The 82,040-nt window shown below is 43.4% G+C and carries 64 protein-coding genes and 1 tRNA gene; 35 read left to right on the top strand and 30 right to left on the bottom strand.

The annotated features are described in order from the left end of the window. The first annotated feature begins 190 nt into the window (after nt 1-190). Entirely contained in the window at nt 191-439 is a 249-nt protein-coding gene (locus tag GPUN_RS12340; RefSeq protein WP_006007297.1) for a DUF3297 family protein, read from the top strand. 6 nt (nt 440-445) lie between these two features. On the opposite strand, the gene GPUN_RS12335 is transcribed toward GPUN_RS12340, so the two are convergent. Next, entirely contained in the window at nt 446-883 is a 438-nt protein-coding gene (locus GPUN_RS12335; RefSeq protein ID WP_006007295.1) for a DUF2721 domain-containing protein, read from the bottom strand. 577 nt (nt 884-1,460) lie between these two features. On the opposite strand from GPUN_RS12335, the gene GPUN_RS12330 reads away from it, so the two are divergent. Beyond that, entirely contained in the window at nt 1,461-2,531 is a 1,071-nt protein-coding gene (locus tag GPUN_RS12330; protein WP_006007291.1) for a CNNM domain-containing protein, read from the top strand. Nucleotides 2,532-2,560: 29 nt separating this feature from the next. Here the strand turns inward: GPUN_RS12330 and GPUN_RS12325 are convergent, their stop codons facing one another. Further along, nucleotides 2,561-3,037 (bottom strand): hypothetical protein, encoded by a 477-nt coding sequence (locus GPUN_RS12325; RefSeq protein WP_006007289.1) that lies wholly within the window; start codon nt 3,035-3,037, stop codon nt 2,561-2,563. Nucleotides 3,038-3,383: 346 nt separating this feature from the next. Between GPUN_RS12325 and GPUN_RS12320 the strand changes: the two genes are divergently transcribed. The 4 genes from GPUN_RS12320 (at nt 3,384) to panP (ending at nt 8,020) form a co-directional block, all read left to right on the top strand. After that, nucleotides 3,384-4,346, top strand: coding sequence for an ABC transporter ATP-binding protein (locus GPUN_RS12320; protein ID WP_006007288.1), 963 nt, complete (start codon nt 3,384-3,386; stop codon nt 4,344-4,346). Next, a complete protein-coding gene (locus GPUN_RS12315) occupies nt 4,346-5,125 on the top strand; it encodes an ABC transporter permease (RefSeq protein ID WP_006007286.1) in 780 nt (259 codons plus the stop codon). Before GPUN_RS12320 ends, GPUN_RS12315 begins: the two co-directional genes overlap by 1 nt. Before the next feature lie 22 nt (nt 5,126-5,147). Continuing rightward, nucleotides 5,148-5,900 carry a tRNA (guanine(46)-N(7))-methyltransferase TrmB gene (gene trmB / locus GPUN_RS12310; RefSeq protein ID WP_006007284.1) on the top strand — a complete coding sequence of 251 codons (753 nt, stop codon included), beginning with the start codon at nt 5,148-5,150 and terminating at the stop codon, nt 5,898-5,900. A 497-nt stretch (nt 5,901-6,397) separates the two neighbouring features. After that, nucleotides 6,398-8,020 (top strand): pyridoxal-dependent aspartate 1-decarboxylase PanP, encoded by a 1,623-nt coding sequence (panP, locus tag GPUN_RS12305; RefSeq protein ID WP_006007279.1) that lies wholly within the window; start codon nt 6,398-6,400, stop codon nt 8,018-8,020. 2 nt (nt 8,021-8,022) lie between these two features. Here the strand turns inward: panP and GPUN_RS12300 are convergent, their stop codons facing one another. From GPUN_RS12300 to glnA, 5 genes are all read right to left on the bottom strand, one after another. Further along, nucleotides 8,023-8,826 carry a peptidylprolyl isomerase gene (locus GPUN_RS12300; RefSeq protein ID WP_006007277.1) on the bottom strand — a complete coding sequence of 268 codons (804 nt, stop codon included), beginning with the start codon at nt 8,824-8,826 and terminating at the stop codon, nt 8,023-8,025. A 104-nt stretch (nt 8,827-8,930) separates the two neighbouring features. After that, nucleotides 8,931-10,337, bottom strand: coding sequence for a nitrogen regulation protein NR(I) (gene glnG / locus GPUN_RS12295; protein WP_006007275.1), 1,407 nt, complete (start codon nt 10,335-10,337; stop codon nt 8,931-8,933). After that, a complete protein-coding gene (glnL, locus tag GPUN_RS12290) occupies nt 10,334-11,449 on the bottom strand; it encodes a nitrogen regulation protein NR(II) (protein ID WP_006007273.1) in 1,116 nt (371 codons plus the stop codon). Before glnL ends, glnG begins: the two co-directional genes overlap by 4 nt. Nucleotides 11,450-11,591: 142 nt before the next feature. Further along, nucleotides 11,592-12,044 (bottom strand): DUF4124 domain-containing protein, encoded by a 453-nt coding sequence (locus GPUN_RS12285; RefSeq protein ID WP_141567297.1) that lies wholly within the window; start codon nt 12,042-12,044, stop codon nt 11,592-11,594. A gap of 218 nt (nt 12,045-12,262) precedes the next feature. Further along, the gene (gene glnA, locus GPUN_RS12280) at nt 12,263-13,672 is read right to left on the bottom strand and encodes a glutamate--ammonia ligase (protein WP_006007269.1); all 1,410 of its coding nucleotides are present in this window, start codon (nt 13,670-13,672) and stop codon (nt 12,263-12,265) included. 492 nt (nt 13,673-14,164) lie between these two features. On the opposite strand from glnA, the gene typA reads away from it, so the two are divergent. The 3 genes from typA to GPUN_RS12265 all read left to right on the top strand — a co-directional run bounded on the left by typA (nt 14,165) and on the right by GPUN_RS12265 (nt 18,601). After that, nucleotides 14,165-15,988, top strand: a complete 1,824-nt coding sequence (gene typA, locus GPUN_RS12275) for a translational GTPase TypA (protein ID WP_006007268.1) — start codon at nt 14,165-14,167, stop codon at nt 15,986-15,988. Nucleotides 15,989-16,276: 288 nt separating this feature from the next. Next, the gene (locus GPUN_RS12270; RefSeq protein ID WP_006007264.1) at nt 16,277-17,401 is read left to right on the top strand and encodes a MalY/PatB family protein; all 1,125 of its coding nucleotides are present in this window, start codon (nt 16,277-16,279) and stop codon (nt 17,399-17,401) included. A 789-nt stretch (nt 17,402-18,190) separates the two neighbouring features. Continuing rightward, nucleotides 18,191-18,601 carry a MerC domain-containing protein gene (locus GPUN_RS12265; RefSeq protein WP_040521109.1) on the top strand — a complete coding sequence of 137 codons (411 nt, stop codon included), beginning with the start codon at nt 18,191-18,193 and terminating at the stop codon, nt 18,599-18,601. A gap of 18 nt (nt 18,602-18,619) precedes the next feature. On the opposite strand, the gene GPUN_RS12260 is transcribed toward GPUN_RS12265, so the two are convergent. The 3 genes from GPUN_RS12260 to rsgA all read right to left on the bottom strand — a co-directional run bounded on the left by GPUN_RS12260 (nt 18,620) and on the right by rsgA (nt 21,508). Beyond that, on the bottom strand, nt 18,620-19,510 hold the full coding sequence (locus tag GPUN_RS12260) for a DMT family transporter (RefSeq protein ID WP_006007256.1): 891 nt from the start codon (nt 19,508-19,510) through the stop codon (nt 18,620-18,622). A gap of 9 nt (nt 19,511-19,519) precedes the next feature. After that, on the bottom strand, nt 19,520-20,380 hold the full coding sequence (asd, locus tag GPUN_RS12255) for an archaetidylserine decarboxylase (RefSeq protein ID WP_006007254.1): 861 nt from the start codon (nt 20,378-20,380) through the stop codon (nt 19,520-19,522). A 78-nt stretch (nt 20,381-20,458) separates the two neighbouring features. Next, nucleotides 20,459-21,508, bottom strand: a complete 1,050-nt coding sequence (gene rsgA / locus GPUN_RS12250; RefSeq protein ID WP_006007252.1) for a small ribosomal subunit biogenesis GTPase RsgA — start codon at nt 21,506-21,508, stop codon at nt 20,459-20,461. A gap of 104 nt (nt 21,509-21,612) precedes the next feature. Here rsgA and orn point away from each other — a divergent pair, with 104 nt between their 5' ends. The 9 genes from orn to cspE all read left to right on the top strand — a co-directional run bounded on the left by orn (nt 21,613) and on the right by cspE (nt 29,483). Beyond that, nucleotides 21,613-22,158, top strand: coding sequence for an oligoribonuclease (orn, locus tag GPUN_RS12245; protein WP_006007249.1), 546 nt, complete (start codon nt 21,613-21,615; stop codon nt 22,156-22,158). Nucleotides 22,159-22,279: 121 nt separating this feature from the next. Continuing rightward, nucleotides 22,280-22,355 (top strand) — tRNA-Gly (locus GPUN_RS12240). Between the two features lie 68 nt (nt 22,356-22,423). Next, on the top strand, nt 22,424-23,005 hold the full coding sequence (locus GPUN_RS12235; RefSeq protein ID WP_006007248.1) for an acyl carrier protein phosphodiesterase: 582 nt from the start codon (nt 22,424-22,426) through the stop codon (nt 23,003-23,005). Between the two features lie 240 nt (nt 23,006-23,245). Further along, nucleotides 23,246-25,474: a DNA helicase RecQ gene (gene recQ / locus GPUN_RS12230; protein ID WP_006007246.1), complete on the top strand. Its 2,229-nt coding sequence runs from the start codon at nt 23,246-23,248 to the stop codon at nt 25,472-25,474. A gap of 87 nt (nt 25,475-25,561) precedes the next feature. Then, nucleotides 25,562-25,972, top strand: coding sequence for a DUF4442 domain-containing protein (locus GPUN_RS12225; RefSeq protein WP_238528984.1), 411 nt, complete (start codon nt 25,562-25,564; stop codon nt 25,970-25,972). Nucleotides 25,973-26,164: 192 nt separating this feature from the next. Beyond that, a complete protein-coding gene (locus tag GPUN_RS12220) occupies nt 26,165-26,554 on the top strand; it encodes a MaoP family protein (protein ID WP_006007241.1) in 390 nt (129 codons plus the stop codon). Nucleotides 26,555-26,739: 185 nt separating this feature from the next. Beyond that, a complete protein-coding gene (locus tag GPUN_RS12215) occupies nt 26,740-28,458 on the top strand; it encodes an acetolactate synthase 3 large subunit (protein ID WP_040521083.1) in 1,719 nt (572 codons plus the stop codon). Beyond that, on the top strand, nt 28,458-28,955 hold the full coding sequence (gene ilvN, locus GPUN_RS12210) for an acetolactate synthase small subunit (RefSeq protein ID WP_006007237.1): 498 nt from the start codon (nt 28,458-28,460) through the stop codon (nt 28,953-28,955). The genes GPUN_RS12215 and ilvN overlap by 1 nt, the downstream gene beginning before the upstream one ends. Nucleotides 28,956-29,273: 318 nt before the next feature. Next, nucleotides 29,274-29,483, top strand: coding sequence for a transcription antiterminator/RNA stability regulator CspE (gene cspE / locus GPUN_RS12205; RefSeq protein ID WP_006007234.1), 210 nt, complete (start codon nt 29,274-29,276; stop codon nt 29,481-29,483). Nucleotides 29,484-29,559: 76 nt separating this feature from the next. On the opposite strand, the gene fadA is transcribed toward cspE, so the two are convergent. Both fadA and fadB read right to left on the bottom strand, forming a co-directional pair. Beyond that, the gene (gene fadA, locus GPUN_RS12200; RefSeq protein WP_006007232.1) at nt 29,560-30,723 is read right to left on the bottom strand and encodes an acetyl-CoA C-acyltransferase FadA; all 1,164 of its coding nucleotides are present in this window, start codon (nt 30,721-30,723) and stop codon (nt 29,560-29,562) included. A gap of 35 nt (nt 30,724-30,758) precedes the next feature. Beyond that, complete coding sequence (gene fadB / locus GPUN_RS12195) at nt 30,759-32,909, bottom strand: fatty acid oxidation complex subunit alpha FadB (protein ID WP_006007230.1); 2,151 nt, start codon at nt 32,907-32,909, stop codon at nt 30,759-30,761. Nucleotides 32,910-33,420: 511 nt separating this feature from the next. On the opposite strand from fadB, the gene GPUN_RS12185 reads away from it, so the two are divergent. Further along, nucleotides 33,421-35,391 carry a transglycosylase SLT domain-containing protein gene (locus GPUN_RS12185; protein ID WP_006007226.1) on the top strand — a complete coding sequence of 657 codons (1,971 nt, stop codon included), beginning with the start codon at nt 33,421-33,423 and terminating at the stop codon, nt 35,389-35,391. Between the two features lie 109 nt (nt 35,392-35,500). After that, nucleotides 35,501-36,829 carry a Xaa-Pro dipeptidase gene (gene pepQ, locus GPUN_RS12180; RefSeq protein ID WP_006007224.1) on the top strand — a complete coding sequence of 443 codons (1,329 nt, stop codon included), beginning with the start codon at nt 35,501-35,503 and terminating at the stop codon, nt 36,827-36,829. Nucleotides 36,830-36,861: 32 nt separating this feature from the next. Here pepQ and ispB read toward each other — a convergent pair whose 3' ends face one another. Further along, the gene (ispB, locus tag GPUN_RS12175; RefSeq protein ID WP_006007223.1) at nt 36,862-37,833 is read right to left on the bottom strand and encodes an octaprenyl diphosphate synthase; all 972 of its coding nucleotides are present in this window, start codon (nt 37,831-37,833) and stop codon (nt 36,862-36,864) included. A 233-nt stretch (nt 37,834-38,066) separates the two neighbouring features. On the opposite strand from ispB, the gene rplU reads away from it, so the two are divergent. From rplU to folA, 4 genes are all read left to right on the top strand, one after another. Beyond that, nucleotides 38,067-38,378, top strand: coding sequence for a 50S ribosomal protein L21 (gene rplU, locus GPUN_RS12170; protein ID WP_006007220.1), 312 nt, complete (start codon nt 38,067-38,069; stop codon nt 38,376-38,378). A gap of 81 nt (nt 38,379-38,459) precedes the next feature. After that, nucleotides 38,460-38,717, top strand: a complete 258-nt coding sequence (gene rpmA / locus GPUN_RS12165; RefSeq protein ID WP_006007218.1) for a 50S ribosomal protein L27 — start codon at nt 38,460-38,462, stop codon at nt 38,715-38,717. A 216-nt stretch (nt 38,718-38,933) separates the two neighbouring features. After that, on the top strand, nt 38,934-40,109 hold the full coding sequence (gene cgtA, locus GPUN_RS12160) for an Obg family GTPase CgtA (protein ID WP_006007216.1): 1,176 nt from the start codon (nt 38,934-38,936) through the stop codon (nt 40,107-40,109). A gap of 67 nt (nt 40,110-40,176) precedes the next feature. Beyond that, the gene (gene folA, locus GPUN_RS12155; protein ID WP_006007214.1) at nt 40,177-40,674 is read left to right on the top strand and encodes a type 3 dihydrofolate reductase; all 498 of its coding nucleotides are present in this window, start codon (nt 40,177-40,179) and stop codon (nt 40,672-40,674) included. A gap of 27 nt (nt 40,675-40,701) precedes the next feature. On the opposite strand, the gene GPUN_RS12150 is transcribed toward folA, so the two are convergent. Genes GPUN_RS12150 through ftsB form a run of 6 tightly spaced genes read right to left on the bottom strand, consistent with a single transcriptional unit; the run spans nt 40,702 to nt 44,936 of the window. Further along, nucleotides 40,702-41,580 carry a peptidoglycan DD-metalloendopeptidase family protein gene (locus tag GPUN_RS12150; RefSeq protein ID WP_141567294.1) on the bottom strand — a complete coding sequence of 293 codons (879 nt, stop codon included), beginning with the start codon at nt 41,578-41,580 and terminating at the stop codon, nt 40,702-40,704. Nucleotides 41,581-41,613: 33 nt separating this feature from the next. Beyond that, nucleotides 41,614-42,252 carry a protein-L-isoaspartate(D-aspartate) O-methyltransferase gene (locus GPUN_RS12145; protein WP_040521082.1) on the bottom strand — a complete coding sequence of 213 codons (639 nt, stop codon included), beginning with the start codon at nt 42,250-42,252 and terminating at the stop codon, nt 41,614-41,616. Between the two features lie 13 nt (nt 42,253-42,265). Beyond that, the gene (gene truD / locus GPUN_RS12140; protein ID WP_006007206.1) at nt 42,266-43,363 is read right to left on the bottom strand and encodes a tRNA pseudouridine(13) synthase TruD; all 1,098 of its coding nucleotides are present in this window, start codon (nt 43,361-43,363) and stop codon (nt 42,266-42,268) included. Then, nucleotides 43,357-43,833, bottom strand: a complete 477-nt coding sequence (gene ispF / locus GPUN_RS12135) for a 2-C-methyl-D-erythritol 2,4-cyclodiphosphate synthase (RefSeq protein WP_006007203.1) — start codon at nt 43,831-43,833, stop codon at nt 43,357-43,359. The genes truD and ispF overlap by 7 nt, the downstream gene beginning before the upstream one ends. A 57-nt stretch (nt 43,834-43,890) precedes the next feature. After that, entirely contained in the window at nt 43,891-44,649 is a 759-nt protein-coding gene (gene ispD, locus GPUN_RS12130) for a 2-C-methyl-D-erythritol 4-phosphate cytidylyltransferase (RefSeq protein WP_006007201.1), read from the bottom strand. A 5-nt stretch (nt 44,650-44,654) separates the two neighbouring features. Further along, a complete protein-coding gene (gene ftsB / locus GPUN_RS12125; protein ID WP_006007199.1) occupies nt 44,655-44,936 on the bottom strand; it encodes a cell division protein FtsB in 282 nt (93 codons plus the stop codon). 253 nt (nt 44,937-45,189) lie between these two features. On the opposite strand from ftsB, the gene putA reads away from it, so the two are divergent. After that, on the top strand, nt 45,190-48,999 hold the full coding sequence (gene putA, locus GPUN_RS12120; protein ID WP_040521080.1) for a bifunctional proline dehydrogenase/L-glutamate gamma-semialdehyde dehydrogenase PutA: 3,810 nt from the start codon (nt 45,190-45,192) through the stop codon (nt 48,997-48,999). A 68-nt stretch (nt 49,000-49,067) separates the two neighbouring features. Here putA and GPUN_RS12115 read toward each other — a convergent pair whose 3' ends face one another. Next, nucleotides 49,068-49,718: a TIGR04211 family SH3 domain-containing protein gene (locus GPUN_RS12115; RefSeq protein ID WP_006007195.1), complete on the bottom strand. Its 651-nt coding sequence runs from the start codon at nt 49,716-49,718 to the stop codon at nt 49,068-49,070. Between the two features lie 133 nt (nt 49,719-49,851). On the opposite strand from GPUN_RS12115, the gene GPUN_RS12110 reads away from it, so the two are divergent. The 3 genes from GPUN_RS12110 (at nt 49,852) to ahpF (ending at nt 54,109) form a co-directional block, all read left to right on the top strand. After that, nucleotides 49,852-51,354, top strand: coding sequence for a CYTH domain-containing protein (locus GPUN_RS12110; RefSeq protein WP_006007193.1), 1,503 nt, complete (start codon nt 49,852-49,854; stop codon nt 51,352-51,354). Between the two features lie 223 nt (nt 51,355-51,577). Further along, on the top strand, nt 51,578-52,141 hold the full coding sequence (ahpC, locus tag GPUN_RS12105; protein WP_006007189.1) for an alkyl hydroperoxide reductase subunit C: 564 nt from the start codon (nt 51,578-51,580) through the stop codon (nt 52,139-52,141). 363 nt (nt 52,142-52,504) lie between these two features. Beyond that, a complete protein-coding gene (ahpF, locus tag GPUN_RS12100) occupies nt 52,505-54,109 on the top strand; it encodes an alkyl hydroperoxide reductase subunit F (RefSeq protein ID WP_006007187.1) in 1,605 nt (534 codons plus the stop codon). 328 nt (nt 54,110-54,437) lie between these two features. On the opposite strand, the gene rpmE is transcribed toward ahpF, so the two are convergent. Then, nucleotides 54,438-54,650 carry a 50S ribosomal protein L31 gene (gene rpmE / locus GPUN_RS12095; RefSeq protein WP_006007185.1) on the bottom strand — a complete coding sequence of 71 codons (213 nt, stop codon included), beginning with the start codon at nt 54,648-54,650 and terminating at the stop codon, nt 54,438-54,440. Nucleotides 54,651-54,980: 330 nt separating this feature from the next. Here rpmE and GPUN_RS12090 point away from each other — a divergent pair, with 330 nt between their 5' ends. From GPUN_RS12090 to hslU, 4 genes are all read left to right on the top strand, one after another. Next, nucleotides 54,981-57,278: a primosomal protein N' gene (locus tag GPUN_RS12090; protein WP_006007183.1), complete on the top strand. Its 2,298-nt coding sequence runs from the start codon at nt 54,981-54,983 to the stop codon at nt 57,276-57,278. Between the two features lie 93 nt (nt 57,279-57,371). Continuing rightward, nucleotides 57,372-57,998: an SPOR domain-containing protein gene (locus tag GPUN_RS12085; RefSeq protein ID WP_006007181.1), complete on the top strand. Its 627-nt coding sequence runs from the start codon at nt 57,372-57,374 to the stop codon at nt 57,996-57,998. A gap of 228 nt (nt 57,999-58,226) precedes the next feature. Next, nucleotides 58,227-58,751, top strand: a complete 525-nt coding sequence (gene hslV / locus GPUN_RS12080) for an ATP-dependent protease subunit HslV (protein ID WP_006007179.1) — start codon at nt 58,227-58,229, stop codon at nt 58,749-58,751. Nucleotides 58,752-58,806: 55 nt separating this feature from the next. Next, nucleotides 58,807-60,135 carry an ATP-dependent protease ATPase subunit HslU gene (gene hslU, locus GPUN_RS12075; protein ID WP_006007177.1) on the top strand — a complete coding sequence of 443 codons (1,329 nt, stop codon included), beginning with the start codon at nt 58,807-58,809 and terminating at the stop codon, nt 60,133-60,135. Nucleotides 60,136-60,254: 119 nt separating this feature from the next. Here the strand turns inward: hslU and GPUN_RS12070 are convergent, their stop codons facing one another. After that, nucleotides 60,255-61,730 carry a capsule assembly Wzi family protein gene (locus GPUN_RS12070; RefSeq protein WP_006007175.1) on the bottom strand — a complete coding sequence of 492 codons (1,476 nt, stop codon included), beginning with the start codon at nt 61,728-61,730 and terminating at the stop codon, nt 60,255-60,257. 351 nt (nt 61,731-62,081) lie between these two features. Further along, nucleotides 62,082-62,315: a hypothetical protein gene (locus GPUN_RS12065; RefSeq protein ID WP_006007171.1), complete on the bottom strand. Its 234-nt coding sequence runs from the start codon at nt 62,313-62,315 to the stop codon at nt 62,082-62,084. Between the two features lie 66 nt (nt 62,316-62,381). On the opposite strand from GPUN_RS12065, the gene GPUN_RS12060 reads away from it, so the two are divergent. Together GPUN_RS12060 and GPUN_RS12055 are read left to right on the top strand one after the other, a co-directional pair. After that, on the top strand, nt 62,382-64,196 hold the full coding sequence (locus GPUN_RS12060; RefSeq protein WP_040521078.1) for an autotransporter assembly complex protein TamA: 1,815 nt from the start codon (nt 62,382-62,384) through the stop codon (nt 64,194-64,196). A gap of 2 nt (nt 64,197-64,198) precedes the next feature. Then, nucleotides 64,199-68,233, top strand: coding sequence for a translocation/assembly module TamB domain-containing protein (locus GPUN_RS12055; protein ID WP_006007165.1), 4,035 nt, complete (start codon nt 64,199-64,201; stop codon nt 68,231-68,233). Between the two features lie 54 nt (nt 68,234-68,287). Here GPUN_RS12055 and GPUN_RS12050 read toward each other — a convergent pair whose 3' ends face one another. The 6 genes from GPUN_RS12050 to GPUN_RS12025 all read right to left on the bottom strand — a co-directional run bounded on the left by GPUN_RS12050 (nt 68,288) and on the right by GPUN_RS12025 (nt 79,450). Then, nucleotides 68,288-68,503 carry a response regulator transcription factor gene (locus tag GPUN_RS12050; protein ID WP_006007163.1) on the bottom strand — a complete coding sequence of 72 codons (216 nt, stop codon included), beginning with the start codon at nt 68,501-68,503 and terminating at the stop codon, nt 68,288-68,290. Between the two features lie 24 nt (nt 68,504-68,527). Further along, entirely contained in the window at nt 68,528-70,747 is a 2,220-nt protein-coding gene (locus GPUN_RS12045; RefSeq protein WP_006007161.1) for a peptidase domain-containing ABC transporter, read from the bottom strand. Next, nucleotides 70,744-72,111: an HlyD family secretion protein gene (locus GPUN_RS12040; protein ID WP_006007158.1), complete on the bottom strand. Its 1,368-nt coding sequence runs from the start codon at nt 72,109-72,111 to the stop codon at nt 70,744-70,746. Before GPUN_RS12040 ends, GPUN_RS12045 begins: the two co-directional genes overlap by 4 nt. 415 nt (nt 72,112-72,526) lie before the next feature. Continuing rightward, nucleotides 72,527-75,907, bottom strand: a complete 3,381-nt coding sequence (locus tag GPUN_RS12035) for an amidohydrolase family protein (protein WP_006007156.1) — start codon at nt 75,905-75,907, stop codon at nt 72,527-72,529. 232 nt (nt 75,908-76,139) lie between these two features. Further along, nucleotides 76,140-77,564 carry a siroheme synthase CysG gene (cysG, locus tag GPUN_RS12030; protein ID WP_006007154.1) on the bottom strand — a complete coding sequence of 475 codons (1,425 nt, stop codon included), beginning with the start codon at nt 77,562-77,564 and terminating at the stop codon, nt 76,140-76,142. A gap of 131 nt (nt 77,565-77,695) precedes the next feature. Further along, nucleotides 77,696-79,450, bottom strand: a complete 1,755-nt coding sequence (locus GPUN_RS12025; RefSeq protein ID WP_006007151.1) for a DEAD/DEAH box helicase — start codon at nt 79,448-79,450, stop codon at nt 77,696-77,698. A gap of 753 nt (nt 79,451-80,203) precedes the next feature. Here GPUN_RS12025 and GPUN_RS12020 point away from each other — a divergent pair. Beyond that, nucleotides 80,204-81,010, top strand: a complete 807-nt coding sequence (locus GPUN_RS12020) for an ion transporter (protein ID WP_006007145.1) — start codon at nt 80,204-80,206, stop codon at nt 81,008-81,010. A gap of 46 nt (nt 81,011-81,056) precedes the next feature. Here the strand turns inward: GPUN_RS12020 and nei are convergent, their stop codons facing one another. After that, nucleotides 81,057-81,884, bottom strand: coding sequence for an endonuclease VIII (gene nei, locus GPUN_RS12015; protein WP_006007143.1), 828 nt, complete (start codon nt 81,882-81,884; stop codon nt 81,057-81,059). Nucleotides 81,885-82,040: the final 156 nt, after the last annotated feature.

Raw genomic sequence — 82,040 nt, 5'->3', positions numbered from 1 at the left:
AACTACTCTGAAATAAAAAAGCCGCTATATTAGCGGCTTTTTTGTGTCAAGTATTTATCACAGGAATTAGCTAAGACGACAACAAGTATGACAGCGGGGGGAATTCGGTTCAAACACCTTATTTTCTGTTTGGTCATTTCTAAACACTCAGTCTATAATGAGGGATCATTATACAATTTGGGTCCCTAATATGACTGACAACACGGCACCACCAGCGTTACCAGATCGCCTTTCAAGTAATTCTCGCAGTCCATTTTACATTGCAGAAATTTTCGAACATAACATTGGTATTCGCTTAAACAGCAAAGAACTTACCAACGTTGAAGAATATTGTATAAGCCAAGGTTGGGTGAAAATACCGTCTCCCAAATCCTTAGATCGCCGAGGTCAACCGCTGCTAATGTCGCGAAAAGGAAGCGTTGAAGCCTTTTATAAGTGATTATATTCACTCGTCCTCAATCAAAGATTCCGACACTCTCAATGAGCTTGTAGCTATGCTCACTTCTATAAAAAAACATATTAACCCTAGCGCGAGAAGCGCTAGGGTTGCAATAAAACTGCCGACAATCCAGCCTGTAATGACGGTGGCAAAGTAGCCCTGAATTACCAGCAAAAATATGTTAATACACACCAGTACCGCCGCGCCACATAGCAAGTTTATCGACCAATTAGCCCATTTCATTCTGCGTGAAAGCGCTTTTAATTCTTTTACGCGCTTGTGCTGGTAGTTCGCGGCCTCGGGCAAATCAAACCACCTTACCCTATCTACTATTCTTGCTAAACGACTCGTTAACGAGTTTAATAATGTACCTATGCCTACAATTAAAAAAACAGGTGTAAGTGCTTGCTGTATTAGTAATATAGCGCTCACTGGTTCTTGCAAAATGCAATGCTCCTAATATTGAATGTTGAAGAATTAACAGGGCATCAGTTCGATACTGAGTATAAATGCCATTGCTATGTTTACAAAGCATACAAGCTTAGTGCGTATTTGGTCAACTTAAGCATTTTTATTAATAGAACCAATATTTTTAAACAGAAAATAATTGATAAAGATAGTTAGGTCTTGCTAATCTAAAATATTCTGTATATTTTGAAACTTCGCTATACTCATAATTCTAATATGTGTAAAAGCAATAACAATAACAGCAGTATAAAGGAAACAAAAACAAGAGATTGCTATTGTATTCTTGGAACATTGACGTGAACTTATTTCAAGTTTTTTTTCGTACTTTAGTAATGATTTTAATAGCTATTTACCTATTAGTGTTGGCTTATTTTTTTTAGCCTGCAAACGTTTGGTGTAAATCTTAAGCTTAGGTATGATGTGATTACCTTGAGCGCTTTAGTCATAGCTTATATTTTTATTTTCATGTGTAGGTCGCAATAATAAGCCGCCCATGGTTTGAAAAAGTGGTAAGCTAGTAGCTACTACCGTTAGAGAATTTGTTTTTTATATTATGCTAGTATTAGCCATCTATGTACTAATCGCCTTATTTTTTTCTTTTATATGCTCTGTTGCAGAAGCCGTTATTCTCAGCGTATCTCAAGCTTATATTTCGTTGTTGGAAAAAGACGACAAACCATCGGGCAAGTTGTTAAACAAATTAACAACTAATATCAATAAGCCGCTTTCTGCAATTCTTACCTTAAACACGGTCGCTCATACCATGGGCGCTGCTGGCGCTGGCGCTCAAGCTGCAAAAGTATTTGGCGACGCTTATATTGGTGTTATCTCGGCGGTCCTCACACTGCTAATTCTTGTGTTTTCTGAAATCATTCCCAAAACATTAGGCGCGGTATATTGGAGGAAACTTGCACCTGGAACGGCTTTTTTCCTTAAATATCTCATTATAGCGCTTTATCCATTTGTGTTGATGTCTCAAAAATTGACCAGTGGATTTACAGAAGAAAGCCCCTTAAAAGGCTTGAGTAGAAGTGAACTACTGGCAATGGCTGAATTATCTGAAAAAGAAGGCCAATTGGCGGAACAAGAAGCGCTATTTTTACAAAATTTGTTGCTGCTTCATGAACGCAAAGTAAAAGATGCAATGACCCACCGAACCGTGGTTTTTTCGCTGCCTGAGAAGATGCTCGTGAACGAGTTCGTTGAAAAACATTCGAACATTGCGTTTTCACGGGTGCCTGTTTACGAGAATAATGAAAGTGAGAGTATTACCGGATATATAATGCGTACCGATATATTGCTGGCAATGGCGGCCGGTGATAAGGAAAAGCCTTTATCTGATTATGCGAAGCCTTTGGTAACTTTGCTTGGTGATATGCCGCTTTCAACCACCTTTGATCATTTCTTGAATTCGCGTGTGCACATGCTGTTAGTGGTAGACGAATACGGAGGTTTGGAAGGTATTTTAACCCTTGAGGACTTATTGGAAAGCCTGCTGGGCATTGAAATAGTCGATGAGCGAGACACTACGGTGAGCATGAAAAAGTTAGCTAAAATAATGTGGAAACGACGCGAGAAAAAGATGGTGGCGCAATTTAATACCCACAGTAAAGCAAAAAAGTAAAGTATGAGCGTTGAGCGTACTACATAGGTTTAATTAGTGTTTCTGGGATAGAGTTTTACACCGCTCAAGTCGTCAACTATACATTCCCATGTATACATGGTTTGTTGAAGTTTAATTTTTAATGTTTTTGTGACGGTATCAGTGTCTCGTAAATCGTCGGGTACTTCATAAAGAATGCGCCAGTGATTTAAGGCGCTAGTGGCCGCGGCACAGAGCTGCGCGCGGTTTGCTAATGCGCTGCTGTTGCTCCTAAGAATGCCGTCGGTCTTTTCAAAAAGTTGCTTGAGGTCGGATTGTTCAATATTTGACAGATTTTTAGTAACCTCATAATCCCGGAGAAGTTGAACGAACTCAGGGTTACTTGCGTCAATATCATGTCCTGTCTTTTCAACACAAGCTTGAATAGCACTGACATATCCCATAGTTTCAAAAATGCTAACATGCAAATTTTGAAATAAAGCCTCTCGAGCCACGAGTCTGGGGTCAACAAATTTTGAATCATCCATTTATTATCTCCGTAGTTATTTAAAGTAGTATAGACGACAATTTATGCAGAGCTACTTATCATGATAGTAAGTATATCGTAATCTTGTTTTGAGTTGCATAGTTTATGTCTTCCACTTTGACTTAAGTGCCTTATCAATAGGCAACAAGCGTTTAACGTGGTGCGCACCACTGAGATGGATGATGCTGTTTGCCACTAGATTTCTAATTAATAACTCTTTGAGTCATTTAAGCCACATTTCACTTACTTACAACCGCTCAACAAAATGTTAATATGCATCAGGGCGACTAAGTCACATAATACGTCCGATTGTAAATATTCTTCATTATCGTCAAATAAAGGTACACATGTCTACGACTGAAAAAGCGCTTGATATTCAAGGCTTGGAAAAAACATATGCAGGAGGCGTTAAGGCGCTTAAAGGAATCAACCTTCAAGTTGAGCAGGGCGATTTCTTCGCTTTATTAGGCCCAAATGGCGCAGGTAAATCTACCACCATCGGTATTATTTGCTCACTAGTAAACAAATCATCAGGCACTATAAGTGTGTTTGGGAACGACTCGGTTACTCAAGAAGTTGCTGCTAAGAGCTGCATTGGACTAGTGCCGCAGGAATTTAACTTCAATCAGTTTGAAACGCTTTTACAAATTGTAGTCAATCAAGCAGGGTACTACGGCGTTCCCAGAAAAATAGCCAAAATACGCGCAGAAAAATACTTAAAGCAGTTGGAACTTTGGGACAAACGAAATGCTAACGCGCGCGAATTATCGGGCGGGATGAAGCGCAGACTAATGATAGCAAGAGCGCTGATGCATGAACCTAAAATGCTCATTTTAGATGAACCTACCGCAGGCGTTGATATTGAAGTGCGCCGCTCAATGTGGGCATTTTTAAAAGATATAAACCAGCAGGGTGTCACCATTATTTTGACCACCCATTATTTGGAAGAAGCTGAGATGCTGTGTAGAAATATCGCTATTATCGACAATGGTGTGATTGTTGAAAATACCAGTATGAAAACCTTGCTGTCAACCTTAAACCTCGAAACTTTCGTGTTTGATTTAGCCTCTGGCGCAAAGAATATCAACATTCCAGAATTTGAACACAGGGCTATAGACGATCAGACGCTTGAAGTGGATGTTCCTAAAGACAGTGGACTAAACGTCGTCTTTGAAGAGTTTTCGGCGCGAAAAATAAAAGTTATGAGTATGCGTAATAAGGCCAACCGTCTTGAAGAATTATTTGTGAAACTTGTTAAGGCCAACAATACACCAAGCACAGAGCCGATAGCAAAAGGAGAACCGACGTAATGAACATAGCAGCTAATCGTAATTTTGTAGCGCTTAAAACCATTTGGGTTAAAGAATGCACGCGTTTTTTGCGCATTTGGATACAAACTTTGGTACCACCAGCTATAACAATGTCTTTGTATTTTGTCATATTTGGTAATTTGATTGGTAAACGAATTGGTGAAATGGGCGGGTTTAGCTACATGGAATTTATTGTGCCCGGCCTAATTATGATGTCTGTTATTACCAGTTCATATTCGAACGTGTCGTCCTCATTTTTCAGTGCTAAGTTTCAGCGTAACGTTGAAGAGCTTCTTGTGGCACCCGTGCCTACGTGGGTGGTTATTATGGGCTTTGTAGGGGGAGGTGTTGCTAGAGCACTTATAATAGGAGTGCTTGTGACCTGTGTGTCGATGTTTTTTGTGGATGTAAAAATTCATAGCTTCTTTGTGATAGTGGTTACTTTAGTACTTACCTCGATACTATTCGCCACCGCGGGGCTGATTAACGGTATTTATGCGAAAAATTTTGATGATATTAGTGTAATTCCCACCTTTGTATTAACACCGCTTACGTATTTGGGCGGTGTGTTTTATTCTCTGACTTTACTGCCTGATTTTTGGCAAGTGGTTAGTCAAGCTAATCCCATTGTGTATATGGTAAATGGCTTTCGGTATGGATTTTTAGGGGTATCTGATGTGAATCATTGGACCGCTATTGGCTTGCTAATTGTGTTTAATATTGCGCTGCTGAGTGTGGCTTATCAATTACTCAAAAAAGGCGTGGGAATACGCTCATAATAATCACTCGGAAGCTATCAATATGAAGGCCTCACAGGCTCGTAGTATAAGCACTAACCAAACACAGGTGCATGAAGAGTTACACAAAATACTTGCGAGGCACAAATTAAACGATTTTCAGCGGCCAATTGCCCATCACACCGCCGTGGCGTTTAACGATATGCTGGCTTGGTTGGGCGCGTTTAGCGGCGATCTTATATTAGACGCAGGCTGTGGGGTTGGTGAGAGCACGATTAATATCGCGGCGCAGTATCCAAATACTAAAGTTATTGGGGTCGACAAATCTATAGTACGACTCGACAAGCACAAAAGCTATGCGTTGCAACTAAGTGCTAAAAAAAATAAAACGAGTAGTGAATCTACCCACAGTGTTGGCCCTAACTATCTGCTGCTGCAGGCAGATTTAAACGACTTTTGGCGTTTGCTAGCCACATACATACAAGAAAATAAGCCAATATGGCAAGTGTCAAAGCAGTTTATTTTGTATCCGAATCCATATCCAAAGAAATCTCAAATTGGAAAGCGCTGGCATGGCTCAGCTTTATTTCCTGTTATTGTCAACGTGTCTGCTAACATTGAGCTGCGCTCGAACTGGCGATTGTATTTGGAGGAATGTTTGCTGGGGGCTAAGTATTATGGGCTAGGCGGCAATATAAGTGAGATTAGCATTGACGGCAGTACGCTAGCATATACGCCGTTTGAGCGTAAATACATGGAGTCGAATCAAGCTTGTTTTAAATTAGTCATACGTTCCTCAGGGCGAGATAAAAAGTAACCCTGTCTAAACTTTATACCGCTTGTTATGTGTTGCCATCTTTAATATGTTCAGCAATTAAATAACATCCGCTTTTGTGGCAGAGTGTCAGCGTGCTTTTAATCGCCGCTTATTTTCCCATTGTTTGCTCAAAGCACGTAATTAATGTACCTTTAATTTTAACAGCATGAACACCTTTAGCTATGACGTTTTCCAAGAGCAATAGGCCTCGCTCATCTGAATCATAAGCTGCGTTAACTGGGTATTATTTGCCCAATAGAGAACGCATCTGTCACGGTTTTTGTTTGCATGTTTAATCCTAATTTATTGCTGCTTATATTAGATATCCGTAAAATCTCTTATAACTTTAGTTGTTTACGCGCTAAATGCGATGTTTTATACTACACCAAAATTCACTTCGTGAATTTATCTACCACTTAAGCATTACACAAATTGTCAATGCATTGCTAATGGGGTAATATTTCGCCCTATTTGCATAAACCTTAGAGGTTTTGGATTTGTCAAAAGCAGACGTTAGCTTAGAGCATTTGTTCAAAGTGTTTACTAAGCCAGAAAATGACGATTCTACGTTGGCTAAAATTGAGCGTCATTTGTCAGACAATGTTTCAGATTTTTTGTCTCGCCATGTGGTGGCTAAAAAAACCTCCTTAGAAGAAATTGAACAAGATTTTATGTCACACCTAGTGCCAGATCAGCCTGAGTTTGTTTCGACTCACGCAGAGCTGCTGTTAGAAAAACTAGTCAGTCACTCGGTAAACACGTATTCACCTACGTTTATTGGCCATATGACCTCGGCGCTACCTTATTTTCAATTATCTTTGGCTAAGCTCTTAGTGGGTCTTAACCAAAACTTGGTAAAAATTGAAACATCTAAAGCGTTTACTCCGCTAGAACGACAAACGCTGGGAATGATGCACAACTTGGTGTACAACTGCGATGAAGCCTTCTATGGCGAATATTTGCACAGTGCGAAGCATTCATTAGGCGCGTTCTGCTCAGGCGGCACTATTGCTAACATTACTGCGCTTTGGGTTGCGCGAAATAAGCTGTTGGGCCCAAGCAGAGACTTTGCTGGGGTGGCTAAAGTGGGTCTGATGGCCGCTTATAAGCACCATAGTATTAATAATCTGGGCCTTATATGTTCCAAGCGTGGGCATTATTCGTTGGGTAAAGCGGTTGACGTATTAGGTATTGGTCGTAACAACATGCTAAAGGTCGATAACAGCGATTTACGTTTATCGCCAGAAAGTGTGCTCAAGTTAGGTACCCAATATCAAGCACAAGGTAACAAGCTGTTAGCAATTGTGGGTATTGCGGGTACCACCGAAACGGGCCATGTAGATCCACTCGATGAACTAGCCGATGTGGCTAAAGAACTGGGTACGTGGTTTCATGTAGATGCAGCTTGGGGCGGTGCAACGCTATTTTCAAATACGCACAAGCATATCTTAAAAGGTATTGAGCGCTCTGACTCTGTTACTATAGACGCGCATAAACAGATGTACGTGCCTGTGGGCGCCGGCATGGCTTTATTCAAAAATCCGCACGACGCGAACGCGGTGCGCCATCACGCCCAATACATACTGCGCGAAGGCTCAAAAGATTTAGGCGCAACGACCCTTGAGGGGTCTAGAAATGGAATGGCCTTAACGGTTTATTCCTCATTGCATATTTTGGGCCGAAATGGTTACCAACTGCTTATTGATAAAGCAATTAGTTTGGCACAAACTTTTGCTAGATTGATTAATCAGCATAAACACTTTGAGCTTGTTACTGAACCTGTTTTGTCTTTGCTTACATATAGGCTGCGTCCGGCTCATTTGTCTGCTATGGGCGAGGCATCGGCAAGTCAAGTAAAAGATATTAACAGTGAATTAGACAAGCTCACTGTTTCTATACAAAAACAGCAGCGCGAAGCGGGTAAATCGTTTGTATCGCGTACCCGTATTGAAGCACCGCAGTACCAAGGTGCAGCAATAACTGTGTTTAGAGTAGTGTTGGCAAACCCACTAACTACAGAACAGGACCTCGTTAATATTTTGAACGAACAGGTCGCGTTAGCAGAGGCTCATGAGATTTGGCAGCAGTTGAGTCAGCAGGTATTATCGCGCATTGCCTGAGTCTAATCTTTGATGCTTAGCATGCGCCTACGACTTGCTAAAAACGCGAGTCCCAAAATACTCAACATCCCTAAGCTTCCGCCGCCTGATCTACTATTGTCTGGCTGTTGTAAAGATGGGCTAAGCAAAGTGTTACGAGCAGGGTTTAAGCCCGGTTTGCTTAGTACAGTGCCATCTTTTATTACAATATCCTCAATGATCACTAGGTTATCTTCGTCTGGCAAAATACTATTTGAAACGTCGGTGCTGCTGTAGCCGCTAAGTGGTAGTTCGCTAAAAGGGCCTCCAAAATTGAACGTTTGCAAGCTGGCTATTTGGTCTACGACCTGCATGCCGTTGTCAAGTACTTGCCCAAAAACCGTAAATCCACCGTTTTGTGTGTCAAGATTAGAAGGGCGTCCTGAATTATTAGATAGATTCACAAAAAATTGTGACGTTGCGCTGTTTGCGTTGCCACCTAGTTTCGCCATAGAAAGCGTGCCGCGGACATTGGATAACACCGGCTCGTTTATAACTGGTAGACCTACTGCAATTGGCGCAGGGGGGAAGCTGCTGGCATATTGAAACCCGCCCATTTGAACAATAAAGTCATCGACACTTCTGTGAACGGTGTTGTTAGCATAAGCGCCTGCTCTTACGTAAGACAAAAAGTTTGCAACTGTCTCAGGTGCCTCATTGTCATATAAGTTAACTTCAAAATTACCTAGGTTAGTTCTTATCTCTACAACCGTTGCGTTGGCATAAGAGGACGTGAGTAAGCAAGCCAGCGAAAAGAAAATGCTGCTAAAAAGGGATGAATTTTTCAATATGGGTTCCATTTAAGATATTGTTGAATGTTAGGTTGGAGATCATATAGCACTCATTTATCGAATACTAGCGATTATCTGCATGATTATCTGCGCGATTTATCTCAGCTAATATTGAATTCTTTCAACTTACGGCTCAAGGTGTTGCGACCCCAACCAAGGCGTTTAGCAGCTTCTTGCTTATGTCCTTGAGTGTGATGCAAAGCACGCGTTAGCAGCACTTGCTCAAAATGTAAAAGGGCGCTGTCGAGGATATCGTTTTTGCCCTGTAGCAGCTGCTCGTCGGCCCAATTGGCCAGTAAAATCCTCCAGTCATTTTCACTTTTCTCATTCTGCCCAAGCGCTTTAACTACCGACAGTTCTGGTGGAAAGTCGCTGGGCTTTATTTCTTGACCGCTGGCCATCACCGTTAGCCAGCGGCAGGTATTTTCTAGTTGACGAACGTTGCCCGGCCATTCAGTCGCGGTAAGTTTATACGCGGCTTGTTCACTTAGATTTTTCATTTCAACGCCGAGCTCTTTAGCCGCTTTGGCCAAAAAATGTTTGGCAAGCAAAGGAATATCTTCTCTACGTTGATTTAGTGCTGGAATATGAATCTTAATGACGTTTAAACGGTGGTATAAATCTTCGCGGAAACTACCGTTGGCTACGTTTTCTTCTAAATTTTGGTGAGTAGCGGCAATAATTCTCACATCTACTATCACTGGATTATGCCCTCCCACACGATAAAATTGACCGTCAGCTAACACTCTTAACAATCGTGTTTGAACCGCTATGGGCATGTCACCAATTTCATCTAAGAATAAGGTGCCGCCATTAGCCTGTTCAAAACGGCCTGTTCGCATGTTTTGCGCTCCCGTAAATGCGCCTTTTTCGTGGCCAAATAGCTCTGACTCAACTAATTCTGTGGGGATCGCGGCCATGTTCAAGGCTACAAAAGCTTGTTTTGCTCTTGGGCTATGTTTGTGCAAGGCTTGCGCGACGAGTTCTTTACCAGTGCCTGATTGCCCATTAATTAATACGCTAATAGAGGAGCGTGATAGTCGGCCAATGGCTCTGAATACTTCCTGCATAGCAGGTGCGCCGCCAATAATGTCCTTAGCTGGGCCTTGTGGTTCAAAGTTGGTGTCACTGGTATGATCGTTTGCATTGTCTAATGCTCTTTGCGTAAGCGCGACAGCTTCATCTACATCAAAAGGTTTAGGTAAGTATTCAAATGCGCCGCCGCGATATGCATTTACAGCGCTGTCTAAATCAGAATGTGCGGTCATAATAATAAAGGGAAGATCAGGAAAGTGTTTATGCACTTCTTCTAATAATTGCATGCCGTCCATTTGCGGCATGCGCACGTCTGACACAATTACCATAGGGGCTTGACCTGATTGAATTTGTAGCAGTAAATCTTCAGGGTTGTCAAACGACAGGCAGTTTATATTCGCGGCAGTAAAGGCCTTTTCTAAGACCCAGCGAATGGAACTATCGTCATCGACTATCCATACCGAGCGACTCATATACGTTTATCCTTTTGTTGATTTAACGATGTTTTTTTATCTATTATAGGGATATATAAATTAAATTCTGTAAAGCCCTGAAAACTTTGCACATCAATTTTACCGTTATGATGGTCAATAAGTGTTTGAGCGATAGACAAGCCAAGGCCGCTACCGTGAAGTTTACTGCTTACCATGGGATAAAAAAGGGTGTCTTTTAAATTCTTTGGTATACCGGGGCCATTATCAATAACGCTGATTTTTGCGCTCAATTGGTGCCTTACCCCTTTTATGACGCACTGACGTTCTATTCTTGTTCTAAAGGTAATTCTAGGCCGATAGTCTTTGGTTTTATCTTGAGCCTGCAGAGCTTGAGAAGCGTTACGAGTAATATTCAATATGGCTTGCTGCAGCATATCAGGATCTGCAAACAATTCAGGAATGGATGGATCATAATCTCGGTGAAGCTCTATCGAAAACGCTAGATCATTTATAATTACCGACTGTACTTTATCAAGCACTTGATGCAAATTAAATTTGCGCTTGTGTGGCAAACTATTGGGGCCTAGAAGCCTGTCGACTAAGTTACTCAACCTATCTGCTTGGTCAATGATCATTTGCGTAAACTCTCTGTCATCAGCACCAGATAGCTTTTTCTCCAATAATTGGGCTGCACCTCGAATACCCCCTAGGGGATTTTTAACTTCGTGAGCAAGCCCGCGTACAAGTTCTCGAGCGGCCACTTGCTGTGCATATTGCTGAGATTCTTGGCTAATTTTTCGCTGTTTGTCAATAGGGTTTATTTCTAACAAGGCCATAATGTGGCCGTTTACCGTGATTATATTGGCATTGATATCAACCGTTGTGCAGCGCCCATCTCTAAAGCACATAACAACATCCGTTTCACGATAGTCATCTTGGTTTTCTAATGCTTTTATTATTTGCTGCTGATTGACACTGTCGTCCACCAAAAAGTCGCTTAGCGGACGTTCACTTATTTGATTAAGACCAGTTTCAAGTAAGTTGAGTGCAGCTTCATTAGCGAAACTAACTTCAAATTCATCATTGACTAAAATGAGGGCTGTTTTAAGTGAATTTAATAACAATTCGTAGTGATAACGATCGTCAATCAAGGGTGGCTCCGTGGGCAATTAATTAGTCATCGCACCGTAATGGCGCATTCAAACATCAAACTGTATTTAAACAGCAAGACCAGCGACGCTTTGTTGTCTAAAAAGGGTACTAAAGCTCTTAATTAAATAAAATGTACAAAAACTAGTTAATTAACGCTGACGCTTGATGTAAATATACTCTCCTGGCTTCACTTGATGCAATAAGCTTGCCTGAGTTGTTAATAAATTTTACTGAATATTCATATGCGCCCCGTTCCATATCGCGAAGCGCGAACATGCCCGCAGCAGACTCGTGTACTTTACCGTTTATATGCAGTTGATAAAAACCGCCTATACGTGGATCAATAGAAGCGCCTATAGACAATTCACCTATGTTGCTGCGAATAGTCGCATCATTTTGGGGGCTTAATATGCTGAGCTTATAATTTACACTCAGTTTTTGTGTAGTTTGCAGTAGCGGTTTGAGCGCAGGGACGTTGGACTCAAATGTGCTCGTTGGAGCACTAAGCACGATCGCTTCAGCATCGCTAGAGGCTTTATCAGAAATGGTAACCGTACCGTCACTATGAATGGTTTTGTAAACTTGTTGATTCATGCTATTCGCTGACTGTGACACGCTTGTGACGAACAGTGACGCAGCGAAAATTGCAGTAGAAAATATACTAAACCTTAATTTATTCACAGGTAGTCTCTAATTTAATTGCTTTACTGCCTTATATTACGTGATATCGTTCAAAAAAAAAGCCTGCAGTTGCAGGCTTCGTATATCAACGAATAAATGCTTAGTTCATAAACACTTTTACCGATGATTTTTTATACGCTGTAGTACATATCAAATTCGAGTGGGTGTACAGCCTGTTTAATCGCTAGTACGTCCTCAGATTTGAGTGCGATGTAAGCGTCTATCATTTCGTCAGACATTACACCGCCTTCGGTTAAGAAAGCTCTGTCTTCATTTAAAGCGGCAAGTGCAATTTCTAATGAACCTGCTACTTTCGGAATGTTAGCCGCTTCTTCAGGTGGTAAATCGTATAAATCTTTGTCTGCTGCATCGCCTGGGTGTAATTTATTCTTAATACCATCGAGACCCGCCATTAGTAGGGCTGTGAAAGCCAAATAAGGGTTAGCTGTAGGGTCAGGAAAGCGCACTTCGATACGACGTGCTCTTTCACTGTTTACATACGGTATGCGAATAGATGCACTGCGGTTTCTGGCTGAATAGGCCAACATAACCGGGGCTTCGAATCCAGGTACTAAGCGCTTGTAAGAGTTAGTTGATGCATTTGTGAATGCATTAATGGCGTGAGCATGGTTAATAATGCCGCCGATGAAGAAAAGTGAATCTTCAGACAAGCCGGCGTAGGTGTCACCCGCAAACACATTTTTGCCATCTTTACTAATTGACATATGAACATGCATGCCAGAGCCATTATCGCCCACAATTGGTTTCGGCATAAAAGTAGCCGTTTTGTCATAGGCGTGCGCAACATTATGAACAACGTACTTATATATTTGAATTTCGTCGGCTTTTTTTACTAGTGTGTTAAACAAACAGGCTATTTCGTTTTGTCCAGCAGTGGCGACTTCATGGTGATGCGCTTCAACGGTTAAGCCCATTTCTTCCATAACCATACACATAGCAGCGCGAATATCATGGCCTGAGTCAACTGGAGGTACCGGGAAGTAGCCGCCCTTTACGCCAGGGCGATGTCCTAAGTTGCCTCCTTCATATTCGGCGCCCGAGTTCCACTTTGCTTCTTCAGAGTCTATTTTGAAGAACGAACCAGACATATCAGTATGAAAGCGTATATCGTCAAACATAAAAAATTCGGGCTCAGGTCCCACTAAAACTTTGTCACCAATACCCGTAGAGATTAAATATTCTTCGGCACGACGCGCTATAGAACGTGGATCGCGTGAATAACCCTGCATGGTAGTAGGCTCTAATATATCGCAGCGAATATTAATTTGAGTTTCTTCAGCAAATGGGTCCAAAACCGCGGTTGACGGGTCAGGCATAAGGACCATGTCAGATTCATTAATGCCTTTCCAACCTGCAATAGATGAACCGTCGAACATCTTGCCTTCCTCAAAGAAGTCTTCGTTAACTTGATGCGAAGGAATCGAAACATGCTGCTCTTTGCCTTTGGTATCGGTGAAGCGTAAATCAATAAATTTTGCTTCGGTTTCTTTGATCAGTTCCATTACTGACTCATATGACATAAAGGTACTCCCGTTTCGTGACTATTGTGAGTTTGCAGACCAGGCACACTTTTATTGCCAGTACTGCAATGCTGAGTAAAACATCTATTTATTATTACAGTCTTTGAGACTAATTGCACAATTTAACTGATGGCGCACAAATCACAAGTTAAGCGATAAACGTGCCATTTTTAAAACTATCTACAGACCAGTAAAAACAGCGTCGTAGCGAGCCGCGCCTAGCCTTACAGCGCATAAAATGCACCACTGTAGTGCTTGTGATGCGTCCAGTGCACAATTAAGGTGCACTAGACCTTGAACGATTCACAATACCGTGGCTCATAGTATGCCTCAAAGGTGGGGCGTAAACCTTATAAATGATTATTTAATGATAAAACCGCAAAGTTTGTCGCTTATTTCCCAATAAATCTGTACAATCCGCGCCCATCTTAACTATCACAATGAGCTGAATACGCACAAAATTGCGTCTGCGGCCCCTAATGAGAAACTGTAATGTCAGTAATAAATATTCGCAATATCGCGATCATAGCGCACGTCGACCATGGTAAAACTACACTGGTAGACAAGCTTCTGCAACAATCAGGCACTTTAGAAAGTCGTGGCATAGCTGAAGAGCGCGTGATGGACTCGAACGATATTGAAAAAGAACGCGGCATTACAATACTTGCTAAGAATACCGCTCTAAACTGGAATGGCTATCGCATTAATATAATCGATACCCCAGGGCACGCTGATTTTGGCGGTGAAGTAGAGCGCGTCATGTCGATGGCCGATTCCGTTCTATTGCTAGTAGATGCGCAAGAAGGTCCTATGCCGCAAACTCGCTTCGTCACCCAAAAAGCATTTGCTCAAGGCTTAAAGCCAATTGTTGTGCTCAACAAAATAGACAAACCGGGCGCTCGTCCTAATTGGGTTTTAGATCAAGTTTTTGATTTGTTCGATAATTTAGGTGCCACTGACGAGCAGCTCGATTTCGATGTTGTTTACGCATCAGCTCTTAATGGCTGGGCATCAAACGAAGCTGACGTTAAACACGACGATATGACACCTTTGTTTGAAACCATTGTTGCAAAGGTAGCACCGCCAGTGGCTGACCCGGAAGGGCCCCTGCAGATGCAAATTTCTCAGCTAGACTACAACTCTTATGTAGGTGTAATTGGCATAGGTCGTATTACTCGTGGTGTTGTTAAAGTTAACCAGCAAGTCACCGTAGTTAACGCAAAAGGCCAAAAACGTAACGCTAAAGTGAGCAAAGTATTAGGCTACTTAGGTCTTGATCGTTATGATGTAGAGTCAGGCGAGGCGGGTGATATTGTTGCTATTACCGGCTTAGGCGAACTTAAAATATCTGACACAGTGTGCGATATAAGCAAAGTAGAAGCGTTAAAACCATTATCGGTAGATGAACCAACCGTTACGATGACCTTCCAAGTAAACACTTCGCCGTTTGCAGGTAAAGAAGGTAAGTACGTTACCTCAAGAAACATTTTAGAGCGTTTACAAACCGAACTTATTCACAACGTTGCTTTGCGTGTTGAAGAAACCGCTGACCCTGATAAATTTAGAGTGTCAGGACGTGGTGAATTACATTTAGGCATATTAATTGAAAATATGCGTCGCGAAGGATTTGAGTTAGCCGTTTCTCGCCCTGAGGTCATTCTTAAGGAAGAAAACGGGAAACTGCTTGAACCATTCGAAACTCTGACGGTTGACGTTGAAGAAAAACATCAGGGAACTATGATGGAACAGCTTGGCCTACGTAAAGCGGAAATGGCGAACATGTCTATGGACGGAAAAGGCCGCGTACGCCTAGACTTTATTATTCCAAGCCGTGGCTTAATTGGTTTTCAAACCGACTTTATGACAATGACGTCTGGCTCCGGTTTGTTGTATCACACCTTTGATCATTACGGCCCGCACAAAGGCGGAAACATTGGTTCGCGTAAAAACGGTGTATTGATCGCCAACGCGACCGGCAAAGCGCTTACTAACGCTATCTTCAACCTACAAGAGCGTGGTCGCATGTTTATTGGTCACGGTGTTGAAGTGTATGAAGGTATGGTAATTGGTATCCATTCTCGCGAAAATGATTTAACGGTAAACGCCCTTAAAGGTAAGCAGTTAACTAACGTACGTGCATCAGGTACCGACGAAGCGCAAACATTAGTGCCGCCAATTGTGTACACATTGGAACAGGCTTTAGAGTTTATTGATGACGATGAGTTAGTTGAGGTAACACCCGTAAGCACTCGTATTCGTAAAAAACTTTTAACCGAAAACGAACGCAAGCGTTTCTCACGCCCCGCTAAAAAATAGGATATTAATAAGCACAATTCACGCGCAAGCACTCACTTGCGCGTGAATCTTTTGCAGTAACAAACATTATTATTTCTCACTCCCAATGCATCGCTTTCTTGTAAAATACCACTGCCGTATAAAACAATGCTGCATTGATACACCACCCGTAAGTTAATCTTTTTTTAATCAAAAGCTGTTTTTTATTGTTTGCGCTTATCATCTAGGTCTATTTAGCGTAACCTTAAATTTTGATTAAATTTTTTACAGTGGCTGCTAGCCTACTTTATATTTTACTGAGACCGAATTATGAATTTTGACAATACGCCTTCTCGAGAGGGCTCCTATGCGTATAAGTGGGAAAAGTACAAAGGGCGCGACATACTCCCGGCTTGGATTGCTGACACCGAATACCCTTGTGCACCTCCAATAGCAGAGGCTTTAACGAAACGTATTGCCGGCTCAGCGCTTGGTTATACCTTACCTAAGCACTATACACCTGCAAGTGAAGCCATTGCTAATTGGTGCGCTGCGCAATATGGTTGGCAAATAGAAACAAGTTGGATTGTGTGGACGCCAGGCGTAGTGCCTGCATTTAATATGGCGTGTAAAGCTTACTGCCAGCCAGGCGACTCGGTTATGGTGCAAACTCCTAATTATCCGCCTCTTTTAGCAGCACCTGCTTTAAATGGACTAAAGCAAGTGTGTATAGGCACTATATTAGACAATAACCGTTATACGCTCGATCTTGATGAATTAGCCAAACAGGCTGCAAAACCTGAGTGCAAATTGTTTTTACTGTGTAATCCTATGAATCCTGTCGGCTCAGTTTTACAAAAACAAGAGTTAGACAAAATCGCGGCAATTTGCAATGAGCACTCGGTTGTATTGTGCAGCGATGAAATCCACTGCGATTTAATTTTAGATGATGTTGCACATATTCCGGCAGGCGCAGTAGACGCCATTAGTGAGCGCTCAATTACGCTGATGGCCGCTAGCAAAACTTTTAATGTAGCCGGCTTGGGTACCTCGTTCGCCATTATTCCTAATGCAAAGGTAAGAGCCCGTTTCGTTAACGCTATGGGCGGGATTGTGCCGTGGCCAAATGTGCTGGGTTTAGTTGCGGTTGAAGCCGCATTCAATGAATGCGATGACTGGCGTAAGCAACAGTTGGCATACCTGCGCAGTAATCGAGATTATTTGGTAAAGGCCGTAAATGAAATTTCTGGTTTAAGTGCGGTGTCACCTCAAGCTACATTTTTGCTATGGATTAACGCTGGCGACTTAGGTGTAGATAACACACAAACGTGGATAGAAGATAAGGGTGTAGGGCCATCGCCCGGCAAAGACTTCGGTGACAGCAGTTGTTTCCGCTTAAATTTTGGTTGTTCTCATGATTATCTACAGCAGATAATAAAGCGTATGCAAGCATAATACAGTAGCCGTTTTTGATAAAAAATTATCATGCGCTTCATTTATCAAGTAGAGGCAATAAACATGGCAAGCAGTGCTTAAATTCTATCACTGATTTGCGTCAAAAAAGCGTGGATAGACCGATATGCATTTAAATTAAACCCACGTTAACCAGTTAATGGCAGCACCTCCTTTTTATTTTATTAAAGATGAAGACCTAGACTGGAAGAAACAGCGCTAGCTTTTTCAGCGCTGATATTGACTGTGCCTGAAAGCCATATTAGTGAAAAGATTTTAATGCGCGCTGCTCCCATTGCCCCAGTGCAGCAAAAAAAATGCAGCTTGCCATTATAATAGATGACACAGGCGCATAGGCTGCTGATGCGCTTTCGCTACCCAAAAATATTACATTTTCGATATTGCCGCACACTCACTACTCTACTAATTGCTCATCCTTATCCAGTAACGCTTACCTTCTTACAGCAGGCATTGTCTAACCTACCTAGTGATATAGGACTCGTTGCGGTAAGTGAATATTTGCAAGAGACTAATAAGAAGCAGCAACGATGCTTAAGTCTTGCTAAGGTAAACCAACTTTTGGCAAATATGTGGAGGTCAGTACTTAAAAATTAATGCAATACTATTTCATTTCTGCCTTAAATGTTATACTATAACATCATAAGAGCGGCTGAATAGCTTAAGTTCACTTTTTATTGTTTATCTTCTTTTAGACTTATCAACAGGCTTATTCGATTGAAAATAGTAGACATAAAATCACAGGATATGACTAACAGCCTTGCGGGCACCCGCATGTCGAGTGATATCCCCACTATTATTGTGAAAAACAACGGCAAACTAGACCGGCTTGGCGTGTGGCTCGCGAGTCTTTGTGCACTGCATTGTTTGTTATTGCCAATCCTTATTCCCTTAGCACCACTAATTGCCAGTTCTTTTGTAGCCGACGCTTGGTTTGAACGTGTTATTTTAAGCGGCTCTATTCTGGTTGGCTTTGCGGCATTATTTATTGGTTTTTATCAATATCACCGTCAGTTATATCCCATTTATTCGCTTGTTTTAGGGGCACTTATTTATTGGAATAAACATATGTTCGGCGAGGCATATGAGCCTGTCACAATAGCGGTAGGTGCATTACTAATTATCATTGCTCACGTTACCAACTTACGTTTATGCAAAAAATGTAAAACGTGTGAAACCTGTTAAAGAGACTTGCTAATATAACTAACTATTAGGCGTCTGTTCCTTCAAGGCTTTTTGTTCTTTATGAGCGTTCACTGTCTCGTATACTGCAGCTGAAATTACTAACAAGCCCCCTACAAGCGTTTGCCAAGTGGGCGATTCATTCAATAATACTATTGCAAATACAACACCATAAAAGGGCTGCATGCAGGCCACTAGCGAAAACGTTTTGGCGCGCAAATGCTTTAAGGCATTGGCAACCATAGTGTGGGGAAGTGCGGTAAAGACAGTGCCTAGCAATATTAGCATTAGCGCTGTTTTGGTATTCATCGAGGTAAATTCATCTGACACGAAAAACAGTAAGCATGGGCAAATCACCATCATTTGATAGGCCATGGCCTTATAGCCAGAATAATGAGAGAAGTATTTACGGTGGCTTAAGTTTCGAACAGCGTACAAAAACGCCGAAAACACGCCAATAATCACGCCTAAGGTCACATCGTTAGTTAGCGATGCGCTTGGTACAATAAAACCAATGCCCACTAATACCACTAGTGCACTAACGATATCTTGCCAAGATATTCTTATTTTTTCAAATACAGGTCCAATTAAAACGGTAATAACGGGGAAGGTAAACAGTGCGATTATACCGACAGAGACCGAGGCGTATTGCATGGCAGCGAAATAAGTAACCCAATGCGCAGCCATTATTATGCCTAAACCAATGCCAACAAAATAATCTTTCTTATTATTTAATTTCAGCGACTCTCCGCTAAGTTTCACCACAATAAATAGCGCAATAAATCCAAACAAGGATCGTCCAAACGTAATATCAGTGGCTGAAAGAGGAATGAGCTTTGAGAATAATGCGGTGCCTCCTAGTAGCATCACGGTAAAGTGCAAACTAATAAGGCTTCGCTTAACAGGATTCAAGAATGTTTCCTATTTCTTTTGCTTATATTTTACTGCGAGCGCTTCACCTAAACGCGTTACATCACCTGCTGACAAATCTTTAAATGAAATCTTGTCAGACTCAAAGCATAGTACAACAGTGGAGCCCAATTTGAAGCGCCCCATTTCTTGGCCTTTTTCTAAGGTGATATTGTCTTGACTATGCTGCCAATGTTGCACATATTTGCTCGCCGGTGGGGTAATATTGCCGGCCCAAGCAGTTTCAATACTGGCCACTACCGTTGCACCAACTAATACTACCGCAACTTTACCCACGGATGTGTCGAAAATGGTAACAACTCGTTCATTTCTGGCGAACAAGCCCGGCACGTTCCGAGCGGTTAAGGGATTAACTGAAAACAATTCTCCTGGCACATGCAGGGTATCAGTAAGTTTACCTGCAATAGGCATATGAATTCTGTGGTAGTCCTTTGGTGCAAGGTAAATAGTGACAAACTTGCCGCCTTTAAAGCACTCAGCTATTTCTGGCTTGCCTCCTAGCAGCGTGGTTACGCTATAGTAATGGCTTTTTGCTTGAAATACTTTATCACCAATTATATCGCCGTACTGACTCACGTTACCGTCTACCGGTTGGCATAGAATATCGTCGCCTTCAATTATTGGGCGAACATCGCGTTTGAGAGCGCGGGTAAAAAAATCATTGAAACTTTTATAAGCACTAGGGTCTTCATGCAGCGCTTCTTTCATATTGATATTATACACTTTAATAAAACGCTTTATACAAAATTGCGTTACTGCGCCTGCCTCAGCAGCGGCCAGTTGGCCGATTAAACGCGACAGAAAATGCTTTGGCAAAATATATTGTATGCGTACTTTAATCCAGTCTATCACTCATTTATCTCCGATTTTCAAGCTATACATTGTATAACATGGTGTAAATTAAGGCAGTGTTTACAAGCTCTTAAACAGTCATTCTTTAATATATGCTGGACGGTTCTGCTCTAAGGAATCAACAATTTTTAGATAACTTTGATAGCGTTCGTTATTAATCTTATTGAGCTCTACCGCTTCGCGAATTAAACAACCAGGGTCATTCCTATGCGTGCAGTCGCTAAACTTACAGCCCCCCAAGTACTCTCTAAGCTCTACAAACCCTTGGGTTATGTCCTGCACAGGTAAATGCCATAGGCCAAATTCGCGCACACCGGGTGAATCAATAAGTTCGCCGCCTAAGCTGAATGGGATAAGTTTTGCTGCGGTAGTGGTGTGCTGCCCTAAGCCAGAATTTCCCGACACTTCACCCACTGTTTCTTGCGAGTCGGGAAGTAATTGGTTAATTAGGCTTGATTTGCCCACGCCACTTTGGCCTACCAGCACGTTTACTTTATCTTTAAGCACGCTGCTTAGCGCGTCTAGCCCTGCTTGACTAACACAGCTAGCCATAATAACGCGGTAGCCAATTTGAGTATACACCTCAAGGTCTTTTTCAACTTGCACTAGGGCTTCGTTTGTGAGTAATTCTACTTTGTTGATGACAATGATAGGGGAGATACGTGCATGCTCACAGGCCACTAAATATCGGTCTATAATATGCGTTGATAAAGCCGGTACAATGGAACCAACTACTATGATTTGGTCAATGTTTGCGGCAATTGGTTTTAAGCCGTCGTAGTAATCTGGGCGCGAAAGCTCGCTTTTACGGTCAATCACCACTTCAATAATACCGCGGTCGCGTTCCTCAAGCGTTGTGCTTGGCCTAAATACGACCTGATCGCCACACACCACAGATTTGATAGTACGTCGAATATAACACTTATGCTGGTCTCTATCGGCACTTGTTGTTTCTACAATGGCTTGTTTACCAAAACGACTTATGACGCGGCCATCAATTAATTCGCCTAACGAGCTGGTATCTTCAGGTCTGCCTGAAGCATGAGTTATATTAGTGTTAAGACGTTTACTTCGATTTTTAGCAATTTGCCGCTGCTGGTTTTTAGATAACTTTGTTTTTTTGGACACGTAAATAAAGGCGCATATTGGCGAATGTTGTCCAACATGATACCTTGTTGTGTAGATTTAACCTAGTGCACTGACTTGATCAGTATAAATAAGTAGGAAGCTAAATGTCGGTAAACGAACAAAATCTTGTCTGGATAGACATGGAAATGACAGGGCTTAACCCTGACACCTGCGTGGTGCTTGAAATTGCCACAATAGTCACCGACGCACAGTTAAGCGTGATAGCCACGGGACCGGTGATAGCGATACATCAAAGTGCTGATGTTCTTGATAACATGGATCCCTGGTGCGTGAATATTCATGGTGGTACAGGCTTAACTCAGCGTTGTAAAGAAAGTGAAGTTGACGTCACTCAAGCATCTCAGCTTACGATAGACTTCTTGAAAAACTATGTGCCAGCAGGGAAATCCCCACTGTGTGGAAATACGATTGGTCAAGATCGTCGCTTTTTAGTGAAATATATGCCAACGCTTGAAGCCTATTTTCATTATCGTAATATCGATGTTAGCACCGTTAAAGAGCTAACGGCAAGGTGGCAGCCTGAAATTTTGAAAGGATTCAAAAAGAAAGGGGTGCATTTGGCCTTAGATGACATAATAGAATCGATAGAAGAAATGAAATACTATCGTGAGACAGTGTTTAAGATTTAGACACTTATGCTGGAGGTATTAGTACTAATGACTAATATTTCCTCATTTTATGATTATTTCAAAAAAAATTAAAATAATCCTTGCACCCCTCGCAAAATTTTCTATAATGCGCCTCCAAATTGCGGGAATAGCTCAGTTGGTAGAGCGCGACCTTGCCAAGGTCGAGGTCGCGAGTTCGAATCTCGTTTCCCGCTCCAATTTCTTTCTTCCACGAAAGACGTTAGCATAGTAATCATCATTCACCTCCTTTATCTGTTTGCACCCTATGAATTACCTAGCGCATATCCATTTAGCTCACGTTACCCAAACAAGTCTTTTAGGCAATTTTCTAGGTGACTTTGTAAAAGGAAGTGATTTACAACATCTGCCGCTTAAACTTCAACATGGTGTGCGCTTGCATCGCGCGATTGACACCTTCACTGACCAACACACGCTTGTTAAATACTTAAAACGACAGTTCCCCATCAGTATTCGGAGAATGTCGGGCATCACTATTGATATTTACTTTGATCATCTATTAAGTCTTCGGTGGCAACAGTATAGTAAACATTGTGTTCACAGCGTACTAAAGCAATTTTACCGTGAGCTTGCGAATAGTAAAGTGCGTATTGATGGCAGATTTAACGATGTGAAAGATGGTTTGTTGAGCCATCAATGGTTGCATGAGTATGCACATAAAGAGGCCGTAAACCGTGCTTTTTTTCAAATAGAAAGACGCCTTAAGCACCGCGTAGAGTTTGCGCAAGAGTCGATTGAATTTATTAGCAGTGCTCAAGAAGAATTTGACCAAGCCTTTACCCAGTTTTACCCAGCTTTAGTTGATTATTGCCACGATAAGAGTGGCTAATATTGTTGTGCTTACCTGTGCTTTGAGACTGTCCGTTGGTTTAGTTTATTCAATAAGAGCTTGTGCTATCATAGCCCAATTAGTGTTTTTGACACCGTCGTTACTACGTCATCACACCGTCATCACCCATAGTAGCAGGTAACCTTGTATATTAGGTTTACGATCTGCAGATACATTTCGCTAGCCATTTACGAAGCTGAGCGTACTGACAAACTTCGATAGGAAACGTGTAACCGCTCTATGTCCAACACTAAAATGTCTCAGGTAGCATCCGCTAAAAAAGCGCTTAAAGAAGTATTCGGCTTTGATCAATTCAGAGCGTCCCAGCAGCCTATTATAGAAAATGTGCTTGATGGCATAAATACGCTCGCTATTATGCCTACCGGTGGGGGCAAGTCTTTATGTTACCAACTTCCTGGTATTGTATTTGATGGGCTCACCTTGGTTATATCTCCGCTTATATCACTCATGCAAGATCAAGTAAGGCAGCTTAAGGAGCTCAATGTCAGTGCCTGTGTGCTTAATAGCGCTCTTAGCTCACAAGAATATCAACACAACCTAGACAGTATTGTAAGTGGCCACACAAAGCTGTTATTTTTGGCCCCCGAAACAGTGCTGCAGTCTAGTATCATTTCGGTGTTGAAAAATGTAGATGTTGCCTGTATTGCTATAGATGAGGCGCATTGTATTTCTGAATGGGGGCACGAGTTTAGGCCAGAATACAGGCAACTGCACCAGCTTGTTGAGCACTTTGCTAAAGCGGTCGTAATAGCGCTTACCGCAACTGCAACGCCAAGAGTGCGCGAAGACATAAAGCGCCAGCTATTAATTAGTGAAGACGCTGAGTTTATGGCCAGTTTCGATCGTCCTAACTTGTACATAGAGGTCGCTCATAAGGAAAAACCATACCAACAAGCTAAAGCATTTATAAACAAGCATCCTAAGCAGTCTGGTATTATCTACTGCCAATCACGCTCTGGGGTTGACGAATTAGCCACCAAATTACAAAACGATGGTTACAAAGCGTTGCCTTATCATGCGGGTTTAAACAGTCAAAAGCGCAGCGACTATCAACATAAATTTGTGTATGACGATGTCGATATTATTGTAGCTACCATTGCATTTGGCATGGGTATAAACAAGCCTGATGTTCGCTATGTGCTTCACTACGATTTACCCAAAAATATTGAAGGTTACTATCAACAAATTGGCAGGGCAGGGCGCGATGGACTAAACGCAGATTGTTTGCTCTTGTTCGGCTACGGAGATACGGGCAAAATCCGTTATTTTATTGACCAAATGCGAGACGCGCAGCAAAAGCGCTTAGCTACAATGCATTTAGGACACATGTTAGCCCTGGCTGAAAGCCAAGAATGCAGGCGTATAGTACTGTTGCAATATTTTGGCGAGACAAATATTTCACAAGACTGTCAGCACTGTGATAACTGCTTAAATGAAGGCAAGGAAGCGTCAGATTTAACCGTGCACGCGCAAAAGTTTTTATCGTGTATACATCGCACAGGGCAGCGTTTTGGCGCCTCTTATATTGCCGATGTCCTTAGAGGCTCAAACGCTGAAAAAATACTGCAAAATCAGCACAACTTACTATCGACATACAATATAGGGCGCGAACTCACTAAAAAGCAGTGGATGACACTGTCTAGGCAGCTTATTGCTAAAGGCTTAATAGAGCAGGAAGAAATTTACGGAGGTTTGCGTCTTACCCAACTTGCCGGCGACGTATTGAAAGGTAAGGCCCCGTTTTTAGCACTGTTGCAGCAAGCTAGCGCAGTTGGTTCTGCTAAGACTAAAGCCACGAATCTAGACGCTTTACAATTAGAGCCTGAGCAAGCATTAGTTGATGCGCTAAAAAGAAAACGTAAACAACTTGCAGATGAGGGGGTTGTTCCTCCTTATGCTATTTTTGCAGACCGATCGCTTAATGAGATGGCTCATTTTTTTCCGCAATCTCACGACAGCTTGTTAAAGATCCACGGCGTTGGTCAAGCTAAACTAGATAAGTACGGTGCTATTTTCTTAACTATTATTGTGGAATACTGCCGCGAGCATGGCAAAACCGAGGTGAGCAATGATGCCAAAGCAACCAGTACAACGAGTCCGAAAAAAGACGGTAACGTCCTAGCGTCTAAAACCATAGAAATAGTAGAGCAATTTATGGCGGGAACCTCAGTGTTAGATCTCTCACAGCAGCATAAAGTAAAAACAAACACGATTTATACGCACTTGTATAAATATGCACAGGCAGGTAAAAAGTTTATGGGTGATGAAGCACTGCTGGCCGAATTATCTATTTCTAAAGACAGTTTAATCGCCGGCATAGCGGCGTTTGAAAAGTGCGGGTATGAGCGGCTAAAGCCAGTATATGATGAATTGGCCGCAGTGCTTTCCTACGACCAACTGCATATGTTGCGGGTGCTGTTTGTAGCGCAAAAATCAAACAGCAAATAAAGCGATTGCAATGTCAAATAGGCTTATAAAAATAGTTATAAGTCTCATGCTATACTCCAAGCTCTTTCCCTGCCAATACTTACACTAGTGTTTCGATACAAAGGTAAACTAGAGGGCACGACTAAAATTCAAATTATTGACACTGACTTACAAACGGTAACCTTCTTCGTAAAGAACCGCAGTAGGGTGCGCAATCATATTGGTCAGGTGCATGCTGCCACCATGGCATTGCTTGCAGAGTCAGCTACCGGTTTTGTGGTAGGACTTAACCTACCGAGTAATAAACTGCCCTTAATTAAATCGATGAACCTAAAGTATGTGCGCCGCTCAGTTGGTTCAATGAAAGCGCTTGCATGGGTAAGCGATGAACAAATAGAGCAAATGCAGACACTCGAAAGAGGCGATATTATGGTGCCTGTGACCGTAACTGACCAGAGCAATGAAGAACCGATAGTGTGTGAAATGAATTGGGCATGGATTGAAAAACAAAAAAGCTAGCGCAAGCCAACGCGTTTTTATGCCTAAATTTGAAGCTTTTACACGCTTTTAGATTATTGGACTGTAAAGTTAATGATTTAGTTGACATCACCGATATTCAAGCGTAAATGTGCAGACGAAAACGCGGCATCAAATTCGCCGCTTAAATCGTTACGAAACTGGCTTAACATTTGCTTATCGGAGTATTACAAGGTGACAACTATACCTAATTTACCATTATCAAAAGAAGAGTTGCTGAAAAGTGTGTTCAACGACCCTAAAAACTATCCCTATGGGTTCTCCCGCTCAGGTGATTTTTCAATTGCAGAGAGTAAGGCTTTAGTCGCATATGGTTGTTATTTTAGCGCCTTAGTTAGTGGTCAAATTAAACCGCAAAGCAGTGATGACGATACATTACTGCTGGCACTGCTTGGTGATATAGAACCTAAGGACACCGCGCAGCGTGCATGGGTAAAGTATCAAAAGCGTATTAACCGACCAAAAACTGATAGTATATACGGGTCGAAAAAAACAGTACTGCAAGAACAAAATGAACTGGTAAATCACACCGATGACGATGAGGATGTGGATTTCGACGATTAATAGGATAGAGTACTAGTTAATCTGTAAATTCCCCCTTTAAACGTTACGTTCATCCTAAAAAAAAGCTATATTGGGATAAATATCTCGCTTTGTTGTTATATATCCCTTTTTAAGGTTTTTTCTTTACCTAGGCTGAGGTATATTCACTGCGAACTTATTTATTGATAAATTAAGGAGTCATACTGGTGAGGATGATGTCAGGCGCTGCTATGGTAGTAGAAGCCTTAAAAGAAGTTGGTGTTTCGCATGTTTTCGGTTATCCCGGCGGAGCGGTCTTAGATATATACGATGCTTTGTTTGCACAAGATGACGTAAAACACATATTAGTACGTCATGAACAAGGTGCAGCACACATGGCCGACGGTTATGCTCGTGCAACGGGCAGGACCGGCACGGTCTTAGTAACCTCAGGCCCAGGCGCTACAAATACGCTCACCGGCATTGCAACTGCTTATATGGACTCTGTCCCTATGGTGGTGTTGTCGGGCCAAGTGCCGTCAATGCACATTGGTGAAGATGCATTCCAAGAAACGGATATGGTAGGTTGTTCAAGACCCATCGTAAAACATAGCTTTTTAGTCAAGAAAACCACCGATATTCCCATGGCGATTGCAAAAGCTTATTACATTGCGAACACCGGACGTCCGGGCCCTGTGGTAGTTGATTTACCGAAAGATTTGGTAAACGTGCAAGACAAACACCCTTATGTTTTTCCTGACGATGTGACTATGCGTTCTTACAATCCTACGGTTAAGGGGCATAGCAAGCAAATAACCAAAGCGGTTGCGTGCATGCTTAGCGCAAAACGTCCGGTGATCTATGTTGGTGGCGGCGCTATTATAGCTGAAGCTGACGGTTTAGTGACACAGCTAGCAGAAAAGTTAAATGCGCCGGTTACCTGTACCCTTATGGGGCTTGGGGCATTCTCAGGTGTACATGAGCAGTTTGTTGGAATGTTGGGTATGCACGGTCTGCTTGAAGCCAATAAAAGCATGCACAACGCTGACTGTATTGTCGCATTAGGCGCTCGCTTCGATGACCGAGTGACCAATAACGTAGATAAATTTTGTCCGCATGCTGATATCATTCACGTTGATATTGACCCTGCATCAATTTCTAAAATCCTGAAGGCGCATATTCCGGTGGTTGGTTCGGTAGATGTCGTTTGTAAACAATTCTTAGACCGAATGGAAGATGTAGATACTGAGGCCCAAAAAGAGAAGCTTAAAGACTGGTGGGCGCAAATTAACGAATGGCGTGCTCGCAAGTGTTTAGACTACAAACAGGGCGCTGAGGTGATAAAACCACAAAGAGTGATTGAAGCGGTTTATAAGCATACTAAAGGTGACGCTTATATAAGCTCAGACGTGGGTCAGCACCAAATGTTTGCGGCGCTTTATTATCCCTTTGCTAAACCACGGCGATGGATTAATTCAGGTGGTTTAGGCACTATGGGTTTTGGCCTGCCGGCCGCCATGGGCGTTCAATTCGCCTTCCCAGACGCATGTTCGGTGGTCATAACGGGCGACGGTAGTATTCAAATGAATATTCAAGAGCTGTCAACGTGCCTGCAGTATAACTTGCCGATTAAGGTTATTTCACTTAATAACCGTGCCTTGGGCATGGTAAGACAATGGCAAGACATGAACTACAAAGGTCGTCATTCATGTTCATACATGGACTCAATGCCCGACTTCGTGAAACTCGCGGAAGCTTATGGGCATATTGGCATTCAGGTAGATAAACTTGACCAATTAGACGAGGCCATGGAGCGTTGCTTTGCCGAGAAAAACAGACTGGTATTCATGGATATTTTGGTTGATCAAAACGAGCACGTATACCCTATGCAAATAAAGTATGGCGCTATGGATGATATACGTCTAAGTAAAACGGAGCGCACCTAATGAGGCGTATTATTTCTGTATTAATGGAAAATGCTCCAGGCTCGCTTTCTCGAATTGCCGGCGTCTTTTCGCAGCGTGGTTATAATGTAGACTCACTATGCGTCGCTCCTACGAGCGACGATAGCTTGTCGCGCTTAACCATTATTACTCAAGCTGACGACAAGGTAACCGAGCAAATCACTAAGCAGGTGAACAAACTGATCGACGTACTGCGCGTTGCCGAGCTGTCAGAAGCACCGCACGTTGAACGCGAGCTCATGCTCATAAAAGTGGCAACGCGAACCGAAATTGCACGCGCTGAAGTGAATCGCAACGTAGATATCTTTAGAGCACGTATTCTTGACGTGACTGCCCAGCACTACACCATTGAAATAACGGGTACTAGCGATAAGCTCAGCGCGTTTGCTCACGTAATGGGTCATTGCGCTGATATTACAGAGTCGGCAAGAACCGGTGTATGTAGTTTGTCCAGAGGCGATCGCGCGCTGCGACCTTAATAGCATTCTTTTGCGCAGAGCAAGGTATAAGAAGGCACTTAAATGTGCCTTTTTTGATAATTAACTGACATAGATCACTAAGTGCACGAAAATAGCTAATTTAACATGCTTGTTGAGAAATACGTGCTATACTTAAAATGTTTTTAGTAAGTCAATGTTTTGAAAGTTCGTTCGTAGCTACATATAACCACATGCTCCAACCGCAGTTCCAGTGTTTGACGTTGTTTATTCCTAAGTTATTAATTCTTGAAAGACTCTTGCAAAAAATTCAATTGCGTAAATTTTTACGCGTTTTATTTATTTTTATTAGAGGTTTACATGTCTAAAGTCACAGGCACAGTTAAGTGGTTCAATCCTGAAAAAGGTTTTGGTTTTTTAACACAAGATAATGGCGGCAAGGATGTATTCGTTCATTTCCGTGCAATCGTTGCAGAAGGTTACAAAACGCTTCCAGAAGGTCAAAAAGTATCTTTTGAAGTAGAAGAAGGCCAAAAAGGCTTGCAAGCTGCAAACGTCGAAACTATCTAGTTTTTATGAAAATCAGAAACTATCCAAGTTTCTAAATGAAATGGCACGCATTGCGTGCCATTTTTACATCTACGTTTTATACTCTTTCGAATATGGTCGCAATACCTTGCCCTAAGCCAATGCACATGGTAGCTAAACCAACCGACTTATTATTGTCTTCAAGTACGTTTATTAAGGTGGTTGAAATACGCGACCCCGAGCAACCTAAAGGGTGACCTAATGCAATCGCGCCGCCTTTTAAGTTTACTTTCTCATTGTATACATCTAACCAACCAAGCTGCTTAATACAGGAAAGTGCCTGCGCGGCAAAAGCTTCGTTAAATTCAGCCAGTTCTATGTCATCCATCGTCATGCCGGCGCGCTTAAGCGCTTTTTGAGTGGCAGGTACTGGACCAAAACCCATAACCGCAGGGTCACAGCCAGCCACCGCCATGGCTCTAATTTTAGCGCGAGGCCTTAGGCCTAATGCTTTTGCGCGCTCGCCCGACATTATCAACATAGCTGACGCACCGTCAGAAATAGCCGAGGATGTGCCGGCCGTTACTGTGCCGTTAACTGGGTCAAACGCCGGGCGTAAACCGGCAAGCGTCTGCGTGGTGGTGTCAGGGCGGATCACTTCATCACTTTCAACTAGCGTGAGTAGGCCGTTAGCGTCATGTCCTTCAATAGGTACTATCTCGTTATCCCAGCCGCCATTCAAATGCGCTTTATGCGCATTTTGGTGAGATCGTGCGCCAAATTCGTCCTGCATTTCACGGCTAATACCATTTTGACGGCCTAACAATTCGGCGGTCATGCCCATGCTGCCAGAAGCTTTAGCTGTCTTGATTGACAAACCAGGGTGAAAGTCAATGTTGTAGTCCATGGGAATGTGCCCCATGTGCTCCACACCGCCAATCATATATACGTCGCCGCGTCCGCTCATAATACCAGAAACAGCATCGTGCAGCGCCTGCATTGAAGAGCCACACAGACGGTTTACCGTTACCGCACCAGTACTTCTAGGAATATCAGTTAATAACTGCGCATTACGCGCAACGTTAAAACCTTGCTCTTTAGTTTGCTGTACACAGCCCCAAATAATATCTTCTATTTCACTAGGATCGACATCGGGGTTACGCGCTAATAGCTTACTCATAAGATGGGCCGATAAAGTCTCGGCGCGCACATTTCTGAAAACACCGCCTTTAGAGCGCCCCATTGGCGTACGAATACAATCAATTACCACTACATCTTTCATTTTATTCTCCTTATTGCCTAAACAAAGACGCTTGTCTATGCAAAATATGACTTGTTTGATGCGGCCATTTCCCGCACACCGTCGCTAATTTGGTAAATCGGGCCTAAGCTTGCGTATTTATCGGCAAGTGCCACAAAGTTCGCTAAGCCCATGGTCTCAATATAGCGAAATATTCCGCCTCTAAAGGGAGGAAAGCCTAAGCCGTATAGCAAGGCCATATCAGCTTCTGCTGCACTGCCTACGATGCCTTCTTCCAAACATCGAATGGCTTCATTAGCCATGGGGATCATCACGCGAGCAATAATCTCTTGTGTGTCAAACTCACGCTTAGCCCCTCCATGCGAAGCAAACAAGGCATAAGCTTCATCGGCGGGAACTTTACTTGGACGCCCACGTTTGTCGATACCATAGTTATAAAAGCCTTTGGCGTTTTTTTGGCCCAATCGGGAGCTGCTATATAGCAATGTCACAGGGTCATTATCAATTTTTTGCATACGCTGTGGTATACCGTTAGACATTACGCCAGCAGCGTGCTCGGCGGTGTCCATGCCAACCACATCTAATAAGTATGCGGGGCCCATGGGCCATCCGAATACTTTTTCCATTACCTTGTCAATTGCGGTAAAGTCGGCGCCGTCAATAACTAGTTTGCTGAAACCGGCAAAGTAAGGAAACAATACACGGTTAACTAAAAAGCCGGGGCAGTCGTTAACCACAATAGGCGTCTTACCCATTTTTAAGGTCGCCGACACAACCGCAGCGATGGTTGCATCGCTAGTGGCCTTGCCGCGAATAACTTCAACTAATGGCATTTTATGCACGGGGTTAAAAAAGTGCATGCCGCAGAAGCGTTCAGGCTTGCGTAAAGACTCAGCCAGTAAATCGATAGAAATTGTGGATGTGTTCGAGCAAATAATGGCATCTTCGCTGACCGTGTCTTCTGCTTCTTTAAGCACCGCCGCTTTTACCTTTGGATTTTCAACCACCGCTTCAATAACAAGGTCGGCATTAGCAATGGCCTTTAAATCTAGGGTAGGAGTAATGTTGTTGAGGGTAGTGGCCATTTTCTTAGCGTCTACTTTACCGCGCTCCATCCCTTTTACTAATATTTTTGAAGCCTCGTTTAAGCCTAAATCTAGCGCTGGTTGCGCAATGTCGCGCATAACGGTGGGTACACCGTTTATGGCACCTTGATATGCGATACCACCGCCCATTATTCCTGCGCCTAAAACAGCGTGCTGCCTTATGACTCTAGCGGCGCTTTTAGCCAGCTTTTTACCTTTGCCTTTAACAGCTTGATCAGCTAAAAAGATACCTACTTGCGCTTTACATGCGTTGGTTCTGGATAATGCCACAAAACCTTCGTTTTCAAGTTTTAAAGCCTCGTTGCGGCCACTTCGTGCTGCTTTTTGAACGGTTTCAACCATCTTATGAGGGGCTGGGTAATGTCTGCCAGCCTGGGCAGCAACCATAGCAGCCGCCGTTGAGAAACTCATAGTTGCTTCATTCTTATTCAGTTTAAGCGGCGCTTTTTTCTGTTCACGACGCCCCTGCCAATCTAGTTTGCCGTTGATAGCGCTAAGCAGCATGGTGCGGGCACCTTCATGTAACTGCTGCGCTGCAACTACGCCCTGAATAGCGCCTTCTGCTAACGCTTGCTGGCCCTTTCTAGGCTTGCCTGTTGTCATCCACTGCAGTGCATTGTCAGCGCCTATGACTCTAGGTAAGCGTACAGTACCGCCAAAGCCTGGCATTAAGCCTAAACTCACTTCCGGAAAGCCCACTTGCGCTGTTTCATCCGCTAAACGCAGGTCGCAGGCCAAGCTCATTTCAAAGCCACCGCCCAGTGCAAACCCATTAATTGCGCATATAGTAGGCACGGGTAAATCTTCAAAGTGGTCAAATACCTGCGATGTTTTAGCCACCCAAGCCAGAACTTCAGGCTCAGGCAGACTGAATAAATCAGTAAATTCGGTAATATCTGCGCCTACGATGAAACTTGATTTTGCCGAGCGAACTAAGACACCCTTAATATTGCTATTGTCTTTAATGGCGGCGTTTGCTTGGTCAAGCTCAGATATTGTTTGTTGGTCAAATTTATTAACCGAGCCTGGGGCATCGAAAACTAACTCGGCAATACCGCCATCAGTCATTGTTACGCTAAGACTTTTGCCTTCGTAAACCATGGTTATCTCCTTTAAGTGAATGTATAGATTGTTACAAAATAAAACCACTAATGATCAGCAATAGCTTACAGCATAAAGTCCTTATGACTATCATTTAGCGTGATACCGTAGATCCATATTCGTTAACGCTAAATAGGTTCCAAAAATGAAAAGAATGGATGTTTGGCATGTTCAATGCTGTTGCTTACAGACTTTTTCTTTCGCTGCACAGAACTATTGCGATTACTTATTGTATAGATAATACGGCAGCAGATAATACACAATTAACCTTTGATAGGTCTTACTTTTCTTTCACATTGCCATTCTTACTAGCGCATATATTGTTTCTAAAATATTTTGTTCAGTGGTGACGAGGGTAACCATAACAACATTTGTAAAAACATTCAGGAGAACATCCATCAATCTTTTCGCTAGGGCAAAATTTGTCCTCAATATCACATATAATTCGTGTGGGTCGTCTTTGCTGGTTGAAAAAGGGCAGCCGACTTTTATGATAAACAGGTCCATATTGATGTTGAGCTCATTTTTTATTTTGTGTGTTTTTAGTGCTGTTGGCTTTGCTCAGACAAGCGCTGCTGATGATTTGTTCGCCATGCCTGATAGAGAGGCACAGCGCGCGGCATTTGTGCGCGCTGAAAAGAGAGTTTGGCAAATGGACAATGTTGAGTTAATGGAAACGGTGCAATCTCTGAGCGACTACCCACTTATTCCTTATTTAATTGAACGTAAACTAAGCGATCGCCTGCAGTTGTCTGATGAAGAACAGGTGCGTGCTTTTTTAGTGCAATATGAGGGCACACCCTTGGCACGAAAACTAAGACGCAATTGGTTACAATATTTAGAACAAAGACAGCGTGCAGCACTTTTCGTGGAATTTTACACAGCGACAAGTGACGCAGCGCTTGCCTGCGCTTATCTTGATTTTACAGTAGCGCTGGGAACCGATATTACCAGGCTTTATTCACAAATTGCTGAGCTATGGACCGTTGCCGAATCGCAGCCTAAGCAATGCGACGGCATTTTTAAAAAGTGGATTGCGGCAAATCAGTTAAGTGAAGACCTCGTGCTGCTGCGCATTCAAAAAGCGGCCGACGGCGGACAACACACTCTCATTCCTTACCTGCGCACTTTGCTGCCCAAAGAAAAGCAGTACTTAGCCGATCTATGGCAAAATACTCGGCGAAATCCTGCTTATGTCAAAAATAGTAAAGCGTTTATAGGCCAGTATCCGCTAATTGAAGCTGACATTATGAGCTATGGCTTGACTCGTCTGGTATGGCGCGACCGTAACTTAGCTGTGCAGATTATGCAAAAAGCTGAGACAAGCATGGTTTTTACACAAGCACAGCGGGCCCATATATACTCTCGTTTTGGTATAAAGCTAGCGATTGACGACCATGAGGCATCCGAAGAGTATTTGTTAAAAGCCGCAGCTGGAGCAGATGATCCAGAAGTAATGCGGTGGCATCTTGCGTATCTATTACGTCAGCAAGACTGGGTGCGGGTTGTACTCTTGATTGAAAACGCTGCCCCACAAAAAGTAGCCGCAAAAAAATACAGCTACTGGCTTGCGCGGGCGTACGAGCAGCTTGGCAGGCAAGATGAAGCCAATATACTGTATAAACAGGTAGCCACTCATCGGCATTACTATGGCTTTCTAGCCAGTGCACGAGTTGGCCTGCCTTACCAGCTTGAGAATTCGCCTGTGGTGGTACCCGATGAACTTGTCTTCAAAGTAAAGTCGTTGGCGTCAAGTCAGCGAGCATATGAGTTACGTAAGTTAGGTCGCCAGCACGAAGCTCGTTTAGAGTGGCGTCATACCCAAGGCCAATTGGATGAAGATGAGAAGCTGGCAACAGCTGTAATATCAAGCGCTTGGGATTGGCCCGACCAAGCCATTTTTACATTTTCACGGCACGGTTATTTGAACGATGTGACTCGGCGTTTCCCCATCGCATTTGCCGATATTATGGTGCGCGAAGCGAACAAAAAGGACATAGATCCTGAATGGGCATTCGCCATTGCTCGCCGAGAAAGCTCCTTTATGCCCGATGCTGTGTCGCCTGCCAATGCCAGAGGGTTGATGCAGTTATTGCCCAGTACCGCCAAATATTTAGAGAAAAGGTATATCAGTTCAAAAAGATTGCTAGACGCAGAAACAAACGTTAGGCTTGGCAATAAGTATTTACGTTATCTCATGGACAAGTTAGATAACAATCAAATTTTGGTGTCTGCTTCCTACAATGCAGGGTGGCGCAACGTGCAAAAATGGCTGCCACAAGTCGAGGCACTTGCCTCCGATATTTGGGTAGAACTGATCCCTTTTCGTGAAACGCGCAATTACGTGAAAGCCGTAACCGCCTACAAACAAATTTATTATGCACAGTTGCATAATGAAGTGGTGTTGCCTGATGAAATGGCGCTGGCAAAGGCCTCTGTTTTTGAAAGATTTATTGCTACGCCAATCCCTGTCTCGCTTTAGTTGTCGATACAAACTTACATGGCTTAGCGCTTTATCATTTCGCACGCATGCTTGCGTTGTGATAGCATGAAACGATAACAGAAGCGATAGTAGAAGGTATAAATAAAGTATGTCAAACGACGCAATGGCGACGATGTACGCCCAACATATCGACACATTACAAACACGCACACAAGAAGCGCTAGCGCGCGAAAGCATTGACGGATTGGTGATTCATTCTGGTCAAGGCAAAAAGCACTTTTTAGACGATACCATTTATCCATTTAGGGTAAACCCCCAATTTAAAGCTTGGTTGCCAATAATCGACAACCCAAACTGTTGGTTAATTGTTAATGGCGTAGACAAACCCAAGCTGGTGTTTTACCAGCCAGTAGATTTTTGGCATAAAGTCCCGCAAACGCCCACTGACTTCTGGGTCGAATACTTTGACATTGTTTACTTAAAGCAGGCCAATACCGTCGAAAAACATCTGCCCTACGACAAGTCTCGTTATGCCTACATTGGCGAGTATATTGAAGTGGCAAAAGCCTTGGGCTTTGACGTAGTCAATCCCGATAGAGTAATGCACTACTTGCACTACCATAGAGCCTATAAAACTGATTATGAGCTTACGTGTATGCGCCAAGCAAACCGTATCGCAGTAGGTGCTCATAAATCGGCAGCTAAGGCATTTATGGAGCACAGTAGTGAATTTGAAATTAACCAAGCTTACTTGCTGGCCGCTAAACAGGGTGACAATGAAGTGCCTTACGGCAATATTGTGGCGCTAAACGAGCATAGTTCAATACTGCATTACACCGCACTTGAAAATAGTAAGCCGGCACAAAATTTATCTTTTTTAATTGACGCAGGCGCCAGCTTTCAAGGTTATGCCGCAGACATTACTCGTACCTACACCACAAAGGCTGGGCATGAATTTGCTGACTTAATAAAAGCGGTGAGTGCACTTAATCTATCCTTGGTTGATAAAATGAAACCAGGCGTCAGCTATGTCGATATTCATAAGGCCGCATATTTAGGCGTGGCACACATTCTGACTAACTTTGGGGTGCTTAATATGCCACCCCAAGATGCTGTAGATTTAGGTATTGTGAGCACGTTTTTCCCGCATGGCGTGGGGCACCATTTAGGCTTGCAGGTACACGATGTTTTAGGGCATGCAAGCGATGATAGAGCTACGCAAAACCCACCACCACAGCAGCACCCATTTTTGAGATGCACTCGCATAATAGAAGCCAGACATGTCTTCACTATCGAGCCAGGCGTATATTTCATTGAGTCATTATTAGCTAATTTAAAAGGCAGCGAACATTCAAAATATGTTAATTGGAATGTGATTGACCACATGCGACCTTTTGGTGGTGTGAGAATTGAGGATAACGTTATTGTGCACCAACTGCGCAACGAGAACATGACGCGAGAGGCTGGCTTAGGCTAAGTCACGCGGTAAATGCATAAATATATAAGGTTTTAGCTGATTCTATTTACGGAAAGGTCGGCTAGCCCGAGTAAAGCACTTTTGTATTGCGACTCAGGTATGACCGACAAGGCCTCTTTTGCTTTGCTTGCTTCTTCTAGCGCTAAATCTTGGGTGTATTTAATTGAACCAGACTGGTGCATAAGCCCCAAAATAATATCAAAATTATCCATACCGTCAGCATTTTCAATTGCACTTCGAATAAGTACAGCGTCGCTAGGAGATGCGTTCCACATCGCATGAAGTAGCGGCAACGTAGGTTTACCTTCCGCTAGGTCATCTCCCGCTTTTTTACCCATGTCTTGCTCATTAGCGACGTAGTCAAGCACGTCGTCTACCAGTTGAAACGCGGTGCCTAAATGTTTGCCATAGTCTTGCATTGCTTTTTCTATTATTTCAGGTTGGTCTGTTAGCACTGCCGCTAACTGAGTCGCCGCTTCAAATAAGCGCGCAGTTTTACTATAAATCACGTCTAAATAGCTTTTTTCGGTGGTATTGGGATCATTGCAGTTCATTAACTGCATGACTTCACCTTGGGCTATTCGGTTGGTAGCGTCTGACAGTATTTCCATTACGGGCATTCGCTTTAAGGCGACCATCATTTGAAACGCGCGTGAATATAAAAAATCACCTACTAAGACCGAGGCTTGATTACCAAACACAGCATTTGCTGTTTCGCGTCCTCGACGCATGGTAGATTCGTCCACCACGTCGTCATGCAGTAGGGTCGCGGTGTGAATGAATTCAATAATAGCCGCTAAAGTATGATGATTGTTGTTGTTTATACCAAGTGCGCGCGCGGCAAGTATCGTGATGAGCGGACGAATGCGTTTACCGCCACTGTTGACGATATAAAACCCAAGCTGATTAATCAATACGACATCTGAAGCCACTTGCTGCTGTATGAGTTTGTTAACCGCGTTCATGTCAGATTCGCTCAAGGTTTTTATGCTGGTAAGATCCATGCCACTCTTTATATTATTTATTGGATTACCGCTATTTTACATTAAACGCCATGTATCTCTAGTTATGTCGATGTTTTAGATGAAAAATAAGCCTTGCTTGAGTGTAAATTGATAACAAGACCGATATTGTGTGAATTAAGTGCAATTTCTGCTTGTAACGAAACGAAACTTTACCTATAATTCGCGCCCTGTTTTTTGAATTAAGCGCATGAATGCGCAGTGCGGAGAAATATATGTACGCGGTTTTCCAAAGTGGTGGTAAACAACACCGTGTGGCCGAAGGTCAAACCGTTCGTCTAGAAAAAATCGAAGTTGCTCCGGGTGAAACCGTAGAGTTTGATGAAGTCTTGATGGTCAGTAACGGTGACGATATTAAAATTGGCACACCTAAAGTAGTCGGCGGTAAAGTCACCGCTGAAGTCGTTACCCATGGTCGTGGCGACAAGATTAAAATTGTTAAGTTTCGTCGTAGAAAGAATTCTAGGACTCAAACAGGACATCGCCAGTGGTTCACGGAAGTGAAAATTACAGCGATAAGCGCGTAACTATTTTATAGAATTATTAACGGTAGCATTGTAGTATGACTATCGTTAATCGCTCATTAGCAAGTATTAGGAGACGAACTCATGGCACATAAAAAAGCCGGTGGTAGTACCAAAAACGGTCGCGACTCAATCAGTAAGCGCTTAGGTGTTAAGCGCTTTGGTGGTCAAGACGTGTTAGCTGGTAACATAATTATGCGTCAGCGTGGGACTAAGTTCCACCCTGGGGAAAACATGGGTATTGGTCGTGACCACACCCTCTTCGCTCTTACTGACGGTAAAGTCCTGTTTGAAGTGAAAGGCCCTAAAAACCGGAAATTTATAAGCATAGTTGCTGCATAATACGGTTGGTAATTAATACAAAAACCTCGCAGCTGCGGGGTTTTTTTTGCTTTAATGGTTTGGTTTTCGCCACACTCATAGTAGTTAACTCAACTTACGTTTTTTACCTCGTAATATGAAGTTGAAGCGCCTAGTTATCGAACATTAATAAAGCTGATATACTCTCCACACAAGGTCAGTGATTTATACACAGTCATACAGGATTAAGCCAAGTAAATGAAATTTGTAGATGAAGCAGAAATACGCGTAGAAGCTGGAGACGGCGGTAACGGCGTAGTTGGATTTAGACGCGAAAAATACATACCCAATGGCGGTCCTGACGGCGGCGATGGTGGTGACGGCGGCTGTGTTTATCTTGAAGCCGATGAGAACTTAAATACGCTCATCGATTTCCAATTTGAACGTTTCCACCGCGCTGAGCGCGGTAAAAACGGTCAAGGCAGCGACTGCACAGGGCGTAAAGGCGAAGACCTCTATTTAAAAGTACCGGTAGGCTCGCGCGCAACCGACAAAGAAACGGGTGAAGTGCTAGGCGACTTAACCGTGCACGGGCAAACGATGAAAGTAGCCCAAGGAGGCTTTCATGGTTTAGGCAATGCACGTTTTAAAAGTAGCACTAACCGAGCGCCTCGTCAAAAGTCAGACGGTACTAAGGGTGAAATTCGCCATTTAACCCTAGAGTTGTTGTTGCTAGCTGACGTAGGCCTATTAGGTTTGCCAAATGCTGGTAAATCTACTTTTATACGCTCTGTATCAGCGGCTAAGCCAAAAGTTGCTGATTACCCTTTTACCACTCTTGTGCCTAATCTGGGCGTCGTCAGGCTCGACTCGCAGGCAAGTTTTGTTATTGCCGATATCCCTGGTTTGATTGAAGGTGCCTCTGAAGGGGCTGGCTTAGGTATTCAATTTTTAAAGCATCTTGAACGCTGTCGCGTACTGCTTCACTTGGTTGATATTATGCCCAGTGACGGCAGTGACCCAGTCGAAAATGCGCTGACCATTATCAACGAGCTTGAAACTTATAATCCAAAGCTAGCCGCTAAGCCGCGCTGGTTGGTCTTTAACAAAGTAGACCTAATGCTTGAGCAAGAAGCTGATGCCCTTTGTGAGCAAATAGCGGATCAAATGGGTTGGGAAGACGACTATTATCAAATGTCAGCAATTAACAAGTATGGTTCAATGGAGCTGTGTCAAGATATCATGCAGTTTATGCTTACCCTACCGCCGCAAGAAGAAAATGAGCAAGATAATGAACCAATGAGCTTTACATGGGACAGTGCACTAGTGGCTAGCAAGGCGCAAGAAAGCATTGATAACGACGATTTTGACGACGAAGACGATGACGATGATGAAGATGACGACCATCCTAACGTTGTATATGTGAACGAATAGAATTAGTAATTTGGCTGTACAGCAGTTTTTATAATTATGCCAAACGGCATCAATAAAGCATTGAATTATGATAAAAATTAGTATGATTGCCGCAATGGCAAAAAACAGAGTAATCGGTAAAGATAATCAAATGCCTTGGCACTTACCTGCTGATTTAAAGCACTTTAAATCAGTAACCCTAGGGAAGCCTGTGGTTATGGGACGTAAAACGTATGAATCCATTGGCAAAGCCCTGCCTGGTCGCAAAAACATTGTGGTTACGCGCAACCAAGCTTATACTTTAAGCGATGCTATTGTCGTGCATGACTGTGATTCTGCGCTAAGGATTGCTTCAATAGAAGCGGACGAGGTAATGATCATTGGCGGTGGCGCGATATATGAAGCTTTTTTGCAAAAAGCCCAACAGCTATTCTTAACCTTCATTAATATAGACATTGAAGGAGATACTCAATTTCCTGATTACGAAAAAATGGCTTCATGGAAAGTGCTCGAGCGTGAAACTCATCAGCCTGATGAAAAGAATGCGCATGAGTATGAGTTTATTACCCTTTTACGCTCAAAATAAAGCACATCTAGCAATAATAAAGCAATGCTATTGCCCGGGCAGATAGCGAAAAGGGTCAACTGACTTTCCTTTTTTCCTAATTTCAAAGTGCAGCATTATCTCACTTGCACCTGAACTGCCCATAGTGGCGATTTTCTGTCCTTGCTTAACAAATGTTTGCTCGCTCACCAAGATGGTGTTGTTATGTGCATATGCACTCAAATAATCGTTGTTATGCTTTATGATAATTAAATTTCCGTAGCCCTTTAAAGCATTGCCAGCATAAACAACTTTTCCATCAGCCGCAGCTAGTACCTGTGCGCCTAGCATACCTTTAATATCTAATCCACGATTACTGCCGTCGCTCCCAACCGTCGCGATAGTGCGATTTCCACTAGCAGGCCATGCCCAGGCCAATTGATTGTTAGTGGTATTTAAAGCTACATGATTGCTGACTTGATTTTCACTTGTCGGCGCCGGCTTTTTTGCAGTAGATTGCTGCTGTTTTGTTTGCTTAACTTTGTTCATGCTTACATTGTTTTCAGTGCTTCGCGCTTCACTGGTTTTCGCCGTAACTTGCTTAGTCTTTACAGGGTTTAAACGCAGCTTCTGGCCTAATTTAATTGTGTAAGGGGGCGATATGTTATTTAGCCTAGCTAGTTCTCGGTAGTCGTTTCCACTGTAAAAAGCGATAGCAAATAGGGTGTCTCCTGGCTCTACTATGTAGGTGTCACCAGTGATTTGGGTTACGTTTTCCACAGTGGCAGTTTTGGTCGACAAATGCACCACAGGCGCGGGTACAAAATTGCTGGAGCAGGCGCTCATGAATAATGCTAACGATAGTGGTAATGCCAACATTGTGGTGTGGCGGCGTGTTTTTCTTAACAGGCGAATTAGCGCAAGCTTATTAAATACGGTTATACTCATGTTAGTCAAATATCGTGTAAGCGGTTAACAATTTCATATTATATCCCCTGCAACGAGAGGCACAAAATTGACGACTTCAATGACGGTGTTGGACAAATTTCCGTTTTGCTTGTCAATACAAAGCAACTGCTGCTGCTTGCCGCCTACGGGGATAATTAAGCGACCGCCGTCGGCCAATTGATTTATAAGCTGCTCAGGTATATTGGCGGCTGCCGCGGTGACTATAATGCCATCAAAGGGAGATTTACTCGCCCAGCCTTGCCAACCATCACCGTGTTTCAATTTTACGTTATGTAAATCAAGCTGGTTTAAACGGCGCTTTGCTTGAAACTGTAGCGCTTTAATACGCTCGACACTGCATACTTGCGCAAATATTTTGGCTAAAATCGAGGTCTGATAGCCTGAACCTGTGCCCACTTCTAATACTTTTGCCGCAGGCCCAATACCGCTTAAGAGCAGCTCTGTCATTTTGGCGACAATATAAGGTTGGGAAATGGTTTGTCCTTGCCCTATCGGTAGGGCGATGTTTTCATACGCCTTGTGCGCCAGCGCTGCCGGTAAAAATATTTCTCTGGGAACGCTAGCGATAGTTGCCATCACCGCTTCATTGGTAATGCCCTCTTGCTTTAATACCCCGGCCAACTGTAAGCCTTTACGTGATGTCATACTGATGCTTCCAGCTATATTAAGATGTTATAACGTGCGCATGCGAACCTACTTTAACGTTCGCTATTTCTCGCAGTACCGAGGTGGCGAAACAACCCGACGGCAGGCTAAATGAAAGTACGGCTGAATTATCGCTTATTTGTACCGAAAAATCTTCAACAAAGAGCAATACCGGTCGTCTTTGTTGAGATAATTGCAAGCGCACCAAAGTATCACAAACCTGTGAATACTCATCTGCTGCTGATTGTTCAAAGGTTCTTGCTTGGCCTTGACTATCTAGTTCACCTTCTCCCCATAAAGGCGCGGTAACTAACACATCGCCTCGTTTAAGTCTGTCGGTCGTTGCCGCTAGGAGTGCTTCATCATTTTGCGCGTGAATAAAAAAACTATTGCTGCCGCTTAACGACAAGGCATCACCGTCAAGCAATGCCTGGTAGGCAAGTTGGCTGATGCGATTGCTGACAAAGTGATTAAAAAGCCAACTTCTAAGGGCTGAAATTGCCATTGATCGTTTATTACGGTTACGGATTTCTTCACCGTTTACTAGTTTTTCTGCCAGTTGTAAATTGCCGCCCAGTATCACGCTGCCATCGGATTTAATAAGCTCGCCGAAACGCTGGTTGCCATAGTAGTTTGGCACGCCGCGCACCTTTATGGCCTCTATTCGGCTCAACAGGGCAGCTTGGTCTAGCGTGTCAATATCGCGCATTACAATCTCAAATTTATTAGATTTTATTGCGCCGGTGCGCAGCTTTCGTTCATTTTGCACCGTCTCGATAATGCGAACGCCGGGCATTTCAAATGTTAACCAATCGGTTTTAGCTTTGCCGCCATGATAAATGCCAAACCACTGTGAGGTGATGGCGTATTTATCTTTGCGACCAGCGTAGCTAACATTACGTAAGGGTAATTTGCCAAATTTAGCCAGCGCTTCGGCCACAAACGCAGTATTTAAGCCGGTTTTTTCAATGTGAATAAGTGTATGCTCACCGCTGCTATTGGGCTCAAAGCTTAATGTTTCAAAGACTTTGAAGTCGCTTAGTTGCGTTTTTATAGTGGCGTTAAAAAGCGCACCACCGTGTAAGTGTGTCCAAGGGTCTACCTGTAAATTCAGCATGCGCAAACCAAGACCATTGCGTGTGCTTCAATACCTTCTTCACGCCCCACAAAACCAAGTTTTTCGGTGGTGGTTGCCTTTACACTTATGTTATCAACGCTTATCTTTAGCTGTTTGGCTATGTTGCTGCGCATATTAAGTATATAAGGGGCAAGTTTAGGCACCTGCGCGGCGATGGTAATATCTGCGTTTCCCAGCGTATAACCTTTGTCATTAATCAGGCCGTATACATGCGTCAGTAGGTGCATTGAGTCAGCATCTTTAAAGTCAGCGCTGGTGTCAGGAAAATGCTTACCTATGTCACCAAGGGCTAGAGCACCTAATAGTGCATCACACAAAGCATGTATTGCCACGTCACCGTCGGAGTGCGCAATAAGGCCGTGGGTATGGTCAATTTTTTCACCGCATAAAGTGATGGGGCCTTCACCGCCAAATTTATGTACATCGTAACCGTGTCCTACTCGTATCATTGTTGCTTGTCCTGTATGGCATAACCGTTGTTTTAACGTTCATATATAAAGCGCGTATTATTTATTGCTCTTGTTAATGGCGCTTAAGTAAAATGTAGCAAGTGCTATATCGCTGGGTTTCGTAATTTTTATATTGCTAGAAGGCCCCTCTACTAATAACACGCTTTTTCCACAATTTTCCATAGCAGAGGCTTCATCGCTTAGCTTTGTGCCCTTAGCTAAACCTGTTTCAATTGCGTGTATCAATTCATTCATGCGAAACATCTGCGGCGTTTGTGCATGCCACAGCAAAGAACGCTCTATCGTATTATCTATTATAGAAAAGTGTTGTGAATGTCCTGAAGATATTTTTGTAGAAGCGGCTTTTTTAATAGTATCGGTAACGGGACACGCCAGTATTGCGCCACAGACATTATCGCTTGGTGCAATAGCCGTGCACCTTTCAATAAGTCGTGTTATGTCTTGCGCGTTGACGCAAGGTCTTGCAGCGTCATGAACTAACACAAATTGTGTTGGGTCTTGGAAGTTAACAATACAGCGTAAGCCTTGTAGCACAGAGTCTACGCGCTCACAGCCACCAATAACCGCCATAACCTGTGGGTGATTAGCAATTGATAAAGTGGTGAAAGTGTAATCTTCAGGGTGCAACATTACAATAATTTTACCAATTTGATTATGTGATAAAAAGATCTGCACGGTGTGCTCTAATATTGTTTTTCCGCCAATGCTGACATATTGCTTTGCAGTAGCGGCAGCCACTCTGCTGCCAATTCCTGCCGCGGGGATAATCACAGGGAATATAGAGGTAGATGGCAAGGCAGTCACTCTTTGGGCAATATACGGTAGAAAGTTTCGCCTTCTTTAATCAGGCCTAATTCGTTACGCGCGCGCTCTTCCATGGATTCTAAGCCCAATTGTAAATCTTCTATGTCGGCTCTAAGGAGTTGATTACGCTGCCGTAAATTCGCATTTTGTTCGCTTATCGTGGTAATTTGGTCTTGCTTAAATTGAAAGTCATAGACACTGTTTTTGCCAAACCAGAGCCTGTATTGCAATGCGCTAAGCATGACAATTAACAACAGCGCAATCCATTTTTTTTTCATATATGCCTCTGCTTAAACCAAAGATAAGTGCCTGTGCCGTGTAAACAAAAAACACTTATTTTGACGCTTCTATACGCCATAATAATAGCATGCGATGTATACAGTTTCCGTAAGTTGACAGAGGCTAGTTAGCTACTTGTAAAAAATATTCGACTTAGGTAGCTTATTACATTGATAACGATTATTGTACGGCGAAATTTAACACGTTCACATTGTTTTAAATACGACTTTTACCATTATTTAGAGGTGCTACATGCTCATAAACACAAGTCTTGCGACCCATTCGACTACTAGGCAAAAAATCCGAGACTTTTATCGGATTAATGAAGCTCAGGTTGTGGAGCATATTTTACCAGAAGCTGAGGTAAGTATGAGGGCAAGAAGTCGTGCATGGGAGCGTGCTCGTACCTTGGTATTGCGGATCCGTAAAGAACAAGAAGGTCACGGCGGGGTAGATGCGCTGCTTCAAGAGTATTCACTATCTTCAGAAGAAGGCGTCGTGCTAATGTGTTTGGCTGAAGCTTTGTTGCGCGTGCCAGACAAGCACACGCAAGACCAACTTATAAGAGACAAGTTAGCTAACGGTCAGTGGTCGAGTCACTTAGGCAACAGCGACTCGATGTTCGTCAATGCAGCTGCGTGGGGACTCATGTTTACCGGAAACATGGTGAACTATACCAACGTGCGTAAAAAAGCGCAGTTTGGCTTGTTAAAGAAAACGCTAGGCCGTATGGGCGAGCCTGTAATTCGCCGTGCTATGAACATTGCTATGAAAGTAATGGGCAAGCAGTTTGTGATGGGTGAAACCATAGAAGACGCTGTAAAGCGCGCACAAGACAAAGAAAAAGCGGGCTATGTATATTCTTACGACATGTTAGGCGAAGGCGCTCGGACTTTTGCCGACGCAGACCGCTATTTCAAGGCCTACAGTGATGCCATAGAAGTCATCGGAAAAGCAGGTGCAGGCAAAGGTCCTCGTCGTAGTCCTGGTATTTCGGTGAAACTTTCAGCCATTCATCCGCGCTACGATTATGTGAAGTACGAAAAGGTAGTGCCGGAAATTTGCGATCGCTTAAAGAAGCTGTGCCTACAGGCTAAAAAACATAACATCGGCTTAACGGTCGACGCGGAAGAGTCGGAGCGTTTGGAAATATCATTAGATATTATTGAAAAAGTGTTTAGTGATCCCGACCTTGACGACTGGCAGGGCTTTGGCTTGGCGGTTCAGTCATACCAAAAACGCGCTATTTTTGTGATTGAGTGGATACGTGAGATTACCACCCGAGTCAATAAAAAGATGATGGTGCGCCTAGTAAAAGGTGCTTATTGGGATACCGAAATTAAACACACCCAGCAAGGCGGATATGAAGATTTTCCAGTGTTTACCCGAAAAGCATCCACCGACGTGTCTTATCATGCATGTGCCAACCGCTTACTTGCTTACCGCGACTCTATTTATCCGCAGTTTGCAACACATAATGCCTATACCGCCTCGGTTATTATTGAACTTGCTGGAGACGACAAAGAAGGTTTTGAGTTTCAATGCTTGCACGGTATGGGCGACACATTATATGACCAAATCGTAAAGGAAGAAGGGATTCAATGCCGTGTTTATGCACCAGTGGGTCAGCACGAAGACTTACTCGCCTATTTGGTCAGAAGATTACTTGAAAACGGGGCGAACTCTTCGTTTGTTAATGCCATAGTGGACGAAAAGAAAGCAGTTGAAGAATTATTAAGTGACCCCGTAGAATTTACCCAAAGACTGGCTAAAAGAGTCAACACTCAAATAACAATGCCGATTAACCTGTATGGCGATAGCCGCTTAAACTCTAAAGGTTTCGATGTTTACGACATTAATAAGTTAACGGATATGTCAGCTAACATCGCTAAATGGTTTGATTTACATACCAGCAGTCTTCAAATAAGCGATAGCGCAGACTATATTGTGCGCAACCCCGCTAAGTTGTCTGAAATTGTGGGCCACCACCATTTTGATAGCCCTGAGCAAATGCTAGCCAAACTTGCTATTGCGCATGATGCTTTTGCCAGTTGGTCGAACACGCCAGTCACCCATCGCTGTGAGATACTCATGCGTGTGGCTGATATTTTAGAGCGCCACATGGACGAGCTGATTGGTTTATGCATAAAAGAAGCCGGTAAAATTACCGAAGACAGCGTGGATGAAGTACGCGAAGCGGTCGATTTTGCGCGCTACTATGCCGTTGAAGCACAAAAAATAGACCCTGATAATAGGCTCACACCACGCGGCGTTATTTTATGTATAAGCCCGTGGAACTTCCCCTTGGCAATCTTTTTAGGCCAGGTAGTGGCGGCGTTGGCAACTGGCAACACCGTCGTGGCTAAACCAGCAGAACAAACTAGCTTAATCGCTATGCGTGCGGCTGAGTTAATGTATGCCGTTGGCTTGCCAAAAGAGGCGCTGCAAATGGTCATTTCTACCGGTCCGCAGGTTGGCAACACCTTACTGCCTGACGAACGTATTGCAGGTGTAATATTCACAGGCTCCACCCAAACAGGCACGTTAATATCACGCACCTTGGCCCAACGTGCTTCTACGCAAGTGCCGCTTATTGCTGAAACTGGCGGGCAAAACTGCATGATAGTTGACTCTACAGCGCTGCCAGAGCAGGTGGTAGATGATGTTGTGACGTCGGGCTTTAGAAGCGCTGGCCAGCGCTGCTCGGCTCTGCGTGTTTTATTTTTACAGGACGTAGTTGCCGATGACATTATTGAAATGATTATTGGGGCGATGAAAGAGCTCAGTATAGGCGACCCACAGTGGTTGTCGACTGATCTTGGTCCTGTTATTGATGAAAAAGCTTTAAAAGCGCTTACCGAGCACGAAGTTTTTATGCAGCAAAAAGGCAAGCTTTTATATAAATGCGAATTAGACGCGAGTTTAGACGGTACTTTCTTTGCACCGCATTTATTTGAAATTAGTGATTTGAGCGTATTAACAAAAGAAGTATTTGGACCTTGCATACATATTGTGCGTTATAAAGGCGGTGACTTACTGAAAGTCATGGACCAAATAAATGCCACTGGCTATGGCTTAACAATGGGAATTCACACGCGCATTGAAGAGCGGGCCTACGAGTTAGCGCAACTGTCAGGTGCGGGTAATGTGTATATCAACCGCAACATGATTGGAGCAATAGTTGGCGTACAACCCTTTGGCGGACGCGGCCTGTCCGGCACCGGCCCTAAGGCAGGCGGACCGAACTACTTGCCGCGCTTAATGATGGAAAAAGTTACGCCTAATTTAGTCGGCGTTGGTGAAGAGTTTGCTGACGGCTTTACCCATGATCCGGCCTTAATGAGCGATGAAAAGTCGCATAGCGAAGTAGCTGACATGATGACGCGAGCTAATAAAGTAGTGCAAGAATGGCGATTAAGCACCTTAACGTCAAGATTGTCGGCGGTTCGCCAACTGTTGGCCAAAATTGCAACGGTCGACATTGTTGAGGAGCTTGCGGAAGATTTAAACTCTACCTTAGCAAGCGCCCGTTCCCAGCTACTGTCTGTTGAAAAGCGCTTGAAGAAGCCACAGGTGCTGCCTGGGCCAACGGGTGAAAGCAACACTCTACATTTAGAGCCAAGAGGTATTTTGGTCACCTTCGCCGACAAAGAAGTGGCCTTTGAGTATTGGACCCTGTCTATTGTAACCGCACTTGCTACCGGAAATGTGGTGGTTGCGGTAGTGTCTGACTTGTTTTATGAAGAAGCGCTTACGTATAAAGATAAATTTGAGAGCACGGGGGCGCCAAAAGGCGTATTCCAAGTGGCACGTTTGAAGCACCTTGAAGCCTTACTTGAACACAAAGATATTGCGGGCATGGTAGTAGATAGCAGTACGTCTAGAACCTCTCGTTTTGTGCAAAAGATGGCCTTAAGAGATGGTGCAATACTACCGGTTATTACTGCTGAGCATAACGACAATATGATTGGTCGCTTACTCACTGAAAAAACAGTTAGCGTAGACACTACTGCCTCAGGCGGTAATACGTCGCTAATGACCATGACGGAAGACGACGAGTAGCTTGAAACTTTGATGGTCAAATGAAGCTTTAAAATGCCTGTTTTATATTTTTTAAACGGGCATTTTTATTATATTAGTCGGCCGCTTGACTTACGCTTACGTCCAAATAAGCCAATGATATAGCCAATAAGCAAGGCAACAACCCCGAGTATTGCACCGCGGGTGAACCACTCAATGCTGTTTGATCGCCCCCGTTTTTCTATGGTTTCGTTTAAACGCGCAATTTCTTCTAGCTGCCGTGTCACTTGTCTGTTGAACTTATTCTTTTGTGTATTAAGCGATTCAAGGTTAAGCGCATTAGCGCTTAACTCTGCCTGCAGGTTCGCCACTTTTGTGTTTTGTTGTGTTAACGAAGCTGCAACATCTTCAAGCTGCTCTTTGGCTGATTGACTAGGGCTGACAAACTTTAGCTCTATCCAGCCGGTACGCTGTCTATCATCAATAATTTCAGCAAAACCGTCTTCGCTGTTTGTCTGTAGTAGTTGCACTTTAGTACCAGCGGTAATTGAACCTAGTAAGCGGTAGTTGGTGCCTGGACCTGCGCGCAAATAGGTAAATAGCTTGTCAGAAACCCATCTAAAGTCGCCATTTTGGTCGCTGGGTTGGTCTCGCTTTTCGGCTTCATTGCTAACGGCGTCTGTTTGCGCTTGGCTTTCGCCACTTACGCTATATAGTAAAGTAAGACAAACTAAAATTGCAAGATAGGCAGGCTTTTGCATAGATGCGTATTTATTCCAATGGTGTAATATTTAAAAAGAGTAAGCTCAGGTAATGTTAATAACAAGCTAATGAATGTGCTATGATTTTATATACTGATTATAGTCGCTTATGCGCAAGCCTGTAGTATATTTTATGGAAATAGAACTTAAACTTATATCAAATCAAAACGCCCTATCGCTTTTTGAAGCTAAAGTGCTCCCCACCTTACGCAAACAAAATATTCAAATAGAACAAAGCCACGCGCATTTATACAATGAATACTATGATACCCCAGATGAGTTTTTTGGCAAAAGAAAAATGGGCTGCAGAGTGCGCTCGCGCAATCAACAGTATGAACAAACTATAAAAACGAAAGGTACGGCAGAAGGCGGTTTGCATCAGCGCCCAGAATATAACGTTGACTTAGACTCTGCGATCCCAGATCTGAGCAAGTTTGATCCCCAAATTTGGACCCAAGACATTGATATTAAAGCCGTGAACGACAAGCTTCAAGGGCTTTTTTCAACTCACTTTGAACGCACCACATTTGATATAAGTACGGATAAATACAGCCTTGAGCTAGTGTTTGACTTGGGCGAAGTGAAAAAAGGTCAAGACAGCTTGCCTATTTGTGAAATAGAACTTGAGTTGGTGAGAGGGGATCCTACGGCATTATTCGATATAGCCCAGCAGCTTATTAAGCATGTACCATGCAGGCTCAGCAACGTTACCAAAGCAGCTCGGGGCTATCAACTGCTGCATGGGCGCATTCCTGAAATTACATCCTTACCGTTGTTTTTACCATTGGATATGAATGACAGCTGCGAGCGGGCCTTTTGTAAAACAGTAGAACTTGCGCTGAATCACTGGCAGCATCATCAGCAGATATACTCACAAAGCCGCAACCGAAAAGCGCTGCGTGAAATTTATGAAAGCGTACAGTTGTTGCTGCAAGGGATCGCGCTATACTTGCCTATACTGCAGTGTAAAGAGTTACTTGATCTACATAAACAGCTGTTAACGCTTGCACAAGCTTGGGCTTGGCAGGAGCAACTAGAAAGTATTCACCAACTGCGGTCCAAAAAAGGGCCGTTTAGTCGCAAAATTCCGCGCAATCAAAATCTTATGAACTATTTAATGGGACGTCGAGAAGGTTTACTTAATGCCCACAAACCAAATGAATTAAATATGTCGGTGCTTAGCACCGGTGTCCAGCTCGCTGCTTCGCGTGTACTGCTCGACAAGCCATGGCGGGCGCAAAACTCAGGCCATCATGATGTTAACGTGAAAAAGCACGCTAAGGGCTGGCTGTCACAGTCGTGGCAAACGGTGCAGCAGTCGCTCCCAAAAGATACAAGTATGGACAGTAAGCAGTATTTAGCGCTCGATGCGCTGCTTCGACATTCGCTTCTCAAGGGCTTTTTACTGGCTGATCTATTCATGGATAGTCGTGGTCATTTTAGAGCCCCTTGGCTTGATTTAGCCACAGGCGTAAGAGAGCTTAAGTGTCTTAATCTTCTCCAAGATGCACTTAGCGATCTTGATACAGAAGACAAAGCAGACTTTTCATCTTGGATTAACGATAAAGTTAACAGTGTAGTGAAGGTGATGGAGCAGACTCGTGAAGTGGCTATGGATGCCGACACATACTGGTAGCATAATTTAATGAAGGCGTTAATCGTTTTTTTAGATTAAGCGCATCGTTTCTTTTCATTTTATTACGTACAAAAACATCTGTATATTCACGCTTAACGTAAAGACATATGAAAAAGCGTTTTAGCAAACTGCAGGTTGATTCAAACACAACGCAATGCACATTTATTACCGCTTTATATATTTACTCATATGTTGTTAATTTTAACCAAAAAGGAAACTAGTAATGTCAATAATTAACCAAATGATCCCCGATTTTTCTGTAGACGCTTTTCACGATGGCGAATTCAAGACTATCACCAGCGAGGACGTTAAAGGCAAGTGGTCAATTTTCTTGTTTTACCCAGCAGATTTTACCTTTGTATGCCCTACTGAGCTAGAAGATATGGCCAAAATTCACAGCGAATTAAATGAACTTGGTGTCGAGGTATATGGCGTATCTACTGATTCGCATTTTGTACACAAAGCTTGGCATGACACCTCTGATGCCATTAGCAAAGTAAAATATCCACTGTTGTCAGACAACGTATTTGTCTTGTCTCGTGCTTTTGACGTATTAATTGAAGAAGAAGGTCGTGCTCTTCGTGGTACTTTCTTAGCTAACCCAGACGGTATTGTAAAAGTAGCTGAAATTCATGACTTAGGCATAGGACGCAGCGCCAAAGATATGCTTCGCAAAGTAAAAGCCGCTCAGTATGTTGCCAACAACGACGGAGAAGTATGTCCAGCCGCATGGGAACAGGGTCAAGCAACCTTAACACCGAGCTTAGACCTAGTCGGAAAAATCTAAGCGTATCTAGAGATATTCATTAGACGCTCGCAGGTTTCCCTGCGAGTATTTTTTTTTAAGGTTACGGGTAAGTCAGCGCTAACAATTATAAGCTCAGGAAATAAAAATCTGCTGTTGTATCTGTAGATGGCGAAAGTTATAGCGTCATTACAGACAATAACGACAATAACGACAATAACGACAACATCTTTTTATTTCTCGACATATTTTATTCAGCATTAATACTGCTGAAATATAAAAACTCAGATGATCTTTACTATTCAAAGCGAGTTTTTACAAAAAATAGCAGTTAAGGCATACACATTTACAGGCGAAAGCATTAAACGTTTCGCTGTTTAGTAATTACCACAGGAGTTTTACAACATGCTAACACAAGACATTTTGACAGCCCTACAGGGTTATATGAAAGACTTAAAAAACGACATTACGTTTGTTGTACAAACAGGCCAGCACGAAAAGCGCAGCGAACTAATGGAAATGCTGAATCAGCTAGCCACCACCTCAAGTAAAATCTCAGTAGTGGAAGAAGATCGCAGCGGCGTACTTCGAAGCGCAGTGAGCTTTGCCGTCCAGGCTAACGGCAAAGATACTGGCATCACTTTTTCTGGCGTACCCGGTGGTCATGAGTTCAATTCTTTAATACTGGCTATTTTGCAAGCCGGCGGCAGTAAACTTAAGCTCGATGAGAGCATTCAAAACATGGTCAAAAAAGTAAAAGACAAGCTCAAATTTCAAGTTTATATCAGCCTTAGCTGTCATGCTTGCCCCGATGTAGTGCAAGCAATGAATCAGTTTGCTTTGTTAAACCCAAATATTGAAGCTGAAATGATTGATGGCGGCGTATATCCTGATCTTGTTGAGCAAAACAAAATTCAAGGCGTGCCCACGGTGTTTATGAACGGTAAAGTATTTGCCAGTGGTAAAGTAGAAATCGCGGGAATTATCGAAAAGCTCAGCGCCGCACAGCCAGAAATATTAGCCGTTGGTTCTGACATTGACGCGCCTAAAATGCCGATGCAAGACGTTACCGTCATAGGCGGAGGACCTGCTGGCATATCAGCAGCGATATACGCAGCGCGTAAAGGCCTTAAGGTGACTATTGTGGCTGACCGTTTTGGTGGTCAAGTCAAAGACACTATGGGTATTGAAAACTTAATTTCAGTGAAGTACACCACAGGGCCAGAATTAACAGGTTCATTAGTAAATCACTTAGATCAGCATGAAATCACCAAAAAAGAGCACATGCGGGTAGACAAAATTGAAAAAGGAATGATTAAAACCCTTACCTTAAGCAACGGCGAGGTATTCAAAACCCGCAGCATCATTATTGCCACAGGGGCCAACTGGCGTGAGTTGGGAGTACCTGGTGAAAAAGAAAATATTGGCAACGGCGTAGCCTATTGTCCCCACTGCGATGGTCCGTTCTATAAGGGTAAAGATGTGGCGGTAATTGGCGGCGGTAACTCTGGCGTAGAAGCCGCTCTTGATTTGGCAGGCATTGTTAAATCGGTCACAGTGTATGAGTTTATGCCTGAATTAAAGGCTGACAAAGTATTAATTGACCAACTTTACAAGCGCACAAATGTATCGGTTGTGAAAAACGCGGCGACTAAACAGGTTATTGCTGAAAATGGTAAAGTAACCGCCATTGAATACATCGACCGTGCGACCAACGAAGTGCACCAGCAGAAACTACACGGTATATTCGTGCAAATTGGGCTTGTGCCAAATTCAAAAGTGCTCCAAGGCGTGGTAGATTTAACCAAGCACGGCGAGGTACTTATTAACGAAAAAGGCGCAACGAGTGAATCTGGCATATTTGCCTGTGGCGATGTAACGACTGTTCCCTACAAGCAAATTGTGGTGGCAATAGGTGAAGGTACTAAAGCATCTTTAGCCGCATTTGATTATTTGTTGATGAATCCCGCCCCAGTTGAGGTAGAGGAACTAGACGAGCAAGCAGCCTAGTACGTTTAGGCTTATAGTAAACGCCGCTATCTTAGAGATAGCGGCGTTTTTTGTTTGTAAACCTCCCACTTCAACACAACTGCTAATGCGTAATTATTCATTTACTTAAGCATTATTAAGTAAACTTTTTTAGTTACACAAAAAGTATTTCATTCATCTTAAAATTTGCTACGCTAAGGGCTTGATGAACTGAACTTTTTATCATGTTGCGAAGAAGAAGTATGGCCTTGCTATATTTGCGTTGAAATTTGAATAATATAGCGCGTATAAAAAAACCGCAGAATGTGCGGCTTTTTTATTGCGACAAAGTAGACGGCACGCCGTATATTTACTTCTTGCTAATCGCACCAAAACGCTTCTTGAAGCGGTCAACACGACCACCAGTATCAGAGGTACGCTGCTTACCAGTATAGAATGGATGGCACTCTGAACAGACGTCTAAATTAATATCTTTACCTAAAGTAGAGCGTATTTTCATGATGTTGCCACAAGAACACGTTGCTGTCATTACTTCGTACGTAGGATGAATATTAGCTTTCATGGGATACCTTTCTTATTTAAGGCCGCCTCGCTATACAACCCGAAGTTGCACACCAAGCGATGTTAATTAAATGTAAGCACAGATTATTCTATACTTGAAAATTTGAGCACGAATACTATACAAATTAAACCTGTGGAGCAAGGATTATCTTTATGAGGCAAATAAATAAGCGACACAAAAATTATTTGAAGTGCGTGCCTAATGACATAAAAATATGATAGTTTGTAAGCATCATAATTTACACTGTACTAGTGATGTAGTCAGGCTATAATACAACAGTAAATTTATCCGCGAAAGCGTGTTAACAGGTTCGTTTTTAATTCTATCTTTATGTTACTAAGCCAAACAGAAACATCGAAATCTGCTGCTGAGCTTGCCTTTGTGCAGGTGGCGCTACCTGTGCCGCTGGATAGATTGTTTGAGTATTCGTGCTCTGCGAAAAATTTACACGCCTTTCAAAATGGCTGTAGAGTTGTGGTGCCTTTTGGTAAGAAAAGCCTTGTGGGAGTAGTCGTTAGTAGCGCAGATAAGAGCGATTACGATCTCGCAAAAATAAAGCCCCTCACTAGTTTGATAGATGAAACGCCAGTTTTTTCAACAAGTATGATAAAACTGGCGAACTGGCTAGCTGACTTTTATATTTACCCCGTGGGCGAAGTATATGCCAGTATGCTGCCTGTTTTATTGAGAAAGGTAAGCAGTACAAAGGCGCTGGCAAAAAAAGTCATCAATGAAGACACAAAAGCTGATACCAATGAAGAATTAAAAACTATCAGTGCAGAACTGCCTCTACTTGCACAATTATGCGCGCATCAAGTCAGCGAAGAAGACATCAAAAAACTGCATAAAAGTAAACGTCAGTTTGCTTTATTTCAAGCACTAAAAGAACAGCCACTGGCGCTTTCTCAAGCGAAGGCTGATTACTCCCCAACTATCGTAAAAGGGCTGATAGACAAGTGCCACGCGTATATTGAAGAAACCCCGCCTGAACTAGGTTTGTGGCCAACACAAGCTGTTTTAGCTGAGAAAAAACGTGCTAATCCGGAACAAGCCATAGCCATTGCTAGCATAAATCAAGCCACTGAGTTTACGGCGTTCTTGCTCGAAGGGGTCACCGGCAGCGGTAAAACAGAGGTTTACTTACAGGTTATTGAAGAAGTGCTGCTGCAAGGTAAGCAGGTGCTAATTTTAGTCCCGGAAATTGGATTAACACCACAAACGTTGCGCCGTTTTGAACAACGCTTCGGTAATATTGTTGCGGTTTGGCATTCAGCACTGACCGATCTTGAGCGCTTAACTGTGTGGCAGCAGGCAAAATATAACCAAATAGGCATTGTTATCGGCACGCGTTCTGCGGTGTTCTTGCCTTTAGCAAAGCCGGGTATGATTATTGTGGATGAAGAGCACGATGAATCTTTTAAGCAGCAAGACACTCTGCGTTATCATGCCAGAGACGTAGCGGCTTACCGGGCTAAGCAGGCGAACATAAGTTTAGTGTTAGGTAGCGCCACACCTAGCCTTGAAAGTTTACATAATGCGCTTAGCCATAAATTTAGGCACTTGAGCTTGAAAAAACGCGCTGGCAGCGCCAGTTTACCTACCCAGCATCTACTTGATCTAACAGGTGTGCCGCTTGAGGCTGGTCTTGCGCCCAGCATGCTGGTGCGAATTGAACAGCAGTTAAGCCAAGGCAACCAAGTGCTTGTTTATGTTAATAGAAGAGGTTACGCGCCGGCGCTTATATGTAAACAGTGTGGTCATGTTGAAAGTTGTAAAGACTGCGATAATCCTTACACGGTGCATTTGAGTTCACATAATTTGCAGTGTCATAGATGCGGTCAATATCAAGATTATGTGTACAAATGCCGCACGTGTCATTCAAGTAATATCACCACTCAGGGGATCGGTACAGAGCAAATTCAGGATATGTTAGCCAAGCGCTTTGCCAACTATTCATGCGTGCGCATTGATAGCGATTCCACCAGGGGTAAACGAAAGTTAAACGAACTGTTGAGCGCCATTGGGCAAAATAAACACCAGTTGCTCGTTGGCACGCAAATTTTGTCTAAAGGTCATCACTTTCCCAATGTGACCTTGGCTATTATCTTAAACGTTGACGCTTTTTTGTTTAGCAGCGACTTTAGGGCACCTGAAAAACTGGCGCAGCTTGTTACCCAGTTTAGCGGTCGCGCGGGCAGGGCGAATAAACCAGGCGAGGTATGGTTACAAAGCTATCAGGTGGGCCATCCTTTACTGCAAGATTTAGTCAATAATGGCTACGAACAGTTTTCTCGGCTACTGTTACAAGAGCGAAATCGCGCTAATTTACCGCCTTTAGCATGGCAAATAGCTTTGCGTGTCGAGCACAGCGACACCGCGCTTATCATGCTGTTTATGCAGTATGCAAACCAGCTATTGGCGCAATTTAGCCAGCTAAGCTATGTGGGTCCTTTTCCCGCTGGCGTTGAAAAGAAGCAAACGCGGTATCGCTTCATCACTGTGGTGCAAAGTAGTTCTCGTCAGTATTTAAACCGTGCTATGACACAGGCAAAGCAGGCTTTAGGAGAACACAAGTTAGCGGCGAGAATGCGCTGGAGCATAGACGTAATGCCCAGTGATTTTAGTTAAAATACTACAGCAATCTTCCTGTAAATTTCCTATACTGTGCGACCACGATTACATTATCGCGTATTCACAATCATAAAAAAGTAGCATCATATTATGGCTCAAAAAGATTACGTACAAAGATCTCAAGCAAAAAAGCAGGCGGCGAAACGCAGTGCTCGTAACAGCAGTTCGTCAATTAATGCCCCTGTGCCTTGGTTAAAGGTCGGTGCTGCTCTATGCGTGGTGGGTCTGTTTATTTTTGGACTCTATCGACTTGGCACGACAAGCGATGTAGGCGCTGGGGGTGTAAGTGAACCCCTTGTGGATAGGCAAAACAATGATGGCAATGATTTAAACGCAGCCCAAATGAATGAAAACACGCTGGAGACTGTGATAGAAGATGAGCCCCTAGAGCTTGAAAAACTGCCCGTGCTGGGTGAGGAAGAGTGGGCGTATATAGATTCCCTACCCGATTACTCGGTGGAAGTAGATGCCACAGGACCAAAGCAAAGCTCTCAAGACTCTATATTACAGTGTGGTTCATTTAGGACGATAGAGCGAGCCGAAACCTTGCGAGCGAAAATCGCATTTCAAGGACTGGAATCAAGGATAATCAAAAGCGATGGTCGCAATGGCATTTGGTTCAGAGTAGTGCTTGGGCCGTATGAGCGTAAACGTGAAGCAGAAAGGCAACGTCATCAGCTTCGCAGCGCAAATATAAACGAATGTAAAATTTGGTAGTAAAGCTTGGTTATCTTGTTGTAATCGTTTTACACCAAGTCAATACACACAAATCATAATATCTTGTGGTAAACGGCTTGAAAATATAAACAATTCCCCCACCTCTTTACTACGTTTATGTCGCTTGGATTACGTCAAAAGCATTTTTAGGCTTAGGTTTTCTATGTGAACACATCATTTTGAAAAAGAGGGCTGCGCCCTTATTTGCGCTTTCCACAGGAGATAAGAATGACCACTATTGTTTCAGTGCGCCGAGGCAATCAAGTTGTAGTAGCCGGTGACGGGCAAGTATCGCTTGGCAATACAGTAATGAAAGGTAACGCGCGTAAAGTCCGTCGCTTATATCATGACAAAGTACTGGCGGGCTTTGCTGGCGGCACCGCCGATGCATTTACCTTATTTGAACGTTTTGAAAGCAAACTTGAAAAACATCAGGGTCATCTTACGAAAGCAGCGGTTGAGCTCGCTAAAGATTGGCGTACTGACCGCGCGCTTCGCCGCTTGGAAGCCTTGTTAGCGGTGGCTGATCATTCGGCCTCGTTGATAATTACGGGAAACGGCGATGTTATTCAGCCCGAAAATGACCTCATTGCAATAGGTTCGGGCGGCCCATTTGCTCAAGCTGCGGCAATTGCTCTATTAAACAACACTGAGCTGGGCGCAATGGACATCGCCCACAAAGCGCTGTCGATAGCAGGCGATATTTGCGTATTTACTAATGGCAACCACACCATAGAAACCCTCGATTACTAAATGCTACTGAGCCGCGCTTTTATCGCGCTGACAAGTCTGCCTATAAGGAATACTGATGTCTGAAATGACGCCTAGAGAAATTGTACACGCGCTTGACAAGCATATTATAGGTCAAGCCGATGCCAAACGGGCTGTATCAATTGCGCTGCGTAACCGCTGGAGAAGAATGCAGCTTGAGCCAGAGCTTCGTCAAGAAGTCACGCCTAAAAATATTTTAATGATTGGCCCTACGGGCGTAGGTAAAACGGAAATTGCACGGCGTCTAGCTAAGTTAGCTAACGCGCCCTTTATTAAAGTAGAAGCAACTAAATTTACCGAAGTGGGGTATGTAGGCAAAGAAGTAGAATCTATTATTCGTGATTTAGCCGACATTGCGGTAAAAATGACCAAGGAAAGTGCCGCTGTAAAAGTTAGACATCGCGCCGAAGAGGCGGCAGAAGAGCGTATTTTAGATATTTTAATTCCGCCAGCAGAGAGTCCGTCAGGTGAAAAAGCGCCCGCTGAAGACAGAGGCGCTCGGCAGGTATTTCGTAAGAAGTTGCGCGAAGGCACGCTTGATGACAAGGAAATAGAGATAAGCGTATCGTTGCCTCAAGTGGGCGTGGAAATAATGGCGCCTCCTGGCATGGAAGAAATGACCAACCAGCTTCAGGGGATGTTTCAAAACCTGTCGGGTGATAAAAAGAAGAAAAAAAGGCTTAAAATTAAAGACGCCTTTAAACTCTTAGTAGAAGAAGAGTCTGCTAAGCTCATTAATAATGAAGACTTAAAAGAAAATGCCATTGAATCTTTAGAGCAAACCGGCATTGTATTTATAGATGAAATTGACAAAATATGTAAGAGCGGCAACAACAGCGGCGCCGATATATCACGCGAAGGCGTACAGCGTGATTTATTGCCCTTAGTGGAAGGCTCTACGGTGTCGACTAAGCATGGTATGGTTAAAACTGACCATATCTTGTTTATTGCCTCGGGAGCGTTTCAAATGTCAAAGCCCTCTGACCTTATTCCTGAATTGCAGGGCCGTTTACCTATTCGCGTAGAGTTGTCAGCCTTAACAACCGGTGATTTTGTGAGAATACTAACCGAGCCAAAAGCGTCGTTAACTGAGCAGTACAAAGCACTGCTAGCCACTGAAGGCGTCGGGGTTACTTTCGATGAGTCGGGCATAAAGCGTATTGCAGAGGCTGCTTGGCAAGTGAATGAAAGAACTGAAAATATTGGGGCTAGGCGGCTGCATACCGTGCTAGAACGCTTGATGGAAGATATTTCCTTTGAAGCCTCTGACAAGTCGGGTGAATCATATATTATTGATGAAAGCTACGTAAATGAGCACTTACAAGCGCTGGTAGACAACGAGGATTTATCACGCTTTATTTTGTAAGCTAGTGTGTTAACTGATGCCTTACAAGTCTGTGTTTAGCAAAACTAACACAGGCTTTTTTATGTGAGACTTAATAAAATTAAAGCAGCTTAGGATAAGCAACGTAAGCAGATACTTCACTAAAAAGCAAACTGAGCTTTTGCATAAACAACACTATCAACGCTATCGCTTTGCATAGCAAATGAACGCTTAGCGACGGACCCCCCCACTTTAAGCAACCAGTTTCCAACAGGTTTTTGATAAAAGCCTGATAGTTCAAGCACTTCTTCGGTATTGCCGATGGTAATTACGGGTGAGGGTTTACTAGCATCTTCATTAAGCGTTACGCTTCTGAGGTATAACTCCACAGTATCGCCGCTTTGGAAGCGAAAATTTGTGCCTAGGGTGATTTGTTTCGCGTCGCTGTCAAAGGTGCTGCCTATGGCTCGCTTATATAGCCGATAGCCATCGGTATACTGGCTATCTTCATAAAAACAGTCGTTTACTTGCGCATTCGTACCGCACGAAACCGTTGTATTACTGGTTTCTAGAAACACTTTTGCACCTTTAAAGTAAGTTGAAATGCCAATTAGGTTGGCATTGTCGCTCACTTTAAAGTGATTTGAGACGTCTTCACCTGCGCGCTGAACATAAAAAGTGACCGGGCGCTCGAATAATTGTGCCGTGTAGCTTATATCAAAGCTCCCAATGTGATTGCCAGACTTGCCGCGCAGCGATTCATCGCATTGCTCACTGCCGTTTACGCAAAGTGTTTGAAAGGTAACCACGTCTAAAAAATCCTCAAAGCCATTATTCACACCGTCGCCGCCCCACATCGCCACCCAAGATAAGCCAAGCTCTAAGCCTTTAATAGGCCGGGCGTTTAATCTATTCATAAATATTTTTGCGTTTGGCACTGCACGGTCCTTTTCAAGTTGACCTATCTGCGTGGTGAAGTACCAAGGACCTATCCAGCTAAAGAATGGATTTTGTGAGGCTGTGTTAACCGAGCGAGAAAGTGCAAGAGCTTTAATGGGGCGTGCATTGTTGCTTAGTATTAAGCTTGATGATTGCGCCGGTCCCCACCACTGGTCGATAGAGCCTAAGCGTAAATTCCAGTCGCCAAACTGATAGGCAATAAAGCTGTTGTCTAAGTAAGTTTTGCTTGAGCCACTGTTAGTATGTGACATTGCTAACTGACCCGAGAAACGGCCAAAATAAAATTCACTCGAAGCGGTAATTTTGTTTGTACCCTCTACACCGTCGTCTAAGCTACGGAATCGTACGGTGTCGCTAGCGCCTTGCAGGCTAATGAAACGACGATTTTGCTGCTGTTTGTTTAGATATAAATAGTGATTTAGGCGCAAGTAGGCCTGCAAAGGGCGAAAGGACATTCCATCTGTAGATAAATCAGACAAAGCAATCGCCACGCCTTTCCACGGCACAGGAAAAGTATTTACGGTGGTGTCTAAATAACCCCATTCAACCAAGGTTTGCAGATCATAATGAAGCTGTTTGTCTTGGGTGCCAATGTAAGCAGAAGCCTGTGCTTTTGGGTTCAATAACATACAGGCGAGAATAAGGGCCGCTAACAATGAAAAACGATTGAGAATCAAACTATGTCCTTGAAAAGTGCTTGCAGAAAAACGTAAAAAGTAGTTCCTTAAATTATATCCCAAATATGCTCAACAGTGCATTACTTTACCCCGATAATACTGGACAAGATTGTGACAGTATTTGGTATGTCAGTTTATTTCTCATAATGAGCGAGCCGGCCATTTTAGCTGAAGTTATGAAACTTAACAGCACTAACAGCACTAACAGAATTGACACATTTTGCCTGCGACTGGGCAAAGACCTGCTATTTTCAATTGCGGCTGTCGATAATAATGGCAATGTTGCCCTGAAGTTCAATTTCTGCTGCAATAAATTGAACTTCTACTGAGGTTTCCTGACCTAACATAATATCAATCTTCGGTGAAGCTTTGTATGGGGCCTGGACCGCTCCAACCGCCGCCCCAAGCGCCGTTTACTTGCTTGGTGTCGATTAACGATAATTGCGTTGTTTGCGTTTTAATAATTACTCTCCATAGTGGATGTTGAGCAAAAGTGTTAAAATGTGAAACGCGAGTAATGATTAATTGAATTACACATCCTTGTGCTGTTATCTGCGTCATTGCAGTGATTATTATACTAGCCAAGGAGAGCCTTTCACGTAACTGACCAAAAGGCTTGAATGTTATTTTACATAAATAAAAAGGAAGTTAGTGGATTCTCTTACACAAAAACGGGTTTTGAGCCTAAGCCTAAGCTTGCTGATCTTGCTGACGTTAAGCTTAGTGCCCCTCAAAAGCCGGGCGATTGACGTTGCTATTAATGGCGTCGATTCCTCGGACATAAGAGAAAACATCACATTATTTATAAAACAGCTTGATTTGCCTGTGTCTGAATTTGATGTTGACGACTTTGAGAACAAAGCCACTAACAAAGCGCAGAAAGCGATCCAAGCATTTGGCTACTACAACGCTGATATTGATGTAATGCCTGTTCAATATGCCAAAAATGGTGACTTTACGCTTACGCTGAATATTACGCTTAAGCAAATTACGGTCGTAAATAGAGTAATACTTCAGGCCGACTTTATGCGCTCTTCAAACGAGCAAACACAAAATATGCCGCAAAAACTATTGAGTGTAATTGAGCAGGTTCGCGCTATGCAAGGCAAACCACTAAATCACGATTTGTATGAGAGCTTAAAAGGACAGTTAAGTACATTTGCTTTGTTATATGGTTATTTCGATTTTAAATTTTTATTACATAAGCTCATTATTCTGCCAAATGCTAACGGCAGTGCCAGCGAGGCAACCGTGCATTGGTTGTTTAATTTAGGCGAGCGCTATCGTTTTGGCGATGTCGAATTTCTGCAAGAAACTCGTGGCGAAACAATTGCTAAAAATGTAAAGCCTTTCACTAAAGGTGCGTTTTTTGATCAGTCCAAAATTGGTCAATATTCAATAGATTTAGCTAGCACTGGTTACTTCGATAATGCGATTGCACGAGCAAACGCCAGTAGAAGTGTTGATAAAATGGTGCCAATTGAATTAATACTGCAGCCCAAACCCAAAGATTCGTATCAATTAGGACTTGGTTTCTCAACTGATACAAAAGCTAGAATTAGTTTCGACTGGCGACGCCCATGGGTAAATTTAGAAGGTCACTCGCTTGGCGCTAACGTGTATTTATCGAACCCTAGAAAAGCATTGAGTCTTGAATACAGAGTCCCTAAGGCTAATCCATTAAATGACTTTTTAAACTATCGAATTAGCCTTAAAAGGACAGATGAAAACCAGACCCAAAGTGATAACGTCAGCTTTGAAGTGTTGAGGCAGTGGGGCGCAGAACAAGACAACGACTGGGATAAAATAGGCTTTGTGAAGGTAGAGCAAGAATCGTTTATACAAGGCTTGCAAGATAAGCGAACCACGCGCTTAGTTATGCCCGGTTTTACATATAACCGAACCCGTAAAGACGGTGATATTTTTGTGAACTGGGGCGATCGTCAGCAGATTACCGTGCAGGGCGCGAGTGAGAGTGTGCTTTCAGATATCGATTTTTTAAAAGTGATGGCAAAGACAAAGTGGATCAGGCAGTTTGATAAGCACCGCTTTACGCTCAGAGCCGATGCTGGTGCTATTGCCACCAGTGATTTCACGCGGGTGCCCTCAACCCAGCGGTTTTTTGCCGGTGGTGACCAAAGTATTCGTGGTTTTGGATATAACGAAGTGTCTGAATTTGAAATGGTCGAAATAGACGGTAAACTTGAAAAGGAGTTAGTAGGAGGCAAGTACTTAGCGGTGGCAAGCGCAGAGTACGCTTACAGGGTGGCTGAAAAATGGCGAGCGGCCGTTTTCATAGACGCTGGAAGTGCCAACAGTAAGTTTGCCAGTGATATATCAACAGGCGTCGGCGTTGGCGCTCAGTGGCTCTCGCCTATAGGTGATGTGCAAGTATATGTCGCGCGCGGTGAGTCAAGCTTTGAACGCAGTTGGCGGCTGCACGTAATAATTGGTCCGGGCTTATAAACATGAAAGTAGTCAGTGTTACTAAATACCTCAGTTACGCATTTTTAGCCGTATTAGCCCTGTTGAGCTTGGTGATAATGCTCATCCTTTCGCCCTTTGGCGTCAAAGCACTCATTGGGTTTGCAAATGATCAGCAAGGACTAACGATTGAGAATGTTTCTGGTAGCTTTTATTCGCAGGTGAGCATAGGCAAAGTCATATACGCTAGCCCCCAAATTAACATTACGGGAGATGCGCTTGAGCTTGAGCTTGGACTTCATTGTTTATTTTCGGTGAAAGCGTGTATCGATAATATAAGTGCGGTTAAGCTAGAAGTTGTGCTGATTGAAAATACAGCGCAAAGTGAACCTTCAACGCCGTTTAGCGCATATATAGAACTGCCTGTTGCCGCCTATTTGAGTCGGCTCCATTTGACTGAGTTGACAGTTTATGCCCAAAAAATTGAAGCAGAAAAGGTATTGGTAGCGAAACTAAAAAATCTAAGCGCGGCTGCGTTTATGCATAAACAATTGGTGCTTAACGAACTCAATGTAGAAGACCTTACGCTTATGCTTAGCGCCGAATCAGCAAATGCGACTAATGCGAAACGTCCACAGCAGAGCAAAAAGCCGCAGCACTGGATTGATGTAATTAAAAGTGCACAATACACGCCAATAGTGCTGCCAAATATATTCGTTCCTATCAATGCAGAAGTACAAAAATTCACTATAGCGAATTTTTGCTTGCAGCCCAGTGATACAAAAATCGAAGCAAGGTGCACGGGACAAACCCAAATAAGTGCAAGTGCAAAGAGCCAAACGCTTAGTCTTAATTTAGTCAGTAAACCCATCGAGCAAATAGCGTCGAGTATTAATGTAGATGCCACAGTCGACCTTGCTGATGCATTTTCACACGACATAAGCGTACGCTTATTACCCAACAGTCAATACAGTTCAAAACAGGCAGAGCCTTTAGTTGTGAATCTTACGGGCAATGTTAGCGAAGCTAGCGTCAGTATATACTCAGCAAAAGTTAGAGATAACATACTCACCTTAATTGCTCAGTTCAATGTTTCAGATCCTAATTTACCTCTTAAAATTGAACTGGCTGCTAAGCGTTACCAGGACGTGATAAGTGCTTGGGTACCCACGTTGAGCGTGCCTATTTCAAGCGTAACAGCGTCAATAACAGGTAATATTTCCGCTTATGAAGTTATCGTTTCAGCGAATATTGACAGTGGCCAGGCCAGTGATATAAAGCTAAATGGCGTAGTGTCGTTAAGCGACAAAGATATTAGAATTAATCAGTTAACGACAAGCGGTGACATAGGTATTTTGACCGCTAGCTTTGAAGCTAAGTTAAGCCAATTTGGGGAAGTAGATGGCGTATCTATAGCGAGTGAACTTGGGTTTGAAAAGCTGCAGTTGAAGCCTTTAGTGCCGCAAGTTGACAGTCAACTTAACGGCAATATAAGTGTTAACGCAAATATAACCCCCACACAGCTATGGGGCAGCCTAAACTGTCGCAAAGTACAGGGTATGCTGCTAGGCTACAATTTATCTTTGCTGTGTGATGTCGCCATTAGTAAAGCTGGCTTGATTGAGGTTAACGCGCTTAATCTTAGCCAAGGTGACAATGTTATTAAAGGAAATGGTCAATTTCAGCTGCCCGAGGGTTTACACACGAGCCGCTTAAGCGCATCGAACCAATCAAGCGCAGCGAGTCAATCAAGCACGTCAAGCAGCAATGTAGACTCAAGGTGGGCTGCGCGCACTACGACGGACCTTCTGTTTGATCTTGATCTACGTGATTTATCCAGTTTACACCCTAGCGCTAAAGGCGCTGTGTTAGGCAAAATTCAGGTAATGGGTCAGGCGGACAAGCCAGTTATTGCCGCAAATGCGAGCATTGAAAAGTTCCAGTTTGGCGAGATTGGCATTCAACAAGCGCAAATAGACATTAGCATAGACGCGGCAGATAACTGGCAAAGTGATGTTAGCGTTGTGTCACAAGAAATTTGGCTTGAGTCGATGCTAGCGCAACAGGTAAGCGCACGCTTACAAGGAAATCTATTATCACATACCCTTAGTGTTAGCTTGATGCACCCAAATTACTCACTTACTCATGAATTTAGCGGCGCAGCCATCGTGAATGAAGACAATTGGCGCTGGTTAGGAAGCTGGGACAAAGGCGAATTTAGCGCTGCTTTTGATACTTTCACACTAGAGAAGCCAAGTAATATTCGCATTAGTCAACATAGCGCTAGTCTTAGGCCACACTGCTGGTTGTCTAGGGTGCTAAGCAATGGCGCTGCAAATAGCAACAGCGCGCCAAATACGATATCCGCTAGTACATTTTCAAATAACAGTAACAAGGCATTATGCATTGAACAACTGCAGTACTCGAGTGAACTTACCCAAATTAACGCTAAGCTGGCATATAATCTGAAAGTGCCACTGCTGCATTATTTCCCAGACATCGTTAAACAAGGCACCAGCTTGGCATTTACCACCGACATAGAGCTCGACTACTCGCCGCTTAAAGGCATCGATCTTGAGGCCTACATGCTAATGACTCAGGCCAATATTACGAGTAGTAAACACAATATAGAGTTGGTAGCGGTAGTGGCTAACGCAAACATAAAGGATCAAATCCTAAAAACTAATGTGTTTGCAGGCACCAAATCAACGGGGGCCATTGGTCTTAATTCAACATTAAGTTTAGACCTGAATAACACGACACACACAGGGCACTTGAGCATTGACAACTTCATGCTATCGCCGCTGCAGCGTTTTATTCCCAACATAGAAAAGTTAACAGGTACATTGGCGGGCAACTTATTGTACGACGGCCCAGTGCTTGAGCCAGATTTAAACGGCGAATTGCGCATAAGTGATGTAGAACTGGTGGCTGATAATTATCCGTATCCGCTGACCAACTTTAATCAAACCATTATTGTTTCTAATAAAAAAGCTAACATTGAAGGAGAATTTGAGCTAGGCGCAGGCACTGCAAATTACTCGGGTGTGTTAACTTTATTTGATCAAGACAAGCCTTTTTCGTTTGTAGGTGAAATTGACGGAGTAGGCATGCAGCTTGCGTTTGCTGGCAATGAAGTGTTGGCATCTCCTTCCTTGAAAATTGCCTTAGACCCCAGTAACTTTAGCTTACAAGGCGAGGTGACTATTCCAAACGCGCAAATAAAAATTGATGAATTACCAGAAACCGCAAAATCACCCAGCCGCGACACCATTATTATCGGTAAAGTGCAAGAACCGCCTATTTTGCCTATTGGCCTAGACATAGACGTACGCTTCATAATTGACCCGCCAAAACTTAAGCGGGTAACTATAAACGCACTCGATTTAAAAGCCAGTTTAGCGGGTGATTTACGCGTGCAGGTGAGGCAAAAACAAAACCCAGAAACGAATGAGTTTTCACCACTTGAAACGTATGTGTATGGTTCGTTAAATGTACTAAACGGTAGCTATGAAGCTTATGGGCAGAACTTGCAAATTCAAAAAGGTGCGATCTTTTTCAGCGGTGCGCCCAGTTTACCGCAGTTTGATATAACCGCAGTTCGCAATCCTTTAAACACCGCTGACAACGTTGTGGCCGGCATTCGCATAAGCGGTAATCCGGTGGTGCCCAAAGTTGAGCTGTTCTCTGAGCCCGTTATGATCCAAGCCAGACAGCTGTCTTATTTACTGCAAGGCACCGATATTAGCGGCGGTGAGGGTCAGGTCCAAGATGTCATGCTGGTAAACATGCTGGTTAACTTTGGCGTTGGCAACAGCGAGAACGGTGTAAACAGGTTTGGTAAAAGTTTAGGGTTTGATTCGCTAAATGTGCAAACCGCAGGGCAGGGCACCAATACACAGGTGCAGTTAACGGGTAGGATATCAGACAATGTTCAAGTGATTTATGGCGTTGGACTATTCGACCAGGCTACCCAAGTTATTTTGCGCTACCAACTGCTGCCTCAAATGTATTTAGAGGCGAAAAGTGGTGCAACTAGCGCTGTTGATGTGTTTTACGAGTGGACAACCCGAGAATAATAACGTTAAAACCGCAGCAAGGTAGTGTTGACTTTAACATGTTGCAATAGCGTGTTAAGCGCTTTTACTTAGCAGTTCACGGTAGTACCTAGCCACAAGTGCATGGCGATTTCGAATGTCGAGTTTGCGGTAAATATTGGCGCAATGAAACTTCACTGTGCGCTCGCTTATGAATAGGTCACAGGCAATTAACTTATTGGGCAAACCATCCACAATCTTTAATGCAATTTGCTTCTCTCTAATTGACAATACTTCTATATTACTGAGCATAGTACTCTTCCTTTTACGTGTAGTTTAGGTTGACGTTGGGTTATTGATGAGGGGTAAATTATCGATGGCATAGTTAATTTCGGCTAAACCATTATTCGATAACGCGAACACTTTATTGGCGGTGGCGATAGTGTGTGGTCTATGCGCCACCATTACAATAGTGGTGTGTAGGGTCTTTAGGTGGGCACATATTTGCGCCTCTGTTACAAGATCTAGGTGGCTAGTTGCCTCATCTAGCACCAGTAAATCGGGCTGTTGATACAGCGCTCTTGCTAATAAGATACGTTGTTTTTGACCGCCGCTTAAGCTGTCGCCCATGTCGCCAATTAAGGTTTGATACTGCATAGTCATGGCCATAATATCGCTGTCTATACAAGCAAGTTTGGCTACTTCGACTACGCGGCCAATGTCGACTTTTTCAGCAAATTGTGAAATATTTTCTATTACACTGCCGCTAAGTAACTGATCGTCTTGCATGACGGCGGCAATACTCTGATGCGTTCTGCTTTTTGGAGAAAATGCTGCACCATTGAAAGAAATATGGCCTTTGTCGGTGGCCATTAAGCCCAGTAAACAGTTCAACAGTGAGGTTTTACCACAGCCACTTGCGCCCACAATCGCAATAAAGTCGCCAGAATTGATATGAATAGATAAATGTTCAAACAGCCAAGGCTGGTTGCTGTGATAGCGAAAGCCAATATTGCTAACATTTATAGTTGCGCCACTTTGTTTCGCAGCACGTAGTTTACTTAACTGTGCTTGTGCATGCGCTGAGATTGCGCTTAGATGATCATTAGGGATCTCGGGAGCTTGATGCACAATGTCTTCAATACGGTTTAAATGCACGCTCAATATTTTATAGTCTATCCACATTTCAATTAGGCTAATAGATGAACCCACAAAACGCGATTTATAGCTCATAAACGCAAAAAGCATGCCTATTGTAAATTCGTTTGCCATCACCAGTGTTGCTGCTACGTAAACCACGACAATATTTTCAATGCCAAAAAGCACCTTATTGCCAATAGAAAAGCCGATATTCCACTGCCCCAATTTAATGCGCTGATTAATGTTGCTAATTAAAAAGTTAAGCCATTTTGCGTGGGTGGGGGCGCTTGTGTTAGCTAGTTTTATAGTACGAGCTGCTCTTATAGACTGCATAAAAAAACTTTGCTGCTGCGCATCGCTTTGCAAAATTTGTTGATTGAGTTGTTTAATGGGATGAAATAAGGCCCAGCGGCCAAGGCTGTATAGCACGACGACTGCGATAACGATAAAGGCCAACGTGGGTGAGTACATGAACATCACGACTAAAGTGGCAATGCTCAGCAGTCCGTCAATTAATGCTGTTACTAAACCTTGGGTTAAGGTATCGCGCACTGGCTGCAGTGAGCCAAATCGGCTGACAATATCGCCCATATGACGGCCTTGAAAATAGGCCAAAGGCAGGCTTAATAAATGTGCCAATACACTGCTTGAGATATGTAAGTTAAACGCGTTGGAAAAGCGTAGCAAGACGACTTCGCGCAGCCAAGTAGTCGCACTTTCTATGACTAGCAATAATGCAAAACCCAAGGCTAGCACCAAAAGCAGAGACTGTGACGAAGTCGTTAATACTTTATCTACCACGGTTTGCATATAAAACGGCGCTGCTAAGGCGAACACTTGAATCAGTAATGACAGCCCAAACAAAAAGCCAAGCTGCTTTTTTATGCCCTGTATGGGCTTAGCAAAGTCCCACAAAGACAAGGTGTTAGGTTTTGCATTAGGCGCAAATTTATGGTCTGGCCTTAGCTCCAAGGCAACGCCGGTGAAGCTCTTACTAATTTGTGACCAGCTGAGCTTACGTTCTCCAATGGCTGGATCGCTAATGTAAACATAGCGCCTGCTAACTTTTGTGAGCACCACAAAATGCGAAAAATCCCAGTGTAAAATAGCCGGTCGCTGCAGTTGACTTAGTTCCTTTAGATCTAGTTTTAATGCCCTGCAGGACATACCTAAGGTTTGTGCATAGTTAATTAGCTGGTGCATGCTTAAGCCTTGCTGACTAGCGGGCATGATGGCGCGTAACTCTCTAAGCAGTATATGCTTGCCAAAATAGGAGCTAACCATGCTTAAGCAGGCAATGCCGCACTCACTTGCTTCACTTTGCATGACGAGAGAGACGCTTCTTGGCCACGTAAAGCGTAGTTTAGAAAACCACTGCGCGCTAGTATTGCCGCTATCACTGGCACTGGCGTTCATATGACTACGTTCTTAGCCGTAAATTCAGGGCGAGCAATGTCAGATAAGGGTTTCAGTAGCCAAGTCAAAATAGTGCTTTCTTGTTTATTAATCGAGGCACTTATGCTCATGCCTGAGCGCAGCGATATGCTGTCAATGCTAGATAATGGCGGTGTATAGTCAAGCTCGACATTGACTAAATATAGCGCTTGGTTGGTATTAATCGTTACTCCGTCTATGTCTTGAGGCGCAATAACCTGCTCAGATATGTGCGAAACAGTACCGCTTAAACTGCCAAATTTTTGATAAGAAAAGCCATCTACTTTGATCTGCACCTGCTGGTCAAGCTGTAAAAAAGCGACCTGATGCGAAGCAATAGCAAGCTGTACAAAGTAGTTTGGGTATACAGGCGCAATTTGCGTGATTACTTGGTCAAAAGAAACACTTTTCCCCACAGCAATTTGCAAGTTGTCAACAAGCCCGCTACTGGGCGCGGTGACGGTAATTTGGGTATCGCTTAGCAGTGCATCTAATTGCTGCTGGGTTTGAATATTGAGTAAATTTATTTCGTGATCAATTTGTGTTTGCTGCTGCTTATTAGTGAGCTGCTGTTCGCGTAAATCATAGTGGTTTGTTTGGATCGTTTGAGCGCGCATAAACAGCTCAAAGTCTTGTTGATGCAGCGACAGCATTTGTATTTCGCTTTGCTCTAACTGCGTTAAAGAAATCAAGCCTTGAGCCACTAAATTTTTTACCATCTGCCATCTTTGTTTAGCAGTATCTAGCTGAATTTGATGTTTATGCTGATGGTATTCTATTTTGGCCAGTTGTTCGCCCGTTTGGGCATAGCGTAAAACAAGCCCTTGCAGTGAAAGCATCGCAGATGCGCTATTTTGCTGTAAAATAGCCAAGCGATTACTTTGTTCTTGTAAAATTAGTGTGCGCTTAGCTTCAACGCCGACATCGCCAAGTGCTTGTCCCATTGAGCGGGCAATTATGGCAATAGTTTCGCCGGCCTCAACTAACGAGCCGTTGCTGACCAATACTTGCTTTACAATGCCAGCCGATTCTTGGCTACGTACTTCAATATTGGGTGTTTTAGTATTTATCCAGCCAGTGACATTAATGGTTTCAAAAAAGGACTGCGTGCTAAGGTATATAACAATGGCTATCAGCAGGGTAAGGCTGCATATAGACAGCATCACTTGACTAAGCTTAGGCAGCATACATACACCACCGTATTGCTGTAAAAAGCTTGCATCTATAGCGTCTTGCCTAAACATAGAAGGTGCTGGCTTTTTGTTTTGACGCTGATGGGGACCGGGATTTTTGCTGTTATCTAGGTCTTCATGTTTGCTCGTTTCAGCAGAAGTAGGTTGCTTCATCAAAATCCTTTTCATAAGCTATTCGGCGAAGGGTGTACAAGCTATCGCCGTCATTGATTAATTTGTAGCCTAGGAGATAAGGTGCGTGATGGCTGTCAGATATGGGACAAATGTATGTTAATTTTGTTCTGTGAAGTAGATAGTCTTCATTTTATGGCTGAACATTGAGGCAGGTTGTGCTGGTTTAATGACATTAGTCGATAGGTTTTAGTGATAATCAGCTACATACAAAACAGCTACATACAAAACCGCCTAATATAAACCCAGCGGAGGCAAAAGACGGATACAAAGCAGACGCATAAAAAAGCTGGCGAAAAAGACAGCGCCAGCTTCTAGTATGGTTAAGCTTATAAACGTTCTTGCTAAAACAGTGTTACTACATTCAATGACGTACCCACCGCTAGTGGACCTAATGCTAATGTACCCAGTGGAAGTGCTGAGACTTTTCTTCCATCATCGTAGAAGTTTGCTCGGGCATAAACAAGGTATTGTTATTTTCAAAGAAGAACTCTTTTCGTTGTTTTTTGCTGCCCACTTGATTCATTGTGGCACTTTCAAACACTCGTCCGTTAAGGATTGTGTGGCTAACGTATTCACTCCTTCGGATATCGCTTAGCACGTCACCGTCTATAATTACCATATCGGCTAGCTTACCCACTTCAATACTGCCAATGTCTTTATCCATGCCTAAATGGGTAGCGCCGTCTATAGTGGCGCCACGTAGGGCTTCAAAGGGTGTGAATCCGCCTTGTGCCATAATCCACATTTCCCAATGGGCGCCTAAGCCCTCGCGCTGTCCGTGGGCGCCAATCATGACGCGTACGCCCTCATCACGCAGGACTTTAGCGTATTTGGCTACTTCTATGTGGTTATACTGATTTTCAGGCGCGGTGGGACGTCTTATTGCACGTCGGTCAATTAAGAATGCGGGAGTGTAGCGTAATAAGCGTTCATTTTTCCACACCTCAGTTTTGTCATAAAAGTATTCTTCCCCCATTAGGCCGCCAAAAGACACTACAAACGTAGGCGTGTAGCTGAACTGCGTGGCTTTCCACAGCTGGGTTAAATCGTTATAGCCTCGTGCAATGGGTATATTGTGTTCAAGTCCGGTGTGGCCGTCTACCATCATGCTCATGTTTTGCTGCAATTTACCACCGCCTTCTGGCATTACCATCATGCCCAGTTTGTCAGCCGCTACTAGTAGCTGCTGGCGTTGGTCGCGGCGTGGCTGATTATAGCTTTTGACTGAAATTGTACCCATATCACGTAAACGTTCTACGTGGAAGTAAGCATCTTCATAGTCATTGATAACAGCCTTAAAACCTAAGGCTTCAGCGCCATATAAAATGGTGCCGGTTGAATATATGCGCGGTGCAACGCGCAGCCCAGCGCGCTGTAATTCTGCCGCGGCCATTATTTCGCGGGTGTCGTTTGAGGGATCATGAATAGTGGTTACACCAAAAGACACGCTAGAATACTGTCCCCAGTTTTGTTGAGGTATTATTTGCGCAGTGCCCTGTGAGCCATGTGCGTGAGCGTCGACTAAGCCTGGAATAACTGTCTTACCGGTGGCGTCAATTAGCAAGGCACCTTGGGGAATACTTACATCGCCTTGCTTACCTACCGCGCTTATGCGATTCCCTTCAATTAATACTACTGAGTCCTCAATCACTTCTTGTTGATTGTTAACATCGCGCATGGTTACAAGCTTGCCGCCTACTATAGCGGTAACAGTATTTGGCTTATCACTGGCTTGGCTAAAACTTACATTTAAGCCCTTATCGACCGGCTTAGGCATGCTTTGTAGATTTGCGCCAGCAACAAAATCAAAGGCTTCGTTAAGACTGCGTTCATAGTATGTGGCTGCATGTGACCACCCTACAGTAGAATTATCGTCTCGCCATGTCATATAATTACCCGCATGAGCCGAGAGTTGCTTAACCGGTAACGCACTCATATCAGGTGCAATATTAAAGGTCTTACCGTTAGTTTGAAAAGGTGCAACATAGGTTTTAAACTGATGCACAAACGCTACCCATTCACCGCTAGGGGATAAGCGATACTCGCTCACTTTGTCGTCGCCGTTTAAATGTACCTGTTTGTCTTTTCCGTTCAAATTAACGCTTGAAAATCGGGTTTCTCGGTAGGCATCAAACACGCTTTCAGTAAAGTAAACACGGGTGTTGTCGCCGCTAAAGTGAGGTTCAAAGCCGCTTCTAGACACGCGCTTCGTGGTTTTTTCGTCAATGTTGAGCACGTATAAACCAGGATCATTTGAATATTTAGGATTGAGCAAAAAGCCGCCGGTAATTTTGCGATAGGCTATCATTTTGCCGTCGGTGGAAAAGCTAGGCTCTATGTAATGGCCGGGACTCGTGCTAACGACTTTACCCTTGCCACCGCGGGCTGAAACGACTCTGATTGCGCCTAATGTTTCATCGTTCCAAGTGGTGTACACAATGCGCCTGCCGTCGTGTGAGTAGCGCGGATAATATTCGTCATGATCGTCTTGCTTAGCGTCTTGCTTAGTTAAGCGCTCAGCCTTGCCCGATTTAATATCGTGTAGATACAGTTTGCCCAAGGCTTGAAATAAAATTGACTCCCCATCGGGTGATTTCTGCGCCCAGCGCACCGCTTTCACGTCAAAATTGTCGGGGGCAACATCTACTTCAAAGCGAAGTGATTCTGCATAGCTTATGGTGGTCTCCACTTCTACATTTAAGGTGGTGAGGTCTTGGCTTTGCACATTAATAGAATGGAATTTGCCGCCTGTCCAAAACACGATATTTTCTGAATTTGGTGTCCAATCAAAATAGGCAAAGTAGCCTTCAGAGCCAAAGCCTTCTTGCATGTCGCGTTCTAAATCAAAAAATAGCGGTTCCTCTAGGCCTGTTTCAATGTCTTTGAGGAATAAAACGGTTTTGTTTTTTACGCGTCTTATAAATGCGACGTGCTTACCATCGGGCGACGGTGTGGGCACAACTGCGCCGCCGGTACCTGAAATATAGCGTTCTTCGGTACCTGTTTCACGATTGTAGCGCACTATTGCAAAGATAGACGTTAATGGGTCGCGGTTATATGCGAATTGAGAGCCAGGGCTTATATTTTGGGTATAATAAATGTATTGGCCGTTTGGGGAAAAAGCAGGGTCGGCGATATTTTGTTGTTCTACTCGGCCGTTTTCGCGCTCTTTTATGGCTATGCCCGTGCCACCGGTATGATGAAATAGCCATATTTCACCCGCTGGGATTGAACGCGATGAAACAATGCCTTTTGTGACCACTATGTACTGTGAATCGGGGCTCCACTTGGGCGCGTGAATAAGATTGATTTTTTCTTTGGTGACTTGCGTTAAGTTCGCGCCGTTTATATCCATTATCCATGCGTTTGACAAACCGTCTCTATCTGATATGAACGCTATTTTAGTACCGTCTGGGCTAATGGAGGGTTGAATATTCCACGCAAAGTCTTGGGTAAGCGCAATAGCCTTACCGCCTTTCGCATCCACAATGAAAATATCGCCTAGCATGTCAAATACCATGTGTTTGCCATCGGGTGAAATGTCTAAGCTTGACCATGTGGTTTCATCTGTGCTGATGTTAACTTTTTTCAAGTCCATGGGCGGTGCTAAAACATTCCATTGCTTTAGTGGATCTTTTTCAAGTGATTCTTTTGTGAATTGAGTCTCATTGCTTAATTTTGGATTAATGCTAAATGCATATAAAGAAGTGCTAGCAAAGCTACAACTTAAGCCAAATAATATCGCTAGCAAATTATGGGTTTGTCGTTTAATCATGGATAAAGTGGTCTTGTTATGGTCTTAATCTGTTAATTACCATAATTGTATAGCCTAGCTTTGGCAAGCCTTCTCATTACATTATGCGCGCTATCTCTTTATCTAATACTATTTACACCCGTTTTAATAAGCGACATTAAGACTTTATGTTAGCTTAACGGCAACGGTTGCATATTTGTTTACCCATTTATGAGTGCCTTTTTACCTACGAGTATGTTTTTAATGACAGGGCTTAGGCGTGGGTGCTTTGAGTGCTGCTTTCGTCGAAGCTTTTGTCACCAAACCAGTTTAACTTTTTATGTAAACTTACCACGCCGCCAACAATAATGAGGGTAGGCGGCTGAAGGCTCGCCGTATCCTTATTGCTCATAATGTCGATAAGTGTGCCCGTTACTACTTTTTGGTCGACACGTGTGGCGCTTTGAATTAAGCCAATTGGGGTGCTAGCAGGCATGCCATATTCTATTAACTTTTCACAAATAATAGGCAAGGCGGTAAGCCCCATATAAAACACTAAAGTATGGTTGGGTTTTACCATGCAGGCCCAGTCCAAATTAATGGTGTTATTGCGCAGGTGCCCGGTAGTAAAAGTAACCGATTGCGCATGATCTCTATGCGTCAGAGGGATCCCCGCGTAGCTTGCAGCACCCGTGGCAGCGGTAATACCCGGAACCACTTGAAACTCAATGCCTTGCTCAATTAAGGTTTCTATTTCTTCACCGCCACGGCCGAACACGAACGGGTCGCCACCTTTTAGACGTACCACCCTGTTGCCTTTTTTGGCTAAATTGGCAAGCAACTGGTTTATTTCTTGCTGAGGTATAGTGTGATTACTTTGCTCTTTGCCCACATAAATCTTCTCAGCATCGCGGCGCACTAGCTCTAAAATTTCTGGTGACACTAGCCGGTCGTAAACTACCACATCGGCTTTTTGCATTAAGCGCAGCGCTCTAAAAGTGAGTAAATCAGGATCGCCGGGCCCGGCGCCAACTAGGTACACTTGACCTGCAGGTTTGTCACCGCCGACATATTTTTCGAGCGCGCTATTGAGTTGCTGTTCAGCCTGCTGTTTATTGCCTTGCAGCACGTTTTCGCCAATATCACCGTCAAGCACGTCTTCCCAAAAATAGCGTCTGTCGGTTACGCTACTCAGTGAGGTTTTAACCGTATTTCTGAATTTTTCTGAAAATGTGCCTAGTCGTTTGATGTTATGTGGTATCACCGATTCGAGTTTTTGTCGTAAATAGCGCAATAATACCGGCGCTACACCACCGCTAGACATGGCGATTATAATAGGTGAGCGGTCAACAATTGAAGGCGTAATAAATTTACACAGCGGCGTATTGTCTACTACGTTTACCAATATGTGTAAGGCATGAGCTTGATCATGTATTTGCTGGTTAGTTGATTCACTGTCAGTAGCCACAAAAACCATTTGTTTGTTGTCCAAATCGCTTTTCTCATATTCACGCCTTATAAGCGTTACATTTGCTGAATGTGCTAACTTTTCAACGGTGTTGCTTACCCAAGGCGCCACAATGGTTATTTTGGCCGGTGTTTTTAACAGCAGCTCGCATTTACGCGCAGCCACTTCTCCTGCGCCTACCACTAGGCAGTGGATGTGTTGTGCATCAACAAATATCGGAAAATATTTCATATGGCCTCTTTTAATAGCTAAGAAGTGTGCCATAAACCAGAAACAAAAAAAGGAATAAAAATCAGATTTTTATTCCTTTTTGATATACTAAATTACTAGACTCACAATATAAGCGTAGTTTGGCTAACTAGCTAATTTTTAGGTCGCTTATTAGGGGCTTCTTCACTCCACTCACGCATGTTAAGACGTTGTCCTGCAACGCGTGTTTTCATAAGCGTTTCTTTTGTTTTTTCAGGCATACTGTCTGGCAAATCTACGAGTGTGAAGCTGTCATGTATGTCAATCGCGCCGATATTTTTACTGCTCATATCGCCTTCGTTAGCAATCGCACCCACTATGTTGCCGGGTTTTGCGCCGTGTGTATAGCCAACTTCAATTCTAAAGCGTTTCATGCCTGCTTCAGGATTTGAGCGTGGACGCGATGGTTTGCGTTCACGCCCGCCTTCACTGGGGCCGTCGCGACCACTTCGACTTGGGCTGCGACTGCGTTCGTTGCGCCCGCCTCTGTCACTTCTTTCAGGACGATCTTTAAATGAGGGTTTAGCATGTACGTCAGGTCGGTCTTGTTCGCTGAGTAACAAAGGTTCATTGCCTTGAGCTACTTTTGCTAGCGCCGCCATAACCATTTCCGGTGAAGCTTCAGATTCTCTGATAATAGCTTCAATGACGGGCATATATGACTCAATTGATTCATGGGCTAATGCGTCTATCACACTTTTCTTAAAGCGACCTAAACGAGATTCATTAAGCTCACCAATAGACGGAATTTCCATCATGGTAATTTCTTGCTTAGTGGCTCGCTCTATTGCGAATAGCATACGCTTTTCGCGGTGAGAGATGAATAGTATTGCATCACCTTTGCGGCCAGCACGACCGGTACGGCCAACTCTATGTACATAAGACTCTGTGTCATGAGGCACGTCGTAGTTAATAACATGGCTTACACGTTCAACATCAAGGCCACGGGCGGCAACGTCGGTTGCTACTAAAATATCTATTTTACCTTGCTTGAGTCTTTCAACGGTGCGTTCGCGCGCGGCTTGTGCGATATCACCGTTAAGAGCTTCAACGTCGTAACCGCGGGCAGATAGTTTTTCAGCAAGTTCAAGCGTAGCTGTTTTTGTGCGCACAAAAACAATAACGCCTTCAAACTCTTCTATTTCTAGAATTCGGGTGAGGGTTTCAAGCTTATGATGACCTGCTACTTGCACGTAGCGCTGGCGAATGGTGCTTGCAGTAGACACTTTCGACTCAATTTTAACGTGCTTTGGATTATTAAGATATTTTTGCGAAATCTTTTTTATCTGGTCGGGCATTGTCGCAGAAAATAAAGCCGTTTGACGTGTGGATGGTGCATGGCTTAGGATTAGTTCGACGTCGTCGATAAAACCCATGCGCAACATTTCGTCGGCTTCATCAAGCACTAAAAAGCGCAGTTTATCGAGTTTAAGCGTTTTACGTTTTATATGGTCAATAATACGACCTGGTGTGCCTACCACTACCTGAACGCCGCGCTTTAATTGACGAATTTGGTTATCGTATGATGAGCCACCGTATACTGGCAATACGCGGATTTTCTTAGAAAAGCTTGCATACACCTGAAAGGCCTCTGCCACCTGAATCGCAAGTTCGCGTGTGGGAGCTAATACTAATAGTTGTGTGTAAGCTTCGTCAGGGTCGATGTTAGCTAACATAGGTAGGGCAAACGCAGCTGTTTTGCCCGTTCCTGTTTGTGCTTGACCTAGTAAATCGTGGCCTTCTAGAAGCAGTGGAATGCTTTTTGCCTGAATGGGTGAAGGCTTCTCGTAGCCTACCTTTTCAACCGCTTGCAGAAGGGCACTCGGCAAGTTTAAATCTTTAAATGTGATGTCGACACTGTCGGTCATGGTATATCCTGAATAATGAAAGAACAAAAAGGCAAAGCAGTGAATACACGAGCGCCCTTAATTGACCATGTAGTATACTCGAAAGTGATAGCAGATACCATCAAACTAATTCGCAAAATTGTGGTTAAATGTCCCACAATTAGCTACAGTACAAGCAATTACGATTTTTTTTAATTTTTAATGGTTATCAGGGATAATAAGGCACAAATAAGTATGCAAAATCTTTGCTCAAACACACATACTTTCCGATTGTCATTACGTTTATGTAAGTTAGTTGCCCTGGTTTGTATTGTTTTTTCATAGCTGCTTGCTAAAAGAAAACATCACAAGAAAATATTCAAGAAGCCGCCGAGTTTGCGACAGCCACAAACAACCAGGCCGCGGTTGTTGCCCTTAAAAATGCAGTACTGCAAGTCTCGCGTTCAAATCTTGCGCGATTTGAACGAGGTAAACGGTACCTAGAACTAAATGATTTCGAATCAGCCGAAAAAGAGCTGAGTCGTGCAAAAGAGTTAGGGTATCCTGAACATGAAGGGGTACCACTTCTTATGGTTGCGTTGCAGAAAATGGGCGCTAATATGGCAATTGCTGAATTAAAGAACAAATATTTAAACTAGCAACAACTTTCTGAACAGGGCTCACGTGTTAACGTTAAGTTGACTAAACGTGAGCCTTTTTAGTGTAAACAGATTAATAACACAGTTAACATAGTCTCTTCATGGCTATGTTAAAACGAGACTAAGAGTAAAGCACTTGATAAAAACCATACAAACTGCATTTTTAAAACTGCGTAGTAACAAAATATTTGAACTTGTAGTAGTGGCGGTGATCATTATTTCGGCCTTAGAAATAGGGGCTAAAACTTACGATTTATCAGACGCGGCAATTTTTATCCTTGAGTACCTAGATGTGTTCATCACCATTTTCTTTTTATGTGAAATACTGGTCAGATTTATTGGTGAAGAAGAAAAAAAGAATTTCTTTAAATCGGGTTGGAATATTTTCGACACCTTGGTCGTTGTCATCAGTTTAATTCCTGTTGATGAATCTGAGATGGCATTACTTGCCAGATTAATTCGAATTTTCAGAGTGCTAAGAATGATTTCGATTATCCCTGAACTGCGGATCCTTATAAACTCCTTGCTTAAAGCGCTGCCACGTTTGGGCTACGTGGTGCTACTGATGTTTATAATATTCTATATATATGCGGCTGTTGGTAGCTACTGGTTTAGTGACATCAACCAGGTACTGTGGGGCGATATTGCTATTTCAATGCTCACTTTATTTAGGGTAATGACCTTTGAAGACTGGACCGATATTCAGTATGAAACGATGGAAGTATATCGTTTTAGCTGGATATTCTACATGACATTTATATTTTTCACTGCCTTCGCATTTTTAAATATGGTGATTGGGATAGTGGTAGGGGTCATGGATGAGGAGCACACCAAAGAGCGAAATGAAGGTCAGCCGAGCATGCTAGATCTGCAGAAACAGATTGAACTGTTAAGTCAGCAGGTTGAACAGTTGACTAAGGGTAAGCCTGATAAGATGCCATAGAAAGAATATCGGCGTTTCACTTATTGCAGTAGCTAATTCGCTATGGCTAATTCAGCACAGCCTGGCAAATTTCACACCAGTATATACGCCGGCCATTTCTTAGCCCTTTCGCAATATTAGACACGCATTCACGGCAGGGCAGCCCTTCGCGGTTAAACGCCATAAAGCGCACGCTTTCGTAGCTTCCTTTTGTCTCTTTAAGCTGCTTTCTTAGCTCGTCAGGGAGTGTATAGCCTTTGGTGCTATATGCACGTTTGGAAATAATAAGGGTTTGCTTTGACAATGTTTCAATTTGCTCTTGGCTGAGCTCTTTAGGCTTTAAGTCTGGATGAACACCGGCCGCAAATAAAATCTCGGTGCGCAAGTAGTTGCCAATACCGGCAATAAAGGCCTGGTCCAGATACAAAATAGACAGTCTTCGCTTACAAAATCGCTTGGCTTTTAGCCGCAGGGCGATCGTCTGCCAGTCTATATCTTTTTGCAGGATGTCGGGGCCAATTTTTTGTAAAAATGGATGGTTTATCAAATCGGCTCGTTCATACACTGCAATGTCTGAGGCGCTATATAACAGCGCGCTATGTGTGCTTGTGTGCAAAGCTAAGCGCAGCGAGCGCTTAGTCTGTGGCAGATTACCTCGTTTACAGGTGCGCCACACGCCATACAACTGGTTATGAGAATATATCGTGAGCCCATTTGCAAAGTGAATCAGCATCGCTTTGCCGCGTGTTTCAACCTTCGTGACTACATTACCTTTAAGACTAAGTGCAGCTGCGCTTAGTCGCGGCAGACCTACGTCTATGTCTTCAATAACTTGATTTTCTATAATTTTAGCTATTTTGTCGGCGGCAATTCTAATTTCAGGGCCTTCAGGCATTTTTATGTCTACCTATTTTGATTTGCTAGAGCGAATGTTGCGAATAAGTATTAACTAAAAAATGTTTACGGGTAACACAAGACATTACTAAGAAGCAAACACTAAGCGAATCAGAATAAACAAAGAGACACTCGCTAAGAGGGTCTCTTTATGTGC

The organism is Glaciecola punicea ACAM 611, from assembly GCF_000252165.1.
In the GTDB taxonomy this organism is placed as follows: domain Bacteria; phylum Pseudomonadota; class Gammaproteobacteria; order Enterobacterales; family Alteromonadaceae; genus Glaciecola; species Glaciecola punicea.
Note: the sequence above shows the minus strand (reverse complement) of the source record. Positions and strands in the feature narration are given on the sequence as shown.

Bases quoted from the DNA above. Each gene is read 5' to 3' on its own strand.
- GPUN_RS12340 (WP_006007297.1), top strand. From the start codon at position 191: ATGACTGACAACACGGCACCACCAGCGTTACCAGATCGCCTTTCAAGT.
- GPUN_RS12330 (WP_006007291.1), top strand. From the start codon at position 1,461: ATGCTAGTATTAGCCATCTATGTACTAATCGCCTTATTTTTTTCTTTT.
- GPUN_RS12325 (WP_006007289.1), bottom strand. From the start codon at position 3,037: ATGGATGATTCAAAATTTGTTGACCCCAGACTCGTGGCTCGAGAGGCT.
- GPUN_RS12320 (WP_006007288.1), top strand. From the start codon at position 3,384: ATGTCTACGACTGAAAAAGCGCTTGATATTCAAGGCTTGGAAAAAACA.
- GPUN_RS12315 (WP_006007286.1), top strand. From the start codon at position 4,346: ATGAACATAGCAGCTAATCGTAATTTTGTAGCGCTTAAAACCATTTGG.
- trmB (WP_006007284.1), top strand. From the start codon at position 5,148: ATGAAGGCCTCACAGGCTCGTAGTATAAGCACTAACCAAACACAGGTG.
- glnG (WP_006007275.1), bottom strand. From the start codon at position 10,337: ATGAGTCGCTCGGTATGGATAGTCGATGACGATAGTTCCATTCGCTGG.
- GPUN_RS12285 (WP_141567297.1), bottom strand. From the start codon at position 12,044: ATGAATCAACAAGTTTACAAAACCATTCATAGTGACGGTACGGTTACC.
- glnA (WP_006007269.1), bottom strand. From the start codon at position 13,672: ATGTCATATGAGTCAGTAATGGAACTGATCAAAGAAACCGAAGCAAAA.
- typA (WP_006007268.1), top strand. From the start codon at position 14,165: ATGTCAGTAATAAATATTCGCAATATCGCGATCATAGCGCACGTCGAC.
- GPUN_RS12270 (WP_006007264.1), top strand. From the start codon at position 16,277: ATGAATTTTGACAATACGCCTTCTCGAGAGGGCTCCTATGCGTATAAG.
- GPUN_RS12265 (WP_040521109.1), top strand. From the start codon at position 18,191: ATGTCGAGTGATATCCCCACTATTATTGTGAAAAACAACGGCAAACTA.
- orn (WP_006007249.1), top strand. From the start codon at position 21,613: ATGTCGGTAAACGAACAAAATCTTGTCTGGATAGACATGGAAATGACA.
- GPUN_RS12235 (WP_006007248.1), top strand. From the start codon at position 22,424: ATGAATTACCTAGCGCATATCCATTTAGCTCACGTTACCCAAACAAGT.
- recQ (WP_006007246.1), top strand. From the start codon at position 23,246: ATGTCCAACACTAAAATGTCTCAGGTAGCATCCGCTAAAAAAGCGCTT.
- ilvN (WP_006007237.1), top strand. From the start codon at position 28,458: ATGAGGCGTATTATTTCTGTATTAATGGAAAATGCTCCAGGCTCGCTT.
- cspE (WP_006007234.1), top strand. From the start codon at position 29,274: ATGTCTAAAGTCACAGGCACAGTTAAGTGGTTCAATCCTGAAAAAGGT.
- fadA (WP_006007232.1), bottom strand. From the start codon at position 30,723: ATGAAAGATGTAGTGGTAATTGATTGTATTCGTACGCCAATGGGGCGC.
- fadB (WP_006007230.1), bottom strand. From the start codon at position 32,909: ATGGTTTACGAAGGCAAAAGTCTTAGCGTAACAATGACTGATGGCGGT.
- GPUN_RS12185 (WP_006007226.1), top strand. From the start codon at position 33,421: ATGTTGAGCTCATTTTTTATTTTGTGTGTTTTTAGTGCTGTTGGCTTT.
- pepQ (WP_006007224.1), top strand. From the start codon at position 35,501: ATGTCAAACGACGCAATGGCGACGATGTACGCCCAACATATCGACACA.
- ispB (WP_006007223.1), bottom strand. From the start codon at position 37,833: ATGGATCTTACCAGCATAAAAACCTTGAGCGAATCTGACATGAACGCG.
- rplU (WP_006007220.1), top strand. From the start codon at position 38,067: ATGTACGCGGTTTTCCAAAGTGGTGGTAAACAACACCGTGTGGCCGAA.
- rpmA (WP_006007218.1), top strand. From the start codon at position 38,460: ATGGCACATAAAAAAGCCGGTGGTAGTACCAAAAACGGTCGCGACTCA.
- cgtA (WP_006007216.1), top strand. From the start codon at position 38,934: ATGAAATTTGTAGATGAAGCAGAAATACGCGTAGAAGCTGGAGACGGC.
- folA (WP_006007214.1), top strand. From the start codon at position 40,177: ATGATAAAAATTAGTATGATTGCCGCAATGGCAAAAAACAGAGTAATC.
- GPUN_RS12150 (WP_141567294.1), bottom strand. From the start codon at position 41,580: ATGAGTATAACCGTATTTAATAAGCTTGCGCTAATTCGCCTGTTAAGA.
- truD (WP_006007206.1), bottom strand. From the start codon at position 43,363: ATGCTGAATTTACAGGTAGACCCTTGGACACACTTACACGGTGGTGCG.
- ispF (WP_006007203.1), bottom strand. From the start codon at position 43,833: ATGATACGAGTAGGACACGGTTACGATGTACATAAATTTGGCGGTGAA.
- ftsB (WP_006007199.1), bottom strand. From the start codon at position 44,936: ATGAAAAAAAAATGGATTGCGCTGTTGTTAATTGTCATGCTTAGCGCA.
- putA (WP_040521080.1), top strand. From the start codon at position 45,190: ATGCTCATAAACACAAGTCTTGCGACCCATTCGACTACTAGGCAAAAA.
- GPUN_RS12115 (WP_006007195.1), bottom strand. From the start codon at position 49,718: ATGCAAAAGCCTGCCTATCTTGCAATTTTAGTTTGTCTTACTTTACTA.
- GPUN_RS12110 (WP_006007193.1), top strand. From the start codon at position 49,852: ATGGAAATAGAACTTAAACTTATATCAAATCAAAACGCCCTATCGCTT.
- ahpC (WP_006007189.1), top strand. From the start codon at position 51,578: ATGTCAATAATTAACCAAATGATCCCCGATTTTTCTGTAGACGCTTTT.
- ahpF (WP_006007187.1), top strand. From the start codon at position 52,505: ATGCTAACACAAGACATTTTGACAGCCCTACAGGGTTATATGAAAGAC.
- rpmE (WP_006007185.1), bottom strand. From the start codon at position 54,650: ATGAAAGCTAATATTCATCCTACGTACGAAGTAATGACAGCAACGTGT.
- GPUN_RS12090 (WP_006007183.1), top strand. From the start codon at position 54,981: ATGTTACTAAGCCAAACAGAAACATCGAAATCTGCTGCTGAGCTTGCC.
- GPUN_RS12085 (WP_006007181.1), top strand. From the start codon at position 57,372: ATGGCTCAAAAAGATTACGTACAAAGATCTCAAGCAAAAAAGCAGGCG.
- hslV (WP_006007179.1), top strand. From the start codon at position 58,227: ATGACCACTATTGTTTCAGTGCGCCGAGGCAATCAAGTTGTAGTAGCC.
- hslU (WP_006007177.1), top strand. From the start codon at position 58,807: ATGTCTGAAATGACGCCTAGAGAAATTGTACACGCGCTTGACAAGCAT.
- GPUN_RS12055 (WP_006007165.1), top strand. From the start codon at position 64,199: ATGAAAGTAGTCAGTGTTACTAAATACCTCAGTTACGCATTTTTAGCC.
- GPUN_RS12050 (WP_006007163.1), bottom strand. From the start codon at position 68,503: ATGCTCAGTAATATAGAAGTATTGTCAATTAGAGAGAAGCAAATTGCA.
- GPUN_RS12045 (WP_006007161.1), bottom strand. From the start codon at position 70,747: ATGAACGCCAGTGCCAGTGATAGCGGCAATACTAGCGCGCAGTGGTTT.
- GPUN_RS12040 (WP_006007158.1), bottom strand. From the start codon at position 72,111: ATGAAGCAACCTACTTCTGCTGAAACGAGCAAACATGAAGACCTAGAT.
- GPUN_RS12035 (WP_006007156.1), bottom strand. From the start codon at position 75,907: ATGATTAAACGACAAACCCATAATTTGCTAGCGATATTATTTGGCTTA.
- cysG (WP_006007154.1), bottom strand. From the start codon at position 77,564: ATGAAATATTTTCCGATATTTGTTGATGCACAACACATCCACTGCCTA.
- GPUN_RS12025 (WP_006007151.1), bottom strand. From the start codon at position 79,450: ATGACCGACAGTGTCGACATCACATTTAAAGATTTAAACTTGCCGAGT.
- nei (WP_006007143.1), bottom strand. From the start codon at position 81,884: ATGCCTGAAGGCCCTGAAATTAGAATTGCCGCCGACAAAATAGCTAAA.